The sequence below is a fragment of the Guptibacillus hwajinpoensis genome, from assembly GCF_005144865.1.
Taxonomy (GTDB): domain Bacteria; phylum Bacillota; class Bacilli; order Bacillales; family Guptibacillaceae; genus Guptibacillus; species Guptibacillus hwajinpoensis_A.
Genome location: NZ_SWFM01000002.1, coordinates 1 through 114,718, shown reverse-complemented (window position 1 = coordinate 114,718; position 114,718 = coordinate 1). Strand labels below are relative to the sequence as shown.

120 protein-coding genes, 1 pseudogene and 1 riboswitch (1 of these 122 cut by a window edge) are annotated in these 114,718 nt (G+C 41.6%); of the genes and pseudogenes, 36 read left to right on the top strand and 85 right to left on the bottom strand.

What is annotated here, in order from left to right:
- The 17 genes from FBF83_RS07950 to flgB form a co-directional block, all read right to left on the bottom strand.
- Positions 1-217: the 5' end (the start) of a flagellar biosynthetic protein FliO gene (locus tag FBF83_RS07950; RefSeq protein ID WP_136946637.1), read on the bottom strand. The gene continues 371 nt to the left of window position 1, outside the view; the window shows 217 of its 588 coding nt (coding positions 1-217); its start codon is at positions 215-217; the stop codon falls past the left edge of the window.
- Between the two features lie 18 nt (positions 218-235).
- On the bottom strand, positions 236-1,363 hold the full coding sequence (gene fliY / locus FBF83_RS07945) for a flagellar motor switch phosphatase FliY (protein ID WP_136946636.1): 1,128 nt from the start codon (positions 1,361-1,363) through the stop codon (positions 236-238).
- Positions 1,353-2,336, bottom strand: coding sequence for a flagellar motor switch protein FliM (gene fliM / locus FBF83_RS07940; RefSeq protein WP_136946635.1), 984 nt, complete (start codon positions 2,334-2,336; stop codon positions 1,353-1,355). Before fliM ends, fliY begins: the two co-directional genes overlap by 11 nt.
- Before the next feature lie 20 nt (positions 2,337-2,356).
- Positions 2,357-2,557, bottom strand: coding sequence for a flagellar FlbD family protein (locus FBF83_RS07935; protein ID WP_136946634.1), 201 nt, complete (start codon positions 2,555-2,557; stop codon positions 2,357-2,359).
- A gap of 37 nt (positions 2,558-2,594) precedes the next feature.
- Complete coding sequence (locus FBF83_RS07930; protein WP_136946633.1) at positions 2,595-3,392, bottom strand: flagellar hook-basal body complex protein; 798 nt, start codon at positions 3,390-3,392, stop codon at positions 2,595-2,597.
- Between the two features lie 73 nt (positions 3,393-3,465).
- Positions 3,466-3,834: a TIGR02530 family flagellar biosynthesis protein gene (locus FBF83_RS07925; RefSeq protein ID WP_136946632.1), complete on the bottom strand. Its 369-nt coding sequence runs from the start codon at positions 3,832-3,834 to the stop codon at positions 3,466-3,468.
- Between the two features lies 1 nt (position 3,835).
- Positions 3,836-4,261, bottom strand: a complete 426-nt coding sequence (gene flgD / locus FBF83_RS07920) for a flagellar hook assembly protein FlgD (protein ID WP_136946631.1) — start codon at positions 4,259-4,261, stop codon at positions 3,836-3,838.
- Between the two features lie 12 nt (positions 4,262-4,273).
- Positions 4,274-5,464 (bottom strand): flagellar hook-length control protein FliK, encoded by a 1,191-nt coding sequence (locus FBF83_RS07915; RefSeq protein ID WP_240688061.1) that lies wholly within the window; start codon positions 5,462-5,464, stop codon positions 4,274-4,276.
- Positions 5,465-5,487: 23 nt separating this feature from the next.
- On the bottom strand, positions 5,488-6,336 hold the full coding sequence (locus FBF83_RS07910; RefSeq protein ID WP_136946629.1) for a MotE family protein: 849 nt from the start codon (positions 6,334-6,336) through the stop codon (positions 5,488-5,490).
- 47 nt (positions 6,337-6,383) lie between these two features.
- On the bottom strand, positions 6,384-6,836 hold the full coding sequence (fliJ, locus tag FBF83_RS07905; RefSeq protein WP_255436011.1) for a flagellar export protein FliJ: 453 nt from the start codon (positions 6,834-6,836) through the stop codon (positions 6,384-6,386).
- 2 nt (positions 6,837-6,838) lie between these two features.
- Positions 6,839-8,158, bottom strand: a complete 1,320-nt coding sequence (fliI, locus tag FBF83_RS07900) for a flagellar protein export ATPase FliI (RefSeq protein WP_136946627.1) — start codon at positions 8,156-8,158, stop codon at positions 6,839-6,841.
- A complete protein-coding gene (locus FBF83_RS07895) occupies positions 8,148-8,945 on the bottom strand; it encodes a FliH/SctL family protein (protein ID WP_136946626.1) in 798 nt (265 codons plus the stop codon). Before FBF83_RS07895 ends, fliI begins: the two co-directional genes overlap by 11 nt.
- Positions 8,938-9,951, bottom strand: coding sequence for a flagellar motor switch protein FliG (gene fliG / locus FBF83_RS07890; RefSeq protein WP_414635135.1), 1,014 nt, complete (start codon positions 9,949-9,951; stop codon positions 8,938-8,940). Before fliG ends, FBF83_RS07895 begins: the two co-directional genes overlap by 8 nt.
- A 10-nt stretch (positions 9,952-9,961) precedes the next feature.
- A complete protein-coding gene (gene fliF, locus FBF83_RS07885) occupies positions 9,962-11,614 on the bottom strand; it encodes a flagellar basal-body MS-ring/collar protein FliF (protein ID WP_136946624.1) in 1,653 nt (550 codons plus the stop codon).
- Between the two features lie 21 nt (positions 11,615-11,635).
- Entirely contained in the window at positions 11,636-11,932 is a 297-nt protein-coding gene (gene fliE, locus FBF83_RS07880) for a flagellar hook-basal body complex protein FliE (protein ID WP_136946623.1), read from the bottom strand.
- Between the two features lie 20 nt (positions 11,933-11,952).
- Positions 11,953-12,399, bottom strand: coding sequence for a flagellar basal body rod protein FlgC (flgC, locus tag FBF83_RS07875; RefSeq protein ID WP_136946622.1), 447 nt, complete (start codon positions 12,397-12,399; stop codon positions 11,953-11,955).
- 5 nt (positions 12,400-12,404) lie between these two features.
- Positions 12,405-12,797 carry a flagellar basal body rod protein FlgB gene (flgB, locus tag FBF83_RS07870; protein ID WP_136946621.1) on the bottom strand — a complete coding sequence of 131 codons (393 nt, stop codon included), beginning with the start codon at positions 12,795-12,797 and terminating at the stop codon, positions 12,405-12,407.
- 240 nt (positions 12,798-13,037) lie between these two features.
- On the opposite strand from flgB, the gene FBF83_RS07865 reads away from it, so the two are divergent.
- Both FBF83_RS07865 and FBF83_RS07860 read left to right on the top strand, forming a co-directional pair.
- The gene (locus tag FBF83_RS07865) at positions 13,038-13,856 is read left to right on the top strand and encodes a flagellar hook-basal body protein (protein ID WP_136946620.1); all 819 of its coding nucleotides are present in this window, start codon (positions 13,038-13,040) and stop codon (positions 13,854-13,856) included.
- Positions 13,857-13,867: 11 nt separating this feature from the next.
- Entirely contained in the window at positions 13,868-14,656 is a 789-nt protein-coding gene (locus tag FBF83_RS07860; protein WP_136946619.1) for a flagellar hook-basal body protein, read from the top strand.
- A gap of 38 nt (positions 14,657-14,694) precedes the next feature.
- On the opposite strand, the gene flgL is transcribed toward FBF83_RS07860, so the two are convergent.
- From flgL to fliW, 15 genes are all read right to left on the bottom strand, one after another.
- Positions 14,695-15,573 carry a flagellar hook-associated protein FlgL gene (gene flgL, locus FBF83_RS07855; protein WP_136946618.1) on the bottom strand — a complete coding sequence of 293 codons (879 nt, stop codon included), beginning with the start codon at positions 15,571-15,573 and terminating at the stop codon, positions 14,695-14,697.
- 14 nt (positions 15,574-15,587) lie between these two features.
- Complete coding sequence (flgK, locus tag FBF83_RS07850) at positions 15,588-16,916, bottom strand: flagellar hook-associated protein FlgK (protein WP_136946617.1); 1,329 nt, start codon at positions 16,914-16,916, stop codon at positions 15,588-15,590.
- Positions 16,917-16,947: 31 nt separating this feature from the next.
- Positions 16,948-17,424: a flagellar protein FlgN gene (locus FBF83_RS07845; protein ID WP_136946616.1), complete on the bottom strand. Its 477-nt coding sequence runs from the start codon at positions 17,422-17,424 to the stop codon at positions 16,948-16,950.
- Between the two features lie 14 nt (positions 17,425-17,438).
- On the bottom strand, positions 17,439-17,699 hold the full coding sequence (gene flgM / locus FBF83_RS07840; RefSeq protein WP_136946615.1) for a flagellar biosynthesis anti-sigma factor FlgM: 261 nt from the start codon (positions 17,697-17,699) through the stop codon (positions 17,439-17,441).
- A gap of 112 nt (positions 17,700-17,811) precedes the next feature.
- Entirely contained in the window at positions 17,812-18,243 is a 432-nt protein-coding gene (locus tag FBF83_RS07835) for a flagellar basal body-associated FliL family protein (protein WP_136946614.1), read from the bottom strand.
- An 18-nt stretch (positions 18,244-18,261) separates the two neighbouring features.
- Positions 18,262-19,062, bottom strand: coding sequence for a flagellar motor protein MotB (gene motB / locus FBF83_RS07830; RefSeq protein WP_136946613.1), 801 nt, complete (start codon positions 19,060-19,062; stop codon positions 18,262-18,264).
- Positions 19,052-19,864, bottom strand: coding sequence for a flagellar motor stator protein MotA (gene motA, locus FBF83_RS07825; protein WP_136946612.1), 813 nt, complete (start codon positions 19,862-19,864; stop codon positions 19,052-19,054). The genes motB and motA overlap by 11 nt, the downstream gene beginning before the upstream one ends.
- 24 nt (positions 19,865-19,888) lie before the next feature.
- On the bottom strand, positions 19,889-20,260 hold the full coding sequence (gene fliS / locus FBF83_RS07820; protein ID WP_136946611.1) for a flagellar export chaperone FliS: 372 nt from the start codon (positions 20,258-20,260) through the stop codon (positions 19,889-19,891).
- Between the two features lie 13 nt (positions 20,261-20,273).
- Positions 20,274-20,651, bottom strand: a complete 378-nt coding sequence (locus FBF83_RS07815) for a hypothetical protein (RefSeq protein WP_136946610.1) — start codon at positions 20,649-20,651, stop codon at positions 20,274-20,276.
- A 2-nt stretch (positions 20,652-20,653) separates the two neighbouring features.
- On the bottom strand, positions 20,654-22,132 hold the full coding sequence (fliD, locus tag FBF83_RS07810; RefSeq protein ID WP_169525251.1) for a flagellar filament capping protein FliD: 1,479 nt from the start codon (positions 22,130-22,132) through the stop codon (positions 20,654-20,656).
- Positions 22,133-22,243: 111 nt separating this feature from the next.
- A complete protein-coding gene (gene flaG, locus FBF83_RS07805) occupies positions 22,244-22,591 on the bottom strand; it encodes a flagellar protein FlaG (RefSeq protein ID WP_136946608.1) in 348 nt (115 codons plus the stop codon).
- A 35-nt stretch (positions 22,592-22,626) separates the two neighbouring features.
- Positions 22,627-22,803 carry a YjfB family protein gene (locus tag FBF83_RS07800; RefSeq protein ID WP_136946607.1) on the bottom strand — a complete coding sequence of 59 codons (177 nt, stop codon included), beginning with the start codon at positions 22,801-22,803 and terminating at the stop codon, positions 22,627-22,629.
- Positions 22,804-23,107: 304 nt separating this feature from the next.
- Positions 23,108-24,487, bottom strand: a complete 1,380-nt coding sequence (locus FBF83_RS07795) for a flagellin (RefSeq protein ID WP_136946606.1) — start codon at positions 24,485-24,487, stop codon at positions 23,108-23,110.
- Between the two features lie 192 nt (positions 24,488-24,679).
- Positions 24,680-24,913 (bottom strand): carbon storage regulator CsrA, encoded by a 234-nt coding sequence (gene csrA / locus FBF83_RS07790; RefSeq protein WP_136946605.1) that lies wholly within the window; start codon positions 24,911-24,913, stop codon positions 24,680-24,682.
- Positions 24,914-25,363 (bottom strand): flagellar assembly protein FliW, encoded by a 450-nt coding sequence (fliW, locus tag FBF83_RS07785; protein ID WP_136946604.1) that lies wholly within the window; start codon positions 25,361-25,363, stop codon positions 24,914-24,916.
- A gap of 405 nt (positions 25,364-25,768) precedes the next feature.
- On the opposite strand from fliW, the gene pxpB reads away from it, so the two are divergent.
- From pxpB to FBF83_RS07770, 3 genes are read left to right on the top strand one after another with little or no spacing between them, the layout of a single operon-like run.
- On the top strand, positions 25,769-26,491 hold the full coding sequence (pxpB, locus tag FBF83_RS07780; protein ID WP_136946603.1) for a 5-oxoprolinase subunit PxpB: 723 nt from the start codon (positions 25,769-25,771) through the stop codon (positions 26,489-26,491).
- A complete protein-coding gene (locus FBF83_RS07775) occupies positions 26,488-27,255 on the top strand; it encodes a LamB/YcsF family protein (RefSeq protein WP_136946602.1) in 768 nt (255 codons plus the stop codon). The genes pxpB and FBF83_RS07775 overlap by 4 nt, the downstream gene beginning before the upstream one ends.
- Positions 27,252-28,172: a biotin-dependent carboxyltransferase family protein gene (locus tag FBF83_RS07770; RefSeq protein WP_136946601.1), complete on the top strand. Its 921-nt coding sequence runs from the start codon at positions 27,252-27,254 to the stop codon at positions 28,170-28,172. The genes FBF83_RS07775 and FBF83_RS07770 overlap by 4 nt, the downstream gene beginning before the upstream one ends.
- Here FBF83_RS07770 and FBF83_RS07765 read toward each other — a convergent pair.
- The gene (locus FBF83_RS07765) at positions 28,169-28,447 is read right to left on the bottom strand and encodes a hypothetical protein (RefSeq protein ID WP_136946600.1); all 279 of its coding nucleotides are present in this window, start codon (positions 28,445-28,447) and stop codon (positions 28,169-28,171) included. The two genes, FBF83_RS07770 and FBF83_RS07765, sit on opposite strands and share 4 nt — an antisense overlap.
- A 145-nt stretch (positions 28,448-28,592) precedes the next feature.
- Here FBF83_RS07765 and FBF83_RS07760 point away from each other — a divergent pair, with 145 nt between their 5' ends.
- Both FBF83_RS07760 and FBF83_RS07755 read left to right on the top strand, forming a co-directional pair.
- A complete protein-coding gene (locus tag FBF83_RS07760; RefSeq protein WP_136946599.1) occupies positions 28,593-30,050 on the top strand; it encodes an aldehyde dehydrogenase family protein in 1,458 nt (485 codons plus the stop codon).
- 324 nt (positions 30,051-30,374) lie between these two features.
- Positions 30,375-30,887, top strand: a complete 513-nt coding sequence (locus tag FBF83_RS07755) for a GNAT family N-acetyltransferase (RefSeq protein ID WP_136946598.1) — start codon at positions 30,375-30,377, stop codon at positions 30,885-30,887.
- 41 nt (positions 30,888-30,928) lie between these two features.
- On the opposite strand, the gene FBF83_RS07750 is transcribed toward FBF83_RS07755, so the two are convergent.
- Positions 30,929-31,222, bottom strand: a complete 294-nt coding sequence (locus tag FBF83_RS07750) for a DUF5327 family protein (protein ID WP_136946597.1) — start codon at positions 31,220-31,222, stop codon at positions 30,929-30,931.
- A 93-nt stretch (positions 31,223-31,315) separates the two neighbouring features.
- Between FBF83_RS07750 and FBF83_RS07745 the strand changes: the two genes are divergently transcribed.
- Positions 31,316-31,864, top strand: coding sequence for a beta-class carbonic anhydrase (locus FBF83_RS07745; RefSeq protein ID WP_136946596.1), 549 nt, complete (start codon positions 31,316-31,318; stop codon positions 31,862-31,864).
- A gap of 43 nt (positions 31,865-31,907) precedes the next feature.
- On the opposite strand, the gene FBF83_RS07740 is transcribed toward FBF83_RS07745, so the two are convergent.
- Positions 31,908-32,429 carry a type 1 glutamine amidotransferase domain-containing protein gene (locus tag FBF83_RS07740; protein ID WP_136946595.1) on the bottom strand — a complete coding sequence of 174 codons (522 nt, stop codon included), beginning with the start codon at positions 32,427-32,429 and terminating at the stop codon, positions 31,908-31,910.
- 225 nt (positions 32,430-32,654) lie between these two features.
- On the opposite strand from FBF83_RS07740, the gene FBF83_RS07735 reads away from it, so the two are divergent.
- Positions 32,655-33,476, top strand: a complete 822-nt coding sequence (locus FBF83_RS07735) for a TerC family protein (RefSeq protein ID WP_136946594.1) — start codon at positions 32,655-32,657, stop codon at positions 33,474-33,476.
- A gap of 36 nt (positions 33,477-33,512) precedes the next feature.
- Here FBF83_RS07735 and FBF83_RS07730 read toward each other — a convergent pair whose 3' ends face one another.
- Positions 33,513-33,890: a DUF1499 domain-containing protein gene (locus FBF83_RS07730; protein WP_136946593.1), complete on the bottom strand. Its 378-nt coding sequence runs from the start codon at positions 33,888-33,890 to the stop codon at positions 33,513-33,515.
- Between the two features lie 189 nt (positions 33,891-34,079).
- Between FBF83_RS07730 and FBF83_RS07725 the strand changes: the two genes are divergently transcribed.
- Together FBF83_RS07725 and FBF83_RS07720 are read left to right on the top strand one after the other, a co-directional pair.
- Positions 34,080-34,427 carry a general stress protein gene (locus FBF83_RS07725; RefSeq protein WP_136946592.1) on the top strand — a complete coding sequence of 116 codons (348 nt, stop codon included), beginning with the start codon at positions 34,080-34,082 and terminating at the stop codon, positions 34,425-34,427.
- Positions 34,428-34,597: 170 nt separating this feature from the next.
- Entirely contained in the window at positions 34,598-34,789 is a 192-nt protein-coding gene (locus FBF83_RS07720; RefSeq protein WP_136946591.1) for a hypothetical protein, read from the top strand.
- Between the two features lie 350 nt (positions 34,790-35,139).
- On the opposite strand, the gene fumC is transcribed toward FBF83_RS07720, so the two are convergent.
- From fumC to FBF83_RS07695, 5 genes are all read right to left on the bottom strand, one after another.
- Positions 35,140-36,528: a class II fumarate hydratase gene (fumC, locus tag FBF83_RS07715; RefSeq protein WP_136946590.1), complete on the bottom strand. Its 1,389-nt coding sequence runs from the start codon at positions 36,526-36,528 to the stop codon at positions 35,140-35,142.
- Positions 36,529-36,804: 276 nt separating this feature from the next.
- On the bottom strand, positions 36,805-37,362 hold the full coding sequence (locus tag FBF83_RS07710) for a DUF1850 domain-containing protein (RefSeq protein ID WP_136946589.1): 558 nt from the start codon (positions 37,360-37,362) through the stop codon (positions 36,805-36,807).
- A gap of 40 nt (positions 37,363-37,402) precedes the next feature.
- On the bottom strand, positions 37,403-38,371 hold the full coding sequence (locus tag FBF83_RS07705) for a TAXI family TRAP transporter solute-binding subunit (RefSeq protein ID WP_136946588.1): 969 nt from the start codon (positions 38,369-38,371) through the stop codon (positions 37,403-37,405).
- A 214-nt stretch (positions 38,372-38,585) separates the two neighbouring features.
- Positions 38,586-38,963, bottom strand: coding sequence for an SLAP domain-containing protein (locus tag FBF83_RS07700; protein ID WP_169525249.1), 378 nt, complete (start codon positions 38,961-38,963; stop codon positions 38,586-38,588).
- 2 nt (positions 38,964-38,965) lie between these two features.
- Positions 38,966-40,009 (bottom strand): FUSC family protein, encoded by a 1,044-nt coding sequence (locus FBF83_RS07695; RefSeq protein ID WP_136946586.1) that lies wholly within the window; start codon positions 40,007-40,009, stop codon positions 38,966-38,968.
- Positions 40,010-40,116: 107 nt separating this feature from the next.
- Here FBF83_RS07695 and FBF83_RS07690 point away from each other — a divergent pair, with 107 nt between their 5' ends.
- Entirely contained in the window at positions 40,117-40,752 is a 636-nt protein-coding gene (locus FBF83_RS07690; RefSeq protein ID WP_136946585.1) for a DUF429 domain-containing protein, read from the top strand.
- A 293-nt stretch (positions 40,753-41,045) separates the two neighbouring features.
- Here FBF83_RS07690 and FBF83_RS07685 read toward each other — a convergent pair whose 3' ends face one another.
- Genes FBF83_RS07685 through FBF83_RS07675 form a run of 3 tightly spaced genes read right to left on the bottom strand, consistent with a single transcriptional unit; the run spans position 41,046 to position 42,877 of the window.
- Positions 41,046-41,243 (bottom strand): hypothetical protein, encoded by a 198-nt coding sequence (locus FBF83_RS07685; protein ID WP_136946584.1) that lies wholly within the window; start codon positions 41,241-41,243, stop codon positions 41,046-41,048.
- A gap of 54 nt (positions 41,244-41,297) precedes the next feature.
- Entirely contained in the window at positions 41,298-41,771 is a 474-nt protein-coding gene (locus tag FBF83_RS07680) for a glutathione peroxidase (protein ID WP_136946583.1), read from the bottom strand.
- Between the two features lie 59 nt (positions 41,772-41,830).
- Positions 41,831-42,877 carry a class I SAM-dependent methyltransferase gene (locus FBF83_RS07675; RefSeq protein ID WP_240688031.1) on the bottom strand — a complete coding sequence of 349 codons (1,047 nt, stop codon included), beginning with the start codon at positions 42,875-42,877 and terminating at the stop codon, positions 41,831-41,833.
- Between the two features lie 160 nt (positions 42,878-43,037).
- Between FBF83_RS07675 and FBF83_RS07670 the strand changes: the two genes are divergently transcribed.
- The 3 genes from FBF83_RS07670 (at position 43,038) to FBF83_RS07660 (ending at position 47,296) form a co-directional block, all read left to right on the top strand.
- Entirely contained in the window at positions 43,038-44,777 is a 1,740-nt protein-coding gene (locus FBF83_RS07670) for a B12-binding domain-containing radical SAM protein (RefSeq protein ID WP_136946582.1), read from the top strand.
- Positions 44,778-44,907: 130 nt separating this feature from the next.
- The gene (locus FBF83_RS07665) at positions 44,908-46,359 is read left to right on the top strand and encodes an amidase (RefSeq protein WP_240688030.1); all 1,452 of its coding nucleotides are present in this window, start codon (positions 44,908-44,910) and stop codon (positions 46,357-46,359) included.
- Between the two features lie 28 nt (positions 46,360-46,387).
- A complete protein-coding gene (locus FBF83_RS07660) occupies positions 46,388-47,296 on the top strand; it encodes a DMT family transporter (protein WP_136946581.1) in 909 nt (302 codons plus the stop codon).
- Between the two features lie 49 nt (positions 47,297-47,345).
- On the opposite strand, the gene fhuF is transcribed toward FBF83_RS07660, so the two are convergent.
- Genes fhuF through FBF83_RS07640 form a run of 4 tightly spaced genes read right to left on the bottom strand, consistent with a single transcriptional unit; the run spans position 47,346 to position 50,961 of the window.
- Positions 47,346-48,098, bottom strand: coding sequence for a siderophore-iron reductase FhuF (gene fhuF / locus FBF83_RS07655; RefSeq protein ID WP_136946580.1), 753 nt, complete (start codon positions 48,096-48,098; stop codon positions 47,346-47,348).
- Positions 48,073-48,888: an ABC transporter ATP-binding protein gene (locus FBF83_RS07650; RefSeq protein WP_136946579.1), complete on the bottom strand. Its 816-nt coding sequence runs from the start codon at positions 48,886-48,888 to the stop codon at positions 48,073-48,075. Before FBF83_RS07650 ends, fhuF begins: the two co-directional genes overlap by 26 nt.
- Before the next feature lie 16 nt (positions 48,889-48,904).
- Complete coding sequence (locus tag FBF83_RS07645; RefSeq protein ID WP_136946578.1) at positions 48,905-49,954, bottom strand: FecCD family ABC transporter permease; 1,050 nt, start codon at positions 49,952-49,954, stop codon at positions 48,905-48,907.
- Positions 49,951-50,961 carry a FecCD family ABC transporter permease gene (locus FBF83_RS07640; RefSeq protein ID WP_136946577.1) on the bottom strand — a complete coding sequence of 337 codons (1,011 nt, stop codon included), beginning with the start codon at positions 50,959-50,961 and terminating at the stop codon, positions 49,951-49,953. Before FBF83_RS07640 ends, FBF83_RS07645 begins: the two co-directional genes overlap by 4 nt.
- Positions 50,962-51,130: 169 nt before the next feature.
- Here FBF83_RS07640 and FBF83_RS07635 point away from each other — a divergent pair, with 169 nt between their 5' ends.
- Positions 51,131-52,090 carry an ABC transporter substrate-binding protein gene (locus FBF83_RS07635; RefSeq protein WP_136946576.1) on the top strand — a complete coding sequence of 320 codons (960 nt, stop codon included), beginning with the start codon at positions 51,131-51,133 and terminating at the stop codon, positions 52,088-52,090.
- Positions 52,091-52,227: 137 nt separating this feature from the next.
- A complete protein-coding gene (locus tag FBF83_RS07630) occupies positions 52,228-53,145 on the top strand; it encodes a zinc dependent phospholipase C family protein (protein WP_136946575.1) in 918 nt (305 codons plus the stop codon).
- 169 nt (positions 53,146-53,314) lie between these two features.
- Here FBF83_RS07630 and FBF83_RS07625 read toward each other — a convergent pair whose 3' ends face one another.
- The gene (locus FBF83_RS07625; RefSeq protein WP_136946574.1) at positions 53,315-54,601 is read right to left on the bottom strand and encodes an MFS transporter; all 1,287 of its coding nucleotides are present in this window, start codon (positions 54,599-54,601) and stop codon (positions 53,315-53,317) included.
- 151 nt (positions 54,602-54,752) lie between these two features.
- Here FBF83_RS07625 and FBF83_RS07620 point away from each other — a divergent pair, with 151 nt between their 5' ends.
- Positions 54,753-55,061 carry a hypothetical protein gene (locus tag FBF83_RS07620; protein WP_136946573.1) on the top strand — a complete coding sequence of 103 codons (309 nt, stop codon included), beginning with the start codon at positions 54,753-54,755 and terminating at the stop codon, positions 55,059-55,061.
- A gap of 96 nt (positions 55,062-55,157) precedes the next feature.
- Here the strand turns inward: FBF83_RS07620 and FBF83_RS07615 are convergent, their stop codons facing one another.
- Positions 55,158-56,078, bottom strand: a complete 921-nt coding sequence (locus FBF83_RS07615; RefSeq protein ID WP_255435950.1) for an NAD(P)-dependent oxidoreductase — start codon at positions 56,076-56,078, stop codon at positions 55,158-55,160.
- Between the two features lie 35 nt (positions 56,079-56,113).
- Here FBF83_RS07615 and FBF83_RS07610 point away from each other — a divergent pair, with 35 nt between their 5' ends.
- Positions 56,114-57,073 (top strand): YndJ family protein, encoded by a 960-nt coding sequence (locus FBF83_RS07610; RefSeq protein WP_136946571.1) that lies wholly within the window; start codon positions 56,114-56,116, stop codon positions 57,071-57,073.
- A 19-nt stretch (positions 57,074-57,092) separates the two neighbouring features.
- On the opposite strand, the gene wrbA is transcribed toward FBF83_RS07610, so the two are convergent.
- The 3 genes from wrbA to FBF83_RS07595 form a co-directional block, all read right to left on the bottom strand.
- On the bottom strand, positions 57,093-57,719 hold the full coding sequence (wrbA, locus tag FBF83_RS07605) for an NAD(P)H:quinone oxidoreductase (protein WP_136946570.1): 627 nt from the start codon (positions 57,717-57,719) through the stop codon (positions 57,093-57,095).
- 176 nt (positions 57,720-57,895) lie between these two features.
- Positions 57,896-58,336: a MarR family winged helix-turn-helix transcriptional regulator gene (locus FBF83_RS07600; RefSeq protein WP_136946569.1), complete on the bottom strand. Its 441-nt coding sequence runs from the start codon at positions 58,334-58,336 to the stop codon at positions 57,896-57,898.
- A 74-nt stretch (positions 58,337-58,410) separates the two neighbouring features.
- Positions 58,411-58,893, bottom strand: a complete 483-nt coding sequence (locus FBF83_RS07595; RefSeq protein ID WP_276528441.1) for a MarR family winged helix-turn-helix transcriptional regulator — start codon at positions 58,891-58,893, stop codon at positions 58,411-58,413.
- A gap of 128 nt (positions 58,894-59,021) precedes the next feature.
- Here FBF83_RS07595 and FBF83_RS07590 point away from each other — a divergent pair, with 128 nt between their 5' ends.
- Together FBF83_RS07590 and FBF83_RS07585 are read left to right on the top strand one after the other, a co-directional pair.
- A complete protein-coding gene (locus FBF83_RS07590; protein WP_136946568.1) occupies positions 59,022-59,444 on the top strand; it encodes an organic hydroperoxide resistance protein in 423 nt (140 codons plus the stop codon).
- A gap of 233 nt (positions 59,445-59,677) precedes the next feature.
- A complete protein-coding gene (locus tag FBF83_RS07585) occupies positions 59,678-60,466 on the top strand; it encodes an MBL fold metallo-hydrolase (RefSeq protein WP_169525247.1) in 789 nt (262 codons plus the stop codon).
- Here FBF83_RS07585 and FBF83_RS07580 read toward each other — a convergent pair.
- The 3 genes from FBF83_RS07580 to msrB form a co-directional block, all read right to left on the bottom strand.
- Positions 60,463-61,512, bottom strand: a complete 1,050-nt coding sequence (locus FBF83_RS07580; RefSeq protein WP_136946566.1) for a GGDEF domain-containing protein — start codon at positions 61,510-61,512, stop codon at positions 60,463-60,465. The genes FBF83_RS07585 and FBF83_RS07580 overlap by 4 nt on opposite strands.
- A 147-nt stretch (positions 61,513-61,659) precedes the next feature.
- Positions 61,660-62,658, bottom strand: coding sequence for an NAD(P)/FAD-dependent oxidoreductase (locus FBF83_RS07575; RefSeq protein WP_136946565.1), 999 nt, complete (start codon positions 62,656-62,658; stop codon positions 61,660-61,662).
- Positions 62,655-63,611, bottom strand: coding sequence for a peptide-methionine (R)-S-oxide reductase MsrB (gene msrB / locus FBF83_RS07570; RefSeq protein WP_136946564.1), 957 nt, complete (start codon positions 63,609-63,611; stop codon positions 62,655-62,657). The genes FBF83_RS07575 and msrB overlap by 4 nt, the downstream gene beginning before the upstream one ends.
- 168 nt (positions 63,612-63,779) lie before the next feature.
- Here msrB and FBF83_RS07565 point away from each other — a divergent pair, with 168 nt between their 5' ends.
- Entirely contained in the window at positions 63,780-65,012 is a 1,233-nt protein-coding gene (locus tag FBF83_RS07565; RefSeq protein ID WP_136946563.1) for an aminopeptidase, read from the top strand.
- 361 nt (positions 65,013-65,373) lie between these two features.
- Complete coding sequence (locus FBF83_RS07560; RefSeq protein ID WP_136946562.1) at positions 65,374-66,315, top strand: ATP-grasp domain-containing protein; 942 nt, start codon at positions 65,374-65,376, stop codon at positions 66,313-66,315.
- A gap of 547 nt (positions 66,316-66,862) precedes the next feature.
- Here FBF83_RS07560 and FBF83_RS07555 read toward each other — a convergent pair.
- Positions 66,863-67,987 carry an HD domain-containing phosphohydrolase gene (locus FBF83_RS07555; RefSeq protein WP_136946561.1) on the bottom strand — a complete coding sequence of 375 codons (1,125 nt, stop codon included), beginning with the start codon at positions 67,985-67,987 and terminating at the stop codon, positions 66,863-66,865.
- Between the two features lie 217 nt (positions 67,988-68,204).
- Between FBF83_RS07555 and FBF83_RS07550 the strand changes: the two genes are divergently transcribed.
- Positions 68,205-69,314 carry a DUF2515 family protein gene (locus FBF83_RS07550; RefSeq protein WP_136946560.1) on the top strand — a complete coding sequence of 370 codons (1,110 nt, stop codon included), beginning with the start codon at positions 68,205-68,207 and terminating at the stop codon, positions 69,312-69,314.
- Between the two features lie 24 nt (positions 69,315-69,338).
- Here FBF83_RS07550 and FBF83_RS07545 read toward each other — a convergent pair whose 3' ends face one another.
- The 3 genes from FBF83_RS07545 to FBF83_RS07535 form a co-directional block, all read right to left on the bottom strand.
- Complete coding sequence (locus tag FBF83_RS07545) at positions 69,339-69,794, bottom strand: hypothetical protein (RefSeq protein WP_136946559.1); 456 nt, start codon at positions 69,792-69,794, stop codon at positions 69,339-69,341.
- Positions 69,795-69,796: 2 nt separating this feature from the next.
- Entirely contained in the window at positions 69,797-70,609 is an 813-nt protein-coding gene (locus tag FBF83_RS07540; protein ID WP_240688029.1) for a DUF3100 domain-containing protein, read from the bottom strand.
- A gap of 173 nt (positions 70,610-70,782) precedes the next feature.
- Positions 70,783-71,997 carry a dicarboxylate/amino acid:cation symporter gene (locus FBF83_RS07535; protein ID WP_136946557.1) on the bottom strand — a complete coding sequence of 405 codons (1,215 nt, stop codon included), beginning with the start codon at positions 71,995-71,997 and terminating at the stop codon, positions 70,783-70,785.
- A gap of 226 nt (positions 71,998-72,223) precedes the next feature.
- Between FBF83_RS07535 and FBF83_RS07530 the strand changes: the two genes are divergently transcribed.
- From FBF83_RS07530 to FBF83_RS07515, 4 genes are all read left to right on the top strand, one after another.
- A complete protein-coding gene (locus tag FBF83_RS07530; protein ID WP_136946556.1) occupies positions 72,224-72,511 on the top strand; it encodes a hypothetical protein in 288 nt (95 codons plus the stop codon).
- A 521-nt stretch (positions 72,512-73,032) separates the two neighbouring features.
- Entirely contained in the window at positions 73,033-75,138 is a 2,106-nt protein-coding gene (locus tag FBF83_RS07525) for a BglG family transcription antiterminator (RefSeq protein ID WP_136946555.1), read from the top strand.
- A 15-nt stretch (positions 75,139-75,153) separates the two neighbouring features.
- Complete coding sequence (locus FBF83_RS07520) at positions 75,154-75,429, top strand: PTS sugar transporter subunit IIB (RefSeq protein ID WP_136946554.1); 276 nt, start codon at positions 75,154-75,156, stop codon at positions 75,427-75,429.
- 3 nt (positions 75,430-75,432) lie between these two features.
- The gene (locus FBF83_RS07515) at positions 75,433-76,812 is read left to right on the top strand and encodes a PTS ascorbate transporter subunit IIC (RefSeq protein ID WP_136946553.1); all 1,380 of its coding nucleotides are present in this window, start codon (positions 75,433-75,435) and stop codon (positions 76,810-76,812) included.
- An 84-nt stretch (positions 76,813-76,896) separates the two neighbouring features.
- On the opposite strand, the gene FBF83_RS07510 is transcribed toward FBF83_RS07515, so the two are convergent.
- The 4 genes from FBF83_RS07510 to FBF83_RS07500 all read right to left on the bottom strand — a co-directional run bounded on the left by FBF83_RS07510 (position 76,897) and on the right by FBF83_RS07500 (position 80,765).
- The gene (locus tag FBF83_RS07510; protein ID WP_136946552.1) at positions 76,897-77,967 is read right to left on the bottom strand and encodes a DUF4030 domain-containing protein; all 1,071 of its coding nucleotides are present in this window, start codon (positions 77,965-77,967) and stop codon (positions 76,897-76,899) included.
- The gene (locus FBF83_RS07505) at positions 77,951-78,526 is read right to left on the bottom strand and encodes a sigma-70 family RNA polymerase sigma factor (RefSeq protein WP_169525246.1); all 576 of its coding nucleotides are present in this window, start codon (positions 78,524-78,526) and stop codon (positions 77,951-77,953) included. The genes FBF83_RS07510 and FBF83_RS07505 overlap by 17 nt, the downstream gene beginning before the upstream one ends.
- Positions 78,527-78,782: 256 nt before the next feature.
- Entirely contained in the window at positions 78,783-78,953 is a 171-nt protein-coding gene (locus tag FBF83_RS20770; protein WP_169525245.1) for a hypothetical protein, read from the bottom strand.
- 387 nt (positions 78,954-79,340) lie between these two features.
- Positions 79,341-80,765 carry an aldehyde dehydrogenase family protein gene (locus tag FBF83_RS07500; protein WP_136946550.1) on the bottom strand — a complete coding sequence of 475 codons (1,425 nt, stop codon included), beginning with the start codon at positions 80,763-80,765 and terminating at the stop codon, positions 79,341-79,343.
- Positions 80,766-80,964: 199 nt separating this feature from the next.
- On the opposite strand from FBF83_RS07500, the gene FBF83_RS07495 reads away from it, so the two are divergent.
- Positions 80,965-81,687: a 3-ketoacyl-ACP reductase gene (locus FBF83_RS07495; protein WP_136946549.1), complete on the top strand. Its 723-nt coding sequence runs from the start codon at positions 80,965-80,967 to the stop codon at positions 81,685-81,687.
- A gap of 61 nt (positions 81,688-81,748) precedes the next feature.
- Here FBF83_RS07495 and FBF83_RS07490 read toward each other — a convergent pair.
- Positions 81,749-82,740 (bottom strand): annotated as a pseudogene (locus FBF83_RS07490) (S66 family peptidase).
- Positions 82,741-82,869: 129 nt separating this feature from the next.
- On the bottom strand, positions 82,870-83,886 hold the full coding sequence (locus FBF83_RS07485; RefSeq protein ID WP_240688028.1) for an aldo/keto reductase: 1,017 nt from the start codon (positions 83,884-83,886) through the stop codon (positions 82,870-82,872).
- Between the two features lie 284 nt (positions 83,887-84,170).
- Between FBF83_RS07485 and FBF83_RS07480 the strand changes: the two genes are divergently transcribed.
- Positions 84,171-84,425, top strand: coding sequence for a GlsB/YeaQ/YmgE family stress response membrane protein (locus tag FBF83_RS07480; RefSeq protein WP_136947138.1), 255 nt, complete (start codon positions 84,171-84,173; stop codon positions 84,423-84,425).
- Positions 84,426-84,577: 152 nt separating this feature from the next.
- On the opposite strand, the gene FBF83_RS07475 is transcribed toward FBF83_RS07480, so the two are convergent.
- The 3 genes from FBF83_RS07475 to FBF83_RS07465 form a co-directional block, all read right to left on the bottom strand.
- Positions 84,578-84,787, bottom strand: a complete 210-nt coding sequence (locus FBF83_RS07475) for a hypothetical protein (protein ID WP_136946548.1) — start codon at positions 84,785-84,787, stop codon at positions 84,578-84,580.
- 178 nt (positions 84,788-84,965) lie between these two features.
- Positions 84,966-86,141: a GNAT family N-acetyltransferase gene (locus FBF83_RS07470; protein WP_136946547.1), complete on the bottom strand. Its 1,176-nt coding sequence runs from the start codon at positions 86,139-86,141 to the stop codon at positions 84,966-84,968.
- Positions 86,142-86,163: 22 nt separating this feature from the next.
- Complete coding sequence (locus tag FBF83_RS07465) at positions 86,164-86,739, bottom strand: hypothetical protein (RefSeq protein ID WP_136946546.1); 576 nt, start codon at positions 86,737-86,739, stop codon at positions 86,164-86,166.
- Positions 86,740-86,921: 182 nt separating this feature from the next.
- Here FBF83_RS07465 and FBF83_RS07460 point away from each other — a divergent pair, with 182 nt between their 5' ends.
- Positions 86,922-87,206, top strand: coding sequence for a spore morphogenesis/germination protein YwcE (locus FBF83_RS07460; protein WP_136946545.1), 285 nt, complete (start codon positions 86,922-86,924; stop codon positions 87,204-87,206).
- A 273-nt stretch (positions 87,207-87,479) separates the two neighbouring features.
- Here the strand turns inward: FBF83_RS07460 and qoxD are convergent, their stop codons facing one another.
- From qoxD to qoxA, 4 genes are read right to left on the bottom strand one after another with little or no spacing between them, the layout of a single operon-like run.
- Positions 87,480-87,800, bottom strand: coding sequence for a cytochrome aa3 quinol oxidase subunit IV (gene qoxD, locus FBF83_RS07455; RefSeq protein ID WP_136946544.1), 321 nt, complete (start codon positions 87,798-87,800; stop codon positions 87,480-87,482).
- 1 nt (position 87,801) lies between these two features.
- A complete protein-coding gene (gene qoxC, locus FBF83_RS07450; protein ID WP_136946543.1) occupies positions 87,802-88,410 on the bottom strand; it encodes a cytochrome aa3 quinol oxidase subunit III in 609 nt (202 codons plus the stop codon).
- A gap of 17 nt (positions 88,411-88,427) precedes the next feature.
- On the bottom strand, positions 88,428-90,365 hold the full coding sequence (gene qoxB / locus FBF83_RS07445; RefSeq protein ID WP_136946542.1) for a cytochrome aa3 quinol oxidase subunit I: 1,938 nt from the start codon (positions 90,363-90,365) through the stop codon (positions 88,428-88,430).
- Positions 90,366-90,382: 17 nt separating this feature from the next.
- Entirely contained in the window at positions 90,383-91,330 is a 948-nt protein-coding gene (qoxA, locus tag FBF83_RS07440; protein WP_136947137.1) for a cytochrome aa3 quinol oxidase subunit II, read from the bottom strand.
- Between the two features lie 340 nt (positions 91,331-91,670).
- On the opposite strand from qoxA, the gene FBF83_RS07435 reads away from it, so the two are divergent.
- Positions 91,671-92,462, top strand: a complete 792-nt coding sequence (locus FBF83_RS07435) for an SDR family NAD(P)-dependent oxidoreductase (protein ID WP_136946541.1) — start codon at positions 91,671-91,673, stop codon at positions 92,460-92,462.
- A gap of 187 nt (positions 92,463-92,649) precedes the next feature.
- Here the strand turns inward: FBF83_RS07435 and FBF83_RS07430 are convergent, their stop codons facing one another.
- The 3 genes from FBF83_RS07430 to FBF83_RS07420 all read right to left on the bottom strand — a co-directional run bounded on the left by FBF83_RS07430 (position 92,650) and on the right by FBF83_RS07420 (position 96,721).
- A complete protein-coding gene (locus tag FBF83_RS07430; RefSeq protein WP_136946540.1) occupies positions 92,650-94,089 on the bottom strand; it encodes a sucrose-6-phosphate hydrolase in 1,440 nt (479 codons plus the stop codon).
- A gap of 64 nt (positions 94,090-94,153) precedes the next feature.
- Complete coding sequence (locus FBF83_RS07425) at positions 94,154-95,548, bottom strand: sucrose-specific PTS transporter subunit IIBC (protein WP_136946539.1); 1,395 nt, start codon at positions 95,546-95,548, stop codon at positions 94,154-94,156.
- Between the two features lie 183 nt (positions 95,549-95,731).
- Positions 95,732-96,721 carry a LacI family DNA-binding transcriptional regulator gene (locus FBF83_RS07420; RefSeq protein WP_136946538.1) on the bottom strand — a complete coding sequence of 330 codons (990 nt, stop codon included), beginning with the start codon at positions 96,719-96,721 and terminating at the stop codon, positions 95,732-95,734.
- A gap of 250 nt (positions 96,722-96,971) precedes the next feature.
- On the opposite strand from FBF83_RS07420, the gene FBF83_RS07415 reads away from it, so the two are divergent.
- Positions 96,972-98,375 carry an MFS transporter gene (locus FBF83_RS07415; RefSeq protein ID WP_136946537.1) on the top strand — a complete coding sequence of 468 codons (1,404 nt, stop codon included), beginning with the start codon at positions 96,972-96,974 and terminating at the stop codon, positions 98,373-98,375.
- A 45-nt stretch (positions 98,376-98,420) separates the two neighbouring features.
- Here FBF83_RS07415 and FBF83_RS07410 read toward each other — a convergent pair whose 3' ends face one another.
- Together FBF83_RS07410 and FBF83_RS07405 are read right to left on the bottom strand one after the other, a co-directional pair.
- Entirely contained in the window at positions 98,421-99,752 is a 1,332-nt protein-coding gene (locus FBF83_RS07410; protein ID WP_136946536.1) for an NAD(P)/FAD-dependent oxidoreductase, read from the bottom strand.
- 259 nt (positions 99,753-100,011) lie between these two features.
- Positions 100,012-100,311 (bottom strand): hypothetical protein, encoded by a 300-nt coding sequence (locus FBF83_RS07405; protein WP_136946535.1) that lies wholly within the window; start codon positions 100,309-100,311, stop codon positions 100,012-100,014.
- A 173-nt stretch (positions 100,312-100,484) separates the two neighbouring features.
- Here FBF83_RS07405 and FBF83_RS07400 point away from each other — a divergent pair, with 173 nt between their 5' ends.
- On the top strand, positions 100,485-101,564 hold the full coding sequence (locus FBF83_RS07400) for a CotH kinase family protein (protein WP_136946534.1): 1,080 nt from the start codon (positions 100,485-100,487) through the stop codon (positions 101,562-101,564).
- Between the two features lie 41 nt (positions 101,565-101,605).
- Here FBF83_RS07400 and FBF83_RS07395 read toward each other — a convergent pair whose 3' ends face one another.
- The 5 genes from FBF83_RS07395 to FBF83_RS07375 all read right to left on the bottom strand — a co-directional run bounded on the left by FBF83_RS07395 (position 101,606) and on the right by FBF83_RS07375 (position 109,362).
- The gene (locus tag FBF83_RS07395) at positions 101,606-103,474 is read right to left on the bottom strand and encodes a cation:proton antiporter (protein WP_136946533.1); all 1,869 of its coding nucleotides are present in this window, start codon (positions 103,472-103,474) and stop codon (positions 101,606-101,608) included.
- Positions 103,475-103,732: 258 nt separating this feature from the next.
- Positions 103,733-105,895: a DNA topoisomerase III gene (locus FBF83_RS07390; RefSeq protein WP_136946532.1), complete on the bottom strand. Its 2,163-nt coding sequence runs from the start codon at positions 105,893-105,895 to the stop codon at positions 103,733-103,735.
- Between the two features lie 111 nt (positions 105,896-106,006).
- The gene (locus FBF83_RS07385; protein ID WP_136946531.1) at positions 106,007-106,918 is read right to left on the bottom strand and encodes an HD-GYP domain-containing protein; all 912 of its coding nucleotides are present in this window, start codon (positions 106,916-106,918) and stop codon (positions 106,007-106,009) included.
- A 104-nt stretch (positions 106,919-107,022) separates the two neighbouring features.
- A complete protein-coding gene (locus tag FBF83_RS07380; RefSeq protein ID WP_136946530.1) occupies positions 107,023-107,505 on the bottom strand; it encodes a hypothetical protein in 483 nt (160 codons plus the stop codon).
- A 192-nt stretch (positions 107,506-107,697) separates the two neighbouring features.
- Positions 107,698-109,362, bottom strand: a complete 1,665-nt coding sequence (locus FBF83_RS07375) for a glycoside hydrolase family 13 protein (RefSeq protein ID WP_136946529.1) — start codon at positions 109,360-109,362, stop codon at positions 107,698-107,700.
- 212 nt (positions 109,363-109,574) lie between these two features.
- Positions 109,575-109,676: riboswitch (purine riboswitch) on the top strand.
- Positions 109,677-109,735: 59 nt separating this feature from the next.
- Between FBF83_RS07375 and ade the strand changes: the two genes are divergently transcribed.
- Complete coding sequence (gene ade, locus FBF83_RS07370; protein WP_136946528.1) at positions 109,736-111,457, top strand: adenine deaminase; 1,722 nt, start codon at positions 109,736-109,738, stop codon at positions 111,455-111,457.
- Between the two features lie 48 nt (positions 111,458-111,505).
- Here ade and FBF83_RS07365 read toward each other — a convergent pair whose 3' ends face one another.
- Positions 111,506-112,669 (bottom strand): iron-containing alcohol dehydrogenase, encoded by a 1,164-nt coding sequence (locus tag FBF83_RS07365; RefSeq protein ID WP_136946527.1) that lies wholly within the window; start codon positions 112,667-112,669, stop codon positions 111,506-111,508.
- A 66-nt stretch (positions 112,670-112,735) separates the two neighbouring features.
- Complete coding sequence (locus tag FBF83_RS07360; RefSeq protein WP_240688027.1) at positions 112,736-113,707, bottom strand: Gfo/Idh/MocA family protein; 972 nt, start codon at positions 113,705-113,707, stop codon at positions 112,736-112,738.
- Positions 113,708-113,880: 173 nt separating this feature from the next.
- On the opposite strand from FBF83_RS07360, the gene FBF83_RS07355 reads away from it, so the two are divergent.
- Positions 113,881-114,366: a CarD family transcriptional regulator gene (locus FBF83_RS07355; RefSeq protein WP_048311180.1), complete on the top strand. Its 486-nt coding sequence runs from the start codon at positions 113,881-113,883 to the stop codon at positions 114,364-114,366.
- The last annotated feature ends 352 nt before the right edge of the window (positions 114,367-114,718 follow it).

Here is a 114,718-nt window from a genome sequence, read left to right as displayed (position 1 = left end):
TCGTATAGAATACTAACTTGATCAGAAGAAAGAAAATATTCGTATTCGCACTTTCCACTTCTGCTGGCTTTTCTTCCTGGCTAGGTGCATCTCCGTCTTCCGTCAGCCAGTCTTTAACACTTCCATCTCCATCAGTGGCTGCCCCTATTTCCTCTGGCGCAGCTAGCAAAAAGCTGAGCAGCAGGAGTGTCATGATGCCTAAAATAAGCTGTCTCACTCTTACACACTCCTTGATCTACCGCAGCTTAGATAACCGTTCCGCTGCACTAAGAATATCTGTTACCCTTACACCAAAGTTCTCATCAATGACGACAACTTCACCTTTCGCGATAAGCTTATTGTTGATTAGAATATCAACAGGTTCACCAGCAAGCTTGTCGAGTTCAAGAATCGATCCATGTGATAATTCAAGAATGTCTTTCACAATCCGCTTTGTACGCCCAAGTTCTACCGTCACTTGAAGCGGGATATCTAGGAGCATATTGAGGTTTCGTTGTTCACCATATGGATGATCGGCTTGACTGAAATTTGTGAATTGAACGTTCTGAATGTTCGGCTCAGGCTCACTTACTCTAGATGCGAATGGCTTTTCCCTCTCAGCCGATTCTGGTTGTTCTTCTTGTTGATCTTGATATGGTTTTTGTTGCAAATCGGGTTTCTGCTCCTTCTGCGATTCTCTTTCGCTTTCCTTTGATTCAGCTGCACGAAGTTCTTCTTCACTCACAAGCAGTTCGCTCATCTGCTTCGCTACCGAGGCAGGCATCACATGATGCACGACGGTTTGCACAATGGATCCAATGGAAAGTTCAAACGATACATCGATAAAAGCAGCCTCTTCGGACCCTTCAATTAGCACAGAGTTACTTGGTTCAGAAACAACTTGTAAATTGGTGAATGTGCCAGCAAATGAAGAGCCTGATGCCATACTCAAGCCTTTATGTACACTTTCCATCATGCCTATCACAACAGAAGTGAGGCTTTTATCAACGCTTGCTTCTTCCTCATCTCCCTTTGCAACAAGCCAGATATCAGCCATATCCTGAGCATCAGGAGGATTCAACATGAAAATCGCTTCACCAGAGGCTGCTCCTTCATAACGAAAAGACGCTTCTACGTAAGGAAGAGCTAATCCATTTTGAAATGCCTCATTCTCTAACACGTTCATTGTCACATTGGATACGATAACTTCTTGCATGAAAACAGAAGATAACGTTGTTGTCAGACTTCCCATCGAAACACTAAACAGTTCACTCAGTGCTTCCTTCTCAATCGAATGAAAATTCACGTCATACTCCTCCTTTCCTGCTGCAGTCTCTTGAAACAGCGCATTAAGTTCTCCCTCTGACAGGCGATCATCCGTCATGACCTTTGTCCTCCTCTTCTTCCTTCACTTCCGTAATTTGTACGGCCATACGACCTTTCGACGTTCCTGGCTGTCCATGAAACTTCACGCGGTTGTCGACCTTAACAACTAACGGATCGGTTACCGTCTGATCTAGCCGAATCACATCACCATCTTCAAGATTTAAAAACTCTTCAATCGTGATTTCTGAATGACCAAGCTCAGCGATAATCCCTAGGTTCGTTTTCTTCAACCGCTTTTCGAGCTCCTTACTTTCCTGAGGCTCTCGATCTTTCTTTTGATTGGAAAGCCAGTGATGTGCAGAAAGCCTTGGCATAATCGGCTCAAGAACAACATGAGGAAGACAGAGACGAATATCTCCGCTCACTTCCCCAACTGTCACATTTAACGTGACGGTAACAACCGTTTCATTCGGAGAAACAATTTGCAGGAAATGCGGGTTAACCTCAAGCTCTTTCAACTCTGTTTTCAGCTTCAATACCGACGTCCAGGCATCCTGAAAACTTTCAAGAATCTTACTGAAAATACGTTCAATAACCATTGTTTCAATTTCAGTTAAATGCGTAAGCTTATCCGGCTGCCCTCCCTGCCCACCGAGCATCCGGTCAAGCATGGCATAAGCGAGTTCCGGTGCTACATCAAGCACCATTTGGCCTTGAAGTGGCGAAGCGACAAAAAGGCTAAGAATTGAATTATCGGTAATTGATTTAACGAATTCCTCAAATGGCATTTGCTGAACAGAATGAACGGAGGCTTGAATAATCGTCCGAAGCTGAGCTGAAGAATAGGTTGTCATCAGCCGTGCACAGTTCTCGTGAATTCTTGTAAGAATACGAATATGATCCTGTGAAAAGCGAAGCGCTCTTTTGAAATCATATGTTTGGACTTTTCGTTCACTCATCGGCTTCTGACCTTTTTGGTCAATTGCAGCCAGAAGCGCATCCACCGTTGCTGGTGATAGCATGTCAGACAATATCGTCACCCCCGTTCGTTCTACTGTTTATTCTTGGCTAACACGTTAATATCTCGATAAAAGTTAGTAATTAACTGCTTCACTTCTTCAGCTGATTCAGTGACAACATACCGCTTTCCATTCGTAAGTAAAATCATTGTATCCGGTGTTGATTCAACCGTTTCAATGTAGATAGCATTCAACATCATCGATTCCCGATTTAATTTCGTTAACGTAATCATATGTATAGAGCGGGCTGAGAAGCTCAGCCCTTACCCCCTATCGTTTTAAATTCACGATTTCTTGAAGCATTTCATCTGAAGTAGTAATCACGCGTGAGTTCGCCTGGAAACCACGCTGTGCCAAAATCATCTCGGTGAATTCTTCTGTTAGATCAACGTTCGACATTTCGAGTTGTCCTGAGATGATACGAGATGCTTCCGGAATATCTTGTAACCCTCCAGACTTCCCTGTTAACCGATAAAGAGAACCACCGATTTTTTCTAAACCAGCTGCATTTTGTACTGTTCCTGTTTTTAACGTAGCTGTAGCAACTTCATTAGTTTCGCTACTAACGTAAGTCAAAACACCATTACCATCTACGTTGATTATTCTAGAAATATCATCGATAGGAACTCCTGGGGTGTCTATTGTTCCACCTTCAGGTATGGCAAGTACTTCCTGACCTTGTGTCGTTACAAGTTTCCCAGAAGATTCTCCACCTTCGTTTTCCTCAACTTGAACCTGAAATGAGGCAGATCGTGTGAGATATTCATTATCTCCGCTGCCAACTACAAAATAACCTTCACCCTGGAAACTCAAATCTGTCTGATTTCCAGTTGTAATCGGAGAACCCGAAGTGTGAATCGTATTAATAGATGACAATGAAGACCCAAGACCTACTTGAGTTGTATTCACTGAATCTCCACCCATATTTTGACTGAGTAAGTCTTTAAACATCACTGTGCTTTTCTTGAAACCAACAGTATTAACGTTTGCAATATTATTACCAATTACATCTAGCTTCGTTTGAAAGCCTCTCATTCCTGAAACGCCTGAGTACATGGATTTTAACATTTAAAATTCCCCTCTCGATTATGTCGCTGCTTCAATCGGTCCACAGCGATAGGCCTCCTGCTCGGTCCAGCCTTTATAGAATTAGTGCTGAGTCAATGTTTGTTACGATCTGGTTTTCCATGCCCTCCTGTTTCATCGCGGTAATGACTTTGTTATTCTTCACGCTTACGACAAATGCGAGGTCTTTCATCAACATGAGTGATTCTTTTGATCCTTTTTCTCTTGCTGTTGTTACTCCGTCATTCAGCTTTTGAAGCTGGCTGTCAGAAAGTGAGATACCATGCTGTTCTAATCGAACTTTTGCGTGATGACTAAATGATACTTCGGACTGTAGCGTTTGTTTGAGTTGATCCGCAAAAGATGTTTTGGATGGTTCTTGTTTTTGTACTGTTCTTAACGGTTGCTTTGGGTGATACACCTGATTAACTTGAATGTTTGCCATGCTATTTCTCCGTTTCGATGCGCTCTAGTAGGGAGATATCAATCTGTTTACCGTTATCAAGTTCAGCTAGGACTTTGCCTTCCTTGTACACAACAGCCTGTACGTTACCAGATGCGACTTCATTGTTTTCTGACCACTCAACGCTTTTTCCAATTAGATGCGCATGATCAGTCATTGAGCTTTGCAGCTGCCGATCGAAAAACTTGTTCATCGAACTGTTCATGTTCGTTATTTGCTCAAGTGAGCTAAACTGTGCCATCTGGCCAATAAATTCCGTATCCTGCATGGGCTTCATTGGATCTTGATTCGAAAGCTGTGCAACAAGAATTTTCAAGAAATCGTCTTTACCAAGTATTTCTGGTGACTGCGTTACCTTCTGCTTTTGGGCTGTTGATGAAGATAAAGATGCGACAGAGCCGGTATTCATGGTTTATCCCTCCTATACAGCGTAATTAATTCCGCCTTCAACCCGCTCTTCAATGTCTTGTGTGATTAGCGGATTATCGTCTACTTCATATTCTCCCTTGCGTTCCGCCCCTTGCTTACCCTGTTCAAATTGCTGCCCCTGCTGTGAGCGACCATCCTGCAACATAGAGCTTTGTGAAGGGGAAGAAGGTTGCTGAATTACTTCTACCTTATCGAGCTGAACTCCCTGCTGAACGAGCGTTTGGCGTAGCTGATGGAGCTGAGACTCAATCATTTCTTTAGCCGCTGATGTTGCTGTTGCAATAAAAGCAGTTACTTTCCCATCCGATGTTGTTAATCGAATATCCAACTGTCCTAAATTCTCAGGAGAAAGCTTGATACGAATATGAGATTCATCACCATTTTTCATAACCTGCATTCGCTCCGTAATCATGTCACTTAAACTCGTATTTAATTGACGTACGGGTATAGGTGTATTTGATTCCTTAACAAGCGACTGTGATGGCGCCTCGCTAGTTTTCATGTGAGGGAGGCTCTCAGGTTGTTCGTCAACTTGAGTTTTTGCTGGTTCAAGGTTTTCCGCAGCATCCATCTCAGTAATTTCAGCAGGCTGCTTTGCTTCAGTGGTCTCATCTGTCCTCTGAATAAGAGAAGTAAGTGAATCTTTCATTCTCGTTACCCCATCCACATCAGGTCTTTTTAACGTAGCTAAAAGATCGCTTTGTTCCTTTTTTGTTAACGTCTCATTGTTTTCTACGATTACTTTAGCAATCGCTGCTTTTACTTCTTCAGTAGATACGGTCTTAGTCTCGACAAGCTTCACTACCTGTTCACCTTCCAGACCGACTTTCAGCAACTCACCTTTTATGAAGCCAGGAAGTTTAATCTCACTAGGCTTCCCTTTATCATCATTCACTTGAGAAAGAAAAGCGCTGAGCTCGTCACTCGCATTCTTTGATGAAGGTAGCGGTTTACTAGACATTTCTGGTGTCATATTTCCAAGAGTCATTACCGGAATGAATGGCAATGTGGGTTCTTCTTTCACCTGCTTCTCCGACAAATCAGTTTCTTTAATAGGCTGATCCGGCTGCTTTTTCTCAATAGCCTGCTTAACATTGGTTAATAACTGCGCAAATCCAGTTGCATCACCATCGGCTTTTGCCTTTACTGGTTGAGCGGGTGTCGCTCCAAGTGACTGGATCATTGTTTTCACGTTTTCACCTCCCCTCAATCAGCTAATTCTGCGATATACATAGAAGAGACCGATTCCTCCATTTCTGAAAGGAGGGCGGTTCGTTTCGCTTTATCGATTTTTGCTAGGATCGAAGCACCTGTCGATTTGTCCTCATCGGTAGCCATTTTCTCAAGAATGTCTGCCGCTTCGTCGTCAGGCATTTCTGATAAATTTTTCGCTACGTCTGCAATTGATAGAGAGCTATCTTTACGATCAATAGCATTCATAAGAAGCGTTACCCGCTCCTGTAGAGCTGATATTTCTGGATCATCTGCTTTATCAAGATCTCGTAAAGCAATGGTAAGGTCTGCAGCTATCGAAGAATTCATCTTGCCGAGAACTGCTGCCTGCTCCGTGCTTCCCATGTTATCGAGTAACAACGCCGCTTCATTGAGCGTTAGCTTTTCTAAGATGGAGGCCGATTTTGAAGCGGACATTCCTTCATAGGTTTTTGCTAATTCCTGAAGCTTCTTATTACGCTCTTCCTTATCCGCTAACTCTTGCTTCATTTCTTCAGTTAATGACTCTAGCTCTGCTTGCTTTTGTTCGATTTCAATCTCTTGCTCATCAAGCTGTTTCTTCATACTCGTGATTTCACTATCTTTATTAGCAAGTTCTTGCTGAAGTTCTGCAAGTTCATTCTCTTTGTCATCCGATGCTTCAGCAGAAATAGCATCACCTACATACGCAATTGGTTTCTCGCTAATCGACGTGGCCATTCCAATAAGGTCATATCCTAGAAAAGGCAAGACCACCGCAAGTACCGTCGCCATAAAAGCAAGGGGGAGGAGAAAGCCGTGTATGATTCGTTCTTTCCATGAACTCTTCTGTCTCTTTCGCACTTGTCTCACGCCCTTAGCTCTCGTTGTTTAACAGCTTCATAATTAGACTATCCGTTTCTCGCAAGCATGTAAGCACGTACTGTATTTAAATCATCCAGCTCGTTTTGCTCAAGTATTTGAAGATCGCGGTGAAATTCTTCTTTCCGTGTTTCTTTAATGGATTGCCATGTTTTCTCTTCTTTTACTTTAGCTGCTAAGGCGTCTTGCTGGCTGCTTAACTGAATGTTGATCAGTTTCAGTTGGTTCTTTTGTTCCTGAATCTGTCTCTCTAAGTAAGCAATGTGCTCTTCTCCTCTTAAAAGCTCTGTTATCGAAAGCCCGTCCAGCTGTCGTTGCTCAAGCCGTCCACGCATCGAGTAGATTTCCTGTTCGAGAGAAGAGATCGCACGTTCTAAGTCCACTTGTACCTTAAGCACCTCGGCCATCTCAAGCTGAGCCTGTGCCTTCTCGTTTTCTTTTACATCAAGAATTCGTTGAAATGGGAATTGAAAAGCGGCGATGGTTATTCATCCTTTCCAAATCGTGTTAATAGCCACTCCTGACTATCTTCAAAAGATGCCTCATCATCGATGCCCTGCTTAATGTACTTCTCAATTTCTGGATGACTGGAGATTGCTTTGTCGATGTTGCTGTTTGTACCAGCTTTATACGCACCGATATTAATCAAATCTTCGGATGAGACATAAACAGCTAGAAGACGCTTGAACTCTTCCGCTGCCTTCATATGCTTAGATGTCACAATTTCTTTCATAACACGGCTTACGCTTTGCGATACGTTGATCGCAGGATACTGTCCTTTTTGTGCAAGCTTACGGTCAAGGACAATATGACCATCAAGAATACCTCGTACTGCGTCCGCAATCGGCTCATTCATATCGTCACCATCAACTAAAACAGTGTAAAACGCTGTAATCGAACCTGTTTCAGACGTTCCTGATCGTTCTAACAGCTTTGGCAAGAGAGCGAAAACACTTGGAGTATACCCTTTACTTGTTGGTGGTTCTCCGATTGCTAATCCGACTTCCCGCTGCGCCATCGCAAATCGTGTGACAGAATCCATCATGAGCATGACGCTCTTCCCTTGATCTCGGAAAAATTCAGCTATTGATGTTGCAGTGAGAGCACCTTTAATTCGCTGTAATGGCGGTTGATCGGATGTTGCTACAACGACAACGGATTTCTTTAACCCTTCTTCGCCAAGGTCACGCTCAATGAAATCTCTTACTTCTCGTCCTCGTTCACCGATCAGCGCAATGACGTTCACATCTGCTTCAGAGTTACGGGCAGCCATTCCCATTAACGTACTTTTACCAACACCACTACCTGCAAAAATACCAATCCGCTGTCCTTGACCAACTGTTAGAAGACCATCAATCGCTCTCACACCGAGCTGAAATGGACTCGTAATTCGTGGTCTTGTCATTGGATTTGGTGGCTTACGATTTGTAGAAACAGCTTTCAATCCGCCTGGTAGTTCCGAGTAATCGAGCGGCATACCCCTTCCATCCAAAATCGCACCTAAAAGAGAATAGCCTACTTTCACTTCAAGGGGTTGACCTGTTGCAACAACAAGGCAACCTGGCCCGATCTCAGATAAATCATGCATTGGCATAAGTAAGACTCTGTTTTCACGAAACCCAACTACTTCAGCTTCAATTGGCGTCCGCGAAGGTCCTGGATACAAGTAGCATAGCTCACCGATTTTCACCTCTGGACCGAGTGATTCAATCGTTAATCCAATCACCTGTGTGACTTTCCCATATTTCTGGACGGTTTCCATAGATTCAAGTAGCGAGAGATAAGGATCGACATTAATGCTCATCTGTTTTTCTCTCCTCAAACATCGAAAGCAGCTGTTTCTTAATTTCAGAAAGCTGACTATTTATCGAGATATCATAGGAGCCACTCGGTGTATGTACCAGACCTGAGCCTACTTCCAAATCACTCATTGGTATAAGTTTAAGGCTTGCATTCACATCAAGCTGTTTCTCAAGTTCATCGACCATCGGCACCATATGCTGATAGTCTTCAGCCGACACTTGAAAAACAACCTCTCCGCGATCCTGAACTTTCTTAAGCGTATCCTTCACCATTGAAAGCATCGTTTCGGGATTCTGTTCCATTTCATTCAGCATTATTTTCTTTGCAATGGCTGTGCTTAGTGAAAGAAGAAACGGTTCAGCGCTTTGAATTAATTCTTCCTTTTTGTTATAAGCACCCTTTACCATCGCTTCCATTTCTTGCTTTTGATTGCTTAGTTCAAAATGAACCTGCTGCATTCCCGCTTCATAACCAGAGGCATAACCCTGCTCCTCCGCTTCGCGGTACGTTTGTTTCGTAATTTCCTGCCATTCAAGCTCTTTTTGCTTCTGCTTTTGCTCAAGCTGATGGTGTACGTTCGCTTCTTCTTCACCAAGCTTTGTTCGAATGGTGTGGTACATGTCTTCGAGTCGAATCATCATTTCAAGAAGCTGCGACTTTTTCTCATCAATCGTTGTTGTACGAGTCGGCAGAATTCGCTGTTTTTTCGTATCGGCAACTGTTCTTTGCTCAAGTACTTTTGGAACAGCTCTTTTAGCTCCAGATGTATTCCGAATGATGTTAGACAATCAGATCATCTCCCCCGCCTCGCGCAATCATCACGTCACCTGTTTCTTCAAGATAACGGATAACGGAGACGATGCGCGACTGCGCTTCTTCCACTTCTCTGAGACGAAGAGGGCCCATCAATTCGATTTCCTCTTTTACTGTATCTACACGTCGGTTAGACATATTGCGGTAAATCGTATTCTTCACTTCTTCGCTTGCTACTTTTAGTGAAATAGACAGATCTTCGTCCTTCACTTCACTGATCACAAGACGAATGGAGCGATCATCAAGCGTAACGATATCTTCAAATACAAACATGCGCTTCTTGATTTCTTCTGCTAGATTTGGATCATCTTTTTCAAGCGTGCTAAGAATTGTTCTTTCGGTGCTTCGATCAACACCACTAAGCACTTGGACGATCGCTTCCACGCCACCAGTAAAGGTGTAATCCTGAGCACCCGTAGCGTTCAACTTGCTTTCAATAATGTTCTCGAGCTGACTGATCACTTCTGGTGAAGTACTATCCATTAAGGCAATTCGCCTCGCTACATCTGCCTGACTTTCTTGCGGCAATGAGGATAATATTTTAGAAGATTGCTTGGCATCTAGATAAGAGAGAACAAGGGCAATCGTTTGAGGATGCTCTTGCTGTAAGACATTTAGAATCTGATCTGGATCTGCTTTCCTCGCAAACGAAAATGGCTTCACTTTCAGATTTGCTTTAAGTCGATTAATGATTTCTTCCGCTTTCTTCGGACCAAGCGCTTTCTCAAGAATCTGGCGGGCGTATTCAATTCCCCCAACCGCGATGTAGTCTTTTGCCTTTACCATTTGAATGAATTCATCCACAACGGCTTCGCGCTCTTCAGGCTCTACTCGTCGAAGCTCAGAAATACCAAGCGCAAGCTGATCAATTTCCTTTTCGCTTAAATGCTTGAAAGTCTGCACTGACAGATCTGGTCCAAGAGAAGTAAGAAGGATCGCAGCTTTTTGTGTACCTGATAATTCTTCTACATTAGACACAATCCAACTCCTCCTATTCTTCGTTCATCCATAGTCGTAGTAGTTTCACAAATTCTTCTGGATCATTTTTTGCTAGACTCTCAATTTCTTCTTTCCCAATTAGCAACTCAGGCGTCATATCCACTTCACGTTCTTCCCGCGGTAAGTAGTGGTCTTCAGGTGTTGCAGTAGGAGCGGGTGCGCTGTAGGATTGCTCGAACTCCATAAAATCGTCTTCCTCTTCTTTTCTTCCACGTCTACGGAACAGCATCATCATACCGCCGATAAGGAGTATTCCAACACCGCCACCAACTGCATACAACACCCATACTGGGACTGAGTCCGTCATCGTTTGGAAGAATCCAGCTTGAGGTTCCACATAACCTGGACGCCCCTTAAATTCATTCGCAAATACAGAAATCCGCTCTTCTAGTGCTGGGTCATCAAGTGGCACATCACTTCCACCTAGTGACGTACGGACAACATTCTTTAACACAGTGCGAATATCTTCTATAGATGCTGCTGTTAAAGTTGTGGCATCGTCAGCCACAGGTGGCTCTACACCAACATTAATCGTAATGTCATCAATTACATATGGACTTTCTTCAATCTCTTTATGGATCCTGTTCACTTCACGATTGATACGGTCTTCTACTTTCTCATAAGAACCGTCACCCTGTGCATTTGGATCATCTGCGTTATAATTTGGTATTTCGCCTTCATCTGTTCCTGTTCCGCTTTCGGCGGCATTTGGATCTCCTGAATACGATTCTCTTATCTTTTCAACGCTGATATCGATTCCTTCTCCCGTCTCTTCATCTACGGGTTCAACTAAATCTTCCGTTCGTTTCTCTTTTGTGAAATCAACACTTGAGACAACAGACACAACAACTTTGTCTTGACCAAGGATCATTCCAAGCATTTGCTGCAGTTCCTGTTGCAGATCTTTTTCAATGCCCTTACGAATATCCTGTTGCTGTTGATAAGCAGATAGCGTTGTATCAACTTGATTCTCTCCATAGTCAAACGCAGTACCGTTTTGGTCCATAATGACAATGTTTTCGACTGGTAGATTAGGTACACTTTTGCTAATGAGATGATAGAGTCCCGTTATTTGTCCCTGATCAAGCTGAGCCCCAGGATCTCTTGTTACGACAACAGAAGCCGACGCAACGTCGCCTTCTTCATCTAACCAGACACTTTCAGCCGGGAGAGTAATCATCACTTTCGATTCATTAATTCCAGCGATTTGCTCTATTAAATAACTAAGCTCATTTTGCATCGCATCGCGTTCAACAACATCGAACTGGCGATCCGTCATTCCCATCCCCATGTTCTCGCTAAAAATGCTGTAATTAACATTACCGCTCTTCGGAATGCCTTCAGCTGCAAGACTTACTTTCAAATCAGATGCCTGGTCTTTAGGTACACTAATCGTTGTCCCATCAGATGATACTTCTACAGGGATGCCCTTTTGTTCAATTGCACCCTTAATTTCACCAGCTTCAGTTGGCGTCAAATTCGAATATATTGGTGTTAAATTTGGTTTAGACATCCAAAAAACAAGGAATAGAAGCAAAAGAAGTGTAAAGAGAAATGTCCCTCCAATGAGCCACTTCGATTTCTTTGAGTAGCTGCCCCAGGTTTCTACCCAGCGACTTTTGAAATTAAGTAGTTGTTGGTTCATCCATTATCCATCCCTGACATACTACATTTGCATACGCATGATTTCTTGATATGACTCAATCACTTTATTCCTTACTTCTACAGTTAAGTTAAGGGAGAGTGAAGCTTTTTGTGCTGCAAGCATCACTTCGTGAACATCCTGAACTTCACCGGTGACGAGTTTATTCGTCATTTGTTCAGACTGTACTTGATTCGTATTCACCTGTTTAATCGCATCTTGAAGCATCTGACCAAAATCAGACGTCGCTTCACCAGAAGAAACAGCTGGTTTTTGTTGCTGCAGAGCCGGTAGTTGCTGCAGTGCACTAATCGAGTTCATATTACCCTCCTAAGCTCTAACTACTTCCCTAATTCTAACGCTTTCATATACATACTTTTTGTCGCGTTAAGTGCCGTAACGTTTGCTTCATATGAACGTGAAGCTGACATCATATCAACCATTTCCTTCACCATATCCACATTCGGCATTTCAACATACCCATCTTCATTCGCATCAGGGTGCGTTGGATTATAGACAAGTTTAGTTGGGGCTTGATCTTCTTTAATCGTCGCTACTTTCACGCCTGAAGAAGCTGCATTACCCTTCCCCATAGCTGACTGTAACTGACTTTCAAATGAATGCTTTTGAAGCTCCACGACTTTCCTTTTGTAAGGCTGCCATTCCCCGTCCACTAATTCAGAACGAGTTGTTTCTGCATTGGCAATATTAGATGATACAACGTCCATCCTAAGGCGATTTGCCGTTAGCGCTGAAGCACTTGTATTGAATCCATTAAATAAATTCATTTCAATTAGCTCCCTCTAATAGCCGTTTGCAAGTCACGGAACTGGCTGTTTGTTTTCTCAATCATTGCGTTATACAATAGCTGGTTTTTGGCGAGTTCTGCCATCTCAACATCCATGTCAACGTTATTGCCATTCGAATTGTTCAATGTATTGTTATCTGTTCTCACAACCGGTTTCGTTGCGTTCGTCTCGTTACTAAAAGGCACATGTTTGGGGTTTGATTTGTAGCTTTGGAAGTTTCTATTCATTGCTTCCTGTAGGTTATCTTGAAATGAAACGGTTTGACGTTTGTAATTAGGGGTGTCGACATTCGATATGTTAGATGTAATGGTACGCTGTTGCACCATCGAAGCGTTCAATGCTTGTTCAAGCGGTTTAATCGATTTAAAAACGTTCACGAAGCTTTTCACACTCCTCGAAAAAAATGTAATCTATTCAAAAAAATGGATTTAAGGGTAAATACATACTCTTTCGACAATATTTTCGTTATTGATAGCATAGCATTGTCAAAAATAATAGTAAATGAGAGTTTTAACCTAATAAACTACTTTTTTCACTTATTTTTTCCAATATTCAACGTTATAATGGGAGTAATAAACTTTTAGTACGTTCCATAGTACTACGTTAGGAGCGAGTCCATGTTTAAAGGGTTGTATACCGCTACTTCCGGCATGATGGCAAGTGAACGAAAGCAACAATACCTCACAAACAACCTATCCAACGCAGAAACACCAGGCTTTAAGCAAGATGTCGCAACATTGCGTTCATTTCCTGAATACTTATTGAAGGAGCGCAATACAAACGCATCTCAGGCAAACTCATCGGTCGGCACGCTACAAACTGGTGTGTATACACAGGAAGGTATTCCGAGCTTTACGAGTGGCTCTTTAAAGGAAACAGGGAAGTTAACGGATATTGCACTTGTTGATGAAGGACTCCCAATAGATGAGGAAACGGGTAAAAAAGGACTGCTTTTATTCGGGGTTCAGCTTGACGATAACTCGATTCGCTACACGAGAAATGGAAATTTTTCCGTTGATGAGGCTGGCTTTCTAACAACTAGTGAAGGTTATCGTGTTGTAAACGAACAGCTACAACCGATCCAACTCACGAGTGAATCTTTCACAATAGAAGATGGAACAATTATTGAAGAGAATGGAAATGAACAGAACTTGTGGGTCGGTTATACAGGTGATCCGGAACAGTTAACACAGCAAGGAAACGGCGTTTTTGCATGGGCTGGTAATGAAAATGCCGCGCCGCAAAGTGTACAAGCAACCGAATTCAACCAATACGCTGTTAAGCAAGGATTTATTGAAGGATCGAATGTGGATATGACGACAACGATGACGGATATGCTCAATACGTATCGCTTATATGAAGCCAATCAAAAAGTTCTTCAAACGTATGATCAAAGCATCGATAAAGCGGTTAACGATATTGGTCGAGTTTACTAGGAGGGATACGAGTGAATATCCAGATGGCAACAGCGTCCTCTTCACTAAGTCAGACGCAAAAGAAAATGGATACGATCGCGAATAACATTGCGAACGTGAACACGGCAGGTTACAAAAGTCGAGAAGCATCTTTTCAAAACCTATTAACACGTGAGTATGAGAACCAAACCGGTGAAGCAAATGAACCAGGCAGGCAAACACCCGAGAACTTAAGGGTTGGGTTCGGTTCAAAAGTTGGATTAACAACACTTCGTTTCGAACAAGGCTCTGCACAGGAAACTGGTCGGGAGCTTGATGTGATGCTTGAAGGAGACAATGTTTATTTTCGTGTCCAAAACGGTGAAGAGGTTCACTATACGAGAGACGGATCATTCGAATTTCAAAATGAAAACGGTGCACTGACGCTCGTTACGAGTAGTGGCAATCCAGTTCTAGATGTGAATGGAAATGAAATCACCTTTGCAAATAATCCTGGAAAACTGACGATTTCTGATGAAGGTGGAATTCAGGCTGAGAACGGCGAAACGTTTCAACTAAGCGTGGTGAAAATCAACCGACCACAGTCGCTAGTCAATGAAGGTGGTAATGAATTTTCTCTGAATGTAGCTGACGCAACCGCAGTAGTAGAGCCAAATACTGAAGAGTTTAAAATGAGGCAGGGTTTTCTTGAAATGTCGAACGTCGATCTTACAAAAGAAACGACTGATATGATTTCAACACAGCGCTTGCTTCAATTCCAAAGCCAGGCCATCAAGATGGCAGATGAGATGATGGGGCTTGCGAATACAATTAAACGATAGATCCAAACAAAAACACCTCGCGGCGCGAGGTGTTTTTGTTATCTTAGAAAATCTAATAGAGAAGGCTGGATGATTTTTGCGCTTGATGCGAGCGTCGCCTGATAGACGCTTTCTTCTGATTTCAGTTTCATGATCGCTTCTGCAAGATCAATATCTTCATTCTTCGAAAGAAACGATTGAACTGAAATGTTTTCATCTTTCAAACGCTGGTTCATGCTTTCGACTCTCGATTGACGGGCACCCATGCCAGTCCAGCTCGTAAGGACTTGATCTGAACCTTTTTCAATTTCTCCGAGCGCCGCGTTCATTTCTTCTGTGTTACCGTTCGTTAAGGCTTGTGAAAAGGAATCGAGCGCTTTAAACAAATTCACATTTCCATCAAAAACTTCATCCGCGCTTACGTTTATTTTCACTTCACTAAACGGTGAAATCCGTTGCTTCATTGTTCCGTTATCAAATGTAAGATCACCGTTTGCTTCAATGACGATCGGCTGATCTGTTTTCTGGCCATTGAAGATGTATTTACCATCAAGCTTTGTGTTCGCTAGACCTTCAAGCTCTTGACGAAGCTGCTTAAATTCTTTCGCCATTGTTTCTAATTCATCTTGTGAATTTGTTCCACTTGAAGCTTGAACACCAAGCTCGCTTGCTCGTTGAAACACATTCAATACGCTAGATAACGTCTTTTCCGTCATATCCATCCAAGACATCGCGTAATTTGTATTTCGCTCATATTGTTCATTTCTTGCTAGTTGGGATGACAGCTTCAACGATTTCTCAGTTCCCATCGGATCATCTGATGGTTTGTTAATTCGTTTCCCTGAGGACACCTGTTGGTTTGCATTTTCTAGGTTGGAGAGATTTCGGTTCATTTGAGTTGTCATATTACTTGTTAGCATTTGCTGCGTAATTCTCATTCCCCTACTCCTCCCTATACACCCATACGGTTAATAATCACATCGAGAATTTCATCCGTTGTACTTATGTAGCGCGCTGCTGCATTGTACGCATGTTGAAATTGGACAAGGTTTGCCATCTCTTCATCTAGCGAAACTCCGCTAACTGACATGCGGTTGTTATCAATTGATTGGAGAACAGACTCATGATTCGACACCGTCCGTTCCGAAGACTGAGCACTTGAAGCAAGTCGCGTTACAAGCGTGCTGTAATAATCATTCACGTTCGTTGTAATTGAATCGTCCGAACCTGCTAGCTTAAAAGTGAACGTTTTATTTCTCAAATCGCTAATGCTTGAGGCAATTTCACCATTGCTGATCGTGTCATTTTTTGAAGAAGCTCCGATTGTTGAAGGATTTGCTTTCACTTCTTGGTTGATAGTCGTTCCTTCAAGAAAAGCTCCATTTCCATCTGAAGCGAAAAGCGGCTTGCCCTCCTGCATCGTTCCATCGGCGTTTCTGATAAGAGAATAGCCAGACTCCATCAGCTCGTTCAAACCTTTTACTTTCCCTTCCGTAGCAGTTGCTTCCTTACCTGAAATTAACGTCTCAAACATTTCGTTAAGGTCACTTTTCATATTCTCCGTTACCTTAATCGAATCTTGAATTCCCATAAGCTTACCGCCCACTAATTCTCCTTCTTTTGTATATCTAGCGAGACCAGATAACTGGTCTTTCAAGAGATCTCGACGATCCATTAAATCGTTAGCATTACCATTTTTGGAGATTTGTTGATTCAAACTTTCGATTTGGGATGAGAGTGAGCTGATTTGGTTCCGAACAGCCGCTTCCTGCTTACCTAAACTATCTGCTAAACTCGCAAGTCCCTTATTAAACGATTTCGCCTGATCTAAGAGCTCTTCTGCTCGTCCTACAACAACTGATCTTGCAGCGGTGCTATCAGGATTTGACGCAAGGTCTTCCCAAGCTGACCAGAAGCGATCTAACGAGGCGCTGATACCATTTTCACCTGGTTCGCCAGATAATGATTCGATTTGCTGCATTGTTTCAAGCTTCGTAGATTCTGAACCTAGCATCGAATTGCGTTCTCGGTATTGACCGTCCAGATATTCTGAACGAATTCGTTCAATCGATTGGACACTTACACCAGTTCCAAGCTGTGAGGATGTACTTCCCGTTTGGTAAGGGTACGTGATCGGAGAAGTTGCCTGCATGTTCACGCGTTGCCTTGAGTACCCAGGCGTGTTTGCATTTGCAATATTGTGCCCTGTTGTTGTGAGTGCTGCCTGCTGGGTGTATAGACTTCTCTTTCCGACCTCTAATCCATGAAATGTAGATGTCATTTCGTCACGTCCCTTTCCTTACCTGACTGCATCAGGCCTTCGTATCAAAATATCCTCTTGTTGCACCTGTAGACGGCTTTTGATTGGGCCTGCCGTAAGTGATCGATTGATCCCGAGGAGCTGTTAGATGACCAATCATATGATGGATAAACGCCATCGCATCTTTCAACAACTCTTCATTTTGTTCGTTAAGTACTTTAAGCGTTTCAGCTTGCTTCTTTAACTCAGTCGCACGGCTTTCGACCATTCGTCTTACCGGAGGACTGAGTAAACCAAGCACACCTTTTAATGTTTGCACTTTATCACCAGAAAGCTCACCGGTCAGCTCCTGACGCGTCTCTTCCTTTGCACGCAGCTCCTGTAGAAGATCCTTCTCGCTTTTCATCACTTCCGTTAAACTTTCCATATCCCGCTCAACAAGCGCTGTATGCTTTTGCTCTGACACCACGATTAATTTCTCGTGTAGGCGAATCATATCGCTCATAACGCTCAATAACTGCTGTCCCATCGTGCCGCCTCCTGTTAGAACCACTTTTCAAACAGCTTCTCGGCTGTTTTCTGACTATCGACACGATACGTACCCTCTTCAATCTGCTTCTTAATAGCTGTCACTTTGGCTTCGCGTTCCTGCTCAGTCTTCATGTCGTATAATTCTCTCGCTTTGCTAGAGATTTGGAGCTCATCTTCACGAGGAGCTTTTTTGGCCTGCTCTACTTTCGTAACAGGGTTATGCTTCTGGTAAGGGTTTACAATTGGCGGTGCTGACGGTTTGTTCACGTTCATAGCCGGTCACCTCTCTCCGATAAATTATAAATCTACTCCTATTCTATTATTCGTACCCGAATTTGAGCATTCTACCGTTATTATCGGAATATTTTTTGGAAAAGTTAACCGATTACTGGATTTTAAAGTCTGTAATGAGGACCCGTTCTACTTTCCCTTCGTGCAAAACATTGTTTGCTTCCGCTTGAATGGTTTCAGTAAACCTCTTTAGCCCCTCTGATCCCTTCAAATCGTCCCTAGATAACCCTGCAAGTGTCGAGATAATAATTGCTTTCAGTTCAGGCGTTCTAACTTCAAGTTCTTTATAGCTCTCCTCACTGTCCGCAAGTAAATTTAGTTGAACGACAGCATAATGTTCAGACGATAAATTTGTCGTAAGCGACTCCATGCTATAGCTTCTTGCAGCTAGTTCTTCTGCCGTCGGTTCTTTCTCTTCCTGTGCAATCACTTCTTTTAAATTGATATCGAGAAAGAATACGGCCGCCACCCCGCAAACTCCAACAATCCCAATTGCAGCCAGAAGGATAATCAAAATTTGTTTCATTGTTTCCACCTCATCATTTTAATTCTCAACGTTGTACGGGAGGATCAGCACTTCTACCCGACGGTTCTTCGCTCTGCCTGAATCGGTCTTATTCGTGTCAACCGGTCGATATTCACCATAACCCGTAAAGCTAAACAGCTGAGGCTTTAAGTTCTTGTTCTTCAAAAGTTCTGTCATGAAATTCAGCGCGCGCTCTGAGCTTAAATGCCAGTTTGATTGATATTGAGACGTCTTAATCGGTCGATTGTCTGTATGACCCGTTACTGTGATGCGACGTGGGGGATCCGTAACAAGAAGCGAAGATATTTCTTTCGCAAGCTCCTTCGCGTCACCTGTTAAATTCGCTTTCCCACTATTGAACAGCGCCGCTTCTTTAATGGTGATTAGAAGACCTTCTTCTGTTAATTTCGTTTGTAAAAACGCATCTAGATTCTGCTCTGAAATATACGAATCAATTCGTTCTTTCAGCTTCTCAAGCTTATTCAGATCTTCCTCTAGCTCTTCCTCGGACTCTTCCTCTTCCACCGCAACATCTTTCTCTTCTTCTTCCTTTGTCTCTTCAGGATCGTCAGCTAGTCCAACAAATGATCCGTCTTGAGGCTGCATTGTAGAAGGCTCGCTTTCAAGTATACCTGTGCCGCCATTCAATACTTCCTCAAACGATTTCGTAATCGCTTCGTACTTTTTCACATCGACGGTACTCGCTGCAAAAAGTACGATGAACAATGCGAGAAGAAGCGTAAGCATATCCGCATAAGGAATGAGCCAGCTTTCATCAACGTGCTCTTCATGCTCCTCGTGCCTCTTCTTACGCATCAGCCCCTACCCCTTCGCCAACCGTCTGATTCGAGTCTACTTCATCAAGATTACGCTCTTTACTTGGCAGATAGACGAGTAGCTTGTCTTCAACCATTCTTGGCGATGCACCAGACTGCACAGCAAGAAGACCTTCAAGCATAATCATCTTAATGCGCGCTTCAGCACTCGATTTCCGCTTCAGCTTATTCGCAAACGGATGCCAGAGAACGTATCCTGTGAAAATCCCAAAAAGCGTTGCAATAAAAGCAGCGGCAATTGATTTTCCTAGCAGTTCCATATCGCCAAGATGACTTAGTGCCGCAACAAGGCCAACTACTGCCCCAAGTACACCAAGCGTTGGCGCATACGTACCAGCCTGCGTAAAGATTCCGGCACCTGCTTTATGGCGATCTTTCATTGCTTCGATATCCTCGACGAGAATTTCTTCAATCACCTCGTGAGAATGGCCGTCAATCACCATTTGAAACCCCCCTTTGAGAAAGGGATCATCGATCTTCTCAAGGCTGTTCTCAAGCGAAAGCAAACCTTCACGACGAGCGACAGTTGCCCATTCACGGAACAATGGAATCAATTCTTTCTCAGTGAGAAGCTTTTGATTCGTGAAAAGAATTTTCAGTAATACTGGAAATTTCTTAATTTCATTGAACGGAAATGCAATTAATAGCGCCGCTGCTGTTCCAACGAAAATGATAACGAGGGCAGCGGGATTGAGTAGTGCTGCTGGGTTCGCCCCTTTAAGAATTAGTCCGCCAATGAGGACGAAGAAGCCAAGCAGTACGCCAAGCAGAGATGTTTTTTCCATTGCATTCACCCTCTTTGTTTCCCTTTATTTCATTTGTTCCATTGCTGTTTTCCACGTATTGCGGAATTCCTCAGCTAACTCTTCTACTTCTTTCAGCTTGCTTGCATCATTATTGATATTCGCTGAAACTAACTGTGAAATCATGTATTCATATAGTGAGTCCATCGACTCTGACAGTTCAATTTCCATATTCAAAGATCCACGAAGCTCCTGAAGAATGTTTTGTGCTTTAATGATGTTCGTATTCTTCGCTTCGATGTTCTTCTTCTCCATCGCCATCGCAGAAAGTCGGATAAATTTAATGCATCCGTTATAAAGCATCAATGTCAATTCCTGTGGCGATGATGTTGTGACTGCATTCTGCTGGTACGTTTGGAAAGGATTTTTCATTGCCATTAGTGCGTGCCTCCTATTTTCGCTGATCGAAGAATGCGCCGTCTGTGTACGATTGTGCTTTATACTTGCCTGCAACTGATTTCCCTTGTTGAAGACGTCTCATCTGATCCGAAAAGGCTGCATATAGTTCAGAAAGCTTTGGTTGAATCGTCTCCTCGAGTCCACTCAATTGCTCAAGCAAATGCCGCTCATCTGTTGACCAGTCGTTTCCTTCTGCTTTTAACGCCTCATCTAGAAGCTTAATCGTCTCTTCACGACGATTAATAATGTTGTTAATCCCATCAAGGTCACTCTGCTCATTGTCATCCATTGAAGGCTTTAACGCCTCAAGCGACTTTGCAATTTGATTCGTAATTACATGCATTTGATGCAGCGCATCGATTCTTTTCATCTTTACATCCCACCAAGTAAGTTTTGTTGTACCCATAAGCTCTGTTGGTTCATTCTGTCCATTGCCGTCTCAAGTGCGCCAAACTGTTTCCAGTAGCGATTTTCCACCGTTTCCAGCTTGCCTTCCCACGTTCTCATTTGCTCATCCAAGTTTTTTAATCGTGTTGAAAGAAAACTGCTATCAATAAGTGACCCAGGCGTACCCGCTTTTTTGCCAAGCTGATCAATGCCTTTGTTCACGTTATCGTATAAACGGTCACCAATCCCATTACTACCACTCGTAAAAAGATTCATCACTTCATCAGGCTTCTCTTCAAGCGCGCTTTTCAGCTTCGCTTCATCAATGAAAAGCTTGCCGCCATCCTGATAATTCCCTGTATTAATGCCAATTTGCGAAAGCATCGACAGTTCCCCAGCTGGAATGCCTTCAACAGGAGACATCCAGGCATTTCGCAAACTGCTCGCAATTCCTCTAACAGTCGAGTCACTTTGCAACAAACCGCTTCTCGCCTTTTCCTCCCAGAGCTCGATTTCCTTCTCAGTTAAATCTTCTCTCTGTGCATCTGTTAATGGCGGGAAATCACGATTTCGTTTCTCTGTTAGTAACCCTTGCGTTTTCTCAACAAACGCATTGTATTTCTCAACAAATGATTTCACCATATCGAATGGTGCCTGTGTGTCACCCTGGACAGATACGGTAGACGTTCCTTTTTGAACAAGATCGATTTTCAAGTTATTAATTGTTGTAGCATTTGTTTTAAGATTATCAACTACGATTCCGTCAAATGTAACCGAACCATACGTACCCGTTGCAGTGGCTTTGTTTGCTCCGTCAAGCAGCCTCTTTGCAACTCCGTTGTCGCTAAAAGATGATAGCGTAAACGATTCGTCTCCACCCATGGCTTTCGTTGAAATGAAAAATCGTGAAGTGGTGTTGTCGAAGTTCGCTCTCATCCCAAGCGTTTCACCCGTCGCTTCATCTGTTGCGCCGGCGATTTTCTCTGCGAGACTTTTGAATGTATCGGAAGCCGTTATCGTAATGGTTGCCTTCTGCCCTTTTGCATTTGTGAGCTCAAAGGTTGTGTCTTTATCTTTTGCAAAAAGGACTTTATCTGTTGCTTTCGCATTTGTGCCTGCTTCATTCTGAATCGCTGCTCCAGAAACGTACTTCGCACTTTGTGCAAGCTCGTTCACAGTAACCGCATATGAACCAGGTACAGAAGAAGACGTTGACGTAGCCTTAACTGCGCTAGCATTTGAGGAAACTGCTTTGTAGGCGTTGTAGCCTGACTGCAGTCGCATGGACGACGCTGCTGTACGCATCTCTGACATCATCGAGTTCAGCTCGCGATAGGATTCCTTCTGCCATTCAACCACTTGCTTCTGTTGAGACAATTTATCGAGCGGAATTCGCTCCGCTTTCATGAGATCTTTTACCATCTGATCAATATCCATTCCCGTCGCTAACCCGGAAATTCTCATGAACATCTCCTCCGTTCATTCCTCTTATACATACTATCGGCAAGGTAGCGAAAGAGTTTAAGGTGTAAAAAGACCTAAAAAAAGAACTCTCAGGATGAGAGTTCAGGAAAATCATACTTTACGATCCACCATAAAACCAAGCAGCTCAGCCGTTGCCGCATACCGATCAAGAAATTTCTTCGAAGGAATCTCCTTCACCACTTCTTCTGTATTTGTGTCAATGATTTGAACATAGAACTCATTCAGTTTGTCGTGAAGCTGAAACTTGATGCTCGTGTTCGTTGGCTGGATGAAGTCGTTTAGTTCGTTTACTTTATTGACGACCGCTTCTTTAGAAAATTCCTCTTCATGCAGTTGTCTTTCTAAGTTAGGTTCTGGTTGTTGATTGATTTGGTTATCCGCTTGCTGTGCTTTTGGTAGAGTGCCAGAAGCCACTTGTGAAACGTTAGAAAGTTCCATCGCTTTCGCTCCTTGTCAACGGAGTACAATGGGTTCTATCCTTTGATATTAATATTACTCCCTAGATGAGGCTGAACCGATTGCTCCAACATTTTTACAAATTGATTTGAGTTATCCTGTGCTTGATTCATTGCTGTTTTGGTTAGCGATATATTTACCTGCTGCTGAACCTTCGCTTGGTTTAACACCATTGAAAGTGCTGCAATATCCAAAACACATCTCACTCCTTTATAGGAAAGCTCTAATTATAAGGCTCTTTTCGTAAACTTTGTTGCGATAAGAGGAGCGGTTGATTTCCGCTCCAGGATGCTCGCTTTCCGCGGGGCGGGCGGTGAGCCTCCTCGTCGCTTACGCTCCTGTGGGGTCTCACCTGTCCCGCTAGTCCCGCAGGAGTCGAGCATCCTTCCGCTCCAATCAGCTAAGTGTGGTTCTTTACTGGAAAATCTTTTAGAAAAGAGCCAATTATAAAGAAAGACCTTAGAAGAAGATCTAAGGTCTTTCAAAGTATTAACTAGATTAACGAAGAAGTTGAAGTACTTGCTGAGGCTGTTGGTTTGCTTGTGCAAGCATAGCTTGTGCTGCCTGAGCCTTGATGTTTTCCTTCGTCATGTTCATCATTTCTTTCGCCATATCAACGTCACGGATACGAGATTCCGCAGCTGTTAGGTTTTCGGAAGAAGTGTTTAGGTTATTGATTGTATGTTCTAGACGGTTTTGGAATGAACCTAAATTTGAACGTGTTAATGATACTGTATTGATAGCATTATCTAGTGAAGTAATTGCCTTTTCTGCTCCAGTAGTAGAAGTTAAATCTATGTTGCTAACTCCTAGACTTTGAGTATCCATAGCGTTAATAGAAATATTCATTGTTTGATCTTCATTTGCACCAATATGGAAACTCATTGACCCACCAACAGTAACTGTTGTGCTGTCAACTGATTTCGCAGTCATTGACAAACCATCAGACCCATTACCAGATAAAATAATCTTATCACCTTTTGTACTAACAGTAAGTGCATTACCTCCAGCATCTGTTGCTGTAGCTACCACATCACTTCCAGTATCCGTTGCAGCAGTCGTATTCAAAGCATCAGTAGATGAAAACGCAGCATCTGCATTTGCTTGAACAGAAACAGATTGACTTTTCCCTGCATCAACTGTCTCAATAGTAAAGTTATTTGGACTTCCAGTACCATTATCAGTGAATGTTGCTTTTACACCACTTACATTAGAATTAATTCTTGATGCAAGATCCTTGTAACTTTCATTTGCTTCCCATGAAATAGTAGAAGTTTGACCATTTACCGTGATATCAAATGACCCTGCTGCAGTTGTAGAAGATTCATCAGCATTCAGAATATCACCTGAATCAGCAACTGTTGCCAAAGCTGAAATATTAGTAGTGTAGGAACCAGCCTTTGTTTCTGCTGTTTGTTGAACGTTGCTTACTACTCCACCTTTACTAACTGAAGATCCAATATCACCTGTTAATAGTTTTTTGGTGTTAAACTCTGTAGTATCAGCAACACGGCTTATTTCTTCAGTTAACTGATTAACTTCCTGTTGTATCTGCTCGCGATCACTTGATGTTAGGGTGTCATTCGCGCCTTGAACAGACAATTCACGCATACGCTGGAGCATGCTTTGAGTTTCACTTAAAGCACCTTCAGCAGTTTGAATTAAAGAAATACCATCTTGAGCATTTCGACTCGCTTGATCCAAGCCACGAATTTGTCCACGCATTTTTTCTGAAATTGATAAGCCCGCTGCATCATCAGCTGCTTTGTTAATTCGAAGTCCTGAAGACAATTTCTCCATGGAGTTGCTTGCCGCAGCCTGGTTAGTACCCATCTGACGATACGTGTTCATTGCTGAAATATTGTGGTTAATAATCATTCTTAATCTACCTCCGTGTAATGTTTTATCAAGAAAGCCCACATCCGTTTGGACTTCCTAACACTCCTATTATCGGCAGGTGATTTTAAACGTTTAATAGTTTTTTGAAAAATAAATAAAAAGAACCTTATCGTTCGTGATAAAGGTTCCTTTCTTAATTAATTATTTAATTCTCATGAATATTTTCAATCACTACGAACTTGTCTTTTTCCGAAACGCCTTCAAATCATCCAAACTAAACTCCTGCATCGCCGCAAGTTTATTCTCTGACTGAATCGCTTCATAGACCTCTTTACGGTGAATCGCAATATTTTTAGGCGCTTCAACACCGATCTTTACCGTGTCGCCATCAATGCTAATAATCTTCAGCTCAATTTCATCGTTAATGACGATTGATTCGCCTTTTTTCCGTCCAAGTACTAGCATTTACTCACCCTCCTGCGCAACAACTTGCTTCAGCAAAGGTTCTTTTATACCGTACTCCTGTTTCAGTACCATCTGCTTTCCGGTTCTAGCAACTGTATTAAACACAAGCGGTGCTTTTAAGTTCATCGTTGCTTCTTGTAATGATCCCTGAACAGTGAGGATGGAGAGAACAAGGGCATGCTCTGGATCTTTGATGTCGAGCTGATCGAGCGTGCTGTCGTCCAGGTTTACTTCATAATTAGGATAGAAGGAAAACGGATCTGCGAGAAAGAAGCAAAGCCCACTTTCTTCTGCTGATTGCAGAAAGTAAAAAGGAGACTCATCTTTGTCGTCGGCGGGTAAAAGAAAATATGTTGTAAAGTGCTCGAGGCCGGGGATGCCGTTTGCTAACGTCATGAGACGTTCTTCGTTAACATCGATTTCTCCAAAGCGTGCAGTGTCTATTTTCATAACGATCTCCTTTGTTGATCACATTCTACCTTCATTATAAGGGTTTTAGCTCCATTTTCCATGAATAATTTGTTGTAATTTTGAAATTTCGGTAAAATGAAGGAAGTGATCAAGTCGATTTAAAAGGCTGTTTTGTTAAACATTATTGTTATAAAAGTAGTAATTGATTTCCACTCCAGGATGCTCGCTTTCCGCGGGGCGGGCGGTGAGCCTCCTCGTCGCTTACGCTCCTGTGGGGTCTCACCTGTCCCGCTAGTCCCGCAGGAGTCGAGCATCCTTCCGTTCCAATCAGCTGAATAAGGTTCTATAACGAAAAATCTTTCAACAAATTTTTTTAAAAAAGCAATTTAAAAATGCACGCTAATATTAACGTACTGTTCTATTTAATTGAAAGGAGTATTATTCATGTCAATCACCTTTCATCCGCTCGGAGAAGCTGCCGTAAAGGTATCTTTTCATCAAGCCGTTTCTCCATCTCTGAACAATATAATTAAAGCATTCTGTACGAACATTTCATTAAAAGATCGAGGGATAATAGAATGGGTACCTGCTTATGACTCTGTCACCGTTTACTATGACCCTTGGATCTTTACGTATCAACAGATGACGGAGCTTCTTAATGAAATCGCGCTTAAAACGGAACAAAAGCCAAGCAACTCGAAAACCATCGTCACGATACCTACTCTTTATGGAGGAGAATACGGTCCTGATCTCGAAGAACTCGCCGAGACAAAAAAGCTTAAAACCGAAGACGTTATTTCCATACATACAGACGCCGACTACCTTGTGAACATGATTGGGTTTCTACCAGGCTTCCCTTATCTAAGCGGTCTTGACGAAAAAATATCAATGGCACGTCTTGAGGAGCCTAGGCAAGCTGTTCCAGCAGGATCCGTCGGCATTGCTGGGAGCCAGACAGGGATATATCCACTTGAATCACCTGGTGGTTGGAATTTGATTGGGCGTACGCCGCTTCGTCTTTATGATCTTGAAAATGAAAATCCTTTCCTTCTTGAGCAAGGTGACTATTTACAGTTTAAGTCGATTACGAAAGAAGAATTCGAACAAATAAAACGAGAAATAGACGAAGGTACTTACAAGCTTGAACGTAAGGAGGAAACGAAATGACGTTTCATATTGATTTAAACAGCGATCTTGGCGAAAGTTTTGGAACGTATGTGATCGGCCAAGATGAGCATGTCCTTGAGCTTGTTTCATCGGCTAATGTGGCTTGTGGTTTTCATGCTGGGGATCCTCATATTATGAACAAGACAGTCAAATGGGCGAAGGAACATCACGTTGGGGTTGGCGCACACCCTGGTTTTCCTGACTTAATGGGGTTTGGGCGCAGGAATCTTAACGTCACACCTGAAGATGCGTACACGCTCGTTCTTTATCAAATCGGAGCACTGCACGGATTCTGCAGTGCGCATGATGTGCGCCTTCAGCACGTTAAGCCTCATGGTGCGCTTTACAATATGGCTTCGAAAGATCCAGAGCTCGCTAATGCGATCGCACAGGCAGTAAAGGATTTTGATCCAGAGTTAATTCTTTTTGGACTTGCGAATTCTGAACTAATTCGTGCTGCACAGGACGCTGCGCTCCCATATGCTTCAGAAGTATTTGCGGATCGCACGTATCAGCCAGATGGCACGCTAACGCCACGAGTTGAAAAGAATGCGATGATTCGTGATGAACAAACGGCGATCGATCAGGTGATTTCGATGGTGAAGCAAGGTAAAGTAACTGCTGTTGATGGATCGATCATTGATATTGAAGCAGATACGGTTTGCGTGCATGGTGATGAGCCTTCTGCACTTGCGTTTATTAAGGCGCTACGAAAAAGATTTTTAGAAGAAAACATCCTCATGGAAAGGATCGGAAACCTGTGAAGCTATTTTCAGTTGAAAAACCAGGATTGTATACGACGTATCAAGATTTAGGACGAATAGGATTTATGAAGTTCGGGGTGCCAACCTCCGGTGCCCTCGACCGCTTCGCTCTTGAAGTTGGCAATATCCTTGTTGGCAATGAGAGAGGTGCGACAGGACTTGAAGTCACGATGCAGGGACCTGAGCTCATTGCCCGGGAAACATTCGTGATGGCTGTGACAGGTGGAGATTTATCGCCGATGATTAACGGCAAGCGGATTCCGCTCTGGAAATCGGTTCTTGTGAAAAAAGGACAGGTGCTTGAATTCGGGAAGCCGCGACAAGGGGTTCGAGCGTATATTACGATTTCTGGAGGCTTTGAGGCTAAAGAATATATGGGGAGCACATCTGTTTATGAACCCGCTGGACTTGGACGCAGGCTTCAGGCTCGGGATGAACTTTTTGGGAATCCAAAGCAACCAAAAACAGGAACCGGGTTATTTTACACCGAGATTCCTGAGTATGATCGTGATATTGAAGTACGTGTTGTGAAAGGACCACACCACGAACAGATTTCGGATAGCGTAGTGGAAGCCTTTTTCTCCTCCACACACGAAGTGTCTCCACAATCGAATCGGATGGGCTATCGCCTCAGTTCTGAGCTTGAAACAAATCATGATGGCGATGTGATATCTGATGCTGTGCCGATTGGTGGAATTCAACTTCCAGGAAACGGCCAGCCGATTATTCTTCTGGCTGATCGCCAAACGACGGGCGGTTATACACGAATCGGGACTGTGATCGGCCCTGATTTACCTTTGATCGCACAGCTTCCTCCTGGTGGAACAATTCGCTTTAAGGAAGTTAGCGTTGAAGAAGCTCAAGAAGCAGCCATTCAGCTCGAACGAAAGCTTCGAATATGGAGTCGCATGACTTAACGAAGGTGCAGGTAGCTGTGAAGCTCATCCTTCACAAGCTCTCCCTGATCCTGCTCGGTCATTTGTAGGCGGTAATGGTCTCCTTCGACCTCCGCCTGGAAATTATAGAAGCCTTTATTATTAAGATAGTCGCTTAGATCTTCGATTTTTTCACAATGAGAGAACAAAATTTTATTGCCCACATAATCATCGTTAACATAAACGTTATAGGTATCATGTGCATTTTTTATGGAATCAGCTTCCGCTGGATAAAAAATCGGGAATTGTTCCGGCATTCTGTCTCCCTCCTTTCTTAGGGATTACTATCAATTTGTCCTTTCCGACCTTTTTGTATGTTGGAAAATCATTCTGCAGACCGTTATGTTTATTCCTCTAATGATCCGGGAACCTTCTTTAACATACATCAAAGGAGGATTATTCATGGCTAACACATATACAAAGCAATATATTGACGGCGAATGGGTTACGGGCTCGAGTAAGAAAACTGTAACAAATTATAATCCATTTTCCGGCGAGGAATTATTTACACTACAATCAGCATCTGAAGAAGATCTTGATCACGCATATAAAATCGCGAAAGAAGCTCAAAAATCTTGGGCTGAGACAACACCTGGCAAACGTCAGCAAATTCTTGATAAAGTTGCAGCGCTTATGACAGAACGCAAAGAAGAAATCATTGACTGGCTTGTAAAAGAGTCCGGTAGTACGAAGATCAAAGCAAATGTCGAATGGGCTGCAGCGGCTCGCGTCGTAAAAGAGTCTGCATCATTCCCATATCGCATGAAAGGTCAAATTGCACCTTCTGATACGCCTGGTAAAGAAAACCGCATTTACAAAAGTGCTAAAGGCGTTATCGGTGTTATTGGACCATGGAACTTCCCGCTTCACCTTTCCATGCGTTCGGTTGCACCAGCGATTGCAACAGGCAACTCAGTTGTGTTGAAACCTGCATCAGAGACACCTGTAACAGCTGGTTTCCTAATTGCTGAGTTATTTGAAGAAGCTGGTTTACCAAAAGGCGTGCTGAACGTTGTAGCAGGACGCGGATCTGAAATTGGCGATGCGTTTGTGACACATCCAATTCCGAAGTTGATCTCCTTCACAGGTTCAACTGAAGTTGGTCAGCATATCGGCGAGCTTGCAGGTAAAAACATTAAAGAAACAGCTCTTGAGCTAGGTGGTAACAACGTGTTTATCGTGATGGACGATGCTGATATTGATCAGGCCGCTGAATCTGCAGCATTCGGTAAATTCCTGCATCAGGGACAAATTTGCATGGCAATTAACCGCATTATCGTGCATGAAAGCATTCATGATGACTTCGTCGAAGCGTTTAAAGAAAAAGTCGCTTCGCTTCAAGTTGGTGATCCAGCTGACGCGAAAACAGCAGTCGGCCCACTTATTAACAAAGACGCTGTTGAGCGTATCCAAGATTCGCTTAACAAGTCTCTTGAACAAGGCGCAGAAAAAATTTATGGTGGCGAAGTTGAAGGCAACGTGATGCACCCTGTTATTCTCACAAACGTTACGAATGACATGCCAATTGCGAAAGACGAAATCTTCGGTGCCGTTGCACCAATTCTTAAATTCAGTACAGATGAAGAAGCGATTGAAATGGCGAATGCTTCTCAATATGGTCTTAGTGGTTCTGTTCACTCTCGCGATTTAAACTGCGGTGTTCAGATTGCTCATCAAATTGAAACAGGCATGGTTCACATTAACGACCAACCGGTTAACGATGAAGCACACATGGCATTCGGTGGAGAAAAGGAATCCGGTCTCGGTCGATTTGGCGGAGAATGGGCTCTTGATAAATTCACAACTGTGAAATGGATTTCTGTTCAGCAGGAACGCCGTCAATATCCGTTTTTCCAATGAGCATTCAGCCATTATAAGTAGTGGTTGATTTCCGCTCCAGATGCTCGCTTTCCGTGGGGCGGGCGCTGAGCCTCCTCGGCGCTTAAAAACGCGCCTGTGGGGTCTCACCTGTCCCGCTAGTCCCGCAGGAGTCGAGCATCTTACGCTCCAATCAGCTTAGTGTGGTTTTTATACAAAACCTCTATTTTCAACTGTATCGAAAATATCCTAACAATAAGCATTAACGCCCTCGTTCTGCGAGGGCTTTTCTTATGCTATTATCACTTTTGTTGCTTTTTATTTTCATTTTTGAAAAAATAAGAAGTGAAATGGGGTGGGACGTGCATGATTGAAATTCGTGAGGAAAACGTAGCTGACCATGAGGCGATTTCGACGATTTTAAGGGAAGCCTTTAACGGAGAGGATGAAGTTCAGCTTGTGAATGGAATTAGGGAATCAGAAGGCTTCATTCCTGAACTTGCGCTTGTTGCACTGCATAACCGCAGTGAACCCGTCGGATATATCCTTTTTAGCATAATTGAAATACATACAGAAAAAGGATCAATCCCTTCCCTAGCGCTTGCGCCAGTTGCTGTAGTACCTGAGTTGCAAAATGAAGGTGTTGGCAGTCTGCTTATAAAGGATGGCATGATGAGGGCAACATCTCTTGGCTACCGACATGTCGTTGTACTTGGTCATAAGGATTATTATCCGAAATTCGGTTTTGTTCCTGCTTCCGAAGAGAACATCACAGGACCGTTCAATGCAGGAGATTCATTCATGGTAAGAGAACTTAAGAAAGAGTCCTTGAAAGATGTGAGTGGAGAAGTTGTCTACCCTTCTGCTTTCGGCGTGTAGATTCTTGACACGAAAAAAGCCGCTTCATTAGCGGCTTCACGTTAGAAGTCAAAGATGGAGTCCTCGTTTGCATCATCTTCTTTCATCGGTTTCGAGGAAAGAGATTGCTGTTGAACTGGCGCCTGTGCGGGACGTGCCTGCTGTGCGAGGGGTTGAATCTGTCGCTTGGGCTTTGATTCCGATGCCTGTAGCAACATGTCACAATATGTTTTGATTGCAATCAGCTCTTCGCGAATCCCATCCACATCTGCATCATTTTCTTCAACATTATACGTTAGCTGTTTCATGCGAGAATTCATTTGATGAACCAGCTGATCAATTGGTATATCTTTCATGTCGGTAAACTCCTTTAATTGAAGGCTCTTTATCACAAGTGTACCAAATCAAAGCGTAAATGAACAAAATTATAAAAGGTAGGAGATTAAACAATGGATACACTTAACGAAGTACTAAAGTTTAACGAACAGTTTGTTGCGAACAAAGAGTACGAACCTTTCGAAACCACAGGTCTTCCTGATAAAAAAGTTGTGATTCTATCTTGTATGGATACACGTCTCGTTGAATTACTTCCACGTGCCATGAATTTAAAAAATGGTGATGTGAAAATCGTAAAGAATGCCGGTGCAGTCGTTAGCCACCCATTTGATAGCATTATGCGAAGCCTTCTTATTGCGGTTTATGAACTTCAAGCCGAAGAAGTATGGGTCATCGGACACCATGATTGTGGCAATGGGAAAGTAGATCCTGACAAATTGATCCATAAAATGGAGGAGCGCGTCACTGAAGAAGCGGTAGCATCCTTAGAACACGTTGGCATCGATCTTCACTCATGGCTTGAAGGTTTTAAAACCGTGTATGACGGCGTGAGTGATAGCGTATCAGTGATTCAAAACCACCCACTACTTCCAAAAAATACACCTGTTCACGGACTTGTTATTGACCCTGCTACTGGGAAATTAGAGCGAGTGACAGAATAAACAAAGCTCACTCCTTTCGCAGGAGTGAGCTTTTTAAAACTTATTACTTCGCCAAAACGTCAGCGAACGCTTTTCCGTATTGCGGAAGATCTGGTGGGCGACGAGCAGATACGAGGTGACCGTCTACAACGACTGGCTCATCAATCCACGTTGCACCGGCATTTTCCATATCGTCTCGGATGCCTGGCGTGCTTGTGACTTTCTTACCTTCAAGTACTTTTGCAGAAATCAGTACCCAACCTGCATGGCAAATTTGACCGATTGGCTTTTTGTTTTCTTCCATATGCTGCACCATTTTAAGAACAGACGGGAAACGGCGAATCTTATCAGGCGCCCAGCCTCCTGGTACAAGAATGGCGTCATAATCAGCTGGATCAATGTCGTCATACGCATAGTCAGCTACGACAGGCACACCGTATTTACCGATATACTTCTCGCCAGCTTTTTCACCAACGTAGTGAACGGTTGCTCCTTCTTCAATCAAGCGGTAATAAGGGTATGTGAGTTCAAGGTCTTCATATTCATGATGAACAAGACTAATTACTTTTTTATTGGATAAACGCATGTTACCACCTCCATGTTCTACGATATACCATTTTGTCGTGATTTCAAAACGTATGCGTTTCTTATTTTGTTTTATGGGTAAGAAATTGGTACCTATTCCATTTGCTACAGAATAGCGTAAAAAGCATTTAAATCCTGTACTGACAAGGGATTTAGCTCCCCCACTCTCTTCTAGTAAGGACATTTCAATTGGGGATACTACATAGTAATTAAAGGAGAGATACACATGGATGTTGGTCTTATACTGGAGTACGGCTGGGTGCTCCTCGTTCTCATTGGTCTTGAGGGTGTGCTTGCTGCAGACAATGCTCTCGTAATGGCGATTATGGTAAAGCATCTCGATCCAGCAAAGCGTAAAAAAGCGCTATTCTACGGATTGGGCGGGGCATTTGTATTTCGTTTTGGCTCCCTCTTTATCATTTCATTTCTTGTCGATATTTGGCAGGTACAAGCGATCGGGGCAATCTATCTCTTGTTCCTCAGCTTAAATCATATCGTTAAAAAATTTGTTCTTAGTGACCGTAAAAAAGATAAGCAGAAGAAAAAGCCAAATGAAGGTGCAGGATTTTGGACAACTGTATTAAAAGTTGAGCTTGCTGATATAGCGTTTGCTGTCGACTCCATTCTAGCTGCAGTGGCATTAGCACTCACACTTCCGACTACAAACCTCCCTAAAATCGGTGGGATGGACGGTGGTCAGTTTGGTGTAATCCTTACAGGTGGGATTATCGGTCTCATCATCATGCGTTTTGCCGCCAATTATTTTGTTAAGCTTCTTCATCGTAAACCAGGTTTGGAAACAGCAGCTTTCGTTATCGTTGGTTGGGTTGGTGTAAAGCTTGCCATCTATACCCTTGCTCACCCCAGTCTCGGTATTCTTGCAGAGGACTTTCCTAAAGAGCCTGTCTGGAAAATCACCTTCTGGGGTGTACTCGTTGCCATTGCTCTTGGAGGCTGGTTTCTTTCATCTGAACGAGACGAAGACGAACGGGAAGATGAAAATGAAGATACGCTTGAAGAAGAAGACGATGAAGCAGATGAGTTCTAAAAGCAATAGAACAGGTGCCGGAGCGGCACCTGTTCTTTATTTCTGGAAAGCTTCCTTAATTTCTTCCATACGCTTTTTATTAACGCCAAAGTCAGAATAACCTTTACGAGAGGCGGAGCGGAAATGAATGTGCTCGCCTGCTGTATCAATGTAAAATTCGATGTCATCTACAAATTTAAAAAACTTTGACTGTTCCTCCGCCCGTATGTAGTGCGTATCAGCTTCTACAATCTTCGTACGCTCTCGATTGGTTAGGATGCTTTTTAATTTAGTTAGCGCCTCTTCTGCAGTGCCTGTATACGGAATTGGTTCCATCTTATGCTTCTCATCCGTACTCTGGCTTAATACACAGTTCGGTTTATCTGGACAGGGAGCTAGTTTTCCCTGTTTAACACCTAGTTGTTCTGAACTCATTTCAATCGCCTCCTGAAATAATTGCTCTTCTTACGTTATACCCTTTCATGTTAGGTCTTGAACATATTATGGCTTACTTTTGTGAAATCAACAGCACATCGAAGTATTAATTTCTCGTTTAGAACGTTTTCTCAGCGTGTATAGTACATGTGAGATAACAAAAAGCAAATTTTTTAAGGAGGCCATACAATGAGTAGACCAGTAGTACGCGAATACCAAAACGACGAAAAGCTGAAAAGTGACATTGAGGAACTAGGCAACATCGGAGTATCAAAAGACGATATTTACGTGCTATCCCATGACGATGATCGCACTAAACGCGTCGCAGAAGGCGTTGATGCGAATACAATCGGCAAAGAGGAAATGGGACTCAGCAGCCTTAAGAATGTATTCAGTAAAAAAGGCGATGAACTGCGCGAAAAAATGCAGGAAATCGGCTTCTCAGAAGACGAATCAGAGCGCTATGAAGAAGAAATGGACAAAGGAAAAATATTCTTATTCGTAACAGATACGGATAAAGTAGCAGAATGGAAGTAATCAATTGCAGCAATAAGGAATGAGCAACGGGGGTCAGGCGCGAGCCTGCCCCCCTTTTCCATTCATTTAAAAATAAATACAAAAAAGAGGACAGATAGGGGTCTTCCCACTCTTTTTACTGCATATATTCGTAGGGCAATAAAAATTTTTCTTTCAAAGGGAGTGCTGATATGTTGGATCGAACATTGCTTTTCGTAGCCGCTATGATTGCTGGTTTTGCTTTGGTTCGTCTGTCTGAGGCTGATTCGTTCCTGTCTAGTCTCAATCCAGTCTTCGAAGTTGTTGGCTTTGTAGCAGCGCTATTATTTGCACTTGTCTTGATCTACAAAGGCGTCATGGCTATTTTACCTCGGAAAGCGTAAGCGCTTTCCACTCCTGAAAGAAAAGCGTAAGTAGCCCGTTAAGATCCGTAGGGTGTTGGAGCTCTATAGAATGAGACGCTTTTTGTCTCAATCTATAGAGTGAAACAGCCGGAGGATTTGGGCTACTGCAGCTAGACACGAAAAGCGTAAGTAGCCCGTTTAAATCCGCAGGATGTTGGAATCCTTTTGAATGAGACGTTCTTTGTCTCAATCAAAAGGATGAAACAGCCGGAGGATTTGGGCTACTGCAGCTAGACACGAAAAGCGTAAGCGGTCCGTTTAAATCCGCAGGATTTGGACCGCTGCAGCTGGACAGAAAAAGCGGGATCGCAGCGATCCCGCTTTTTGCATTATTCTTTTGGTGCAATCATGTCTTCCGGACGAACGATTTCATCGAACTGCTCCGCCGTTAATAAGCCGCTCTCAAGAGCCGATTCGCGAAGCGTTGTGCCGTCCTCGTGCGCTTTCTTCGCGATTTTCGCCGCATTTTCATAACCAATGTGCGGGTTAAGTGCTGTTACAAGCATTAATGAATTCTTCAAGTAACCTTGAATGACTTCTTCGTTTGGCTCAATGCCAACTGCACAGTTATCGTTAAATGACTTCATACCGTCTGCAAGTAAACGAGAAGACTGCAAGAAGTTATAAATGATAACTGGTTTAAATACGTTCAATTCAAAGTTCCCCTGACTTGCTGAGAAACCGATTGTAGCATCATTCCCCATCACCTGTGCGACAACCATTGTTAGCGCCTCACTCTGTGTTGGGTTCACTTTCCCTGGCATAATGGAGCTTCCTGGTTCGTTAGCAGGAATGTTCAATTCGCCAATACCACAGCGTGGTCCACTTGCAAGCCAGCGTACATCGTTAGCAATTTTCATTAGATCTGCTGCCAACGCTTTAAGAACACCATGAACATGAACCACTTCATCGTGACTTGTAAGTGCATGGAATTTATTCTCCGCTGATGCAAATGTCTTGTCTGTCATTTTGCTAATTTCTTCAGCAACCATGTCACCGAATTTCGGATGTGCGTTCAGTCCAGTACCAACTGCTGTACCACCGATTGCAAGCTCCTTCATGTATTTCACACTTTCTAGTAGCATGCTTTCGCACTTCACAAGCATACGGTGCCAGCCGCTGATTTCCTGACCGAGCGTAAGTGGCGTTGCATCTTGAAGATGCGTACGGCCAATTTTAATAATATGATCATAATCCTGCATTTTTTGATAAAGCGTTTCTTTCAATTCAATAAGTGCTGGATAGAGATGGTCTTCAACAGATAGGACTGCAGCAACGTGCAGGGCTGTTGGGAACGTATCGTTAGAAGACTGAGATTTATTCACATCATCGTTCGGATGAATGCGCGCTTCGCTTCCTTGTTCTTGTAGAAGTTCATTCGCTCGATAAGCGATTACTTCGTTCATATTCATGTTAGACTGCGTACCGCTTCCGGTTTGCCATACTACGAGCGGAAAATGCTCATTATGCTCGCCGTTAATTACTTCATCCGCTGCTTTCACAATGGCGTCTGCTTTCACATCTTCAAGCTTTCCAAGACGTTGGTTCGCAAGTGCTGCGCCCTTCTTCAGCATCGCAAATGCTTTCACAACCTCAAGCGGCATTTGTTCGTTACCGATCTTGAAATTCTGTTTACTACGCTGCGTTTGAGCACCCCACATTTTATCTGCTGGTACTTTGATTTCTCCAATTGTGTCTCGTTCAATACGATAATCCATTGTGATCCTCCTTCAAAGTATAAGCTAACAGGTTCCACTTCGATAAAAAGCAGTGAAGTCCTTTATCTTAAAATAATTTCTATTAATGACGACGCTTACATCATATCACACTCTTCTTCGACCTGGAATCCGCATGCAGCATCGTTTTTTCTCATAGAAAAAGCCACCCACTATTGTGAGCAACTCGAGTCTTAAACATTAGCTAGTTCTTTCCTCTCGCCACCATTTCCTGAACTTTAAATACTCCAAAAATCGCTATATACAACTGAAAGACGGTTATTGTTCAAGAACATTAACTCCTTTCATCCACTGCCATAAGCTAATCGATGCTGACTCTAGATGCACCCTTGAGCCAGGTTTAATAAACGTACTTAGTTCAATTTCTTTACCCTGCACAAGAAGAATATGGTTTGCGACAACCTTACCTGTTCTAAGATCAATGGAGGGAAATTGTCGATTCATATCTTTAATCTTATAACCCTCCTCATCTTGTACAAATCGCTCACCTTCCCCTGCATTTGAAGGCATTCCGACACCAAACGTTTCATAGGCTAGTTCATACTGCACGATTTCCCCTGACTGAGCAATATAATACGACTCCTGCACAGGTGTTTTATGAACGGAATGGGTGTAGCGAATATCAAAACTAGAAGGGTCATCTTCGAATGGCATATAAGCAATAACCTTCCCCGATTCTCCATTTTCAACAGCCATGACTGGAAAGAAAGGGTACATAAAGATAATTAGAATGAGCACAAGTGCTACACTGATCTGAAAGAAAAATTGTTTTGTGGAATTAGAAGAGTTCATAGTAAGAAGACGCGGGATTTTCACCTGCGTCCATCACATCCTTTTCTAAGAGATTCTTGATGCGTTACTCGATCCCTTTTTCATCAAAGTACTTTTTCGCTCCTGGATGAAGATCAATCCCAACACCTTCTAGAGCGGTGTCAGCTGTGATAAATTCACCCTTTGCATGCGTAATTTTATTTGAGTTATCAAAAATCGCCTTCGTCATTTGATACACATAATCCTCATCTAGATTTGAGCGTGCTACTAGCATTGCGAGAACTGCAACTGTTTTAACATCACTTTCGAGGCCATATGTCCCACTCTTAATTGTCTCTTCAGCATAGTAAGGATATTTTTCAACTAGCTCAGAGATTTTATTATCTTCAATTGGAAGGATCTTTACAGGCTTAATAGCTGATAGTCCTTCTAGTGCACCTGTTGGCGTTCCAGATGTAATAAAGGCAGCATCAATCGTACCTTCTTGAATACCTTCAGTTAATTCATCAAATGCAAGGTGTTGGGCATCTATGCCTTCCATTGCAATACCATGAATTTCTAGCACTTGTTCTGCGTTCGCATATGTTCCACTACTAGGAGCACCAACTGATACTTTCTTACCTTTTAGATCAGCTACTGAGGAAATGCCACTTTCCATGAGTGTGACGATTTGAATGGTTTCAGGGTAAAGCGTTCCAATCGCCTGAATGTTATCCATTTTGCCATCTTCAAACATTAATTCACCTTTTGTGGCATATGCTGCGATATCTGTTTGGGTAAAAGCAATATCACCTTCTCCATCTTGGAGAATTTGCATGTTTTCAACAGACGCGCCAGTAGACTCGGCATTCGCATTCTCGATGTCTGTTTCATCTTGGATAATAGTAGCAAGCTCACCACCGAGTGGGAAATATGTTCCACCTGTTCCACCTGTTAGTAAACTGAGCTCTGAAGGTGATCCATCTGCTTCTTCGTCTGATCCCCCACAAGCTCCAATTACCATCACTAGTGATAGTACAGCTACGAATAATCTAAGTAGTCTTTTCTTTCCCATGCCAACTCCCCACCTCAATAATTAGAAAATTTCAAATTCACTATACCATATTGCTCCTATAAATGGTACAAGCCGTTGGAACAGAAAGAATTGCTAGTATCTGTTATAAAACAAAAAACACCCACATTTCTACTCCTTTCGTTTTAATTCGACTAACCCAACGGTGTGGAATACTGTCGAACAAAAGAGAAAATCAGTTGAATGCAGATGTTTTTTACTTATGATCGTTTTGTAGTGAAATTTCCCAATGCTGAAGAGATGGAGGCCGAATAAACGAGTTAGGGTGAAAAATAAACGTCCACGGAACAGCTGTGTGAGAAGGAACAAGGAGATCATGTGTGAAACGACCCTCAGCCACTAAATCTTCCTGTTCCTTGTAATATAGCAAGCGATTTTGTAATCGCCAGTCGTCCTTCCCATTTAGAATGCAAACAGATGCAAGTACGCATCCTTGATGGTTGAATGCAGCCCTAACCGGAATAAACTCTAATCTCCCTTCTTGTATAGGATTCTGTTCGTAAACGGATTGGAACATTTTCCGATCACTTGGAGCAATTGTCTTGTCCCATTTCTCCTCAAATAATAAGGTCAACGCTATCTCTCCCTTTTGCTGTATCGATCTTCTTTCTCTTCCAACGTGTAGAGGTCATCAATCACATCATTTAAAGAGAGAAGTTCAAAAATAATAATCATTTTTCCAGTAAAATGATGCCGTGGCTCATCCACTTCTGTTCGCTCATTATCGAGTCGATGAAACAACTCGTCCAACTTCTCGATACTCTCTAAATGCTTTTGTGTAAGTTGGTTGGACGGTTTATGAAATGCTCTTGAAATCGAATGACCCGCCTCACAAATAATGCGATGGTCTTCTTCATCCATGCCTTTTCTTGTATCTGTAAACAACATATTGCCCAGGTGATAAAGGATTTTCTGCAAGTATTCGAGCTTCTTTAGGACGACGGAAAAGCTACGAACGTCATGCATGCTGTGTCTCCGGTACTTCCATTCCTCTCGCTGGTAGGAGATTAATTTATACGTCCGTTCAAGATCTCGACTTAAACGTTGATATACAAGCGTCTGTTTTCTAGCATGCGGTAAATCTGCAATAATTTGCTCAAGTAAATCACCTGCATTGTGGTAAAGTCGCTCGACACTCTCGTTAATCATCGTATGAAATTTGGGGGGCATCACGAAATAGTTTACAGCCGTTGAGACAACAATTCCGATTAACGTTGTGCTGAGACGAAAGACAAATGAAGACATGTAATCTCCCGATGTATCCGGGATCATCGCTACTGCAGTAAGCGTTGCAACAAGCATACCGTCATCAAAACCAAGCTTGTGGCAAGCAATAAGTGTGAAGGTCGCGGCTAGCGCGTATGTGAAAGGAGATTGATGAAGAAAGGATTCAAACAACATGGCAAACCCGGCACCGATTGCGGCGGCTGGAAAACGTACGATTCCTTTTTTGATGGAATCTGATGCCGTTGGCTCAACTGTTACAATGGCCGTAATGACCGCAAATAGAACAGGTAGCCCAAGCGCATCACAAATCCAGGCCGTCAAAAAAGCTGCCAGACCTGTCTTCAGAATTCTTCCGCCTACAAATTTAAATACTTTCTGTTTCAGTTCCACCATAGTTATCAGTCCGTTTCTATTCTTTCATTATAACGTACGTATCGGGTTTACATGAACCCGTTTTCAACTTAATGTGTACTCAAAAAAACTCTGAAGGAGAAATCTGTATGACCATATATGTAGGTATTGACCTATCCGGCCCGTCCAATACAAAAGAAACGTCTATCGCCTTATTTAAAGGAGATGACTCCCACCTTACGTTCCAGCAAATCGTTAATGGTGTAACAGATGAGGAGATTTATGAGCTGTTACAAGAGCAAACAGACTCAGTCGTCATCGGCATTGATGCGCCGCTCTCCTATCAACCTGGCGGAGGAGATCGGAAAGCCGATCGTGCTCTAAGGAAAGAAATTATCGCAAAAGGAATGAAAAGCGGATCGATAATGACCCCTACCATGACGCGAATGGTTTACTTAACGCTACGAGGAATTACGCTTTCAAGAGGCTTATCAACCACAACCTCTGCTAGCATTGTTGAAGTTCATCCAGGAGCTGCAGTTGGTTTACGTTCGCCGGACCTATCTTCTGTCTTAACCTATAAATTAGAAATTGATCCTCGTCACAACCTTAAAGCGTTTCTCGAAAAAGACGGTGTTAAAGACATACCAACTGATGTGCTTCAATCGTCCCACTCCTTCGATGCCTGTCTCGCTGCTTATGCCGCATGGAAATGGAAACAAGACAAATCTGAATTTCTCTATCCTGCCGAGCCTCCTTTTCACCCATTTCCAGTTAGTTGTTGAAAGGTTCTTTTCTCAAAAATTGTCGCTATATGAGTGGGTTAATTTCCGCTCCAGGATGCTCGCTTTCCGCGGGGCGGGCGCTGAGCCTCCTCGGCACGCTTGGGCGTGCCTGTGGGGTCTCACCTGTCCCGCTAGTCCCGCAGGAGTCGAGCATCCTTCCGCTCCAATCAGCTAAGTGTAACCTCTCATACGAAAAATTCTTTTAAAAGATTTTTCTATAGAAAACCTCAAATCATAGCTAATTGAAGCGGAAATTCACCACAGAAAACACCATAGAAAAAAGACCCTGTGCACTAGCTGCGCAGGGTTTTTTGATCTAAGACTTTTGGAACGATGCCGCGAACGACGATGTATAGTAGACTTATAAAAAATGCTGTGATTGCCATTGCAAATGAAGGAAACACATCCCATTCCCGGTCCATGTTCCAGCCACTGAACATCGCTCCTAGAAACGTGCCAATCATATAGCAAAACGGAATCCACCATTTCATTTCGAGATCACCTCAAAAATGATATACCCCGTTTCGACAACATTCGAACCTTTTTTAGAGCATTCCTTCAATCTCTTTTTTAATAGACGATGGTTCTGTTTTCGGCTCAAAGCGCTTGATGACTTGACCATTTTGATCAATCAAAAACTTCGTAAAGTTCCATGGAATATCTTCATGTGGCACGTTAGGTGCTTCGTTCGTTAAGTACTTGTACAAAGGATGTGCGTCTTCTCCATTCACGTCCACTTTCGCGAACATTGGAAAGCTTACACCATAATTAATCGAACAAAACTCTTCAATTTCTTCCTCTGATCCAGGTTCTTGAGCACCGAACTGATTACAAGGGAATCCAAGAATTTCAAAAGGCTTATCTTCAAAAGACGTATATAATTCTTGGAGCCCCTCATACTGTGGCGTTAAACCACATTTACTAGCCGTATTCACAATGAGAAGAACCTTCCCACTGTATTCAGATAACGGAACCTCTTTTCCTTGAAGCGTTTCTGCAGTAAATGAATGGACACTCATCAAATCCCTCCTATTGATCACTTCACCCCACTTTTACCATAGTTAGAATCGGAAGGCTACTAACGCGCTCTTGCGATAATGCCATTGTGCACTTTAATAAACCCATGCCTGACAATATCCAAACCGTTCTCATAGGCATATAGACCCATCTGCCGGATATCCATTAATTCACGATACGTATGGTTCATCATATCGGCCATCACGTAATAATAGATTCTCGATTTCATTTGATTCCGTGGTGTGGTCATAATTACATAACCATCATCCTTCACGAATTTTCGATGCCACTCTAGTATGGCTGGCTTGTGCTCATCAGGCACATGTTCAAGTAAGCCTACGCTCAACACAATATCAAACTCTTTATGAAAATCGAGATCGCGGATATCTTTTACAAGATACGTAATGTTCATTTGATCTTTGTACCATACCTTTGGAGCGCCCGTTTGGGGATTCGTGCCAAGGAATGGATATGTGTTCGGAAAATGCGCAAAACGATCCGTCTTACAAAAAGCATCATAATCAACCATGACAACTTCTCCACCAGGATACATAGCGTGTAATTGCATAGCTTCATATCCTTCAGCCGCACCGAGAAAAAGAATACGAGGATTTTTCACGTCCAGTCCATCAAAAAGGGCTCGTTTTCCACGCGGATCCCAAATGCCATCTTCAATACGGTGAACGTAGTTCCAGAGTGATAGTCGCGCCATTTCTCCAAGTCCTTGCTTAATATCACGAAGATGAAAACCTTTGAAACTATCTTTTATCGATGACTTCAAGCGCTGCTGCTCGGCAGGTACGTCCTGCATAAATAGATTATGAAAAGAACGATTGAAATACTCCCAGGATGTTTTAACAGGCATGTCCTGCTCATGCTCTCTTTCCCAATCTTTCCTTTCCTTCGCAAGCTTCTTTACTTCAAACGGCCTACCAATCTCTTTCCATGACAGCTGCGACCAGTCACTCACGACGTTGGCGTTCAGAAATCGATCCAACTGTTCGTTTCTTGCATTTCGTAGATCAACCCGATAACTTGGCAAAAGTGCAGTATACTCGAAGTCCTGTTCTGAAAAAGGATGTTCCGGCGTTATTGAAGCAAGTTCCACTTGAGTCACTCCCTGCTTTTTTCATCTATTCTCTCACGTAAGCGTTTTCATTTCAAATATTTTCCGAATAATCAGATTGTAAGTTCCTTATTCTGTAACTGATTAAATTTTCCTGAAGATGATATAATGAAGGAATTAACGATGCAGGAGTTGGAAAAGAATGAAGATTGTTGTTAGTACGCTAAATGCGAAGTTTATCCACACGTGTCTCGCGTTGCGTTACTTAAAAGCATCCGCTGCCCCTGAGTATGACGTCAAGATGGCAGAATATACGATTAAAGATCCTCTTATGAATATTGTAAGTGATCTTCATAGCATGAAAGCAGATGTGATTGGATTTAGCTGCTACATCTGGAATATTGAAGAGACGATTCCGGTTATTGAAATGCTGAAGAAAGTAAATCCGTCATTAACCATTGTACTCGGTGGGCCAGAAGTTTCATATGATGTGTATGAGTGGCTCGACCGCATTCCACAGGCCGACTATATTGTAATGGGTGAAGGCGAAGAAACGTTCAAACATCTGCTTCAGTCTATTGAAGCAGGAGATACCGAACATGTAAAAGGCATTGCTTACCGTAAAGAAGGCGTCAATCATATTAATCCACCAGCGCCAAAGCTCAGCTTAAGTGAGATTCCTTCTCCTTTCCGATTTGAAGAAGATCTTTCCGATCTCGGGCGTCGTGTTACCTATGTTGAAACAAGTCGCGGCTGTCCTTATTCCTGTCAATTCTGCCTTTCCTCTATTGAAGTGGGTGTCAGGTATTTCCCAGCCGAACGCATGAAGGAAGAACTTCGGTATTTAATGGATAATGGAGCCAAAACAATCAAGTTCGTCGATCGAACATTCAATATTCGAAGAAACTATGCGATTGATATGTTTCAATTCTTAATTGATGAGCATCGACCAGGATGCGTATTTCAATTTGAAATTACAGCTGACATAATGCGTCCAGAAGTACTCGAATTTCTTAACCGTGAAGCACCAACAGGACTTTTCCGATTCGAGATTGGGATTCAATCCACAAATGATGAGACGAACGAGCTTGTGATGCGAAAGCAGAACTTCGAGAAACTCGCACGTACTGTCACAATGGTGAAAGAAGGCGGAAAGATTGACCAGCATCTTGATTTAATTGCAGGTCTTCCTGAAGAAGATTACAATTCGTTCCGTAAAACGTTCAACGATGTCTTCTCTTTCCGACCAGAAGAGCTACAGCTTGGATTTCTTAAAATGCTTCGTGGTACAGGTGTCCGTCTAAGCGCTGAAAAGCATGGCTACCTTTATATGGATAACGCCCCATATGAAATCCTCGGAAATAACGTTCTATCGTTTGATGACGTTATTCGCATTAAACAGGTAGAAGATGTGCTTGAGAAATACTGGAACGACCATCGAATGGATACAACGATTGAATATTTAGTAACAACAGTCTTTCCATCTCCTTTTGACTTTTTCCAGGAGTTCGGAAGCTACTGGGAAGGAAAAGGCTGGTCACGGATCGGACACCAGCTCGAAGACCTTTTCCGTCGCCTTGCTGCTTTTATTAGCCTGCATGCGCCTGACCATTTGAATCACGTCACAACATTGATGAAAATTGATTATCTTTCTAAATCGAAAAAGAAGCCGCGTACTGTTTGGTGGAGCGACCGTCTTCCGAAAGAGGAAGAAATCCCTTTGTTAAAACTGATTAGCGAAAATCCGCTCCTGCTTGGCGAAGCTTATCAAGCGCTAAACCTATCAGAACGCGATCTCCATAAGCACACTGTCATTGATGTTCTACCAAGCGCTGAAGAACCTAATCAAAAAAATATTTTACTTGTTTACTATCATCCGAAAACAGATGAGCGTGAAGTATTCTACGGCCCGCTTCCTTCAGAATCTTCGGTTGTCCTGTAAGGAAATGAGGCATTTCGTTTATCACGAAGTGCCTTTTCTCTTTCTTCCTATAAAGGATTCTGATGCTTAAGGCCGAATAGATTAACTAACCGATGTCGGAGGATAGGCCGACAAAATATGGAGGGATAGCATGACACTAGTAGAAATGGATGCCCTGTCCCTGTCGAAGAAGATTTCCAATCGAGAAATTTCATCGTACCATGCTGTTAAAACGTATATTGAACACCTTAACACGATTAATCCTGTCCTAAACTGTCTTGTTGAGAACCGCTTTGAAGCTGCCTTAGAAGAAGCAAGAAAAGCTGATTATACCCTTACAACCCAAGAAGCTAAAGGTCGCTTGTTTGGTGTTCCAATCAGTGTAAAAGAGTGTTTTCATGTTGAGAATATGACCACAACGGGTGGGCTTAGCTACCGCGCAGGCTCGCGTGAGAAAAAAGATGCAGAAGTGATCAGACGTCTTCGAGCAGAAGGAGCGATCATACTCGGTAAAACGAATACTCCTGCACTTTGTTTCTGTCAGGAAACAGATAATAAACATTACGGGAGAACGAATAACCCGTGGGATATTACGAGAACAGCCGGCGGCTCAAGTGGCGGAGAAGGCTCGCTGATTGCAGCAGGCGGTGCCGCCGTTGGAATCGGAGCAGATATTGGTGGTTCAATTCGCTTCCCCGCACATTTTAACGGCGTAGTCGGATTTAAATCAGGAAATCGCCAGGTATCGCAGGAAGGGAATTTTCCATATGTCGATAAACCAGAGCAGGAGCGCATGCTTGGCATTGGAGCTATGAGCAAATCCGTTCAAGATGCTAGGCTGATCAACGAGATTATTGCTCATGAAACGCCACCTGATCGAACCCTTTCAGATTTTAAGATTGTCTATCCCCTTCCACACCATCGTTTTCCGATTAACCGTGAGACGTATCAATTGATTACGAGGATAAGAGATACATTTGATGGGGAACTCGCTGAAGAACAAGCGAACCCACCATTTTTTAATGAAGCTGCCTTAATGTGGCAGCAAATGATGTCCATCGATGGTGGAGCCGATATGGCAAAGCTTATGTTAGACAATGACAAGGCGAGTCCATTTGGGGAGTTCATGAAAGAGAAGTTCTTCCGAAACTCTGATGTCCACCCTTATCTTTCATGGGCATTAATTGGGGCTAGACTTTTTAAACCAACGCAAAAGCAAATTAACCAGATCCATGCTGCTCTAAAGCGTGGAGATGATATTCTAGAAGACTATCTAGACGATCGCATATTAATTATGCCTGTCTACCATTCGCCAGCTCCAGTTCACGGTCAACTCTATCAAGAGCTTTTTTCGATACGGAAAACGTTTCTGCATTACATGCCAAATGTAGCGTATGCCAATGTATGGGGACTTCCCTCCCTTGTTGTTCCTGTTGGAACGAGTAAAGAGGGGCTACCGATCGGTGTGCAGCTTGTCAGTCGTGTCGGCAATGAGGAAGCTCTCTTTCAATTCGGTGAGCAGCTTGAGAAACGCGTTGGCGGGTATAACCGCTGTACTACACACGATGAAGCCCAGGAACAAGCTGAGCCTGAATTGGTTTAACGAGTCACAATGGAGGAATGAATAAGAGTTGTCTACTGAACAAAACACGAAACCATACGTAGCCATTATCATCGCTGTTCTTTTCGTATCAACATCAGCCGTTTTCGTGAAGCTAGCTTCTGCACCTGCTTCGATCATTGCTATGTATCGTCTTCTGATCGCGATTTTGATTATGCTACCAATTGTTTTCATTAAGTATAGAAAATCATTTAAAGCCATTAAAGGAACAGACTGGGGATATGGAAGTCTCGCAGGCGTGAGCCTCGCATTTCATTTCATTCTCTGGTTCGAATCACTGAATTACACTTCTGTCGCTAGTTCAGTCGTTCTTGTTACCCTACAGCCGCTCTTTGCATTTGTCGGTACGTATTTCTTTTTCAAAGAAAAACTCACCCTTCCCGCGATTGCAGGAGGGGTAACGGCTGTTGCGGGATCAATCGTGATTAGCTGGGGGGATTTTCAATTAAACGGGATAGCACTGTTGGGTGACCTTCTCGCTCTAACAGCATGTGCGACGGTAACCGGCTATCTCTTATTCGGTCAGAATATCCGAAAGAGGCTAGACCTGATTCCATACACGTTCATCGTCTATGGAATTGCTGCTGTGACACTCGTACTCTATAATCTGATCTTGCGCTATCCTTTTGTTTCATATCCTGCTACTGACTGGATGTATTTCATCCTACTGGCACTCTTCCCTACTCTTCTAGGCCATTCGCTCTTAAACTGGGCAGTGAAATGGGTAAGCGTGAACGTTATTTCGATGAGCATCCTTTTTGAGCCAATCGGAGCAAGTCTCCTTGCCTATTTCATTCTTGGAGAGACACTCCATAGGATGCAGTGGATTGGAGGAGGCATCATCTTAGTAGGGTTATATCTCTTCATTCGAAGCTACCGTCGCAAACCAGCGAACATAAATAAAAAGCGTGCCCTCTAGGGTACGCTTTTTCATTCGACATCATTCGAGCTAAATCGGGTGGTGCCTGTCACCCGCGGGCTTTTGGACATGTCTTGCAGCATGGGCTTTCTGAAGAAATTTGATCTTTCAAACAGCATGTTTTGCGGATGCGAAGGAGCCCTTCCTCTCGTTCTGTTTTCTCAGAATAATAAGGTAGGAAAGGGTTAGCACCGCACGTGAAGCTTGTGCAGTTGAACTCTCGAAGGAAATAATGAAAGTCCTCTTCACCTCTACGTTTTTGCTCTAAATCCCCTTCAGTGGGAATGACCGTTTCATAGAGCCAGAATAAATAGATCGCTGCGTTTTCCCAGAGAATCGTAGCGGATAGTTTCGTAGCTTTCACCATTGCTTCGATAATCGGTGCGAGGTTCTCATTGATTAACTCGTTCGCAAGCTTTGCTCTTTCCTTGGTTCGGTCTGTCCAATTATTTCTCCATTCATCACGTATAACAAGATTCATCATCCAAGAGTCGGCATCTGTATCCAGTCGATAAGCAAGTTGATCTGGAGCTGCAACGATCGGCTTATTCCACATCGTAAATGCATATAGACTTGATACGAGCGTCATTAATCCATAGCGCTTCATAAACTGTGATCCAGCAACGATAGAGTTAGGGAAATGCCCTTCATCTACAAGGCGGTCGAGTATCGCATTCAACTTCTCTTCATCAAGAAGTTGCTCTACATTTGGATAGTTAGCTCCATCATTTCCAAGGTGAAGACGAACCTTCTCAAGTCTTGCCTTCTCTTCTATGCTAAATGTCTGCTGGTTCGCGGACATGGACCATCCTCCCCTTTCCGTGTGGAACACAAAGAGGTGTGCCGAATATTGGATCCTTGATAATGTCACTTCGAAGTCCAAACACCTGCTGTACAAGCTGTTCGTTCACAATATCCTCTGGTCGTCCCTGATCGTAAATTCCTTTGTCTTTCACTGCAATAATATGATCAGCATAACGGCACGCAAGGTTAAGGTCATGCAGCACCATTAGAATCGTACGATTATCCTCTTTATTGAGTTCGAAAAGCAAATCAAGTACTTCTACCTGGTGAGCTAGATCTAGATACGTCGTTGGTTCATCAAGTAGAATAATGTCTGTATCTTGAGCGAGTGTTAGTGCAATCCACGCTCGTTGACGCTGTCCACCGGAAAGCGAATCCACATTCCGCTCTGCAAATTCTTCCATGTGTGTTGCTCGTAATGCCTTTTGTACGGCTTGTTCGTCAGCCTCTGACCACTGACTTAACCACGTTTGATACGGATACCGTCCCTGCTTAACAAGTTGCAGAACAGTTAGTCCTTCAGGAGCCATGGGGGACTGCGGAAGAATAGCCATTTTACGAGCAATCTCTTTCGTCGGTTTGTTCGATATCGCCTCTCCATCAAGAACAATTCCTCCAGAATGGGGCTTAAGGAGGCGCGCTAGGCTTCGTAACAGCGTCGACTTGCCACATCCATTTCCTCCAATTAACACACTCATTTCACCTTTAGGAATAAGTAAATTGAGCTCATCGATAACGGTATGCTCACCGTATCCAAGCGTTAGATCTTCCGTTTGTAAAGCGTACACTTCGCCCACCTCCTCATTATTTGTTTCTTGATCGATACAATAAATAAATAAAATACGGCGCCCCAATCGCTGCTGTGAAAACACCGGCAGGAACTTCAAGGGGAGAAAATAATGTCCGTCCAATTAAATCGGCAATCATAACAAGCATGCTTCCAACTAGCGCTGACACAGGGACAAGCACCCCAAATGAGGAACCTACCAGCTTCCGCGCAATGTGAGGAGCCATTAGCCCTACAAAGCCAACGCCTCCAGCGAAAGCGACTGCACCTCCTGCGAGTCCTGTGCTGATAAAGAGCAAAATAATTCGGTCACGTAAAAGCATGGCACCTGCACCTTTTGCCACATCATCACCAAGCTCTTGAAGATTCACCCTTCTGGAATACACCATAAGGAGAACGAGAAGAACCGCTACCCATGGAAGCAGTGTGAGTACATCTTGACCGTTTGTCCCATGCACGCTACCTGTAATCCATATATTCGCCTCTGAAGCTCTATAAATGGGCCCGATAATCATGAGTAGAGTCGTTAAGGCTTGTAACACAGCTGTAAGGCCAATCCCAATCAGCACAAGACGGATTGGGGAAATGCCATTTTTCCAAGATAAAATAAATACGAGAAAACCTGCTAGAACCGCTCCAATAAAAGAAGCAAGCGGTTGCCATTGAATACTTACAGTTAGCGCATTCGCTTTGTCACTAAACACTGTTAGAAAGCCAATCGTAGCAAGCGCCCCACCCCAGGTAATCCCGAGAATATCAGGAGAAGCGAGTGGATTACGAATCATACCCTGCAGGATCGCACCGGAAACAGCTAAAGCTGCACCAGCAAGGATCGCCATCGCTATTCTTGGAAAGCGAAACTGCTTCACAACAAGCTCATTCATATCTGTTCCATAACCAAACAGCGCTTTTACGACAGCATCAGGTGTCATAAAGATTTCTCCTATGCCAATGCTAACAAGAGCTGTCAGAATAACGGCAATAGCGAGAGTTGCAATAATCCAGATCGCTCGTCGATCAAGGAGAAAAGAGAGCGTCCTCATTCGAAAGGAAGTATATTTCGTCATAGCTGCTTAAACTCCCTTCGAGCAATGTAAATGAAAAATGGTGTTCCAATCACAGCCGTTAGAACCCCAACAGGCGCTTCAAGCGGCATAATCACGTAGCGCGCAGCAATGTCGGCCGCTAGTAAAAGGATTGCGCCTATTATAGCACTGTAAGGAATAATCCAGCGGTAATCAGAGCCTGTCAAAAATCGTGCAAGATGTGGGACAACAATTCCAACGAGTGCAATCGGTCCTGCAACCGCAACGGAACCTCCCGCAAGAAGAACAATCAATAATGCAGCACCTGCTTTCACAAGGAGCGTACGCTGGCCAAGTCCTTTTGCGACATCCTCACCCATGACAAGCGTGTTAATTTTTTTACTAATGAAAACGGCACCAACTAATCCAATTACGATATATGGAATGACAGCACCAAGCATGTCTAAGCTACGACCTTCAATAGAACCCGCAAGCCAGAACAGCACATCCTCAAGAGCTTTTTCGTTTAACACGAGCATGCCTTGCGTTAATGAAGAGAACATCGCCGCAATAGCAGCACCCGCAAGCGTTAGCTTCATTGGAGTTAGTCCTTCTCTACCAAGCGTTCCAAGCACGTAAACAATCACGGATGCTAATGCCGCTCCGAGAAAAGCAAGCCAACTGAATGCTGCAAGCGATGTAACAGAGAAGAACGTAACAGCTACAACAATTGCAAAACTAGCTCCTGCATTAACACCAAGAATAGAAGGTGATGCGAGCGGATTACGTGTAATCGCCTGCATCAATGCTCCCGCCACAGCGAGGCTGGCTCCAACTGCTGCACCGATTAAAGCGCGAGGAACCCGATTTTCAATAATAATAATGTGTTCATTGCTTCCGTCAAACTCCGTGAATGCTTGAAGTGCTGTTGACCAGGTTATACTTGTAAGACCATAAACAACACTTGAAGCCATAAGTGCAACCACAATGAGGAAGCCAAGCGCGATTCCAAGCCATTTCCTGTTGTTCGTTTGTAATATATGAGTCATAAAGGTTTAATCCCTTTCTTTATCATCCACTTTAAGTGTAAAAAAAGAACGAAACCGTGTCAATGATTTTGAGAATCAATCTCAATTACGAGTTGACTCTTTTGTGACAATTGAGTATCATTACATCGTAAATGAAAACGATTATCACTTTACATAGGAGGCTACAACAATGCACAAAAAAGGTTGGATGATTATTACTCTTGCTATGATTATGATTCTTGCTGCATGTGGAACAAGTGGGAACAATGCAAGCGAGGATAATTCAGGAGATCAAAAAGAAGAACAAGCAACTCGCACCGTTAGTCACGCAATGGGCGAAACAGAAGTTCCAGAAAATCCTGAGAAGGTTGTTATTTTAACAAACGAGGGGACAGAAGCTCTTCTTGCAATGGATGTTACACCTGTTGGTGCAGTTCAATCATGGCTAGGTGATCCATGGTATGAGCACATTTCCGATAAAATGAAAGGCGTTGAAGTCGTTGGAACAGAAAGCGAAGTTAACCTTGAAGCAGTTGCAGCGCTTAAGCCAGACTTAATTATCGGAAACAAACTTCGTCAGGAAGACATCTACGATCAGCTTAGTGCAATTGCACCGACTGTATACTCAGAAACATTGAAAGGCGATTGGCAGGAAAACTTTACGTTCTATGCAAATGCGATGAACATGAAAGACAAGGGCGACGAAGTAATGAGCGCTTATAGTGACCGCATCGATTCCATGAGTAAGGACCTTGGTGATCAGCTTGATAAAGAGGTATCCGTTGTTCGTTTCCTTGCAGGACAAACGAGAATGTATTACAAAGACTCATTCTCAGGCGTTATTCTCGAACAGCTTGGCTTCGATCGCCCTGAATCGCAGCAAAAAAATGACTTTGCTGAAGAAGTAACGAAAGAGCGCATCCCTGAAATGGATGGCGACGTACTATTCTACTTTACCTATGATGCTGGAGATGGCGATGCCAATTCTACTGCAAAAGAATGGACAAACGATCCTCTCTGGAACAACCTTGAAGTTGTTAAAGAAGACAACGTTCACGAAGTAAGCGATGCGATTTGGAACACTTCTGGCGGAGTTATCTCTGCAAATAAGATGCTAGATGATATTGAAGACGTTTTTCTAAGTAAATAGGACAAAGTCCGGCTGATGCCGGGCTTTTTTCATGCTTGTTTATCAGAAAATAAGGGAAAGAAATAATAAATGTGGCAAGAAGACAGGTTCTTGTCAGGTATAATAGAGTAACACATATATAGAGGGGGGACATATCGATGCCAAATGTCTGGACACATATATTATTCGGGGAAGAAGCTGCTATGGAGGCCGGCATATGGAATACGATCAAGGAAGACCTTCCTTTCTTTCGACTCGGTGCACAGGGTCCTGATCCCTTTTTCTACCATAATTTCTGGCCCTGGAAAAAGAATAAACCTGTCCAGGAAACAGGTTCTGTGCTCCACCAGATGAATTGTGGTCCGTTTCTAATGGACATGATTGAATACGGAAAGCAAAATGACCCAAAGCTTCTTGCATATATATTAGGGTTCGTTACCCATCACATTCTCGACCGTAATGCACATCCCTACATCCACTATCGCTCAGGACTCGAAGGCAATCGCCACCAGCAGTTAGAAATTATTATCGATACGATTTTAATGAAGGAATACAAAGATATCGAAACGTGGAAAACACCTGTTTATCAAGAAATCCACATTGGAAAGTCTCTCTATAAACCTATCGAAACCATGCTCTATGAACTAATTCAAACGCATTATCCCGAAACGGCTGATCGCATGCCGAATGATTACATCAATCATTCGTATCGAGATATGGTGCTTGCACTTAAAATACTATTCGACCCGCTCGGTTGGAAAAATCAAATTCTAAAGAAGCAAGTCTCCTCCTTTTCTTACCGAAAACAGATTGGAGATGAAGATTATTTAAATCGAGAAGGAACAACCTGGATTCATCCAGCTATTAAGCAGGAAGAGTCCACCGCTACTTTTGAAGAGCTGCTCGAACAGGCTAAAGAAGAAGCAACGAGTATACTTCCCCTTATTCTCGACTACTGGCATAATGAAGAAAATTGCCTTACCGAATTAAAAAACCAGATTGGAGATCGCTCGTACGATACTGGGAAAGACTGCAGCCTTTCGTTGGAGTTGAAGCACTTTGACCCAATCGTGTAAGCGGAAACAAAAAATGCTCAGAGCAGACTCTGAGCATTTCTCATGTAACGAATACATGTTTTATCCGCGATATTTTCGATATATCCGCGAAAATCCTGTTTTATCCGCGATAAATAAAATATATCCGCGAATTTGAGATTATATCCGCGAAACCCCACCTGAAGCACCATCACACGTCAACACCCTCATTCACCATCACAATCTTTGCCTGTTCTTTGCCTTTATCGATATTTACTTTGCTAAGCAAATAGATGCCAGCTAGGAAGAAAACGACAAGTGAGACGATACCGAAGCGACTTGAGCCTGTAATCTGTCCAACGAAAGCGAATAGAAACGGACCAAAGATCGCTGAGAATTTAGCAGAAATGCCAAAGAAACCGTAAAATTCAGCGTGACGATGTTCGGGTACCATACTGCCGAAAATTGAGCGACTTAACGCCTGGGCTCCCCCCTGAACAAATCCAACCATCATCGCAAGAAGATAGAAATGGGTAGCCGTTGTCATAAAGTAGCCAAGCAGTACAATGCCAACATAGATCCAAAGCGCAATCATTAGCGCTCTCTTTGCACTAATTTTCTTTGCAAGGTAGCCGAAGAAAAAGGCAAAAGGTATGCCTACAAATTGCGTAATGAGTAGGGCAGCAATTAGATCATTTGCCCCAATTCCTATATCCCGTCCATAAATGGTTGCCATTTTGATAATAGTAGAAATGCCATCATTAAATAGCCAGAATGCAATTAGAAAGATTAATAGCTGTTTATAGTGGTTCAATTCCTTAAATGTCATTCGCAAGCGTTTAAAGCCAATTGTCATATATGAGCCACTTATTGAGGGCTGACTGTGCCGCTGCTCTTTAACATGTTTGAACATGGGAAGTGAGAAAATAAACCACCAGACACCAACGCTTGCAAACGAGAGCTGTGTCGCAACAAGGGCGTTCGGGAGAAGGAACCAGGATGGATTCATAATCATAAGCAGGTTAATAAGGAGCAAGATCCCTCCACCTATATAGCCATACGCGTATCCTCTTGCTGAAATCCGGTCGATCTCTTCGCCTTTCGCAATTTCAGGCAAAAAGGCGTCGTAGAAAACGTTACTACCTGAGAAACCGATCGTACCGAATATTAATAGAATCGAAGCTAGAAGGTAGCCCCCTTCCCCTACAAACGCCATCAAGATACTTGCGACTATCCCCATATAAGCAAAGAACCGCAGGAATTTTTTCTTAGAACTGGAGTAATCCGCTATTGCCCCAAGAACCGGTGCTAGAAGGGCAACAATTAGAACCGCAAGTGACTGAGAATAGCCCCAGTAAGACGTTGCAAGACTGCGATCAATATTTTTTGCAGCTACGTCATAATAGAAGACAGGCAGAACAGCTGCCATCATTGTCGTCGCAAACGCAGAGTTGGCAAAATCGTACATCATCCAACTTCGAATCTCTCTTTTTCTCATCTCGTTTCCCCCATGAAGTTCAATTATATTAAGTATAGCTGATGGAACGATTTGTCTTCCCCAAAAAATTTCATCCTTTATAACATGGACACTTGCCACACTTTCTTCCTGAGAGTACACTAACGGTAGAATAGTGAAACGGAGGGCCATTATGGACCAAAAAGAGATTCAAGAACAAGTTATTGAAAACTATAAACGTGATGAAAACATGATGATTCTTGTCTTTGCTCAGTGGTGCGTGAACAACGATCTTAATCCAGAAACACTTTATGAGAAAGCTTACCCTGATCAGATCAACAATCCTTCTCTCAAGCAAAGCATCGAGCTTGTTGTTCCAAAAGAAGAATCAGAACACATTCCTGACCAAACGGTTATCGGAGTACTTTCGCTATTCGGAAATGACGACCTTGCTTTTGTCGTTTCTGAAGAAATCGAAAAGCGTCAAAAAGAAGAGAAATAATCGCTTTACCAGTTTATTCGGCAACCACAGGAAACTTCCCTTTTTACGTAGAACAAAGAGACCCGCAGCATGTGCTGCGGGTCTCTTTGTTGGCATTTAATTTTCACGAAATAACTTTACTAATGCTTGGGTACCGCTATCTTCTTCCCCTCGTTCAGCGAGGTCTTCGTACAATTGCTTTGAAAGCTCAAGTCCTGGTGTGAGCATCCCCATATGCTTTGCAGACTCCAGTGCAATCGTCATATCCTTAATGAAATGCTTCACATAGAAACCTGGCTCAAGGCGATTTGAAATCATTCTTGGTGCAAGGTTACTTAACGACCAGCTACCTGCCGCTCCTGATCCAATACTTTCTAGAACAGTAGAAGGGTTTAATCCAGCTTTTTCTGCGTAGACAATTGCTTCACAAACGCCGACCATGTTGCTTGCGATGGCAATCTGGTTGCACATTTTTGTGTGCTGTCCAGCACCTGCAGAACCTTGCAGCACAATGTTTTGTCCCATCACTTCAAGGATAGGCTTAACTTGCTCAAAGATTTCTAGTTCACCCCCAACCATAATCGATAACTTTCCTTCTCTCGCGCCAACATCTCCTCCTGAAACAGGAGCATCAAGTGCATAGAGCTGTTTTGACAAAGCATGCTGATAGATTTCCTCCGCAAGTGCTGGGCTTGATGTGGTCATATCAATCAAAATAGAATGAGCACGAGCATTCTCAAGTAATCCGTTCTCTCCTATGTATACTTCTTCTACATCTTTCGGATAGCCAACCATCGTCATGATCACATCTGCATTAGATGCAAGATCTCTTACAGACCCCTGCCATTCAGCTCCCTCATTAACAAGAGCCTCTGCCTTCTCTTTCGTTCTTGAATAGATCAGGGTTCGGTAGCCTGCATTGATTAAATTACGTACCATGCTTTCTCCCATTACTCCTATACCGATAAATCCTAGTACAGGCTTTGTAGACATTTCCATTTCAGTCGCCTCTCTTTCAAAAATTTCCTTTTCTCTCACTTCTCTTCATCGTACACTAAAGGAGAGGTGAAATCATGATGAAAACAAGTAGCTTTGCTGGTCTATTTCTCTGGGTACTATTTGTGGTAGCGAAACTAGTTACCACGCCAATCGATACACTCCAATATGTCATGATGTTATTACTATTCGCTTATCTGGTTCTCGTTCCTTTAACGCTGAACCTTGTACCGCAAAAGAACACTTTTTATCGTTACGCAACACGACTTCAGCCCTTTGCTGCAATATGTGCAGGCATATCCTTCTTTTTTGACCAGGGACTCATCGCAGTTCTTTTTGCAGTTCCATGGCTGATCACAACCATTTTCATTGCCCTATACGGCTTCACACGCTTATTACAAGAATGGAAAAAAAGTACGATTTTCAATGTACTAATACAGCTTGGGTTGATGTATATCAGTATCGGTGGTGTGTGGCTCGTTCTCCATCGATCAGGAATAGAGATCCTTAACTTTAGCGATGTTATCGTGCTGCTAACATCTATTCATTTCCACTACGCCGCGTTCATTACACCGATTTCAATGGCGTTCATTGGAAGAATGCTTGTTAGAACAGCACCCGTTTTGAAGCCGTGGTTCAAGTTAGTTGCTTTCCTCGTGTTGATTGGACCACCATTTATTGCAGCAGGAATTACGTTCGGAGACACAATGCCTGTCCTAGAATTTGCTTCAGTAGTAGAATTTGTCACGCCGCTCGTCGTTTTTTCAATTCTTTGTCTCGTTTATTTAATACCAACTTTGGATTACGCAGTGAAAATGCTGTTATCCATTTCATTTGTTTCCCTTCTCTTTTCCATGAGCTCAGCGATGATTTATGGTTTTGCGCATGTGAATGAGACGGTTATCCTTGGTATACCCTTAATGATCTTCTTTCATGGTTTTGTAAACACATTTGGGTTTTCCCTTTTTGGATTACTCGGTGTGACCGCATTAAATGAAACAAGCACGCCCATACAAAAATCCAGCCTCTCAATGTGAGAAGCTGGATTTATTTTTGTTATATCGTTTTTAATGCACCGGCAACTTTCGCTACGCGTGCTCCAAGGCGAGATGCCATTGTTAGTTCAGCTTCTACTGGTGTACGTGATCCATCACCACCAGCAATCGTCGTTGCACCGTATGGTGAACCACCAATGCCGTCAGTTGTAAGCTGCTCTGGGTTTTCACCATAAGGTAAGCCCACGTAGATCATTCCAAAGTGCATGAGTGGGACAAACGTTGTAAGAGCCGTTGTTTCTTGTCCACCGTGGATCGAACCTGTACTAGTGACGACTGCAGTGGCTTTGCCTTCTAATTCACCATTCATCCAGAGTGAACCAGCTGAATCAAGATACTGCTTCATTTGTGCTGGCATTGAGCCGTAACGAGTCGGGACTCCCCAAACAATGCCGTCAGCCCAACGAAGGTCATCATGCGTTGCTTCAGGAACATTATCCTGTGCTTCCTGCGCTTCTACGTAAGGCGGTTGTGCGGACATCGCCTGTTTTACAACATCAAATTCTGGAACTTTTACAATCTTCACTTCAACGTCGCCAGCGCCTTTCGCGCCTTCTGCTACCGCCTGCACCATTTGATAAATGTGCCCATATGCACTGTAATACGGAATTAAAATTTTTGTACTCATAATGCCACTCCTTTTTGAATTGTAATCTATAGAAAAGCCACTGCCGGCTGATCTAATTTAGTTCGATCTCAATTATCTCTACTTCGAGATTTTACCCGCATGAGATTTAAGTAAACATTCCAATTGTCTTTATTTCAAGTATCTTCAATTCGAGATATTAGGTAGAAAAGAAGCTCTTAAAGCTTCTCTGCGTAGTGACCAAGTTTCTTCAGTAAGTCAATAGCCGTTTCCTTTTCGCTTACATCCAATCCTGCAAAAATCGATTGAACCTGTTTCTCATGATCTGGGAAGATTCGATCCATTAAGCTTTTCCCTACATCTGTAATCACCGCATGTGTAATCCGACGGTCATTCGGACAAGGATTTCGCGTTAAATATCCCTTACCTTCAAGCTTGTCGACAACATACGTGATGCTTCCACTTGCGAGTAGGATTTTCTCTCCAATTTGCTGCAACGGCTGGCTCCCTTTGTGATAAAGCAATTCAAGTACAGCGAATTCTGTAGGATTTAATCCATAGCTCTGAATATCCGTTTTAATTTCATCTGTTACAGATCGACTAGCCCTTGCAAGCACAATAAAAAGTTTTAATGACAGTTCACGATCCATTTCACTCATGGCACTCACCCTTAGCTCCTAATATCTTGAATTCGAGACAATTATACTTTTGTTCAGCTCAATCTGTCAATGCTTCATTTTTTATCATTTACAGAATGAATATGATCCAACAACTGTTGGAAGCTAGTTAACGCTTTTGTGAATTCCTCTTTTGAGAGACCACTGTTAGTCGCCATAGCATCAGGAATAATGGAAGCATCGTCCTTTAACTCTTCCCCTTTAGTCGTTAAACGAACCATCACTCTTCGTTCATCTTCTTTTGAACGTTCTCTTCTAACAAGCCCAGACTCCTCCATTCGCTTAAGCAATGGGGTAAGCGTTCCAGAATCTAAATAGAGTTCAGCTCCAAGTGCTTTAACCGTGGTTTCATGTTGTTCCCATAGAACAAGCAAAACAAGGTATTGAGGATACGTAATTCCTAATTTATCTAAATAAGGGCGATACATTTTCGTGATTTCCCTTGAACATGCATAAACCGAAAAACAGAGCTGGTTTTCTAATTTCAATTGATCATTATGTTCGATTTCTAACACCTTCTTTTGTAATAAGTTGTGCACAATCAATTTATCCTGATTAGAGAAAGATGTCAACTTGAGTTGTTTCGTTGACAAAATAATAGAGCTCTTGTATATTTAATTTTGTAAAATTTAATTGTGCACAACTTAAATAATAGGAGGAACTTATAATGGAAGCTTTATACACAGCAAAAGCAGTAGCAAACGGCGGTCGTCAAGGTAAAGTAGAGTCATCAGACGGTGTCATCAACATGGATCTTCGTATGCCTAAGGAGCTTGGTGGTCAAGGTGGAGAAGCAACTAACCCTGAACAACTATTTGCAGCAGGCTATGCCGCATGCTTCGATAGCGCACTAAATATGGTTGCACGCATGAAGCGTATTAAGATCAAAGACACTTCAGTGGAAGCTCACGTATCGATTGGGAAAGAAGAAGACGGCGCATTCGGACTTAGCGCAAAGCTACAAGTAACAATTCCTGGCGTTGATCAAGCAACTGCAGAAGAATTAGTGGAAGCTGCACACCAGACTTGCCCTTATTCTAGAGCGACTCGCGGCAATATGGAAGTTGAGTTAGTAGCAATCGCGAAGTAAGTGTTGAAATGAGAGGGGGCTGCCAATCCGGCGGCTCTATTTTGTCATTTGGTTAATATATTTTGATTTTGGCTAATAAAATCCAATTTTGGACAATAAATCTCGATTTCGGCTAATATATCTCATTTTCGGACAATAAACCGCAACTCAAGCACCCAATCATGCTTTTTTTCTAAAGAAAACTAGCTATACTAAAACTAGACTAGTGGAAGGTGTGATTAATTTTGCTCACTGTGTCAGAATTTGAGAGCATTAAAGCGATTAAAGGTACATTTAAGCTTGGCGGCGTTAGAATGAACGTCTATCTTTACCTTATTGATGGGCTTTTGATCGATAGCGGTCCGAAACGCCTGCAAAAAGAAGTTATAGATTACCTATCAAAGGAAACCTACAATCAAATCATTTTCACGCATCATCATGAAGACCATACAGGTAACGCATCTGTTCTAAATACAAATGTTCCAACCTATATTCATCCTGCAGGAATCCATCTCTGCGAGCAGAAACCGCATTTACCTTTCTACCGGCGCGTCTTCTGGGGCTCAAGAAAACCATTCACACCCGAACCAATTCAGCATCCATTACAAACGAAGCACCACACATTTGAATTGATTCACACACCTGGCCATGCTCCAGATCATCTTGCGCTGCTTGAGAAAGAACAGGGCTGGTTGTTTACAGGTGACCTTTACGTCATGAGCCATCCAAAAAGCATCTTTGCGTTCGAATCGATCCCTGACGTTATTACGTCTCTTGAAAAGGTGTTAACTTACGATTTCGATACTGTCTTATGCTCCCATGCAGGCGTTCTTCCAAACGGTAGGAGACGATTAGAAGAGAAGCTCCATTACCTTCGTTCTGTTCAAGACCAAGTGCTCCAAAAATACAATGATGGAAAACCAGCGTCAGCAATTCAAAAAGAACTTTTCCCAACCAAACATATTCTTAACTACTTCTCACTATTTGAAAATTCCTCAAAACATATTGTCACCTCAATCATAGACAAAGGAGGATCTCGCTAACGCGCGTGACCCTCCTCTACCTGTTGGTCATACCAACATATGCGATTTCTCCCCAATCTTTTCGCCTCATACAAACGCTCATCCGCAATGCGCAAGCTCTGATCAATACTGCTTTCCTGTGGAAAAAGAGCGGTTCCGTAGCTCATCGTAACAGAAAACTGTTCAGCATCAGCTGTGAAACGCAACTTCCTTATCACGAATTGAATACGCAATAAGCACTCTTTTGCTTCTTCACGATTTGTCGCATTTAGAATAAAAGCGAACTCTTCACCACCATAGCGATAGGCTCTCACGTCATCTTGGAGCTCCTTTTTCACTACCATCCCGATCTGCTTTAAAACATCATCACCCACCAAGTGCCCGAATCTGTCATTAACAGATTTAAAGTAATCGATATCAGCAAGGACAAGCAAGAGTGGCTGATCATTTTTCGAACAAATATGTAGATCTTCTTGGAATGCGCGATGATTGTAAAGATCCGTTAGAAAATCCTTGCGTGCAATATCCTCAAGCTTCGTATTCTTGGATCTCATCTTCCGCTCTCTTGAAACAATGATTCCTCCTAGAACACCCATAAATAAGAGAAACATACAATCAAACAAATAAGCGATTAACTGCTCCCCCTGAAAAGGGTATCCATTTAATAAAAGGATGCCTGTATACCCTGCTCCTAGAAGAATTGATGCGATTATCCCTCCACTAAATTTCCAATAGACCGCAACATGTAAAATAAGTAAGTATCCGATTGGGAAGAATGGACTTCCTTCTCCACCTGTTAACGAAACGAGCCAGAGAAACGCTACATAGTCAAAGACCACACTTACTTTAGTCATAAAAAGATACAAACTGGAGTTGATTTCGGTCTTATGAAGAGCAAATTCTGAAACTGCCATGTAAACTAATCCAAAGAGAAAAAGAATTAAAAATCCGAAGCTACTTCCATCTAGGTAGAAGTAGTAATAGCTACCGGCAATGAGTAAGAATACCCATCGAAACAACGATAAGATTATCTCGATGATATGATCGTTTTTCGTTAATAGATTCATTCACATACACCCTGTTTTAAGTTGGTTTGGTTATATCGATTAATAACTATGTAAAATTTACCATTAATATATTATAACTGAATAATCACGAAACATCGCTCTATTTTCGAAACTTTCTAAAAGGAAATGAAATAAAAAAGAAAGGCTTCACAACGAAGCCTTTCTCTCCATTCCATCATTAATTTCATTTGCAGCAGTTAATCCTGATAAGACCGCACTTTCGATTCTAGTTCTACCAGATTGATCATCACTTCGTAAAAAAGCGTCTCCAGCGACAACAATTGATTCATGTTCTGACACCCAGAGTGTAGGAGAAGAATGAACCTGCTCAGCCTGAGCATAACGCCATCTCTTAAGCTGAGAAGATGATACATGCTCAGAATGAATAATGTGGGATACTCTTGAAATTAGCTCCCTTAGAATGAGTTCATCCTCTTCTGAGTAAAGAAATTTTGAAAGCTCTGAAGTCGCATAAATACTAATAATTCGTTCAGTTGAGATTCCCTTTGAAGAGCTATCAACAATCCGTTCAATGCCTTCAGGCAGATCCGAGTCTTGATGACCCGAATTCGGAAGTTTTGTAGACGCCCCTTCTTTCAAGGAAACCAAGCCAACAAGCGCCGGATCAAACACAATACGGTTCAGTGAGTGATGGGCATAATTTGATAGCTGACTATCGCTTGCTTGAAGAAGCTGAAGTGACTGTGGTGCAGGTGGTGTTAAAAGAACAGTGTGCGCTTTAACATCGTCTCCTTCTTCAGGAACCAGCACGTAGGAATTTCCATCTCGCTCAATCCGATCGACTTTAAAAGACAACTGGACTGGCACCTCGCTCGCGAGGTGCTTTACCAATTGATTCATCCCATCCGTCGACTTGTATCTTGCATGATTTTCACCAAACCATTTAGACACCCAGCCATTCTGCTCCCAGCGATCGACTAACTGCTGGAATTGTTCTGTTCTCACTGTAAAAAATTGAGCACCGTGATCTGCTTTACCACCGTTGATTCGTCTTGTTGCAAGACGCCCGCCGACGCTTTTACTTTTATCAAGAACAAGAACTTCTTTTCCACTTTCAATCAGCTTAGTGGCAGCAACAATGCCAGCAATGCCACCACCTACAATGGCTACGTCAACTTCTCTCATTCAAAAAGCACTCGATATTCTCCGTAACCTTCTTCCTCGAGACATTCCACAGGAATAAATTTCATCGCTGCTGAATTAATACAATAGCGTAGACCATTTTCTCCAGGTCCATCATTAAAGACATGCCCAAGATGAGAATCGGCTTCCTTACTTCGTACTTCTGTTCGAATCATAAAGTGGCTTAGGTCTTTCTTCTCTTTCACGCGATGATTATGAATTGGTTGCGTAAAACTTGGCCAACCGCATCCTGCGTCATATTGATCAGTTGAACTAAAAAGCGGCTCACCTGAAACGATATCAACGTAAATGCCTACTTTTTCGTTGTTATAATATTCGTTTTGAAATGGGCGCTCTGTACCATTCTTTTGGGTCACTTCATATTGAACATCTGTTAAACGCTCGCGAAGTTCAGCATCATCCTTTTGGTATGCCCAATTCTTTTCAATGAAATCTGCGCGTCCAGAGCCTTTCTTATAACGATTATAATGAGCCGGGTTTTTCTTATGATAATCCTGGTGATAATCCTCGGCTGGATAGAACGGTTTTGCAGGTAAGATCTTTGTTACGATTTGTTTCTGGAATCGGCCGCTTGCTTCTAATTCTTTACGCGATTCCTCAGCAAGCTTTTCCTGCTCGTCATTATGATAATAGATCGCGGTAATATACGTATCGCCTCGATCAAAGAACTGTCCGCCTGCATCTGTCGGATCAATTTGACGCCAGAACAGGTCGAGAAGTTTACTATATGGAAAAACAGATGAATCAAATGTAATTTGAACGGCCTCAACGTGGCCGGTTGCTTTTGAAATCACTTCTTCGTAAGTTGGATAAGGCTTTTCTCCGCCTGTATATCCAGAAACAATGCTTTGAATGCCGGGCATTTCTTCAAAGGGCTCAACCATACACCAGAAACAGCCACCGGCAAATGTTGCAAGCTCATAATTCGTACTCATTCTCTACCACTCCAATATAGAAGATTTACTTATAACATATCCCGAATGGAGGGTTTATTGCCAGAAACTTGCTTTGCCGAACTGCAATAGAGGAATAAATTACTAAAAAGAAAGAAATCTGATACACTTGAGTTGTATGACTACTCGAGATAAAGGAGATCATGAGCTATGGCTACCTTTCATGAAAATTTACAGAAATACGCAGATTTAGCGGTTAGAGTTGGCGTTAACATTCAAAAGGGACAAACCCTTGTAGTGAATGCTCCACTAACATCAGCTGAATTCGTTCGTAACATTGCAGAAAGCGCGTATGAATCTGGAGCAAAAAATGTTCATGTTGAATGGAACGATGAAGATTTAACGCGCATCAAGTTTGATAAAGCTCCAGACGAAGCATTCAAAGAATTCCCAACATGGAAAGCAAAAGGCTTCGAAGAACTGGCAGAGAACGGTGCAGCATTCCTTTCGATTACCTCTTCAAATCCAGATCTTCTGAAAGGCGTAGATCCTGAACGGATATCCAATGCGAGTAAAACAGCTGGAAAAGCGATGGAAGGGTACCGTAATTACATCATGTCTGACCATAATAGCTGGTCTGTTGTAGCTGTTCCTTCTAAAGCATGGGCAGCGAAAGTCTTTCCTGACGCACCTGAAGAAGAACAGGAAGCAAAACTTTGGGATGCCATTTTCCAAGCAACTCGCGTCTCAACAGGTGACCCTGTTCAGTCTTGGAAAGAGCATAGTGCAAACCTTGAGCAAAAAGTTGATTATTTAAATAAAAAACACTACAAGAAACTTCATTACAAAGCACCTGGTACCGATTTAACGATCGAGTTACCTGACGCACATCTATGGGTGGGCGGTGTGAGCGAGAATGTGAAAGGCGATTACTTTGTTGCAAATATGCCGACTGAGGAAGTTTTCACCATCCCTCATAAAAATGGAATCAATGGAGTTGTCGCTTCAACTAAGCCACTTAGCTATGGTGGAACAGTTATTGAAGACTTCTCTCTAACATTTGAAGATGGTCGAATCATTAAAGCGGAAGCGAAACACGGGAATGAAACGCTTCAACACCTCATTGAAACGGATGAAGGTTCCCATTACCTTGGCGAAGTGGCACTTGTCCCTCATGACTCTCCTATATCAAATGCTGAAATTATCTTCTTCAACACGTTGTTTGACGAAAACGCTTCCAATCATCTTGCGATTGGAAATGCGTATTCCTTCTGTCTTGAAGGCGGAAAGAACATGTCGAAAGAAGAGCTAGAAGCAGCAGGAGCCAACGAAAGTGTAACGCATGTTGACTTTATGATTGGATCCCAGGAGATGGATATCGATGGCATTAAAGAAGATGGATCAAGTGAACCGATTTTCCGAGATGGGAACTGGTCAATCTAGTTCATTCAGTAGAGCCTAAATGGCTCTGTTTTTTATTCGCTCTTTTATAAAAGATTGTTGCTTTTGAACTATTGTTGAACTAAACACTACAATTCGCTGATTGGAGCGGAAGGATGCTCGACTCCTGCGGGACTAGCGGGACAGGTGAGACCCCACAGGAGCGTTAGCGACGAGGAGGCTCACCGCCCGCCCCGCGGAAAGCGAGCATCCTGGAGCGGAAATCAACCTCCTATAGCAACAATGTCTACGAAAAGAGCCTTTTTATTTGACTTAAACGTTTTCACTGGGAATTTAAGCGAAGGTGTTTTATACTTGAGTAAATTGATGGGTTTTAACGGCTATTTGTGAAGGAGGCCATAACATGAGTGCAAAAGTATACATCATTCACGAAAATGACGAGTGGACGAAGCCACTTAAGCATGAGTTAGAGACACTTAATGTGCCATACGAAGATTGGTTTTTAAGCGAAGGGACTCTCGATTTATCAGACGTTCCACCTGAAGGGATTTATTATAATCGCATGAGCGCATCTTCTCATACGAGGGGACATCGCTATGCACCTGAATATACAGCCGCCGTGCTTTCATGGCTTGAAAGTCATGGACGTAAAGTACTGAACGATAGTCGCGCTCTAGCACTAGAAGTGAGCAAAGTCGCTCAGTATAATGCGCTGAGACAACATGGCATCGTCACACCAAAGACCATTGCAGCGGTTGGGAAAGATCACCTTAAGAAAGCAGCAGATTCCTTCAGCGAGCCGTTCATTACAAAGCATAATCGAGCTGGAAAAGGACTCGGTGTTCAACTTTTCCAACATCCTGAATCCCTAAAATCTTATGTTGAAAGTGAAGCGTTCGATGAGTCAATCGATGGCATTACATTGCTTCAGCAATACATTCAATCACCAGACTCTTCCATTACGCGTTGCGAATTCGTAGGCGGAAAGTTTCTCTACGCTGTCCGCGTTGATACATCTGAAGGTTTTGAGCTTTGTCCAGCAGATGCGTGTCAGGTAGGCGACTCATTCTGCCCGACAACGGAACAGCCTAGACCGAAATTCGAAATTATCGAGAACTTTGATCACCCTGTTCTCGCAAATTATGAAGCTTTCTTAAAAGCGAATGGTATTGCGTTTGCAGGAATCGAGTGCATTCAGAATGAGCGCGGTGATCTCTTTACGTATGATGTGAACACAAATACGAATTACAATGCTGATGCAGAAAGTAAAGCAGGTATTTCCGGTATGGAAGCGATCGCGCAGACTCTTGATCGAGAACTTTCTGAGCTTCATTCCTTTACATGAATGGAAAAAAGAGCGCCAAATCTATGCGATTTGCTGCTCCAATTTATTAATGGCCAGTTTAATACAAAAATTAAATTCGAGATAATTGTGTGGGGATAAGGTCCTCCGGGGGATGACTCGCTTTCCGCGGGGCATGCGCTGAGCCTCCTCAGGCTTCGCCTTCCGGGGTCTCACATGTCATGCTCATCCCGCAGGAGTCTCGCCATCCCCCTCCGGACCTTGCCGAAGTAGGTGCTTGAAATCTCTTTTGTGACTTCTTAGCTTAAAATGGATAAGAACGCAACTTTTAGACTACTATCAAAGCGTTTATCTCCTATGTAATCAGTTCCACCATAGTTTAGGTTTGTAAATAGATTTTCATCTATAGGGAGCTTTAATGAAGCATAACTATTAAGAAATATACGGTCAGAGGCATTAGCCACTGACCTTTTTTTGTACGATTTTTTTGATGTTTAAGTTTCAAATTCGAATACCATTTTCTCGTGCAATTATGGGTTTGTACTTCAAAACAGAAGCCGACCGTTACGATTTGCGCTCTTTTTCGTTTCTAATGGTCATCATATTGTTCTTTAATTGCTAGAAAACCGTCTAGATGCTTGAGAAAGAGATCAATTAAAACTGGATCAAATTGCTTACCTTTTTCTTTAGTAAAGTGAGTAATAATACGATTAATGCTCCACGCTTTTTTGTATGGACGATCTGATGCGAGCGCATCAAATACGTCTACAACTGAGACAATTCTTCCGTATAAGTGAATGTCTTCACCGCTAAGACCATCTGGGTACCCGCGGCCATCCCACCGCTCATGATGTTGTTTCGCAATCACAGCTGCCCCCTGCAAAATACTCCGATTCGAATTCTTTAGTAGATCATAGCCGATATTTGAGTGAGCCTGAATAGCTGTGTATTCTTCTTTTGATAATCTACCGGGTTTATTCAAAATAGCATCTGGAATCGCTACTTTTCCAATGTCATGCATTGGGGAAGCGACTCTAATGAGATCTGCTTCTTCCTCACTTAACCCGGCTTTAATCGCTAGTAACTTTGCATATTCGGCTACACGTTTAACATGATTGCCCGTTTCTTTTGATCGCACTTCACCGATTTCGCCCATCTTGAATATGATTTCCTTCTGAGCTTCTTCCATTTCAATGTTCATTAGGACTGCTTCAAGAGCTTGTGCTGTATAAGAAGAAGCAAGACTTAAGTACTTCACATCCTGCTCTGTAAACACTTCTTCTTCCGTTAATTTATTAATCACTTGATAGACTCCAAGTATTTTATTCTGCTTATTTATTAAAGGAATTACCATAACCGATTTCGTTCGATAGCCTGTTTTCACATCAACATCTGAACGAAACCGTTCGTCCTCATAGGCATCTTCAATCACGAGAGGTTTTGTTGTTTGAAAAACATAGCCTGCAAGTCCAGCTTTTGAAGGAATACGAACTTCGTCCATACTATGAGCGACTTTTGCCCATAGTTCATCTGTCCGTTCATCATAAAGCCAGAGTATACAACGCTCGGCGACTGTCATATCACGTCCCATATTAGCCATGAGTATTAATAGTCGGTCCAGATTATGTTCCAATGTGATTTCGGCAGCATAGTCAAAAATGATTTCGAGAAGCTCATCAGATTCAAGCTTCTCTTTAAACCGGCCATTAGACATCAGTCTGTTAGGCCTCCCCTCAAAGTACTCTATTCCAAAATAATGATGCGCACATAATTACGTAATAATAAAATAATTACTAATGCTTATGAATACTTCTATCATACACGCTTACGATCCTCTCTAATAGATAGAGGAAGACAAAAGATGAACTCCACTCTTCTTTCTAACTAAGAGCATCATAGATATATAGAAAGAAGAGCGGGGGTGTTTGCTAATGGCGTTTCTTAAATCACTGTTTCAATCGTCACTCAGTAACTCCCCTTCAACTTTGCTATTAAAAGAGCTACAGCATAACAAGCAACTACCAACCCCGCACTTTAAACAAAACGAGTTACAGCTCATCAACACCATTCAAAAGAAAACAGCTACATATAATCGAAACAACGTCACACGAACGAAAGCTTATCTTGATTTCTTTCAGCAACACCCTGAGATTCACTGGTCCATGCTTGCCCACCTTGTATCACGTAACGCAGGTTGGACGATGACAGATCTAAAAGGCGAATACCTTCCTCGTCTTCTTACACGTAAGCAACAAGAAGCTTTTTTCTCATTCTTAGAACGTGGGAACTGGCTTATTTTCCAAGATGCTTATCCGCAACTGCTTCTTTATCATGAAAGCATGAAAAAAGCACAGTCTCTTTTTCACCTTTTACCTGCATTCCATGTCTCTTCCTTTATGAAGATATGTTGGAATGATTTCTTAACAAAAAGAAAATCAGATCTTCTAACAATCGCCCTTATTATAAATGAGCAGCATTACATTGAATCACGTGTAATTCAAATGAAAGATTACCAGCAAACCGTTTTTCATACGCTTGCTTTTCAACTACAAGAAATATTAAATACAAATACGCTGCTTTTTCCTAAGCAAAATGGTAATGCAGTTCATTTAATGGGAGAAACAGCGCATCACTTTTTATATGTAAAGGAAAGGATCAACCTTGGTAAAAGGCTATATGCCCAGCTTTTTTCTAGTGAACAGCTCGTGCGTAGTGTGCTTGAATGGGCAGAATCACATCCACACACAGGCTCAAGAAAAGACTACTGGCCACATTTATACAACACTGTGAAAGATGGCGAGCCTAACGCAAGACGGGAGCTGAAGAACTGCACTATTATAAAAGGACCAAGAATCTATAGCCCTCCACTTTCAGTTTGGAACGATGTTACGCATACAGCCCCACACCGAAAAGATTGGTTCACCTCTTCAAAATCAATCAACCTTTTTCATCTCCCTGCAGCTGACTTATCTGGAAACATCGAGAAAACCCACTGTTCAACAATTGCTCTTCTCGAAAAACTGCCTACATTTCTCAAATGAAAAAGACCCCCGAATGGGAGTCTATTAAATCAAACCTTGCATGCGAAGTACCATTTCAGCGATAAGCGCTGATCCAAGAAACGTACCGACCATCACAAACATTGCGACAACAATGCTTCTCCAACCTAGCTTCACAAAATCCGTCCAAGATCGTCCAATCGCAATTCCTGCATATGCGAGTATCGGTGTCGCAAGCGCTAGGATATTAATATCCTGCGTCCACTTCACTACATACTCTGATCCCGGCATAACAGGCATAGATACGATAATACCAATGATTCCTATATAAGCAACGCTCGGTATATTAACAGGTAGAACGTGCTGCAGAATAAGTCCAGCAAGGCAAATAAGGATTAATACAACCATACCAGGTAATGCGGAAACCGGGAAAACACTATATCCAACCCAATTTCCGACCGCGGCAATCACTCCGAAAATGAGCAACAACAATGTCCATTCTTGTATATTTTTCAATAACATCCTTACGCCCCCTTCCCAATCTCTGCATTACGCTGTTTCTTTCTTGTTAGTACGGTATACATTTTCTCCGTAAGAGGTAATCCAATGAGAATACTCATATAAAGACCAGTAGAGAGCGATAGCAAATTACTTGCTCCTGCAAAAGCAATAATGTCATCAGAAAACGCTGGAAAAGCCGCAACGAGCGAGCCACTAGCAGCAGCCATCATGCTTCCACTCCCTATGCCAGATGCCATTGCGAAAGACAGCGGATGAATTGGAGTAATAGTCGCGAGGAACCCTGAAATCACTCCCATGAAAACAGCACCAAACACCGTTCCGAAAATATAAATTGCCATAACGCCTCTTCCTTCTGGCGAATTGAATCCATATTTATCAACGATTAATCCAACATTCGGCTCCCTTGCAACAGAATGCGTCATACCAATACTCTCTCTTTTTAGGCCGAGCATGACAGCGATTGGTAGTGCAAGAAAAATAGTACCTAGATTACCAAACTCCTGAAGCAATAGTGCTGGTCCTGCTTCAATTAACTTTGGTAAAGATGGTCCTATAATTACACCGATTTTGGCAATTAATAGTGTTACACCAAGAACAATTAGTGGTTCAGCATTCAGTGCCTGCTTCTTTTTTACAACAGGTGTGAAAAACAATCCTAATCCGATTAACATCGCGTATAGCATCGGCAACAGTAAAACCACACCTGGCCCTACCGTAAACGAAAATACTCCAATCCACTCAGTTAACGCAACAATAGCAAAAACAAGCATATGCAAACGCCAATCTTTCCATATTCCTTTTAATTGATCTGCCACCCATATCCCCCATTCCCTTTTACACATAAAAGCTCTAAAGACAATATTATTATAAAATTTAGATTATTTAAAGGGCAGATAGGTAAACTTAAGAAATAAGTGCTAGCATTTGTGGGTTTTTACATAGAAATTAAAAAAGACCAGGCCAATTGCCTGGTCTCTCATCCTATCTACTACTTCGATTTTTCTTTCCGTCCAATGATTGTTGCCCCAACGAGATCTCCTGTTACGTTCAATGCCGTAGCGCCCATTCCGACTAAGGCATCAACGGCTGTTAACAATGCAACAGTTTCCATCGGCAATCCAACCTGAGCAAAAACAGTAGCAATCATTACAATACCAGCACCAGGAACACCTGCTGTACCGATCGTTGCTAATGTACCAACAATCACAATCATGAGCATGTCAGTAAAGCTTAACGGTGCACCCACGACGTTAGCCGCAAATACCGCTGAGATCGCAATTCGAATGGCTGCCCCATCCATATTGATTGTTGCACCAAGCGGTAAGCTAAATCCATACAAGCTTTTTGGTAGACCCAAGCCATTTGCTGCATTCAAAGTTAACGGCAACGTACCGGAACTACTTTGTGTAGCAAAAGCCGTAATCATCGGTGTACGTGCTTTAGAGAAGAACTCTTTCGGACTAACTTTGAAAAAGACTAGGAAGATCACATAAATGGCAACCTGTACGAGTAACGCAATATAAAGCACAGCAATCATGTTTCCTAGAGAAAGGATCGTATCTAATCCCTGGTTTCCAATTGTCTTAGCGATAATCGCAAAGATACCGATTGGAACGTACTGAAGAACAACGTTCATAATTTTAAAAGTTGCCTCATTCAACCCTTCTACAACTTTGTAGAGGTGTTCTCCTAATTCAGCGTGCTCTGCTGAAGTTCGTAATGCAGAAATGGCTATACCGAAAGCGAATGCGGTGAAGATGATGCCAAGTAAATTCATTTCACTAAACGCTGTCACAATGTTTGATGGTACGATGCTTAATAAAACACTGATGATACCTGGATTTTCAGGAACATCAAACGATTGATCAGGATTAAGTGATAATCCAGTACCCGGATCAAACAAACTCGCAACCGTTAACCCAACAATAATGGCAAATGCAGATGTTAGTGCATAATAAAGGAATACCTTTCCACCCATACTGCCAAGGTTTGATAGTTTCGTTTGATTAACCCCAACAATTAACGTAAAGAGAACAAGTGGAATAATAAGAAATGATAGCAACTTGATTAATAAATCTCCTAATGGTGCTAAAACAGCTGCATCCTCACCAAAAACTACCCCAACCGCAATCCCCAATATGAGGGCTACGGATATTTTCAAAATTAACGAAGCATTTATATAACTCGACCAAATTTTCTTCATTGGTTACCCTCCTTATACAGCCAATCTAAATAATTCGTATATAATAACTAGGAATTAAGATACAGCAGAAGTAAGAAGATGTCAAAGTAATAGCTTGAAGAAGCTTCTTCCAGTACAATCTTGCTCTTAAAATACTTTTACTCTTTTAATCTATTAATAAGTATAAATAGATTACCAATTGGTTAGACTTTCTATTGAAAACGAATATATGACCAGGAGGATTAACATGAACAAAGTAAAAGCTTTTCCCATTACCCCTTTCGAAACCTATCTTGAAATGACTCAGTATGGCACAGAAGTACACTTCGAGTATGACAAGTATGAGCTGCTGTCAGGAATCTATGAGGACGGTAAGATGTATTTCCTCATCGACTATCATACTGGCCTCACCTATGAAGTTGAGCAAAAAATCGCTGAGAACTTGCTCGATTTTTATGCAGAAGGTAAAGGTGATGAGCTAGTAAAGGAAATCACACCACGCCTGCACTCTTCCTCAACTTTATCGTATAGCTAGAAAGTCCTGCCAGGGAGCAGGACTTTTTCTTGTTTTTTGGCTGAAGATAGAGAAATGAAAAGGTATGAGAGGGTAATGTTGTGTGCGGTTAATTTCAGTTCCAGAATAATTCAAGTACATTTTTTATAAAGGCTATTTCAAAAAGATTGTTTATTGTTGTATTTAAAGGGTTTTTCGTATAAAAAGCCACACTTCGCTGATTGGAGTGGAAGGATGCTCGACTCCTGCGGGACTAGCGGGACAGGTGAGACCCCACAGGAGCGTTAGCGACGAGGAGGCTCACCGCCCGCCCCGCGGAAAGCGAGCATCCTGGAACGGAAATCAACCTCTTTATAGCAATAAAGTATACTTAAAACTATTCAATTTTACACATCTGTTCAGTTTTGCAAATGTCCCAATCACAAAAACTGAACATTGCAAACCCTTTCATGTTTATGATGTAAGCGATATACTTAGCACTATCAGATCATGATTTGTTTCATCCGTATCATTTTGCAATTGTAAGGGAGTTGGAGATCTCCATGCCACTTGATGAAAGAAGCACATTTCTATTAACAAAACTTGTTCACGCAACTGAATTAGTCACTGTCGATCATATAATTGAACAGCTAGGAATTTCAAAACGAACTGTACATTATGACTTGCAGAAGATTAATGATTGGTTAGAAGAAAATAAGCTTCCCATTACCCAAACAAAGCAGGGACTAGGCTATTACCTCTCAGAGGAAACGAAACAAACCGTTCCTACATTGATGAAGGAACTCAATGAATGGCAATACCATTACTCTCAAATGGAACGTGTAACGTTAATTGGGGTAGAACTTTTAACCAAAAACCAACCTGTGTTTATGCAAGACTTCATCAAACGCACACAGGTTAGTCGAGGGACAGTCTCAAAGGACTTAAAACTAGTTAAGAAACTATTAAAAGAAGAAGATTTAACATTACACTTTGAACGATCCGAAGGTTACACAGTCGAAGGAAAAGAGGAGAATAAGCGCAGAATTTTGAGTCGGTTTATGACAGAGGTTCTAACGAATGAGCAGCTAACGGAAATGACGAATTTTCTGTATCCAATGCTAAATAACGGTGAAGAAAACACCTACTCGAATCTATTTCAAATGAAGCAAATCATTATGAATGTAGAGCCAGTCTTAAAGGCAGAGTTAACAGATGAAACGATCCAAGTTCTAGCCATTCAGCTCGTTGTCCTTCTTCAGCGGTTAAAAGGTGAGCACCGTATTCAGCTTGATCCAGATGAAAAACAAGCCGTCTCCTCAACGAGAGAGTTCGAAGCAGCTAAGAGCATCGCTTTGGAGTTAGAATATCAATTTAAACTCTCCCTATCTATTGACGAGATTTGTTTCATCACGATGCAACTACTTGGATCAAGGGTGAATTATTCAGAAGTAAGTGCGATAGGAAACCTTGAGATTGAGAAGCTCAGAAAAGTAGTTAGTGAAATAATTCACGAATTCCAGGTATATGCTTGTGTTCTTTTCGAACAACGAGAAGAACTAGAAGAAGCTCTCTTTCTTCACCTTAAACCGACGTATTATCGCTTAAAGTATAATGTTCCTACTAACAACGAATTGACAGCATCTGTTCAAGAAGAATATCCAGAGGTTTTCTCTATTACGAAGCGTGCCGTCTGGCCGATTGAATTGATGCTATCTCATAAACTACCAGATGACGAATTAGCCTATCTCGCTATGCACTTTGGTGCCTGGATGCAGAAGGAAGAGATCTCAGGTGTAACGTTTGGTAAAGCCATTATTGTTTGTGAAAAGGGGATTGGAACTTCGAACATTTTAAGAGGCCAACTAGAAAAGCTTCTGACAAACGTTGAAGTAATCGGAACGGTTTCAAGAAGACAATTCTTGAACAACCACTACGATGTGGATTACATCTTCTCTACTTCACCACTTCAACATGAAACGTTGCCAGTCCTAACTGTCAGTCCAATTTTGACCCAGCAGGACAAAGAGAAAATTCTTCATTGGATGCAAGAAGTGCAATCAACACCGAACGATCATACAGCACCTACAACAGACGATATCATTGAAATAATGAAAAAATACGGCACCATTACGAACGAAAAAGAGTTAAAGAACGAATTAAATCAATTGTTCGCTCCATCACCAGCTACTCTATCAATAGAAAGGTTTGACAGACCTATGTTAAATGACTTACTTCACGAAGAAACGATTCAATTTGCATCACACACCGAAAATTGGAGAGAAGCGATTAAAACAGCTGCATTGCCGCTTCTAACGAAAGAGCAAATCAATTCATCTTATATTGATGCCATGATCAAAAATGTTGAAGATCTTGGGCCTTATGTTGTAATTGCACCAGGTATTGCAATTCCTCACGCTCGCCCTGAAGAGGGTGTTAATACAGTCGGGATGAGCTTACTTCGATTAGATGAATCAGTATCCTTTTCATCTAAAGACAAGCATCAGGTGAAATTGTTAATCGTGCTAGCTGCGGTGGATAACGAAACTCACCTTAAAGCCCTCGCTCAACTTTCAGACCTATTATCTGAAGAAGAAAACCTAGAAATGATTTATGGCGCTACAGAAAAAGAAGATATTATCAAACTCGTATCAAAATACTCAAATTAAAAGGAGAGAATGAAAATGAAAAAAATTCTTGTTGTATGTGGTAATGGACTTGGAAGCAGCTTTATCGTAGAAATGAACGTCAAAACGATCTTAAACGATCTAGGTATTGAAGCTGAAGTGGATCATACTGATCTCACAACAAGTAAATCTGAAACAGCAGATTTCTACTTAGGATCTACAGAAATTGTTGAAAACCTTGAAGATGGCAATCGAAATGTCATTAAACTTAACAATCTTATGGATAAGAAAGAGCTAAGGACGGCGATTGAAGCAAATTTGAAAGGGGCATAAACCATGGTCGATCTTATAATGAGAGATATCCTAGGGACACCGGCGATACTTGTAGGGTTATTTGCCCTTATCGGTCTTCTCCTTCAAAAGAAAGATATAGCAAACGTCATTTCAGGTACATTAAAAACAATCATGGGATTCGTGATCTTGGGGGCAGGCGCTGGCGTGCTTGTCGCCTCCCTTAATAACTTCAGTAGCATGTTTGATCATGCTTTCGAAATCCAAGGAATTATCCCGAATAATGAAGCAATTGTTGCATTAGCACAGGATGCATTTGGTGCAGAAACAGCAATGATCATGCTATTCGGTATGGTTGTGAACATTATCCTTGCACGTATTACTCCTTTTAGATACATCTTCTTAACAGGTCACCACACAATGTTCATGGCATGCCTCATTGCTGTTATTCTTTCAACTGGTGGCTTTACAGGTGCTACTATGATTATCACGGGATCTATTATTCTCGGAGCTCTTATGGTCCTCTTACCTGCTCTTTTGCAACCTTACACAAGAAAAATTACAGGTAGTGATGATTTTGCAGTTGGCCACTTTGGGACGTTCGGTTATTTAATCGCAGCTGTTGTTGGGAAAGCAGTAGGTAAAAATTCTAAATCAACTGAGGAAATTAAAGTTCCAAAATCGCTTAACTTCCTACGCGATACATCTGTGTCAGTCTCGCTTACAATGGCCATTCTCTTCTTCGTCGTTGCGCTCTTCACTGGACCAGCGTTCATTGAATCAGAGCTAAGCGGTGGCACGAATTTTCTAGTCTTCTCGTTTATGCAGGCACTTACCTTTGCAGCAGGCGTTTACATCATTCTTGCTGGTGTAAGAATGCTTCTTTCTGAAATCGTTCCAGCATTTAAAGGAATTGCAGATAAGATCGTTCCTAATGCAACCCCTGCACTCGATTGTCCAGCAGTCTTCCCATTTGCAAACAATGCCGTCATAATTGGTTTCTTCTTTAGTTTCGTAGCAGGACTTATTAGCATGTTCCTTCTACCACTTATGGGACTAAAAGTCATTGTCCCTGGCCTCGTGCCACACTTCTTCACTGGGGCAGCGGCAGGTGTATTTGGAAACGCAACCGGAGGTCGAAGAGGCGCTATTTTTGGCTCTATGGCAAATGGACTTCTTATTAGTTTCCTACCGGCACTACTTCTACCAGTACTAGGTTCATTAGGCTTTGAAGGGACAACCTTCGGAGATTCAGATTTCGCCGTAGTTGGACTCCTACTAGGAGGCTTGATGGAAGTACTATCTTCTAACATTCTGTTCCTTGTTATCGTTGCGATCGTATTAGCTGCTATTTTCGTAGTAGCTTCAATGATCAAGCGTTCTTCAGGACAAAATGATCAAGAAGGAAAGCAAGAAGCAATGTAGTTATAAACAGGCCTCTATGGTTAGGAGGCCTGTTTATTTAGTGGGATTTTTATTTAGACTCGGAGAGTAGAGCAGGTTGCAAACTTAGTTTATCTCCTTATTTTCTTTACTATATATTACAACTTGATAATCATCTCCCTCTACAATCTCTTGTATCTTCTCTGAGTTAATAAATGTATGGATCTCTTCTTCTATATTTTCAGCTTTTATCAGAGCATTAGGATCTGATTCTTTAATTGCAGTATCTACTGATAATTTGTATGGATCAGAGTAGAAGGTGAATCCAACTAATTCTACTTGAAGATCGTCCTTACCAATTAATCCTTCTACAAGTGTATCTATAACTGGACTCCATCTTCTTTCTGCTTCCTCTCTAACTGGATCATACCGATATACTTTTATAGTGAATTCTCCAGACTCCTTTTCTTCTACGACCTTCCTAACTACTTCTTTTATTTCTTCTATTCTTGATTCTGATACAGGTATTTCGAGTGAAATATTTTTCACTTGATCATTAATCCAAACATCAGCTGATTTAAATTTGTAATGACGTTCGTTAAGGCTTGACGAAATCTCTTCGCTTAATTTTAAACTTCTCTTTTCGTATTCATCATACTTCCGTTTCATTTCTGCCGAAACACCATCGTCATAAGGTTTCTCGTCTTTAGGGAACCCCACTTCTACTTTATAGGCTTCAAGTTCATGCGCTTCTAAAATAGCATGACTATATTCAATAATATCTTCTTTATTATTTTGAAAATATTCCTCTGAGCCAGTTACTCCAAAAGAAATCGTTTTTTCTCTAAAATCAATATTTGTTCCATTACTAACTTTATAATCTCTTTCTTTTAATTCATGAATTAAAAGATCTCCAATGGAATCTACTCCGATCGAGTCTTCTTTATCCATCAAATCATTTAGAAACGGTATTTTAGAGATAACTGATGCCATTGATGGCGAAACAAATGATAAGCTTACTATTAAACCAAGAACTAGCGTTGCCACAGCTGAAAAATATACAAGTTTGCGTTTAATATTAATCGTTCGTTGAGGTTGTCTAAGTCTATCTTTTACTCTTCTTCTAATGCTCTCTTCTTGCTCTATCGAATATTGCTGATCAAACTCTACTTTTCCTTTTTCAATCTCCCGCTTCATAATTTCCTCCTTCCCATTCCACCATTGTTTCTTTCAACAACTGTCTTCCCCGCGATAATCTTGTTTTTACCGTGTTTGGGTTCATTTTTAACGTTTGGCCTATTTCTCCAACACTAAAATCTTGAAAGTAATAAAGTATAATAATTTCTCGATATTTAGGACGAAGATCTAATACTTTCTCCATTACACTCTGGTTGTTTTCTTTTTCTAAGAATTCTTCTTCTGTGCTTTTCGATTTTAAAAACCTCTCTAAAATATCCGATGGGGATTGAAGCAAATTAAATTTCCTTTTTCTTAAAAAATCTTTTGAAGTGTTTACCGTTATACGAGATATCCAGGTTTTTATCGAAGAATCGTTTCTAAACTTATGTAAGTTTGTATAGCACTTATAAAACACTTCTTGGGCTATATCCTCTGCTAGAGAGTGATCTTTAACGTACGAAAAAGCTAATATGAATACTTGCTTAGAGTGATTTCTAATTAACTCATCAACTTCGTCTTCAGAGACTGATTTATTCCAATTATCATCTTCATAAATAAGTTCATCTTTTTCTTTCAATTTATTACCTCCTTCCACCTTGCCCTCTATAGACTTAATGAACGTCCGAACGGTTTCATTCTTTAAAAAAATATTAAAAAGGAATCTGTTAACCAGTAGATTGATACAAGAAATAACGAACAAAAAAGAGACTCCAAGCAAAAGAAGTCTCTGTTAATGCTATTATATATTGAATTCTGCAGTCACCATATAAATAAACTGATTCGTCCACTTCACCCCAGGATTACTTCAATATTATATCTAAATAACTTACAAACTACTCAACCTGTTCTCGATCTAGCTTGCGATTGATTTCATGAAGCAAATAGAGTCCTCGAATTAAACAACCTACTATGATTGCGAATCCAATAATCAGTCCAACCTCTTGTAAACCTATTAATATTAATCCTACAACGCCGCTTACTATTATAAGAAAAAAGAGAAACATGTCGCACCTCCTTACTTATGCTACCATTACTGTACCATTTTCTTGTAATTGTTGAGGTTAACTCTTTATGATCTATTGAAATAATAAAAGGCTCTTTCCTAAGAGATTGTTGCTTTTAATAGGTTTTTTGTAAAAAGGAAACACTTAGCTGATTGAAGCGGAAGGATGCTCGACTCCTGCGGGATGAGCGGGACAGGTGAGACCCCACAGGCGCAATGTTTTTATGCGCCCGCCGAGGAGGCTCAGCGCCCGCCCTACGGAAAGCGAGCATCCTGAAGCGGAAATCTACCACTACATTTATAGCAACAATGGCTACGAATAGAGCCTACAAAAAGAGCAGCTGCCATTCGACAGCTGCTCTTAATCATGTTTTCCTATATCATCATCTTATGCTGGATACCCAAGAATCGCTTTCTTTTCAAGGTACTCTTCAATTCCGAAGTCGCCCCACTCTCTGCCGATTCCTGATTGCTTATAGCCACCAAATGGTGCAGAAAAGTCGAGTTCAGCATTGTTCACTTTAATACGACCAGCGCGGATGCTTGTTGCTACTTTGCGAAGCGCTTCTTTATCTTCACCGAACACATAGCCAGCCAAGCCGTACACTGTATCATTTGCGATTTCAATCGCTTCATCAATCGTTTCGTACGTGATAATGGACATGACTGGTCCAAAGATTTCTTCTTGCGCAATGACCATGTCATTCTTCACATCAGTAAAGATGGTTGGTTTTACGAAATACCCTTTTTCGATTCCCTCTGGCTTACCAGTTCCGCCAGCGATGAGTGTCGCGCCTTCCTCAATTCCTTTTTCGATATACGATTGAACAGTATCCCACTGTTTCTTAGAGACAAGTGGTCCTACATAGTTCTTACCTTGCGGATCACCAACAGGAAATTCAGGAAGTACGTTTTTCACAGCCTCTTCGAATGCTTCTTTCTTAGAAGAAGGTATGATCATCCTTGTTCCGGCAGAGCAAACCTGACCAGAATTCGTTGCAATATGACTCACGGCTGCTTTTGCAGCTTTTTGTACATCGGCATCTTCTAGCATAACGAATGGCGATTTACCGCCAAGTTCGAGCGCTACGTTTTTAATCGTTTCAGACGCATTTTTCATAACTTTTTCACCAACACCAGCTGAGCCTGTAAATGAGACAAAATCGATATCAGGATGTGAGCTAATGCCGTCACCGATTGTCTCGCCTGTACCGTTCACTAGGTTAAACACCCCTTTTGGAACGCCTACTTTTTCAAAGATCTCAGTTAAAATAATTGCCGCAAAAGGTGTGATTTCTGCAGGTTTCAGAACGACTGGGCTACCTGCCGCAAATGCACTTGCGATTTTCGTTGATGATTGATTCGTTGGGAAGTTCCAAGGTGTGATAAGTCCACTAACACCAATCGATTCTTTCACAACTGTATGATCACCACGATCTTCTGAGAAAGAGAACTCTTTCAATGCCTTTGCTGCTTCAGAAAAGTGGTTATATCCCATATTGTAATGAACTTTCTCTGAAATGGAACGTGGAGAACCTAGCTCTTCTGTAATCACGTCAATAATTTCCTCTTTGCGATTTGCATACTCTTTTGCAATATTCTCAAGCATTTCAACACGTTCTTCTCTGCTTGTTTGAGAGAAGGAAGGGAATGCCGCACGAGCTGCCGCTACCGCCTTATCTAGATCTTCTTTCGTTCCTAAACTGATTTTTCCGATCACTTCTTCTGTCGCTGGATTAATTACTTCATGTGTTTCTGAACCAGTTGATTCAACCCATTCACCGTTAATGAAATGTTTTAAGTGATTACGCATGTTGTAAAAAACTCCTTTTGTGTTTCAGATTTTTTGCCTGTCATTTACCATTTTCTTGTATTTGTTCTCCTAATGACTGTTACCGTTATTTGTTTCGACTAAACATATGAGTATTTGCAATCCGTTTCTTTATCTTTGAAACTTATTACTCCAAACCGTACACTGAAAGGGAAAAGGATACTAGAAAGGATGATTCGAAATGGCACAAGCAATCAAAGGGAAAATTGCTTATATCACAGGCGCAAGTAGCGGCATCGGACGTGCTACGGCTCTAGAACTTGCTAGAGAAGGTGTAAACGTAGGCTTAATCGCAAGAACAGAAAGCAAGCTGAAGGAAGTTGCAAGTGAAGCAGAAGCACTTGGGGTAAAAGCTATCTATGCTACCGCTGACATTGCAGAAATTGAGGAAGTGAATCAAGCTGTTGCTAGTCTAGAAAAGAATCTGGGGCCAGCTGACATCCTGATTAATAACGCTGGCATAGGATTATATGGGCCATTTCTAGAACTTGATCCCAAAGACTTTAAGCACACATTTGAAGTGAATGTATATGGTACCTATCACGTTACTCGTGCAGTTCTACCACAAATGATAGAGAAAGATAGTGGAGATATCATTAATATCTCTTCAAGTAGCGGTCTTAAAGGAACTTCTGGTTCAACGGCTTATAGTGCTTCGAAATTCGCAATCCAGGGAATGACAGAAGCACTTATGCAAGAAGTGCGACGAAATAACATTCGTGTCTTCACACTCAATCCAAGTCTTGTCGCAACAGAGCTCGCATTTGGTGACAAGCTTTCCGAACAGGATAAAGAGAAATACATGCAGCCTGAGGATCTTGCTGAATACATGGTCGGACAGCTGAAGTTGCATCCGCGGATTTTCATTAAACAATCGCTACAATGGGCGACAAACCCGTTTTAATTTCATATCAATCAAAACAGGGGAACTTCACGCAGAAGTTCCCCTGTTTATTGACCAAAATTCAAATCCAATTTTCAGTACAATACAATTTCTTATTCCTAGTATCTATCTTCACTTTCTTACCGATTGCTAAAGGATGCATTGGGTGAGTATGACATGTATCAATATCTGCTAAAATAGGAATCTTGCGACAATCTAGCTGCTCTATTAGTAAATCTAGCGGTTTCTTACCAGTTCCTAAATCATCATACAACTCGTGTTTCCCTAAGATGATGCCTGATACTTTATCAAAAAATCCCTCAGTTTTAGCATAGCCAAATTCTTTTCAACAACCGCTGCATTTTTCGAACAATCTTCTAGTAATAAAATATCTCCTTGCTTCACTTCAGGAAAATACTCTGAGCCTATGAATCCATACATGGCATTCACGTTTCCACCAATCAATCGCCCCTCTGCCACGCCTTCATTCACTGATATCCACTCGTTCTCATAAAGTTTTTTCTCGGTTGTTTTTTCTAACCAATTTACTGGTTCATCTGACCACAGAAGAGGCATTGGGACTTCATATGGAAGTGAACTTGCATTCATAAAATAGTTTTCAAAGTAACGATAGGTGTCATTCACAAGTGGCTCAAACTCGCCAAATGAAGGAATAAGGGCAGGTCCATAATAGGTTGTGATTCCAGTCTTCGCATAGAGCGCAAGTAGTAAAGCTGTGGCATCTGAATACCCTACAAAGAGCTTTGGATTTTGTCTAAAAGCTACGTAATCTATGTAGGGAAGCATACTGTTTGAATTCGTTCCACCGATTGTTGACATCACCATTTTCATTTCTGGGTTTCTGATTAGCTCATTGAATTCTTCCGCTCGAGCCTCAGGTGTTCCGGAACGATAGGTATCAGTTTCACCTGTTAATTTACCTTCTACAATGACAAATCCTTTCTCTTCTAAAAATATCTTAGCACGTTCAAAACGCGGACGTGCTGTTACAGTAGCAGGTGAAGATGGAGTGAAAACGCCAATTTTATCACCTTTTTTCAAGTGATTGAACATGAGTCATGCCTTCTTTCTTTATCATCATAAACACACTACCAATTATTTCAAAATCATGTTGTAAACTCAATCACTTCTTATACTCATAACAAAAAAAGCACGCTCACAATTGAGCGTGCTATCTACCCATTAGTTCTCTTGCAATTGTGATCGCAACGGTGGTCCATATTCCTTCAAACTACCGTTCTCTAAATCATCAACATGCTTATACAGTATCTCATCTATCAACTGGAGGTCATCGTTCGATAGTTCAAAATCGTCCGCGCCTTCAACACCGTCCATTTGTGATGGCTTACGTGCACCCCAAAGCGCAACATCGGTTCCTGGCTGATGATCAAGAAGCCAGCGAATAGAAAGCTGGATTAAGTTACGATCTTTCTTATTTGCAAGATCCTTTAACTCTCCAACAGCATCAATCATACTTGGGAAGCGATCACCCTGGAACAAGTCAATTTTACTGCGAAGATCGTCATCAGAGAAGCTTGCGTCTTTCGAATACTTTCCTGTCAGCATACCGTGAGCAAGTGAACCCCACGATAGCGTTGCGATATCATTTTGCTTGCAATACTCAAACCAATCAATAAGATAGCGCTGCAGCATGTTTAGATGCATCTGAGACGTATGAATCGGCGCATACTTTTGCCACTCATTCATTTGCTCAGGACTAAAGTTACTAACACCAATCGCTCGAATCTTACCTTGATCATAGAATTCCTTCATTTTCTTCGCGGTCTCTTCTATGGATACGTCAGTGTCTGGCCAGTGAATCTGGTACACATCAATATATTCTGTCTGGAGGCGATCAAGACTTTCTTGAAGTTCTTGCTCCAAACGTTCTGGTCTTGTATCACGATAGTTTCCATCATCAGTAAATCCAATACCAGCTTTCGTTGCAAGAACAAGATCCTCGCGCTTCACATTGGAGCTAGCAATCGCTTTACCTACTAATTCCTCAGATAGACCCTGACCATAAGCAGGTGCTGTGTCGATCATTGTTACTCCTTTATCGATAGCTGCATGAATCGTCTCAATTGATTGATCTTCATCCGTTCCACCCCAGCCGGAGCCACCGATCGCCCACGTACCGAGAGCAATTCTTGTTGCTACTACATCACTTTTTCCGAGTTTCACTTTTTTCATATCCATTGTTACCCTCCTTGTATTATAGAGGTGGGTTTAACCGAATTTACTTAGGTCAAAACATTAGAATGTTCTCTAACACTTACAAAAGAAAACGATGGATGAGTAGGTTTTACTCTTTAATAAATAACTGTACTATGAACGAGTAGCATACTAACACTAATTCATTCGTACAAAGTACAATTGAATAGAATTACGCATTTAGCAAAATATATACAGAAACCCTCGTGTTTTATTCTTTAAGCATAGAACAATACAGTAAGGGTAATGAGAATTTGGAGGTGTTTTCAATAGGATTTATATGGAGTTTAATCATTGGTGGTATTATTGGTTGGCTTGCTGGTGTTGTAACGGGCCGCGATGTTCCTGGAGGTATTATTGGAAATATTATTGCAGGATTTGTTGGTGCGTGGTTAGGTACGCTAATATTAGGTAATTGGGGACCGGATATCGGTGGATTTAGCATTATCCCAGCTATCATAGGCTCGATCCTCTTAGTGTTGATTGTGAGCTTTATCATTGGAAAAAGCCGCGATAGAAAGTGAAACATAATCTCAATAAAGTAGGAATACCCAAGGTCTCAGTTAAGGTTAGGATTCAAAAAGCACATATCTTTAAACAGAAATGTGCTTTTTTTAATTTCATTTTTAAAGTAATTATAATAGTGATGAAAAAGGGCACGTTATAACTTTTACGATTAACCAGAAATAAAAATGAGTGCCATAACTACCATTGTAATTAAAATGAATGCGCTAATCATAAAGGTTACAACCGAACCGAAAATATATCTCCCTTTTTTAGAATAATAAATGGAACTTGCTAAAGCCACTAGGAACATGATAGGAGAAATCATAAATGCATATGAAAGCAATGTTAATATAGCCAATAGCAAAAATAGTAAAGGCAATCTTTTCAACTCCTAAATTCTTTCTTACGCTAAGATACATCCGTTATACCTTAGTAAATAACCTCACCCTATTAATCGAAAAAGCAATGAGGTACTAAGGTTTCCCATCAGTTATGATGTTCTAGATATTTCTACTAAATAGAAGAACAAAACTAACCTACAGAAGTACGCTCTCACTCTAGAAGAAATCCATAAAATTTGTTTCCTTCTGAGGAACAATCCTCTTCAAAACCTCCAAATCTTTCTCAGAGCCCTCGAGCAACCCAGCTTGATATAGAAATTCAGGTGTTTGATACCCGGTTAAGATCGCCGTAAGTGTATTAATCGAACAGCGAAGACCTCGCTTGGGTGGATGCTCACATGATGCATTCGCTTTATCACCACGGTATACATCTATTGCATTACTCTTAATGTGAAAGCTCCCGTTATTCCACTCTGCATGCTCATCCTGAATATGTAGAAATAGTGACTCCGCATCTGTCATCTCAAAGGGATAATCTGTTAGAAAAGATTCCACATCTACAATTCGTGCCATGAAATAGGCTTCTACTTTCGTCTTTACTTTAGGATTCGAAAGGAGAAACGTGAATGGATCTCCCTCATGGGTTAGGAGCGTACCGCCATCAATCATCGAGTCATGGTGACAAAGATAATTCCATAGGCCTCGTCTTGCTTCACCGTCCAGACACACAAACTCTTCTACCTCAAGTGCACGATCTTTCACTTGATAATAAGCGTATCCTGTTATTTCTCCATCCTCATTTGTATAGCTTGCAAATAAGAAGCCTTCTGAATAGACTCGTTCTTTCCACCACTGTTCTGTACGAACGAGCATCCCGTTAAAGCGCTTAGCGAACGTTTCATATACTGGATTAAGTGTCTCGTACACATGCTCTAGTGAAATTCGTCGTACTTTTCCATTTACGCGAGGTAATGGCTGAAAATCTTCTTTTTTCAATTTAAGCTTCTTCCAACTACTCAGAACTTCAAAGCCAAATTTACGGTAAAACGAAATTTCAAATGGGTGTAGAAAGGAGATCGTTTGTCCTTTATTTTTCATTTCTGATAGAGCATGACGAAGGAGCTGTGCGACGCGACCGCCCCTTCGATATTCGGGATATGTAGCAACGGAAGCAATGCCACCCATAGCATATGTCTTTCCTGCCAACCAGGTCTCAAAATCAATTAAGTGAAGTTTGGCAGCAAGATCTTCCCCTTCAAAATCTCCCCATATTTCATGCTGAAGATAGCCAGCTTTTCGTTTTTCTAGTTCTTCTTCAGGAATTTGATATTGAAAAGCATATTCGGAAAGGCGAATTGCCTCCATCACTTCATAGTTTTCAAGTTTACGCATCGTTGTCCTCCTGTGACGTTTGTTATTTTTTCAATGTGACAATAAGTGGTCCGATGATGGGAATGACGCCGGCAAGTCCAGTAACCTGATCACGGTCACGTAAGGCAAGGATTGAAAGAGAAGTTAACACAACAAAATCAATCGTCATAACATGGACGAAATTGGATTCAAGAAATGCCGTCTCATACACACCAGGCTCTCTTGACAGAACTCCATATACCATTAGAAAAACAGTTAATAGTATAAGAATCAACGCAAGAACATTGGATGAAAGGAAACGCTGTAACTTAACAGGTATTCGATTTGCTCGCTCCACTTTCCTGTTCAGAATAAAATAAGGCAATAAGCTAAATGCTCCTAAAGCAAATGAACCAAGAACGAAAGGCCATGCTGGTACTGAACCTCGATCCGATCGAAGGAGCAATATAGCAAAAACGGCCGGCCAAACACCAAGCAACGAAAACATTGCGAGTAACCCGGGATCCGGATCGTTCATTGTCATCAAATCAGACAAATAACCACCATTCCCATCTGGGGCTAGATACATTGAATAGAAAATAAATCCAAGCCATACAATAAGTAGTATCATTCGTTTCATTCTTCGTCCCACTTTCTATCAACTCTTCTTAAAGCATAAAGTTCGGGCGAATAAATCTCAAATATGTGTACAATTTTCAAACAATTGTGGTATACTAATTGTAACAAAACATTCACAAATTATTCTTAGTTTCGACACATAAATAGTTTGTAAGCGGTATCAATTAAAGGAGTTGTTCACTTATGGATGTCTATATGGTTTATCTTTTCGTCATTACAGCTACGCCGCTGTTCCTCTGGCAGGATTATCGGAAACTTGCACTTGCTCACACACCATTTATTGTAGCGATTTGGGCTCTTCTTATATTCTATATCGGCGGAGGTATGACTACGGCAGCACATACACTCTTTATCACACTATTTGTCATTAATGTTCTTTTCGCACACCTTGCAGCATATCTCATCTTTGCACGTCCATTCCTTAAAGAACGTTCACTTGCAAAGAAGATGTCACCAACTAAAGAATAATTCAAAAAAGCTGTCACCATTTCCAGGTGAACAGCTTTATTTATTTGGCTTCTTCTAAGAGTTTGTTGTTTTTAATAGATGTATTAAAAACAACACTTAGCTGATTGGAGCGAAAGGATGCTCGACTCCTGCGGGATTAGCGGGACAGGTGAGACCCCACAGGCGCGCCTTACGCGCCGAGGAGGCTCACCGCCCGCCCCGCGGAAAGCGAGGATCCTGGAGCGGAAATCAACTGCTATTAAGCAGCATATCTTTTGAATAAAGCTATTTTATCTACATATAATGCATACCGAATGACATAACCCAGATTGTGCCTGCCACAACAGCTACAGCAATAAAGACGGCGTATAGAATCGTACCAACTTGAACACTACTATCTTCACTCTCAGTAATGTGCATAAACATTAAGAGTTGAATCGTTGCTTGTACTAGTGCAAGTCCTACGACGATCACCATGATTGTTGTGAGGCTAAAACCTGAGTAGAAACCAATCCAGAGAGCTAATAACGTTAATACGATCGATAGGCCGAAGCCTACTACGTGGCTCCATGGAAAGTGGCTATGACTGTTTGTCTGCTCGTTGTTAGAGGCCATCTTACATCACCATCCCATACAAGTAGACTGCCGTGAAGATGAAGATCCACACAACGTCAAGAAAGTGCCAATAAAGACTTGAAATAAAGACCTTTCTTGATGTATCTGGTGTTAATCCACGCTGTTTTAATTGAATGAGAATCAAGATAATCCATCCAATTCCCAATGTCACGTGGGCACCGTGAGTTCCAACAAGAACAAAGAATGCTGACCAGTACGCACTTGTTGTTAGTGCAGCACCTTCGTGGATATAATGCACGAACTCATATATTTCAAATCCTAGGAATCCTAGTCCAAGTGCTAGTGTAATCCCAATCCAGAGAAACACGCCTTTAAGCGAATGGTTTCTCATATAATGAATCGCTAGACCACAAGTAAAACTACTTGTTAAAAGCAAGAATGTTTCAATTAACACACCTGAGATTTCAAAAAGTTCTGCTGGGCCAGGACCGTCTGCAGTACGCCCTACTAATACTAAGTAGGTCGCAAACAGTGTTGAAAAGAGCGCGATCTCTGCACCGAGGAAAATCCAGAACCCTAGAATATTCAGACGGCCTGTTTCCGTCTGATATTCTAAAGGCGTGTTAGGAGAATGTTCGACTGCTTCCATGCTTCACGCCTCCTTTATTAGGTAGTCTTTTCATGTTCTTCTATCTCTTCTACGCTAACGTAGAATCCTTTGTCGTAATCAAATGAACGAATAACCATTGTTGCAAGAACACCAATTAATCCGAGAATTGACATCCAATTCCATGAGAAGACCATTCCGAATCCTGCGATGAAGAAGAACACACTCATCACAACCGGCACTCCTGAATAGCTTGGCATATGAATTGGTTTATATGGTTTCTTTTCTGGTTTCTTACCTTGTTTAATCTCTTCTTTCATAATCCAGAATGCATCATGACCCTTCACTTCAGGAAGATGGGCGAAGTTGTAATGCGGTACTGGAGCTGGTGTTGACCATTCAAGCGTTCTTCCATCCCACGGATCTCCAGTTGTTTCACGTGGAGAGTAGCGGAAGCTGTAATAAATGTTATAAACAAGAATCAAGAATCCGATCCCCATTAATACGCCACCCATTGTCGCAAGTACGTTCAAGCTCATCCAGCCGTCTCCGATTCCATACGTGTAAACACGACGAGGCATTCCTGCAAGACCAAGGAAATACATCGGGAAGAAACAGAGGTTGAAACCTGCTACGAAAATCCAGAAAGTCCATTTTCCTAAACGTTCGTTCAAACGATGATTGAACATCTTCGGGTACCAGAAGTGTAAGCCTGCAAAACAAGCATATACCGTACCAGAGATAAGCACGTAGTGGAAGTGAGCTACAAGGAAATACGTATTGTGGTACTGATAGTCAGCTGCTGCCATCGCAAGCATAACACCTGTTACCCCACCGATAACGAAGTTCGGGATAAAGGCTAGCGACCACAGCATGGCTGTTGTAAACCGTATTCGTCCCTTGTACAGGGTGAACAGCCAGTTGAAGATCTTCACACCTGTCGGAACGGCGATTAACATCGTTGTGATGGAGAAGAATGAGTTAACTGCTCCACCTGCTCCCATCGTAAAGAAGTGGTGAACCCACACAAGGAAGCTTAATCCGGCAATAACGACCATGGAATAAACCATTGCTTTGTAACCGAATAGTGTTTTACGTGCGAATGTACTAATAATTTCTGAGAACATACCGAACGCTGGAAGAATAACAATATATACTTCAGGGTGACCCCATATCCAGAATAGGTTTGCCCAAAGCATTGGCATACCGCCATCCATCATTGTAAAGAAGTGACTTCCAAACAGACGGTCAAACGTCATAAGTGCAAGTGCCACGGTAAGAACCGGGAATGCAAAGATGATAATAACCATTGTAATTAATGAAGACCATGTAAAGATCGGCATTTGCATAAGCTTCATTGATGGTACTCTCATTTTCAAAATTGTAACGAGGAAGTTAATACCCGTTAGCAATGTACCGATCCCGGCAATCTGTAAGCCGAGTAAGTAGTAGTTCTGCCCTACTCCAGGGCTCAGTTCGAGTCCAGCTAGTGGAACATAACTTGTCCAACCAGCAGATGGAGATCCACCAATAACAAATGAAATGTTAAAGAGCATAGCTCCCATGAAGAACGTCCAGAAACTTACTGCGTTTAAGAACGGATATGCAACGTCTCGTGCACCAATTTGTAGTGGAACGACAACGTTAATTAAACCAATTAAGAACGGCATCGCCATGAAAATAATCATGATCGTTCCGTGAGTTGTAAATATCTCGTTATAGTGATTCGCATCCAAGAAGCCTGCATCTGGAACCGTTAACTGCGCTCTCATTAGCATGGCATCTACACCACCGCGGAATAGCATAAGAACTGCTGCGATGATATACATAATACCGAGTTTCTTATGGTCAACTGTTGTTAACCATTCAGTCCACAGCCATTTCCATTTCTTGAAATAGGTTAAGGCGAAGATTGCTCCGATCAACGTTAGCGCAATCGAAACGTCGGCGCCATATATCAGTGGATCACCGGTAACAAAAAATTCATCCAGTTTCATGGTGTCTTCCTCCTCTCTTAATGCGAGTGTTCCTCAGAGTCTTTTTTATCATCATGGTTCATATCTGAGTGGGAATCATGAGAATCATCATCTTGTTTAAGATTTTCTTCTTCATTTAATTCGCCGTTTCGCACTTTAGTTGCGTACTCAGCATCCATTCCATGATCTACCCATTGAAGGTGTGTTTCTGAGAATGTCATCTCTTCCACATGACCTTTCAACATGAGTTCATTGTATTTTTCTTGAGTAAGTTCAGGCGCATCTTGTGCCTCAGCTACCCACTCTTCGTAATCTTCTTCTGATTCAGCCGTTACAGTGAACGTCTGCTCGGTAAATCCTTCACCCGTAAAGTTCGCGTTACGACCTCTATATTCACCAGGTACATCTGCTTGTAAGTAGAGTTCATTCATCATACCGGACATTGTATATTCCTGCCCGCCTAGTGATGGTATCCAGAATGAACCCATTGAGTCTGCAGAAGCCAGTTTGAATAGAATAGGGTGATCTTCTGGAATATGGAGATAGTTAACCGTCTCAATATTTTCTTCAGGATAACTAAATACCCATTTCCAATCGACTGATGTCGCATGAATGACGATCGGATCTTTATGTGAAGTTGCTTCAGGAGCTTCCTCTAGAGCAAAGATCGTTTGAACAGTTGGAATTGCTAGAACAACTAGAATTATAATCGGAATAACAGTCCATACGATTTCAAGGAATACGTTACCTTCAATATGTGGAGGCTCGTATTCAGGACCGCTTTTACGCTCGCGATATTTTACTAGAATTAGAGTAAATAGAACAAATACGACAACAACAATAAAGAGCATAAATCCAATCGAGAATAGAATTAGATTTGCTTGTTGCTCCGCTACAGGTCCTTTTGGATCAAGCACTGTTAAGTTACTACAGCCACTCAGTACCATAACCGCAAAAAACATACTAAGTGCTAGCATCGACTTCATTCGCTTCACCGCCAGGCCACCTTCCTTTCTTTCTATATATTAGATAACTAGATTTTAAACATAAAAATGACAGTAAACACCCGTTAACACTGGTTATTGTAGCAGGTTCTTACTTCGAATGTGACATATGTCACAAAGTGTCAAAAGTTGCTCATGTTTCTATCACTTTTTCGACACAATTCATCCATACTTTGTTCATATTTATGGAATCTTTTAACCTTAATGGATAAAAAAGCGCTTGCCTATAAGCTCTTTCTTATTTTAAGACAGGTTAATTGTAATACTATTCTTCGGTTTGCTACAGTTTGGATATGCTTAAAATGTCGAAAGGAGAGTTTTTATGGACTTACAACTATCAAATAAACTAGCGCTTGTTACTGGTTCTACCTCTGGGATTGGGAAAGGGATCGCTGAAACACTACTAAAAGAAGGTGCAGAAGTTATTGTCAATGGACGCACAGAGGAACGAGTTAACAATTTGGTCGAGGAACTTTCCTCTTTCGGGAAGGTTCATGGTATTGCTGCCGATCTTTCCAAAGCTGAAGAAAGTCAGAAACTTGTAGACGAAGTAAATAGACTAGGAAAGTTAGATATTCTCGTTAACAACATGGGCTTTTTCGAAGTAAAAGCATTTGAAGAAGTAACAGATGAAGAATGGATGACTTATTTCCAAACAAATGTCATTAGTGCGGTTCGTCTTTCGCGTCAATTTCTTCCAGACATGCTTTCTCGTGACACAGGTCGTGTCCTTAACATTGCAAGTGAAGCTGGCGTTAAGCCACTTGCTCAGATGATTCCATACTCTGTCACAAAGAGCTCGCTTATCAGCTTATCGCGCGGACTCGCTGAAATGACGAAGGGCACGAATGTAACAGTTAACTCTGTTCTCCCAGGCCCAACTTGGACTGAGGGCGTTGCAGGATATATGAAAGGCGCTGCGGCAGAGGAGAATAAGGATCTAGAAAAGTTCACGCAAGATTACTTTAAAGACAATGAACCTACATCTCTTATTCAACGATTTGCTACGGTTGAGGAAGTTTCTAACACAGTCGCTTTCCTCGCGTCTCCACTATCGTCAGCAATTAATGGATCTGCTCAGCGTGTAGAAGGCGGAATTATTCGCTCTATTTAAATGGCTCTTTACGCATACATTGTTACTATAAGAGTGAGTTAATTTCCGCTCCAGGATGCTCCAATTAATTACGTGTTGTTTTTTTATTCAATAATTATTTCAAAAGCAACAATCTTTTAGAAAAGAGCCATATAATTAAATATCAAAAGCCCCGGCAATGAATGCCGGGGCTTTACTTTGTAATAGATTAATTGATTCCCCATTTTGTTGCTTCAAAATGAACTTCACCAACGCCCTTGAAAACAAGACTTTCCTCATTTTCTCTTGGGAAAATTCTTGACGTGAAGACTTCTTCTCCACCATTTACAAACACTTCGATTGAGGATGCATCTACAAAGAATCGAAGCTCCCTTACTTCTGCAATTGAACAACTACGAGATTCCTCTTTGCCATCGATAAAGCTCTCTCGCTTAAATGTAAGTTTCTGTTCTTCTGAATCAAAAATCATCGAAGCGTGGTTTCGGAAATGAATAGAGAAAGAACCATCTACTTTTCTAAGTTGTAGAAGTAATTCATAAACAGTACCGTTCATTTCTCTCCATTCTATTTTTTCATTTGAAAGATTCGCCGTTTTCTCTACTTTTTGGTGACGCAATGCTTCTAGTTCTGGCACAGGGCGTTGAATTAATTTGCCATTCACATAGTTCAGCTCACGTGGAATGGTTAGCATATGAATCCATTTATGCTCTCTTGTTGGATGATGTTCTTCCCCCTGTTCAGGAACACCCATCCAACCGATTAACAGGCGTCGTCCATTCTCATCAAGTGTCGTTTGAGGAGCATAGAATTCAAAGCCACGATCAAGTTCATTAAACGAGCCATGAAATAATTTTCCTTCTTCATAATCAAGTTTGCCAGTTAGGTATCCTGTTTGATACACATTTTGATATAAGTCACCCTCAGCCTCTAGTCCCTGAGGAGAAAATAGCAAGACGTCTGTTCCATCTAATTCAAATAAGTCAGGACACTCCCACATGTAACCGAACGAGCCAAGTTCTTGATGACCTGAAGCTGTTACATCCCCTTTTAAATCCCAGTTCTTTAGATCGCTAGACTCGAATAGTACTACTCTACCTTCTTCGTCTAGATTCTGCGTTCCGATGACCATATACCACTTATCTAAATGCTGCCATACTTTCGGATCCCGGAAATGGGCGGTATACCCTTCTGGAAGATTTAGAACAACGCCCTTCTTATCAAAATGGATACCATCCGTTGATTCAGCCAGACACTGATACGTTTCACGATTGCCGGCTTCATCTTTCACATTACCCGTATAGAATAGCAGCATCTTATCTTCATGACTGATTGCACTACCAGAATAACAGCCGTTTTTATCGTACCAATCCCCTGGAGCCAAAGCGGTTGGAGCAAGCTTCCAATTAACTAAATCAGTTGACGTATAATGTCCCCAGAACTTGGCACCATGATCAGTACTGAATGGCATCCATTGGAAGAACACATGATAGACACCATTCCACTGAATAAATCCATTTGGGTCATTTAATAGACCTACTGGTGGCATGAGGTGAAAACGAGAACGGTGATGGTCACCCTCCACTGTTTCACGGTGTGCTTCCATTTCTTTAAGCGCTAATTCTTTTAATTCTTCATTTCGCTCAAGCATATTTATCACCTATATCTTTAATATTTTGAAAAGGGGCCACTCTATGAGGACCCCTTCGTTATTTCTATTTATCAAGCATTCCGTCTTTGTAACCGAACGCCCATGTTAAACCAAAAGCGATACCGATTGAAATGATGTTAACGAGAAGGTACAAGAAAATTTGGCTGTTTAAGAAAAGCAGTGTACCTGGAATTACCGTTACGGCTAGACCCGTTGCTTTCAATTTAAATAGGGAAGCAAGAAATCCTCCGACAGCACCTCCGATAAGTCCCATAACAAACGGCTTCATGTAGCGAAGGTTAACACCAAAGATTGCTGGCTCCGTAATTCCAAGGAATGCAGAAAGTGAAGACGGAAGCGCAAGGGCCTTTAGCTTTTTCGACTTCGTTTTTAAACCAACTGCAAGTGCAGCTCCACCTTGTGCTGCGATTGCAGCAGAGATAATTGGATTAAACGGGTTAAAGCCAAGGTTTTCAAAAAGTTGAATCTCAAGGAAATTAAAGATATGGTGCACACCAGTAATAACGATAATCTGGTGGAAGAACCCAATAATCAATCCACTTAAACCAAATGGAAGATCAAGAATATAGATTGTTCCTGCCATAATATACTCTTCAACGGTATGGAAAATAGGTCCGATCGCAAATAGCGACAGTGTAATCATAATTAACAGAACAAGAAACGGAGTTAGAATTAAGTCCAATGATTCTGGAACCATTTTACGAATTCGCTTCTCAAGCTTGGCACCTAGTAAACCAGCAACGAAAGCTGGAATAACGGAACCCTGATAACCTACAACTGGAATGAACCCTAGAAACTTAAGCGGTTCTGCATTACCTGCTGCAACTTCCCACGCATTAGGAAGCGCAGGTGTTACAAGCATTAAACCAAGCACTAACCCAATCGTTGGATTTCCTCCGAATACACGGAACGTTGACCAGGCTACAAGTGCAGGTAAGAAGATAAAGGCTGTATCCGTTAATACTTGTGTAAATAAGATGAAGTTATCCGAAATGTCCGCTGGTGTTAATCCGAAAAGCGCAAGGATCTGTTCTTGAAGAACGAGACCACGTAATCCCATAAATAGTCCTGTTGCAACTAATGCCGGTATAATTGGAACAAATACGTCGCCAAATGAACGAACCGCACGTTGGAAGGCATTGCCTTGTTTAGCGGACTCTTCTTTTTGATCTGCTTTCGTTGAACCTGTTGCACCTAGTGCTGTTACCTCATCATAAATGCGGTTAACCGTTCCTGTTCCAAAAATCACTTGATACTGCCCAGAGTTATAGAAAGCACCTTTTACTTTCTCAACCCCTTCTACTCTTTCTTGATCAATTTTCTCTTTATCATGAACCATGATGCGAAGTCTTGTTGCACAGTGCGCAACTGATTGAATATTCTCCTGTCCACCAATTGCTTCAATAACTTCCTGCGCAATTTCACGATTTGTCGCCATATTAATATCCCCCTCCGATATGTTCACTTAATGTGGTATCGATTCCATATTGCTTAGAAAATGAATGCGAGCGTTTACATTTTCTTGATTCTATTCCCAGTGTTTCTTGTAAAAGACATTTCATTACATGTGTGAACGATTCCACATCGTTGAAAAAAGAAGTGACATCGCTTTCAAAAGCTACTATACACTATCTCTTTTTATAAGTCTATAGTTAAGTTTTATTTTTTCTTTTTCACCCACTTTTCCTGTTAACTGCTCCAAGATAAGCTGAGCAGTCTTTTGGCCAGCATCTTCGTTGAAATAGTCTACGGTCGATAACGGTGGTGTTACATGCAGTGATAAATCCGATGCTCCTATACCAAATAACGCTACTTCACCCGGAACGTCAATTTGCTTTTCTTTCAAATAACCAAGTGCACCAATGGCCATTCGATCAGTTACTGCAAAAAGGGCTGTTGGCTTAAAATGTGTATCTTCCATTAACTGTTTCGCTGCTTGATAGCCCGATTCAAAGCTGAAGTTTCCATGCTGAATCCACTCTTCTTTAACAGGAAGATGATGCTTTGCCATTGCATCTAGATAACCTTGCTTACGAACGACCCCAACAGCATGATCTGTTTCAGGTACTCCGATAAAAGCAATATCTTGATGTCCTTTAGAAATGAAGGACTCTGTTACGTCAAATGCTGAATTGTAATCATCATACACAACGGATGTGACACCCGTAAGTTCCTGGCCAAGTGCAACAAAAGGAATCGATAAGTCAGCAATCGTTTCAAGCAAATCTTGATTTCGATTTGTAGCAAGTAAAATAATGCCGTCTACCTGACGACTTTTCAATAGTTTAATATTTTCAATTTCCTTCTCAGGTTTCAATTGGGTGTTTGTTAATAGAATTTGATAGCCATTAGCTGCCAATTCTTCTTCAATTCCATTTACAACTCTACTAGCTGTTTCAGTGCTAATTCTAGGTAGAATGACACCAATAACGCCCGATCGCTTCGTTCGCATCGTCTTAGCATGAGCGCTAGGAATATATCCCATCTCTTTAACCGCTTCTACTACACGCTGTCTAGCTTCATGGCTGACGTAGCCATTGTCGTTAAGAACTCTTGATACAGTTGTTCGTGAAACACCAGCGCGCTTCGCAACATCTTTAATAGTTGGCATAACCGTTCCTCCACTTGAGCAGATTCTCCAATCTCATCATAATCGAAATGCAAATGGTTGTCTATAACTGGAAAAACATGTAGCCTTATTAAAATGCGTAAGGCAACATGTTTTACATTCATTTCATTAGCCTCTATGATAAAAAGGTCTATGCATTATTTCGTGTCACTAAATAAATTGAAAGACATTTGAGGTAAATAAACCTCACCCGCCATCATAAATGGCGGTATAAATGGAAAGAAGGGTAACTATGACTCAACCAAATGAATACCAACATGCAACGTTAGATGCATCTGCAAAAAAGAGGCTTATTATCCTTGTTTGTACAATTCTTGCTTTCGCCGTTATGAACGGAACGATGTTTAATGTAGCTATTCCTGATATCGCGGCATCATTTAACCTTAGCCCTTCAGAAGTAAGCTGGGTTTTAACGGCTTATATTCTAGTATTTGCAATTGGCTCATTGATGTACGGAAAGCTTGCTGACATCTATCCAATTAAAACACTGTTTACAATTGGAATTAGTATCTTCTCGCTAGGTGCTTTTATTGGATTCCTTTCACCGAACTATCCAACTCTTCTCGCAGCACGTATTCTTCAGGCAGTAGGAGGAGCTACCATCCCAGCACTTGCTTTCATCGTTCCAATTCGTTTTCTCCCCAAAGAAAAAGGACGGGTCTTCGGATTGATTTCTTCTACCGTTGCTTTCGCATCTGGAATTGGGCCAATTATTGGTGGCGTTGTCGGCGGTACATTGAACTGGCGCTTCCTCTTTCTATTCTCAGTGGCAACGGCACTTGCTATACCGCTGTTCCGAAAGTGGCTTCCAGATGAAGAAAAACGTGAAGGATCCATCGATTTACCAGGAGCAGCTCTCATGGCAATTTCCGTTGCATCCCTATTGTTTTACATTACGATGTTGAATTGGTATTTACTCGTAACTTTTATCGTCTTCTTCATTGTCTTCCTATGGAGAACATTCACAATCAAAAATCCTTTTATAGATCCAGTTATACTAAAGAACACAAAATACACCATCACCGTTCTTACTAGTTTCCTAGGAACATCCGCTTTATTTGGACTAATCTTTGTTATTCCGATTATGCTCCGGGATTTGAATGGATTGTCTACGTTAAACATTGGGCTTGTACTCTTTCCTGGCGCAATGGCAGCTGGCTTGATTGGTCAAGTTGGCGGAAAAATTATCGAGCAAAAAGGCGCCACGGTTGTTGTTAAACTCGCTCTTATCCTCATTGCGAGTGGAACATTCTTTATATCAACCTTTTCGGGCTATAATGCATGGGTCATTGCCCCTTGTCTATTAATTGCCTACCTTGGCTTCCCTCTTATCCAAAGTTCTACGGCAGACTTGCTTTCGACCATCCTTCCAGATAATCAGAATGGCGTCGGAATGGGTATATTTAATTTATTGAACTTCATGGCAGGCGCTTTTAGCTCAGCTATTTTTGGACGTCTTCTTGATATGAAAAATGTGGAACTTACCATGAACCCCCTATCAAGAACGGGCGATAACCTTATTTATAGTAACCTCTATATTGGGTTATCTCTTATTGCTATTATCGCGTTGTCCATTTTCACACTTAAGTTTTTTTCAAAAAGGGAAAAATCACTATCTGAGTCACCGGTTTCATAAAACCTTAGTTCGCAAACAAAAGATCGGCCATGAGCCGATCTTTTTTCATATGCTTTCTGCTGCACACAAACCGCTTGCAGCAGCTTGAGATAAAGAATGTGTTTCTCCAGAACAATCACCAATTAAATAAAGTCCAGGTACTTCCGTTTCGAATTGCTCATTCGTTCTAATCTTTGGTTCATAGAATTTAGCGTCCATTCCGTAAACTACTGTATCATCATCTATTGGCTCTCCTAGCAGATTTTGAAGAGCATCTAGAAATTCTAGAAGAGCTCTCACAAATTTCTGAGGTACTTCATCTACTAAGCTCCCACCCTCAGCTTCTAAAGAGGGCTGAATTGTATTCTGAGCGATCACGGAATCGTTAGTAGGTCTGCCATTCTTCAAATCCTGAACACGTTGTACTACAATTCGTGCCCTCTTCTGATTAATGCCTCCAATAACTTTCTCAGCAAATTGATCGGCCTCTTTCTTGGTATCAAAGAATGAAGGAACAAATAACGTAAAGTTTAAATTACTTCCTGGCGTCTTTTCTTCACGCTTATTCTGCCCATCCGGCATGACTAGACCATGCTGATACTTTCGAATAATCCTTCCATTTGGATTCATACAATAGGTCGTACCTTCATACCCTTCCCCTGCAATATGGAGCTTTGTCTCAAATGCTTCTTTCAAAATTTGATCAAGCTGGTTACCACGCATTTCAACACGCAAACCTAAATCAATGCGAGAAGGGCCAGGTTTGAGTCCCAATTTCTCACAATGCTTGTACATCCATTGGCCACCGCTATTGCCAGTAGAAATCACAACTTTTTCTGTAATGACAGTGCCATGGTTTGTTTCGAGAACGAATGAACCGTCTTTGTTTATTGAAGAAACATCCGTCTCGAACCACATATCGATCCGCTTTGAAAGATAGTTATATAGTTTCTGAAAAACGGCAGTAGAAAGAGCTGTTCCAAGATGTCTTACAGAAGTAGTTAATACTTTTAATCCATGAATCTCTGCTCGTTGTTGTAAGTTTGGGCTATGAGTATGATAAAGCTCTGTTTCATTACCTCCAAAAGAGCAAATGACATCATCTACTTCAGACATAAGCGCCTCAGCTTTTTGATTACCTATTTTCCTACCAAGACTTCCACCAAAGTCATTCGTGTAATTAAATTTTCCTTCAGACTTACCAAGTCCACCAAATCCTATGTATTGATCACAAACCTCACATTTGCAACTACTTTTGGACTCAGCTTTACACGTTCTCTCAGAAAGCTGCTTCCCTTTATCAATCATAATAATGTTGTACTCCGGATGCTCAAGCGTTAGTTTGTAAGCCATAAAGATCCCACTTACTCCAGCCCCAATGATTGCGACATCATACATAAGGAAGCCCCCACTACTCTTTTTGATTAGCATATCACATATAAACGGATAATTTCGTAGACTTAGTTGCTATAAAGATTTGAATTCCGCTTCAGCTAAGTGTGGTTTTTTAATACAAAACCTCTTTCAAAAACAACAACCTTTTAGAAAGCAGCCTCAAAAAAGACTGATGGAGCGAACCATCAGTCTTTCAATCTATGATGTAACTGAAATAGCACCTTATAAAAAGTTACTTAAATAAGGGCTTGTACCTTTAGTATTAATCGAACAACGATCCATTTTTAAAACAACTGCTTGAACGTTTTCCACTGCTACGGCGACCAGTACCTCTTCGTCTGCCTGAACGACGGCCAGTACCTCTTCGTCCGCTGGAACAAAAGCCACTACTTCTTCGTCTACTCGAACGGCGACCTCTGCTTCTGCCACCGCTTGAACGTTTTTTTCCACGTTTCCGCTTCCCACCTCTTGCTTCAACTGGGTTTTGAATCATAAAACTCGCAAGTCCAGCTTCTTGAGCCTGCTGTACTAAATCCTCGATATTCATTAAGTTATTCTCCAATCATTTCTTCTCCTTTCAATTACATCTGCGCTAGCATTACTACATCATATGTAGAATAAAAGAGCTTGTTCTACACTCTATTAAAACTCCACTTTTTCCCTTATATGTAGCAACACCGTTTTCCTGTTCATACTTTATTAGCAGACGTTTACGAAAGAGAGGCCTTTCTACAAATGAAAATACCTGAATATAAACTATTGATTGACGCGAAAGGATTGAAGAAACTTAATAAAGAGAAGTGGAACGACCGGCTTGTCCCAGCTACTCTAAAAGTTGGCGATCGTGATTACTCCGTAAATACTGGATACCGTGGTGCTCATACGCGAAAATTAAAGAAAAAATCGTTCGAAGTTGAATTCGACAAGCCTGAAGCGTTTCATGATCAAAAAACCATACACCTGAATGCTGAGTATAATGATTATTCGCTTCTTAGAAGCAAACTTTCATTTGATTTATTTAGTAAACTTCAGGTTCTTACCCCAAAGTCGGAGCACATTATTTTAACACTTAACGATTTATACAAAAGTATCTACTTGAAATTAGATTCAATTGATGAATACTACCTGATTAATAACTCCCTACCAGAAGGTGGTATTTTCTATGCCCAGAATGATGATGCAAACTTTTCTCTAATTCGTCCAGACGACTATAAACCCAAGAGATCACTAATGGATGGTTATAAAAGAAAATTTGGTTCAGATGAAGATGATGTTGCTTTACAAGTACTTATATATAAGATAAATACGTTAAAAAGAGAAGATTTTGTTAGAGAAGCCAACAACCTTATCGATGTAGAGAAATATATTAACTGGCTTTGCGGAGTAGTTTGTACTCAGAATTTTGACGCCTTTATCCAGAATTATGCCCTTTATAGGAATCGAGCGACCGGTCGATTTGAAGTCATACCGTGGGATTATGATGCAACGTGGGGTAGAGATATAAACGGACGATTAATGGAATACGACTACATTCCTATTACTGGTTATAATACATTGACTGCACGAATCTTGGACTGCCCTTCTTTGAAGGAACAGTATCGAGAAAGAATGGACTATATTCTAGAAACAATTTTTACAGAACAAGCCCTAGAACCTGAAATTCGTAAACACCATCAAACGCTAAGACCATATGTAATGGAAGACAGCTTTCAAAAAACTAAATTAGGGTATTTTGACTCAGAGCCAGAGTTCATTCTTACCTACATTCGTGATCGGAGAGCATATTTGCAAGAAGAATTAACTCGTTTAACATAAAAAAACTAAGGGGATCAGGTACGTACCTGATTCCCTTAGTTCTATTCTTGTTTCTCTTTTTCATTCTTATCGCCATTTCGCTGCTTATCTAACTTTTCTCTAATTCGATTAAACTCTTTACTTGGTGGCATGAGGCTAACGATAACGTCTCCTGCTTCAGCTTGTGTCTGAGAATCATGCGCAAAGAATTCAAGACTTCCAGACGGCTTCTTAAGAAAGAGCATGATTGTTTCATCATCAGTTTCATCAAGGTATTTATCATAAGAGTATTGTTGCGTAATGTTCGTTTTACGGAAGACATACCCGCTCTCAACTTTACGATTGAGACTCTCCCATGTCGCTCCTTCTTTAAATGCGACACGTCCACCTATTGTATGGACAAGCTCTTCTAAATCGTCTCCCCGATCGTTTCTAAGGCTCAATTGGAAGAGATTATTTCGACCTATTTCAGGAACAAACGTAGTACATACGAGAGCATTATATGAGTCCAATTCAGTTGCTGCAAGCATATATTCGTATGGTGTTAGATCTAGTCGGTATTCCGTTTGTTCAGATAGAATTTCCCCTCTATAAAAAGGAACACCTGCTTTTCTCGTCGTTATTAACCTTTGCCAGGATGAATCTGTCACTAGAACTGGAATTTTCAACTCAGTAAGTGTTTTAGAAAGGGCCGTTGAGAAGGTACTACCTCCTACAATAACAACGCCGGGTTGTCCATCGCTTGCAAGCCCTAGCTTCTCAGCCGTCCAGCGAATCGAGAAACCATGGACTACTACCGTTGCGAATACGAGCGCAAAAGTGAGTGACATCAAAATCTTCGCATCTTCAAATCCTGCCTCAAGTAACACGCTCGCAAAATAACTTGCGACAGTCAACGCAACGATTCCTCGAGGAGCAATCCATCCTACAAGTGTTTTTTCCTGCCAGGAAAGATCTGTTCCAATCGTAGATAGCCAAATCGATAGTGGCCTTACTACAAATAGCATAAGTAGTACAAAAGCGAGAATTTGCCAGTGGAAAATTTCAAGCAATGTATCAACAGAAAGCGATGCTGTTAACATAATAAAGATAGTTGAGATGAGAAGAACCGAGATATTCTCTTTAAAATGCCTCATATCGTCAATAGATGAAATGTGCATGTTTGCAAGCGTAATACCCATGGCAGTAACAGCTAACAGTCCTGTTTCATGAGTGATTTCATCTGCTACCGAGAAACACATAATTACGACAGCAAAAACAACAGGGGACTTTAAAAATTCTGGTACGTAGCCCTTCTCGAACATCCAACCAATTCCTCGTCCACATAGGAATCCAAAAAGTGTTGCAAAGAGTGAACCAAGGAAGAAAATTAGTAGCGCGGTTGCGGTTGCTTCCTCTACTTTTAAGAATTTAATGATTTCAAAAGCAAATACAGCAAGAAGTGCACCTAACGGATCAACTATGATCCCTTCCCATTTCAATATTTTAGCTGGCCTTGGTTTTAGCTTAGCCTGTCTTAACAGTGGGAGAATAACCGTTGGTCCAGTTACGATAAATAATCCACCAATAACAAACGCTACACCCCAGGAAAGACCTGCTACATAATGAGCTGATAGGGAACCAAGGAGCCATGCTAGAAAAGCTCCTGCAGTTACAATTCTTCCGACTGGTCGCCCAAGCCCTTTGATCTCTCGAAAATCAAGATTTAAACTTCCTTCAAAAAGAATGATTGCTACTGCAATTGATACAAATGGATCAAATAATCCTCCAAACACATCTTCTGGATGAAGAAACCCAAAAATCGGTCCCACTAATAGGCCAATTATCGACATAACGACAATGGCGGGCAAATGGAAACGCCAGGCAATCCACTGCGAAAAGATGCCAAGAACACCAACAAGCATAATATTGAATAAGATTGAATCGACCATGGACAGCCTCCTTATTTGAAACGAATCATCGTTTCTCATGTTTCTTTTTCAGTATTCTAAGTATTACTTCACTATAAGCGAAACGAACAGAAATGGTTGAAAATATGCTCATGACTTCTGATATTAGTATAATAGGCTCCTAACTCAATGGAACACAATCCGCTTTATTTTACATGGTTGGATACCTAAACGGCAACTTTAGGCTCTCTCCATGAAGGGCTATATAAGAATGAAGGGAGCAGGCTTCCCTGCTCCCTGTTACTTGTCCTGATCTAGTTTTAATTTAGCAAGTGCATCAGCTAAGGCGGTGTTTACCGGTTCATCATTGCCCTGTTTTTTCATATAGCTTGATACGTCTCTCTTCGATGCTTTGTTATTCTTTTCCTTTTTTCGTCGCTCGTTAAACGATGAAAGCTTTTCTTTATGGCCACATTTGCAAATAAATGTTTGGGCGTCTCCTTGACCATGAAGCTCAAGTTTCTTTTTACATTTCGGACAACGGGCATTCGTTACTTTGCTTTTCCCTTTACGATGGCCACATTCGCGATCCTGACAAACGAGCATTTTACCTTTTTTGTTCTTCACTTCTAACATTAGGTTTCCACAATCAGGACATTTCGTTCCTGTTAGGTTATCATGCTTATATTTCTTCGTGCTCGATTTGATTTTTTTCACTGTTTCATCCGCATATGCTTTCATTTCTTCAATGAACGCCTGCTTCGAAAGTTTCCCTTTGCCTATTGCTTCAAGCTTTTGCTCCCACTCAGCAGTGAGGGCAGGAGATTGAAGTTCCTCAGGTACAAGTTCTAGTAGCTGCTTGCCTTTTGAAGTAATAGACAAATCCTTCCCATTTTTTTCGATTAAAAAGCTGTTGAAAAGCTTCTCAATAATATCAGCACGTGTTGCCACGGTACCAAGACCACCTGTTTCGCCTAGCGTTTTAGCAAGCCTTTTATCCTGGTTACCGAGGAATTGAGCTGGCTTCTCCATAGCAGTTAAGAGTGTTCCCTCATTAAAGCGTGAAGGTGGATTCGTTGTACCTTCTGTTCTTGTTAATGATATGACGCGAAGCTCCTGTCCTTTTGTGAGTTCAGGGAGTATCTCATCTGCCTCATCTGTTTGGTATACTTCTTTCCACCCGGCAGCTAAAACACGCTTGCCTTTTGCATCAAACCGCTCATCACCAATTGTAGCCGTAACTGTTACCTGCTCATATTCAAATGGAGCATAAAGAGCTGCTACAAAACGCTTTACAATCAAATCATACACTTTACGATCTTTATCACTTAACTCGCGAATGACCGGCGTTTGTTCTGTTGGAATAATCGCATGATGATCAGATACTTTCCCATCATCGATAATATGCTTGCCAGTTTGAATTGGCTTCCCGAGAACTTTTCTCGCCATTTTTTCATAAGGAGCGATTGCCTCAAGGCGTTCCTTCAATGTATCTTTCATATCAGAAGAAAGGAAACGAGAATCTGTTCTTGGATAAGTCACTAGCTTATGCTGCTCGTAAAGTCGCTGTGTCGCAGAAAGGGTTTCCTTAGCAGAAAAGCCAAACCGCTTATGTGCATCCCTCTGAAGCTCTGTTAAATCATATAATCCTGGCGCAAAGGTTTTCTTTTTCGTTTTTTTCACTTCTTCAATTCGAGCAGACTTCGCGGATAGGCTTTTCAAATAGGAATCTATCTTTTCTTTATTAAATAGACGTGATTCATTGGTTTTACCATCTCGCCATGTCAGGGTAAAACCATCCACAACAGCAGCTAAACCATAATAGCGCTCAGGCTTGAACGATTTAATTTCTTCTTCTTTTTTTGCAATCATCGCGAGCGTTGGTGTTTGAACCCTTCCACTTGAAAGCTGTGCATTGTATTTCGTTGTTAACGCTCGAGTAGCATTAAGTCCAACATACCAATCTGCTTCTGAACGTGCTGCCGCAGCATAGTATAAATTCTTATACTGTGCTGCATCTTTTAATTGTTTAAATCCTTCCCGTATCGCTTTATCTGTCACAGATGAAATCCAAAGACGTTTTAACGGTTTGTTCGCACGAGCCTTTTCAATAATCCAACGCGCTACAAGTTCTCCTTCTCGTCCCGCATCTGTTGCAATAATAATTTCGCTCACGTCCTGGCGATTCATTTGCGTTTTGACAACACTAAATTGCTTTCCGCTCCTTTTAATGACTACAAGCTTTAGTGGTGACGGAAGCATCGGCAACGCTTCTAAGTCCCAAGTTTTATAAGCTGTATCATAAACCTCTGGATCAGCAAGTGTAACAAGGTGTCCAAGCGCCCATGTTACGATATACTTGTCACCTTCAAGAAATCCATTTCCACCTTTTGTACAATTTAAGACCCTCGCTATATCTCGTCCCACCGAAGGTTTTTCCGCAAGAATTAACTGTTTACCCACGTTACCATTCTCCTCATTTACGTTTCATTAGTTTGTTCAATCATACCAGTTTCCATGTTGCACGTGAAACAATGCAAACAAAAAAGAAGATGTCATTTCATCTTCCTCTTTTTACTGCTTCTTATTAAGAACTCCATCTTCAATTAACACCTGTTCAAGAGCATTTACAACCTTGGGATCGTATAAAATGCCTGAAAGGCGCTTTATATCATTCATCGCATATTCAGGTGTGTACGCTTTTCGATAAGAGCGATCATCTGTCATAGCATCGTAGGAATCACTTACCCCTATAATTTTCGCGCCGATGGTTATTTCCTCATCCTTAAGGCCTTCAGGATAACCGGAACCGTTTACGCGCTCATGATGCTGATGGATAATGGTGCTTATATCAGCGTAATATGTATCTTTAACCATCTCTGCTCCATCAACCGGATGTTTTTTCATTAAATCATACTCTTCGTCTGTAAGACTTCCGGGTTTGTTCAATATTTCTTCAGGTACATTGATTTTACCAACGTCATGTAGAATGGAGGCAACGATCAAATTATCGATATCATCAGCCGATAAATTTAGTTTCTTTCCAATTTTAATGCTCATACTTTGGACACGATCACTATGTTCTTTCGTGTATAGATCTTTTTCTCCAACGCTTTTTACTATCTCTATTAACTTGAAAACATTCTCACTAATCAGTCCGAATGTAGGTTCATTAACAACCCATAACAAGTCAGTTTGTTTTATTGCTTCAAAAAATACTAATTCAGTTAGGTTTTTAACCGAAAAATAGTCTCCAGATCCGAGTAATAAGTCTTGATCCTCACATTTAATCTCACCTTCAAGGATATAAAAAAATTCAAGTACATCTGGGCTATTGCCTGGATATATATAAAATGCTGTATCTTTATTGATTGTGTGCTTCATAAATTCAACACCTGATCCCCTAGCTAATAGACTGAGCGAGGCTGATTCCTGTTCTACACTTTCAAGAGACGTATTCTTCCTACCAACAAAAAATCCTTTCACAACCTACCCTCCTAGAGAAACATTATTCCATATACATTTATTATATAGTACTTCTATCATATAAAAAAAGGTACATCTTTTAAAAATAAGATGTACCTTTATGATCATGGTCCAATAATCTTAATCGGATCAACCCAAACCCATCGATCTGCAATCTGAACATAAACCCATGAACATTCAGCTTCAATGCCCTCTTCAGCTGCTTCTTCAATCATGTCAGCCGTCATTTTGTTTGTTCTCTCGATGAGATCACCAATTAATTTATCAAGCTCTTCATTGTATTTAGAAGTAAGCTCAGCTTTTTTAGTTTTCACTTCGTTCTCTAGCTCTGCAAGTTCCTCTTCAGATTCGCCATCCTGACGAGCTTCTTCTACCTTAGCATCAAGCTTTGCTGTTTCATGAGAAAGCTTAGCAAGAAGGTCATCACCTTCTTCTTGAGCGGATTGGATTTCTTCTTCAATCTTAACGTTTGTTTCGTCAATTTTATGTAGGATTTCATCGTTAGTGCTTTCTGCTGCGAACGCGCCTGTGCCCATGAACATGAATAGAGCCATTACTGAAAATAATGCTACAATCAACTTTTTCATCTTATATCCCCCTATCATTCTAGTATGTAGTGAGGAAATGTAATCAGGTCATTTCTCCCACCAATCAACACTATACGGTAAATTTTTCAATAAATCTATTCTTTTCCCACTGTTTTTCTACAAAATTTGTATTCTTCGTGGACTTATTCTTTCAAATGTGAAAGAAGCAGCCGGAATGCCGGCTGCTTCTCACTATGCACGATTTAGTCGATAAACTCTCGCTTCATATGGTTTTAAAACAATCGATTCGTTTGATGCGTGATTTACTTCGTAATTGTTTAATAGAAGCTGATCTTCATCGATAATGAACTCCGATTTAAATACAGCTGGCTCGGTTGATAAATTTGTTACAACTAGCATTCTGTCGTCTTTCGTTGTTCTTGTGTAAGCGTAGATTTGCTTATCTTCTTCAAGCAGTAAGTCATAACTTCCATAAGTGAACACTAAGTTATTTTTCTTGAGTTCAATCATTCTCTTATAGAATGATAGAATCGACTCTTCGTCCCGTTCCTGCTTCTTCACGTTAATGTCGACATAGTTCGGATTCACTTTCATCCACGGATCTCCAGTAGTGAAGCCTGCATTAGAATCACTATTCCATTGCATCGGCGTTCTGCTGTTATCACGCGATGATGCCCAAATTACTCTCATAATTTCATCGTGCGAGACGCCTGCAGCGCGCTGAATACGATAGCGATTCTTATCAGCAACATCGTCGTAATCCTCGATGGAAGGAAACTGAACATTCGTCATTCCAATTTCTTGGCCCTGATAGATAAAAGGAGTTCCTTGCATTAGGAAGTACATCGCTCCCATTGAAGTTGCGCTTTCTCTCCAATACTCTTTATCGTTGCCCCACGTTGAAACAACTCGTGGCTTATCGTGATTCTCAACGAAAAGTGCATTCCAACCTTTGTTTTCGAGTCCCTTTTGCCAGCGAGTTAGAACCTTCTTCAATGAAACAATATCAAGATCAGGCTTTTCTTCAGCATCCCACAATCCGAGATGCTCAAATTGAAAAATCATATCCATCTTACCGTTTTTTTCATCTACCCACTGATCCGCTTCATCGATGCTTACACCGTTGGCTTCCCCAACTGTCATCACATCATAATTTGAATACGTTTCATCTTTGAATTCTTGTAAGAATTCTTGAATGCCGTTTTGATTCATATGCATATCAAAAGAGGACACATAGTCCTTGTTAGCCGGGTTAGGCATATCAGGGAGACCAGGGCGTTTTTTAATATGGCTGATTGCATCAATTCGGAAACCATCAATTCCTTTATCCAGCCACCAGTTAACTGTGTCATACAAAGCAACGCGAACGTCAGGGTTTTCCCAGTTTACATCCGGTTGTTTCGTAGAGAAAACATGAAGATAGTATTGATCTGTTTTCTTATCATATTCCCATGCTGATCCACCAAAAATGCTTTCCCAGTTATTTGGCTCTTTCCCATCTTTGCCATCACGCCAAATATACCAGTCGCGTTTAGGATCTTCTTTAGATGATCGAGATTCAATAAACCATTCATGTTCATCACTTGTATGATTTAAAACAAGGTCTATAATTAACTTCATATCACGCTTATGAACTTCTTGAAGTAGCGCATCAAAGTCCTTCATCGTACCAAAGTCTTCCATAATGTCCTGATAATCTGAAATATCATAACCATTATCATCGTTTGGAGATTTGTACATTGGGCAAATCCAAATTACATCAACCCCAAGGTCCTTGATATAATCAAGTCTTTGAATGATTCCTTGTAGATCACCAACGCCGTCTCCATTGGAGTCCTGAAAACTCCGGGGATATATTTGATAACCAACGGCTTCTTTCCACCAAATTTTTTTCATTTCACTACACCCTCATCTATTAGTTAAAGTGAGCTAGCCAAGTGCAAACGTTTGCTCAATTACCGATAAAAAAAGCGCTTTCTTTTTACCTATGAAATTATTCCTACTTGTAGTTTACTTGTATTTAACCTTTTTATCAATAACCTTATTAAAGTATTTTGGGAACTTCAGACGCCCATGCTATTGACGTAAAGGAAAGAGGGCTATAAAATACGCTAAAACGCACCAGGTTTCGTATATCTTTGGAGATATGGTCCAAAAGTTTCTACCAAACTACCACAAATGGTTTGACTACGGTGACAATTCTGGGATAAGTAAACGAATCTGTCATCCTCTGTCAGGCGTAATCGTCTAGATTGAGAGGAGAAAGATAATGGATAAATTAAGGAAACGAATTCAAACAGCAGCAGGTAAACGCCCTGCTGATACAGTTATCAAAAATGGTTACGTACTTGATAGCTATAACCTTGAACTAATTAAAACAGACGTGGCAATTGTGGATGGCGTTATTGCGGGAATCGGAAAGTTCGATGGTGCCGAAATAATCGATGCAGAGGGAAAATACGTTGTCCCCTCTCTTATCGACGCACATGTTCATATAGAATCTGCCATGGTTACACCAACTGAATTTGCAAAAGCAGTGCTTCCTCATGGTGTGACAGCAGTCGTAACGGATCCCCACGAGATTGCGAATGTTTGTGGATCAGAAGGCCTATCTTTTATGCTTGATGACTCTGAATCTGTGCCAATGGATATCTTCTTCATGCTCCCTTCAAGCGTTCCTTCTACTTCGTTCGAGAATGCAGGAGCCACACTTACAGCTAAAGACCTTAAACCTTTCTATCAACACGAACGCGTTCTTGGGCTTGCAGAAGTGATGGACTATCCTTCTGTTGCCGAAACGTCAGATTCCATGATGCAAAAACTCCATGATGCTCATTTGAATAAGAAAAAGATTGATGGTCATGCTGCAGGACTCGACTCACGTGCCTTAAACATTTACAAATCGGCAGGAATTGATACAGACCATGAATGTATAACAGCTGATGAAGCATTAGAGAGAATCAGCAGAGGAATGTATGTATTGATTCGTGAAGGATCGGTTGCGAAGAACCTTAAACAGCTTCTTCCAGCAGTAACAGAGCGAAACGCCAGGCGGTTTATGTTCTGTACGGACGATAAGCACCTGAATGATCTTCTTAAAGAAGGTAGCGTCGATCATAATATTAGACTGGCGATCAAGCATGGTATGAATCCACTTCTCGCAATACAGATGGCAACACTAAATGCAGCTGAATGTTATGGACTAAAAACAAAAGGAGCTCTTGCACCAGGTCATGATGCTGATTTTCTGCTACTTGACAACCTTGAATCTTTCTCCATTGAACACGTATATCGAGGGGGTAAACTTGTAGCTGAAAATGGTTCAACAGAAGTGGGTACTAAGAAAATGCCAGCTGAAGCTATCTTGAACTCGGTTCATATCCCTGAACTAACCCAAGATAACCTGAGACTTTCTGTAGATGAAGGAAAAGCTAATGTAATTGAGATTATTCCTAATCAACTTGTGACGAACAAACTCAAGATTGATGTGGATCGGGACAATGACAATGCTTTTATGCCATCAGCAAAAAACGATCTCATGAAGCTCGCTGTCATTGAGCGCCATCATCATACTGGGAATATCGGACTCGGTATTGTAAAAGGACTTAAATTTAAAAGAGGCGCCATCGCTTCCACTGTTGGGCATGATTCGCATAATCTCATTATTGCAGGCACAAATGACCTTGATATGATCAAAGCAGCCAAGGTTATCCAAGATATGCAAGGTGGATTGGTTGTCATTCAAGATGAGAAAGTAATCGGAGAGATCCCGCTACCGATCGCAGGCCTATTATCCGATAAAGAATATCGCTCTTTAGATAAAGACCTAGAAAATCTTGATAAAGCTCTCGCGTTGATTGAAGCTCCATCTCATTTCAACCCGTTTTTAACGCTCTCTTTTTTAAGTCTCCCTGTTATTCCTGATCTTAAATTAACAGATCTCGGACTCTTCGATGTGAAGGCATTTCGACATATATCCATCACTGAATAATCTGATGTAAAAAAAGCAGCATGGCGACTACGCCATGCTGCTTTCTAATTAAAGAGAACGTTTCAGAATGTCTCTTACACTCTCTCGGTCTAGCTCTTTATAAGTTCCAACGCCAGGCTTGATAAACGTTTTCTCAATCATACTATCAAATTCAGATTCATCGATGTCATAATCAGCAAGGCGAGACGGTGCACCAAGGGAATTCCAGAACTGGCGAAGAGCTTTAGCTCCTTCTACTGCAATGTCATAATCACTTTTACCTTCAGCAGATATACCTAGAACATTGATAGCAAGCTGTTTCACACGGGAAGGGTCTTCTTCCAACACGTGTTCAAGCCAATTCGGGAACAGAATCGCTAAGCCACCACCGTGGGGAATGTCATAAACGGCTGATACAGCGTGTTCAATGCGGTGTGTCGCCCAATCTCCCCCATCTGTTCCGTTACTTAACGTACCGTTGAATGCCGTAGTACTAATGTACATCATCGTTTCACGGTTTTCATAAGATTCAAGGTTAGCTAGTAACTTGGGTCCGGTTTGAATAGAAGTACGAAGTAACGATTCAATAAATCCATCGATCATTGGTGTATTTGGTGTACGATGGAAATAGTGTTCAAGTGCATGAGACATGCTGTCTACAATGCCATAAACGGTGTGGTTTTCTGGTACAGAGAATGTATACGTTGGGTCTAATACAGAAAACGTTGGAAACACATGTGGTGATCCCCAGCCGAGCTTTTCTTTCGTTTCCCAGTTTGTAATAACAGAGACGGAATTCATTTCTGAGCCAGTTGCCGCAAGTGTAAGGACTGTTCCAAAAGGAAGTGCAGATTCAATCGGCTCTTTTTGTGTAATCAAATCCCATGCTGAACCTTCGTAATGTGCACCAGCTGCAATAGCTTTTGTACAGTCAATAACACTTCCTCCGCCAACAGCTAATAGAAAATCAATACTTTCTTTCTTGCAAATTGCAGATCCTTTTTCAACAGTCGTAAGTCGAGGATTTGGTTCTACACCAGAAAGCTCGTAAACTTCTGCATTCACTTTCTCAAGCTCACCCATCACGGCATCATAAACGCCGTTTCGTTTAATGCTCCCTCCTCCATAAACAACAAGAACTTTTGCTTCCTGTTTAATTTCGCTAGTTATTTGGGATACTTGTTCTTTCCCAAAATAAAGACGTGTTGGATTATATTGTAAGAATGTATTCATAAGACACCTCATTATCATTAGTCGAAGTTAGTGTAACACATTACCGCAACTGACATGTAGAATAGCTTATCGCCCGCCTATTTCCACTTCACGTTTATGTTTTTCAGCCAGGTAAGCGGCCTCCATAAGAACCGTTAAATCGAGCGCAAGTGCATTATTTTCATCCGTTCCATGATCTCTTTGAACATGATCGACCCACTGTGAAAATGGCGAAGGACGATCTGATGGAATAGCAACTTCTTCCCACTCACTACCTATTTTTTTGAGAAGCCTTTTATCTGGAACTCCGTAAAGAGCTGTACCCTTTGTTCCATGTACCTCTATCGAAAATGGAGAATGTGCTGTTACAAACCCTGTCTCTGCAATACCATAAGAACCGTTATTGTAACCGAACGTGACAACAGCCTGATCTTCAACAGCTTTTTTCGTTACGTAACCGAATTGAGTTGTGACACGATTTGGCATCCCTTGAAACAACCGTGTTAAGTAGACTGGATGACATCCGAGATCAATAAGCGCCCCACCCTGACACTCCTCTTTATTATAGAAATGTTGTGGAAGCCAATCGGCTGTAGCCCCATTATGAGCAAGACGGATTCGCGTTTGTGTAATATCCCCAAGCTCCCCTGACTTAATCAGCTCCTGAATTGCTTCAGTGTAACCATCATAAACACGAGGTAGGGAAACAAATAATTTAACACCTGATTCTTTAACAGCTTCTAGAATTTCAAGTGCTTTTTCCTCTGTTGCAGCAAGCACTTTTTCAGTAAAGATATGTTTACCTGCCCTTGCAGCTTTCATCATAATTTCTTTATGGGTGTTTGTTGGTGACCCAACAACGACCGCATCGATTTCTTTCATTCCTAAAAGGTCATCAAGCTTGTTTATGTAATCAACCTGACGAAGTTCCGCCTCTTTCCTACCACGCTCCTCATCTTCATCCCAGATTCCTTTGATCGACGTATCAGGATGCAACTCTGCTTCTTTCGCATAATCTTTTGCATGAACATGCCAAAAACTAATCATTCCGATATTCATTTTGTAACCGCCTCCAATGCTGTCCTCAACACTATTTTCCTATTATTGTAATAGAGATTATATGAAGCAATCAAACATATGAACCGAATGAAAAAAATGTTTAATTCGTACAAATTAAAGGTTTATGTTATAATAGGAGATGTGCTATAATTTATAAATTTGGGGGTGGGCGCTTGTTTGAAGTAGGCGATAAAATATTTTATCCCATGTACGGTGCAGGTATAGTTGAAGCAATCGAGGAAAAGGAAATACTGGGCGAAACACAGCTCTATTATATTCTTAATATGCCTTTTCGTGATATTCAAGTTATGATTCCTAAGGGTAAGACGGAAAACTTGAAAATCCGTGAAGTATCGGATGCAAGCACGATGGACCAAGTTCTTACTTCGTTCAATGAAGAAGTGGAAGTAGAAGAGCCAAGTGCAAATAGAAACCAGCGTTATCGGGATAATATGAACAAGCTTAAAACCGGAGACATTCACAATCATGTGGAAGTAATCCGTGAGCTCGTTGCCCTAAACAAGAAACGACCTCTAGGTACAGACGATAAAAAACTACTGGAGAATGCCCAGCAGTTTCTCATAAGTGAAATTGTTCTAACGAAAGATGTTGAGTTAGATCAAGCTACGGTTATTCTGAAAGAAGCCATTAAACATTAATGAATGCATCACAAAGACAGCCCAACACGGACTGTCTTTTTTTGTTGTTCAGATTGAAAGGCTCCAGCGCTTGTCGGGGTGAACAGGCGCATTCGCTTTACTTGTTCCAGCTACTGCACCCCAAACCCTCGGTCACTTCACCTTTCAATCTGAACACATAGACCGTGTTCATTTTGAAAGCTTCCAGTGCCTGCCGGGTTTAAACGGGGCGCTTCCGCTTTACTTTTGTTCCAGCTACTGCACCCCAAACCCTCGGTCACTTCACCTTTCAATCTGAACACATAGACCGTGTTCATTTTGAAAGCTTCCAGTGCCTGCCGGGTTTAAACGGGGCGCTTCCGCTTTACTTTTG

What these genes read in the sequence shown, in the direction of transcription:
- FBF83_RS07795 (WP_136946606.1), bottom strand. Translation starts at nt 24,487, where the DNA reads ATGATTATTAACCACAATATTTCAGCAATGAACACGTATCGTCAGATG.
- FBF83_RS07460 (WP_136946545.1), top strand. Translation starts at nt 86,922, where the DNA reads ATGGATGTCTATATGGTTTATCTTTTCGTCATTACAGCTACGCCGCTG.
- qoxB (WP_136946542.1), bottom strand. Translation starts at nt 90,365, where the DNA reads ATGAAACTGGATGAATTTTTTGTTACCGGTGATCCACTGATATATGGC.
- FBF83_RS07435 (WP_136946541.1), top strand. Translation starts at nt 91,671, where the DNA reads ATGGACTTACAACTATCAAATAAACTAGCGCTTGTTACTGGTTCTACC.
- qoxA (WP_136947137.1), bottom strand. Translation starts at nt 91,330, where the DNA reads ATGAAGTCGATGCTAGCACTTAGTATGTTTTTTGCGGTTATGGTACTG.
- flgD (WP_136946631.1), bottom strand. Translation starts at nt 4,261, where the DNA reads ATGAATACCGGCTCTGTCGCATCTTTATCTTCATCAACAGCCCAAAAG.
- FBF83_RS07545 (WP_136946559.1), bottom strand. Translation starts at nt 69,794, where the DNA reads ATGTTATTGAAAAATATACAAGAATGGACATTGTTGTTGCTCATTTTC.
- FBF83_RS07705 (WP_136946588.1), bottom strand. Translation starts at nt 38,371, where the DNA reads ATGGGAAAGAAAAGACTACTTAGATTATTCGTAGCTGTACTATCACTA.
- FBF83_RS07725 (WP_136946592.1), top strand. Translation starts at nt 34,080, where the DNA reads ATGAGTAGACCAGTAGTACGCGAATACCAAAACGACGAAAAGCTGAAA.
- FBF83_RS07730 (WP_136946593.1), bottom strand. Translation starts at nt 33,890, where the DNA reads ATGAGTTCAGAACAACTAGGTGTTAAACAGGGAAAACTAGCTCCCTGT.
- motA (WP_136946612.1), bottom strand. Translation starts at nt 19,864, where the DNA reads ATGGAAAAAACATCTCTGCTTGGCGTACTGCTTGGCTTCTTCGTCCTC.
- FBF83_RS07865 (WP_136946620.1), top strand. Translation starts at nt 13,038, where the DNA reads ATGTTTAAAGGGTTGTATACCGCTACTTCCGGCATGATGGCAAGTGAA.
- FBF83_RS07600 (WP_136946569.1), bottom strand. Translation starts at nt 58,336, where the DNA reads ATGAGTGAAATGGATCGTGAACTGTCATTAAAACTTTTTATTGTGCTT.
- FBF83_RS07620 (WP_136946573.1), top strand. Translation starts at nt 54,753, where the DNA reads ATGGACCAAAAAGAGATTCAAGAACAAGTTATTGAAAACTATAAACGT.
- FBF83_RS07750 (WP_136946597.1), bottom strand. Translation starts at nt 31,222, where the DNA reads ATGAAAGATATACCAATTGATCAGCTGGTTCATCAAATGAATTCTCGC.
- csrA (WP_136946605.1), bottom strand. Translation starts at nt 24,913, where the DNA reads ATGCTAGTACTTGGACGGAAAAAAGGCGAATCAATCGTCATTAACGAT.
- flgK (WP_136946617.1), bottom strand. Translation starts at nt 16,916, where the DNA reads ATGACATCTACATTTCATGGATTAGAGGTCGGAAAGAGAAGTCTATAC.
- flgM (WP_136946615.1), bottom strand. Translation starts at nt 17,699, where the DNA reads ATGAACGTGAACAAACCGTCAGCACCGCCAATTGTAAACCCTTACCAG.
- fliF (WP_136946624.1), bottom strand. Translation starts at nt 11,614, where the DNA reads ATGAACCAACAACTACTTAATTTCAAAAGTCGCTGGGTAGAAACCTGG.
- FBF83_RS07695 (WP_136946586.1), bottom strand. Translation starts at nt 40,009, where the DNA reads ATGGTGGAACTGAAACAGAAAGTATTTAAATTTGTAGGCGGAAGAATT.
- FBF83_RS07575 (WP_136946565.1), bottom strand. Translation starts at nt 62,658, where the DNA reads ATGAGAGAAGTTGACGTAGCCATTGTAGGTGGTGGCATTGCTGGCATT.
- FBF83_RS07925 (WP_136946632.1), bottom strand. Translation starts at nt 3,834, where the DNA reads ATGGCAAACATTCAAGTTAATCAGGTGTATCACCCAAAGCAACCGTTA.
- FBF83_RS07530 (WP_136946556.1), top strand. Translation starts at nt 72,224, where the DNA reads ATGAACAAAGTAAAAGCTTTTCCCATTACCCCTTTCGAAACCTATCTT.
- FBF83_RS07735 (WP_136946594.1), top strand. Translation starts at nt 32,655, where the DNA reads ATGGATGTTGGTCTTATACTGGAGTACGGCTGGGTGCTCCTCGTTCTC.
- FBF83_RS07535 (WP_136946557.1), bottom strand. Translation starts at nt 71,997, where the DNA reads ATGAAGAAAATTTGGTCGAGTTATATAAATGCTTCGTTAATTTTGAAA.
- FBF83_RS07625 (WP_136946574.1), bottom strand. Translation starts at nt 54,601, where the DNA reads ATGAGAAAAAGAGAGATTCGAAGTTGGATGATGTACGATTTTGCCAAC.
- fliE (WP_136946623.1), bottom strand. Translation starts at nt 11,932, where the DNA reads ATGAACTCGATTAGTGCACTGCAGCAACTACCGGCTCTGCAGCAACAA.
- FBF83_RS07515 (WP_136946553.1), top strand. Translation starts at nt 75,433, where the DNA reads ATGGTCGATCTTATAATGAGAGATATCCTAGGGACACCGGCGATACTT.
- FBF83_RS07670 (WP_136946582.1), top strand. Translation starts at nt 43,038, where the DNA reads ATGAAGATTGTTGTTAGTACGCTAAATGCGAAGTTTATCCACACGTGT.
- qoxD (WP_136946544.1), bottom strand. Translation starts at nt 87,800, where the DNA reads ATGGCCTCTAACAACGAGCAGACAAACAGTCATAGCCACTTTCCATGG.
- ade (WP_136946528.1), top strand. Translation starts at nt 109,736, where the DNA reads ATGGATAAATTAAGGAAACGAATTCAAACAGCAGCAGGTAAACGCCCT.
- FBF83_RS07755 (WP_136946598.1), top strand. Translation starts at nt 30,375, where the DNA reads ATGATTGAAATTCGTGAGGAAAACGTAGCTGACCATGAGGCGATTTCG.
- FBF83_RS20770 (WP_169525245.1), bottom strand. Translation starts at nt 78,953, where the DNA reads ATGTTTCTCTTTTTTCTTATAATAGTAAGCGGCGTTGTAGGATTAATA.
- FBF83_RS07915 (WP_240688061.1), bottom strand. Translation starts at nt 5,464, where the DNA reads ATGATCCAGTCACTTGGAGCGACACCCGCTCAACCAGTAAAGGCAAAA.
- FBF83_RS07930 (WP_136946633.1), bottom strand. Translation starts at nt 3,392, where the DNA reads ATGTTAAAATCCATGTACTCAGGCGTTTCAGGAATGAGAGGCTTTCAA.
- flgC (WP_136946622.1), bottom strand. Translation starts at nt 12,399, where the DNA reads ATGAATTTATTTAATGGATTCAATACAAGTGCTTCAGCGCTAACGGCA.
- FBF83_RS07525 (WP_136946555.1), top strand. Translation starts at nt 73,033, where the DNA reads ATGCCACTTGATGAAAGAAGCACATTTCTATTAACAAAACTTGTTCAC.
- pxpB (WP_136946603.1), top strand. Translation starts at nt 25,769, where the DNA reads ATGTCAATCACCTTTCATCCGCTCGGAGAAGCTGCCGTAAAGGTATCT.
- fliD (WP_169525251.1), bottom strand. Translation starts at nt 22,132, where the DNA reads ATGAGAATTTCCGGGTTAGCGACGGGAATGGATATTGATCAGATGGTA.
- FBF83_RS07400 (WP_136946534.1), top strand. Translation starts at nt 100,485, where the DNA reads ATGAAAATACCTGAATATAAACTATTGATTGACGCGAAAGGATTGAAG.
- msrB (WP_136946564.1), bottom strand. Translation starts at nt 63,611, where the DNA reads ATGAGTACGAATTATGAGCTTGCAACATTTGCCGGTGGCTGTTTCTGG.
- FBF83_RS07410 (WP_136946536.1), bottom strand. Translation starts at nt 99,752, where the DNA reads ATGTATGATGTCGCAATCATTGGGGCTGGAGTAAGTGGGATCTTTATG.
- FBF83_RS07935 (WP_136946634.1), bottom strand. Translation starts at nt 2,557, where the DNA reads ATGATTACGTTAACGAAATTAAATCGGGAATCGATGATGTTGAATGCT.
- FBF83_RS07590 (WP_136946568.1), top strand. Translation starts at nt 59,022, where the DNA reads ATGGAAGCTTTATACACAGCAAAAGCAGTAGCAAACGGCGGTCGTCAA.
- fliW (WP_136946604.1), bottom strand. Translation starts at nt 25,363, where the DNA reads ATGAAAATAGACACTGCACGCTTTGGAGAAATCGATGTTAACGAAGAA.
- FBF83_RS07580 (WP_136946566.1), bottom strand. Translation starts at nt 61,512, where the DNA reads ATGAATCTATTAACGAAAAACGATCATATCATCGAGATAATCTTATCG.
- FBF83_RS07500 (WP_136946550.1), bottom strand. Translation starts at nt 80,765, where the DNA reads ATGCGTAATCACTTAAAACATTTCATTAACGGTGAATGGGTTGAATCA.
- fliI (WP_136946627.1), bottom strand. Translation starts at nt 8,158, where the DNA reads ATGAGCATTAATGTCGATCCTTATCTCTCGCTACTTGAATCTATGGAA.
- FBF83_RS07640 (WP_136946577.1), bottom strand. Translation starts at nt 50,961, where the DNA reads ATGACTCATATATTACAAACGAACAACAGGAAATGGCTTGGAATCGCG.
- FBF83_RS07495 (WP_136946549.1), top strand. Translation starts at nt 80,965, where the DNA reads ATGGCACAAGCAATCAAAGGGAAAATTGCTTATATCACAGGCGCAAGT.
- FBF83_RS07765 (WP_136946600.1), bottom strand. Translation starts at nt 28,447, where the DNA reads ATGCCGGAACAATTCCCGATTTTTTATCCAGCGGAAGCTGATTCCATA.
- FBF83_RS07630 (WP_136946575.1), top strand. Translation starts at nt 52,228, where the DNA reads ATGCCAAATGTCTGGACACATATATTATTCGGGGAAGAAGCTGCTATG.
- wrbA (WP_136946570.1), bottom strand. Translation starts at nt 57,719, where the DNA reads ATGAGTACAAAAATTTTAATTCCGTATTACAGTGCATATGGGCACATT.
- FBF83_RS07395 (WP_136946533.1), bottom strand. Translation starts at nt 103,474, where the DNA reads ATGGTCGATTCAATCTTATTCAATATTATGCTTGTTGGTGTTCTTGGC.
- FBF83_RS07380 (WP_136946530.1), bottom strand. Translation starts at nt 107,505, where the DNA reads ATGAAAAAGTTGATTGTAGCATTATTTTCAGTAATGGCTCTATTCATG.
- FBF83_RS07560 (WP_136946562.1), top strand. Translation starts at nt 65,374, where the DNA reads ATGAGTGCAAAAGTATACATCATTCACGAAAATGACGAGTGGACGAAG.
- FBF83_RS07565 (WP_136946563.1), top strand. Translation starts at nt 63,780, where the DNA reads ATGGCTACCTTTCATGAAAATTTACAGAAATACGCAGATTTAGCGGTT.
- FBF83_RS07835 (WP_136946614.1), bottom strand. Translation starts at nt 18,243, where the DNA reads ATGAAACAAATTTTGATTATCCTTCTGGCTGCAATTGGGATTGTTGGA.
- FBF83_RS07365 (WP_136946527.1), bottom strand. Translation starts at nt 112,669, where the DNA reads ATGAATACATTCTTACAATATAATCCAACACGTCTTTATTTTGGGAAA.
- FBF83_RS07485 (WP_240688028.1), bottom strand. Translation starts at nt 83,886, where the DNA reads ATGGATATGAAAAAAGTGAAACTCGGAAAAAGTGATGTAGTAGCAACA.
- FBF83_RS07775 (WP_136946602.1), top strand. Translation starts at nt 26,488, where the DNA reads ATGACGTTTCATATTGATTTAAACAGCGATCTTGGCGAAAGTTTTGGA.
- FBF83_RS07420 (WP_136946538.1), bottom strand. Translation starts at nt 96,721, where the DNA reads ATGCCAACTATTAAAGATGTTGCGAAGCGCGCTGGTGTTTCACGAACA.
- FBF83_RS07635 (WP_136946576.1), top strand. Translation starts at nt 51,131, where the DNA reads ATGCACAAAAAAGGTTGGATGATTATTACTCTTGCTATGATTATGATT.
- fumC (WP_136946590.1), bottom strand. Translation starts at nt 36,528, where the DNA reads ATGGATTATCGTATTGAACGAGACACAATTGGAGAAATCAAAGTACCA.
- FBF83_RS07740 (WP_136946595.1), bottom strand. Translation starts at nt 32,429, where the DNA reads ATGCGTTTATCCAATAAAAAAGTAATTAGTCTTGTTCATCATGAATAT.
- FBF83_RS07690 (WP_136946585.1), top strand. Translation starts at nt 40,117, where the DNA reads ATGACCATATATGTAGGTATTGACCTATCCGGCCCGTCCAATACAAAA.
- FBF83_RS07510 (WP_136946552.1), bottom strand. Translation starts at nt 77,967, where the DNA reads ATGAAGCGGGAGATTGAAAAAGGAAAAGTAGAGTTTGATCAGCAATAT.
- FBF83_RS07680 (WP_136946583.1), bottom strand. Translation starts at nt 41,771, where the DNA reads ATGAGTGTCCATTCATTTACTGCAGAAACGCTTCAAGGAAAAGAGGTT.
- fliY (WP_136946636.1), bottom strand. Translation starts at nt 1,363, where the DNA reads ATGACGGATGATCGCCTGTCAGAGGGAGAACTTAATGCGCTGTTTCAA.
- FBF83_RS07415 (WP_136946537.1), top strand. Translation starts at nt 96,972, where the DNA reads ATGACTCAACCAAATGAATACCAACATGCAACGTTAGATGCATCTGCA.
- FBF83_RS07645 (WP_136946578.1), bottom strand. Translation starts at nt 49,954, where the DNA reads ATGACGAAATATACTTCCTTTCGAATGAGGACGCTCTCTTTTCTCCTT.
- fhuF (WP_136946580.1), bottom strand. Translation starts at nt 48,098, where the DNA reads ATGTCCGCGAACCAGCAGACATTTAGCATAGAAGAGAAGGCAAGACTT.
- FBF83_RS07845 (WP_136946616.1), bottom strand. Translation starts at nt 17,424, where the DNA reads ATGGGACAGCAGTTATTGAGCGTTATGAGCGATATGATTCGCCTACAC.
- FBF83_RS07815 (WP_136946610.1), bottom strand. Translation starts at nt 20,651, where the DNA reads ATGAAAAGAATCGATGCGCTGCATCAAATGCATGTAATTACGAATCAA.
- FBF83_RS07465 (WP_136946546.1), bottom strand. Translation starts at nt 86,739, where the DNA reads ATGAAACGAATGATACTACTTATTGTATGGCTTGGATTTATTTTCTAT.
- FBF83_RS07470 (WP_136946547.1), bottom strand. Translation starts at nt 86,141, where the DNA reads ATGCGTAAACTTGAAAACTATGAAGTGATGGAGGCAATTCGCCTTTCC.
- FBF83_RS07520 (WP_136946554.1), top strand. Translation starts at nt 75,154, where the DNA reads ATGAAAAAAATTCTTGTTGTATGTGGTAATGGACTTGGAAGCAGCTTT.
- FBF83_RS07665 (WP_240688030.1), top strand. Translation starts at nt 44,908, where the DNA reads ATGACACTAGTAGAAATGGATGCCCTGTCCCTGTCGAAGAAGATTTCC.
- FBF83_RS07425 (WP_136946539.1), bottom strand. Translation starts at nt 95,548, where the DNA reads ATGGCGACAAATCGTGAAATTGCGCAGGAAGTTATTGAAGCAATTGGT.
- FBF83_RS07430 (WP_136946540.1), bottom strand. Translation starts at nt 94,089, where the DNA reads ATGCTTGAGCGAAATGAAGAATTAAAAGAATTAGCGCTTAAAGAAATG.
- FBF83_RS07745 (WP_136946596.1), top strand. Translation starts at nt 31,316, where the DNA reads ATGGATACACTTAACGAAGTACTAAAGTTTAACGAACAGTTTGTTGCG.
- FBF83_RS07555 (WP_136946561.1), bottom strand. Translation starts at nt 67,987, where the DNA reads ATGTCTAATGGCCGGTTTAAAGAGAAGCTTGAATCTGATGAGCTTCTC.
- FBF83_RS07760 (WP_136946599.1), top strand. Translation starts at nt 28,593, where the DNA reads ATGGCTAACACATATACAAAGCAATATATTGACGGCGAATGGGTTACG.
- fliS (WP_136946611.1), bottom strand. Translation starts at nt 20,260, where the DNA reads ATGGCAATGAAAAATCCTTTCCAAACGTACCAGCAGAATGCAGTCACA.
- qoxC (WP_136946543.1), bottom strand. Translation starts at nt 88,410, where the DNA reads ATGGAAGCAGTCGAACATTCTCCTAACACGCCTTTAGAATATCAGACG.
- FBF83_RS07360 (WP_240688027.1), bottom strand. Translation starts at nt 113,707, where the DNA reads ATGAATATCGGAATGATTAGTTTTTGGCATGTTCATGCAAAAGATTAT.
- flgL (WP_136946618.1), bottom strand. Translation starts at nt 15,573, where the DNA reads ATGAGAATTACGCAGCAAATGCTAACAAGTAATATGACAACTCAAATG.
- FBF83_RS07610 (WP_136946571.1), top strand. Translation starts at nt 56,114, where the DNA reads ATGATGAAAACAAGTAGCTTTGCTGGTCTATTTCTCTGGGTACTATTT.
- FBF83_RS07685 (WP_136946584.1), bottom strand. Translation starts at nt 41,243, where the DNA reads ATGAAATGGTGGATTCCGTTTTGCTATATGATTGGCACGTTTCTAGGA.
- flaG (WP_136946608.1), bottom strand. Translation starts at nt 22,591, where the DNA reads ATGGAACTTTCTAACGTTTCACAAGTGGCTTCTGGCACTCTACCAAAA.
- FBF83_RS07375 (WP_136946529.1), bottom strand. Translation starts at nt 109,362, where the DNA reads ATGAAAAAAATTTGGTGGAAAGAAGCCGTTGGTTATCAAATATATCCC.
- FBF83_RS07720 (WP_136946591.1), top strand. Translation starts at nt 34,598, where the DNA reads ATGTTGGATCGAACATTGCTTTTCGTAGCCGCTATGATTGCTGGTTTT.
- FBF83_RS07550 (WP_136946560.1), top strand. Translation starts at nt 68,205, where the DNA reads ATGGCGTTTCTTAAATCACTGTTTCAATCGTCACTCAGTAACTCCCCT.